Origin of the sequence: Kitasatospora sp. NPDC057904 (genome assembly GCF_042887925.1) — a bacterium.
Taxonomy (GTDB): domain Bacteria; phylum Actinomycetota; class Actinomycetes; order Streptomycetales; family Streptomycetaceae; genus Kitasatospora.
On the sequence record NZ_JBHVOL010000002.1, the window covers coordinates 338,268 to 451,633 of the forward strand.

Sequence of the window (113,366 nt, forward strand, 5' to 3'; positions counted from 1 at the left end):
TTCGGCCGCGCCGCCGCCGAGCTGCGCGTCGCCCAGCCCTCGCTCAGCCGGCAGATCCGCCGCCTGGAGCAGCAGCTCGGCGCGCAGTTGCTCGACCGCACCCCGCAGGGCAGCCGGCTGACCGAGGCCGGCGAGGTGTTCCTGCCCCGCGCCAGGGCGCTGCTGCGCTCGGCCGCGCAGGCCGCCGCCCACACCCGGGCCGCCGCCGAGCCGAGCCGGATCACCGTCGGCTACACGGCCAACCTCATCGTCACGCCGGCCGTGCGCGAGCTGCGCCGGCGCCACCCGGACGCCGACGTGCACACCCGGCACCTGGCCTGGAACGACGCCCGCCAGGCCCTCCTGGAGCACCGGGCCGACGCGGTCGTCACCCGCCTGCCGCTCAGGACGGACGGGCTGCACGTGACCGTCCTGCACGACGAGCCCCGGGCCCTCGTGGTGCCGGCCTGGCACCGCCTGGCCGGCCGGGCGTCCGTCACCCTCGACGACATCGCCGACGAGCCGCTCCCACGGGTGTCCGACCCGGCCTGGGACGCCTTCTGGCGGATCGACCCCCGCCCGGACGGCCGCCGGGCGCCCGACGGGCCGCTCGTCGCGGCGAACGAGGACAAGTTCGAACTCGTCGCCGACGGCCGGGCGGTGGCCCTCGTCCCGATCGGCCCCGGGCGGTCCGCGCCGCGCCCGGACCTGGTCGTCGTCCCGATGGAGGGCGTCGAGCCGAGCCACGTCGTACTGGCGGTGCGGGCCGGCGAGCGCGGCCGCCTGGTCGCCGCCTTCCGGAAGGCGGCGGAGGCGCTGCTGACGGGCACGCCGGAGCCGCAGCGCGGGGTCACGACGCGGAGGGGTGGCCTGGACTCATAGCCTGCGCGCAGATAATCTACGGACGGATTACCTCTTCCCCTTCCGGAGGCGCCCCATGTGGACGTACGAGCACAGCGTCGAGACCGACGCCACCCCCGAGGCCGTCTGGCGCCTGTGGGCCGACGTCGACCACTGGGGGGCGTGGAACGCCGACATCGTGAGCGTCCGGATCGACGGCCCGTTCGAGGCCGGCACCGGCATCCTCATGACCCCCTGCGGGCAGGACCCCGTCCACCTGCGCATCGCCGAGGCCATCGCCGGCGAACTCTTCGTCGACGAGGCCAGGATCGACGGCCTCGTCCTGCGCACCACCCACCGGCTGGAACGCGGCGAGCGGCTGCGCACCCGGGTCACCTACCGGATGGAGATCACCGGCGACACCGTCGACCTGACGGGCCCGCAGCTCGGCCCGGCCGTCACCGCGGACTGGCCCGCGACCATGGCCGCCCTCGTCGCCCTGGCGCGCGGCTGATGGCGCCCGGCCCCGGCGACAGCCCCGGGTTCCTGCTCTGGCACGCCACGCTGCGCTGGCAGCGCGACATCGCCGCCGCGCTCGGCCCGCTCGACCTCACCCACGTCCAGTTCGTCCTGCTCGCCTGCACCTGGTGGCTCAACTCCCGGGGCGAGCACCCCAACCAGCTCGCCCTCGCCCGCCAGGCCGGCACCGACGTCAAGATGACCTCCCAGGTGCTGCGCGCCCTCGAAACCAAGGGCCTGATCGAGCGCGAGGTCGACCCCGCCGACACCCGCGCCAAGCGCCTGCGCATCACCGGCAGCGGCGCCGAGCTGGCCCCGCGCGCGATCGCCGCCGTCGAGGCCGTCGACGCGGAGTTCTTCCGCCCGGTGCCCCGCGAGGACACGCTGACCCTGCTCCGCCGCCTGGCCGCCGCCCCGGAGGCGTGACTATCCGCCGAGGCCCTTCCGTTCGCGCTTCCGGAGGCGGCGCTCCTTGGCTGCCGGGAGCTCGCGCACGACGAGGACGCTCCCGCACACGGCCACGCCGGTGACGGTGATCCGGTGGGCGGCCGGGCGGTGCGCCGTCCCGCGCTCCTGGTGGAAGCCGCCCAGGATTCCGGTGCCCTCGACGCACACCTCGACGCCCTCGGGGACGACGACGTGGACCGTGCCGATCCACGCGTGCACGCGGATCGTCGTCTCCGGGCCGGTGAACCGGGCCTCGCGGAGGTCGACCACGCCCGTCGCGACGATCGCCGTGGCGCGGTACCGGGCGCCCACCAACCAGGGACCGCGACGGGCGAAGTCGTTCAGCACGCCGGCGTCCTCGGCCGCCGTCGGCCTGCCGCCCGGCGACCCGAGGTCCCGGACGGCGTCGGCCAGTTCACCCGTCGTCCGCGCGCCGTAGACGAGGTCCAGGCGCTCGTGCAGCTCCCCGGTGGCGAGCCGGCCGTCGGCCGTCGCCTCCCGCAGGACGACGGCGGCGCGCTCGCGGTCGGCGTCGGAGACGCGCAGGGCCGGGGTGGCTTCGCGGGGCTCGTGCGTCACCGGGCCTCCTCGCCGGTCCCGGTGTCGGGGTGGGACGCGTCGAGCAACTCACGCACGCGGTCGGCGACGACGCCCGGCTGCTCGGCCTGGATGAAGTGGCCCGAGTCCGCACGCTCGAACCGGCCGTCGGGCAGCGCCTCGACCCAGCGGCGCTGGTGCTCGACGAGTCCGGCGTGGTGCCGCGCCCGGCCCGGCTGCGGACGGGAAGCCGATCGCAGGACGGTCGGGCACGTGGGCGGGGCGGGCGGCGCCACACGGAAGCGCGGGATCGCCTCGGCCACGGCCTTGATCTCCTTCCTCGTCTGCGCGATGCCCGCCGGGACGAAGTCCTCGGCCAGCATGGTCTCGTACGCGTCCGCGGGGAACACCCGGCGGACGTTCCCGCTGGTCAGGCGGGCGAACCAGCGGAACCGGACGAGCGTCTGCAGCATGGCCAGGCTGCGGTCCACCTGGGTGACGGTCCGGTCGAACGTGTCGTAGACGGGCGCGGTCTCCGCCGTCGGGTCGAGCAGCAGCAGCCCGCGCAGCCGCGGCCCCAGCGCCTCCGCGGCGCGGCGCGCGACCAGGCCGCCCATGCTGTGCGCGACCAGCACGAAGCGGCCGGGCACGACCGCCTCGACCAGCGCGACCAGGTCCGCGGCCATGTCGTCGATGCTCAGCCCGGCCTCCGTCCGGCCGCTGCGGCCGAAGCCGGCACGGTCGTACGCCACGAGGCGCGCCCGGTCCAGCAGCAGCGGCCGCACCGGATCCCAGCAGGTGCGGCCCATTCCCCCGCCCGCCTCGAACACCACGTGGTCCGGTCCGGTGCCGGACTCCTCCACGTAGACGGACCGGCCGTTCACCGGCACCGTCCGTCCCCTCTGCTGGCGCATGTCCCCCTCCGATCGCCGTCGATCACCGATGGATCGCCATCATTTCCAGTTTCGATAATAGTGCCAAGTGTGGAATCGTAAAGCCCATGGACACTACGGACGTGCTTCTCCACCCGGTGCGGCTGCGCGTCGTACACGCGTTCGCCGGCGACCGGGTCCTCACCACCTCCCAGCTGTGCGAGCGCATGCCCGAGGTGCCGAAGGTGACCATGTACCGGCACGTCGGCGTACTCACCGAGGCGGGCTTCCTGGAGGTGGCCGACGAGCGGCGGGTGCGCGGCACCGTCGAGCGGTCCTACCGGCTGCGCCGGGACCGCCCCTCCGTCGGCACCGCCGACGCCGCGGCGATGACGCCCGACGACCACCGCCGGGGCTTCGCCGCCGCCGTGGCCGTCCTCATCGCCGAGTTCAACGCCTACCTCGACCGCGAGGGCGCCGACCCGGTGGCCGACGGAGTCTCCTACCGGCAGGGCACGCTGTGGCTGAGCCCGGAGGAACTCGGGCGGATGACGGGCGACCTGCTCGCGGTCCTCGGTCCCTACCTGGCGAACGAACCGGCGCCCGGGCGCAGGCCCTACCTGCTCAGCCCGATCCGCTTCCCCACCGGCCCGGCGGCGGAGGCGGGCGACGAGGCGCGCTCCTGAGCAACCGGTCGGCCCCGCTTACGGTCGGCCCGGGGCCGTTCCGCGCCAGCGGGCGAACCGGTCGGCCCGGGCCGGCGAGTTGAGGCGGCGGATCCACTCGGCCTCGCGGGCCGGGTCCAGGTCATCGGGGTCGGAGACGGCGAAGACCACCACGTGGTCGGTGCCCGGGCCGAAGGCACCTTCGGCGACGAGCGATTCGAGCGCGGCCACACACGCCTCGTACACGGCGTCCCGGAACATCCGGAACTGCGCACCGTCGGCGTCCGGCCTCTCGGCGCGCAGCCGTCGGCAGATCGACGCGAACTGCTCGGCCGCGACGCCCTCCATCGCCCACTCCGCCGGAGTCCACTCGTAGTAGTCCGCCTCGGTCGGGTCCTCGGCCCGCAGCCTGGCGAGGTGCGGGACGGTGTTGGCCGCACAGCACACGGTCATCGCGCCGGCGTCGGAGTACAACGCGTACCCGCAGTAGTCCGCGGCGTCCGCAGCGGGACGGGCGTCGAGCAGCCCCGCGAAGGCGGCCCGTGCCGCCCGCTCCACCTCCGCCCGCAGCCGGGCCCCGGCGTCAGGCACGACGGCACCGGTCGTCGAATTCGACGGAGACGACGAGCTGCCGCCGCCGTCCCGGCCCGTCGAGCCAGACCCGGACGGCGACGTGGCCGGGGTCGAGGACCTGGACCCTCCAGCGGTAGTCCCGTCCGTCGACCCGGATCCTGCGTGGTGGTCTCGGTGTCACACGATGACCATAAGGCCGCACCGGCACCGGCAGGCCGGGCAGTCGACATCGCCCCCTCTCCCCCGGACCCTCGCATTCCGGCCAATTCCCGCCACACGCCTACAGGATGATTACCCGGGCGCCAGGATGGCCGAGGCACACGTGCCCCAGGCGACCGATCGGAAGGGACGGACCATGCGCAAGAACGCACGCCGACTCAGGGCGGCGGCGACCGTCTGCGCCGCACTGATCGGCACGGCCGGACTCCTCGCACCGGCCGCCCAGGCGCACAGCCCTGCCCCGACGCACGTGGCCGCGGCCGGGCTCCGGGCGCAGGACGCGACGCCTCCCGGCACCCAGGTGCAGTCCACCACGGTCACCCGCCCCGACGGCACGCACGCTCAGGTCGCGATCTTCTCGACCAACTACGCGACCGGCCAGACGATTTGGTACCGCTCGCAGAGCGCCCCCGGCGGCGCGTACGGCGGCTGGAGCCAGGTCAACGGCATGGCGCTCAACTTCCAGAACCTCGTGCTCACCGCGGCCGCGGACGCCGACGGGAGCCTGGAGGTGTTCACCATCGGCTACCAGTCGACCGTCCTGGTCCGGATGCACCAGTCCGGAGAGGGCGGGGCGTGGTCGGCGCCCGAGGCGTTCGGCCCGTCCCCGGCGAGCGTGCCGCGCTTCTTCGGCCCGCCGGTGGCCTTCACGAGGGCGAACGGGACGCTGGCGTTCTTCGAGGTCTACCAGGGCTCGGGTGCACCGCGGCTGTACGTCAACGAGCAGAGTGCGCCCGGTGTTTGGGCTTCCTGGACCGACCTCGGGACCGGCCCGCTGCCGTCCTCCGTCGCCACGCCGTCCACCGTCACGCAGGCCTCGGACGGGACACTCACGGTCGTCGCGCACATGTGGAACGCCCCGTCGATGTACGCCGAGGTCTCCGAGCGGACCCCGGGCGTCTGGGGCCCCTGGCAGACCTGCGCGACGGCCGGCTGCGCCAACGGCTGACGCCCCCTGGCCCCGAGGGGACTCTTTCGACTGGTCGTCGGATGGCAGGCGGGTGAACACCGCGCGGTTCTCCGCCCCGCCCGGCAGTCGATCGGCGATAACGGGAGGCACGACAACGGCGGCCACTTCGAGTCACCGCCACCCGCGCCTTCAGCCGAGAGGACGACACATGCCCCTGGTCAACTACGGTGTGCTCGCCGCCAAAGCCATCGAGAGCACGCGCGAGGCGGCGCAGGTCTCGACGCCGCACTACCAGATCCACGTACGCGACGACGGCGGCACCGACTACCGGATCGCCGTGAACGTCAGGTCGCAGACCACGCCGCCGAACCTGCTGTACGTCGCCATCGACGACTTCCACCACCCGCTGGTCCAGCTGCTCCCGCCGGCCGGCAGCGGCTGGCACCCCGAGCCGTCCCGTCCCGGCACGGCCAGCCTGGACTTCATCCGCGGGAACCTCTTCGACCCGGCCACCATGCGCGTTCTGCCGGCCGACGTTCCCGGCCTCAACAACGACCTGGAGGACCTGCTCGACCACTACGTGCAGCGCGCAATCGCCGACCAGACCATCGGCCTCTACGTCTTCGGCCAGCGCTGGCCCACCGACGCCGGCGACAAGGTGTTCGGCTTCCAGCCCGGCAACGGTGTCCACGACATCCACATGAACCAGGGCAACGACGCGGGGCACGCCGGCGACGACGGGGTCTGGCAGGACGGCGGCCTGCTGCTGCACGTGGCCCCGGAGAACCGCTGGGTGGCGATCTTCCTGGCCTTCCAGTCCCAGGCGTGGCACACCGACGACACCACCGGCCACGCCCTGGCCCCCACCCGGCCCACCACCCCGCACCAGGAGCCGATGCGGATCTCGGCCGCCCTGGTCAACCCGGTCGCCCCGGCACCCGAGACGGTCACCCTGGTCAACACCTCGGCCACGCCGATCAGCCTCCAGGGATGGCACCTCAGCGACCAGCAGCAGAACGTGCTCCCGCTCCCCGACACCGAGCTCCAGCCGGGCACCTCCACCACCTTCCCGGCCGCGAACGGCTTCCGACTGGGCGCCGACGGCGGCGCGATCACCCTCCTCGACCAGTCCGGCCTCAAGGTCCACGGCGTCGCCTACACCCGGAAACAGGCCTCCGTCCCCGGCCAGACCCTCACCTTCTGAGGGTTCGAGGGCCGCCCTGGCCTGGGAGCACATCGCGGCGGCAGCCTCACCAGGCAGGACGGCCCTCTGTCCGAGGGCCGGTGCCCGTCGGACGGCATGCATGACTCCTTCGTCAGGTGGCGCTGCCGAGCGCCGAGACCTGCTGGTGCAGGGCTGAAGCCCGGCCGTCGGCCATGAGTGGAACGAGGCGCGCAGCGGATCATGACTCGCGCCGTCCGGGACGGTGAGAGGCGGGCCCTACTCCCCCAGTACCCCGCTCGCGCGCAGCTCGGCGATCCGCTCGTCGGAGTAGCCGAGCCCGCGCAGGGCCGCGTCGGTGTGGGCGCCGAGGGCGGGGACGGGGCCCATGGGGAGTTCGATGCCGGCGAAGCCGAACGGCGGCAGCAGGCTGCGGACTTCGCCGACCGGGGTGGTCACCGGGCGCCAGCGGTCGCGGGCGGCGAGTTGGGGGTGGTGCAGGAGGTCGGCGACGTCGTTCAGGCGGGCGGAGGCGATGGCGAGCGCGTCCAGGAGCTTGATCGCCTCGTCGGCCGTCATGGTCGCCGCCCGGCCGCCCACCAGGGCGTCGACCAGTCGGCGGCGGCGCACCCGGGCGACGTTGGTGGCCCACTCCGGGTCGTCGGCGAGGTCCGGGCGGTCCAGGAAGCCGGTGGCGAAGCGGGCCCACTCGCGGTCGTTCTGGATACCGATCATGACCTCGCGGCCGTCGGCGGTCGGGTAGGCGTCGTACGGCGCGATGGCCGGGTGGGAGAGGCCCGCGCGGCCCGGCGAGCGGCCCGCCCCCTGGGTGTAGTGGAGTTGGTGGCCCAGCCACTCGGCCGTCGCCTCGAACATCGACACCTCGATCGCGGCACCCTGCCCCGTCGCGGCGCGGCCGACCAGCGCGCCGAGCGTCGCCGTCAGCGCGTACATCCCGGCTGCGATGTCCGAGCTCGGCACCCCGGTCTTGGACGGCCGGTCGGGCGGGCCCGTCACCGAGGCGAGGCCGGACTCGCACTGGATCAGCATGTCGTAGGCGCGCTTGTCCTGGTAGGGGCCGCCGGAGCCGTAGCCGGAGAGGTCGACGGTGACCAACCGGGGGTGCCGGGCCCGCAGTTCGGCGGAGCCGAAGCCCAGGCGGGCGGCGGCGCCGGGCGCGAGGTTCTGCAGGAAGACGTCGGCGCCGGCCACCAGGTCGGCCAGCACGGCGCGGCCCTCCGGCGCCTTCAGGTCGAGGGCGACCGACTCCTTGCCGCGGTTCAGCCAGACGAAGTGGCTGGCCAACCCGTTGACGCTGTGGTCGTAGCCGCGGGCGAAGTCGCCGCCGTCCGGCCGCTCGATCTTCACCACCCTCGCGCCGAGGTCGGCCAGGTGCCTGCTCGCCAGCGGCGCGGCCACCGCCTGCTCCAACGCGATCACCGTGACACCCGCCAGCGGCAGCGACACCTGGACTCCCTCCCTCGTGAACGGATCGTGACCTACCCGGATGGGACCGGGTTCAGTCCGTCTCACCCTCCGCCGGACACCCCGTCACCGGCCCCCGGCCGGGCCTCCCTCCGGTCGCGGGCCGGCACCGGAAGCGGCAGGTGCGGCAGGCCCGTGGGCCAGGCTTACGTCGGGTAGCCGTCGATCGAGGCAACCGCTGAACGCTCCGGCTCCAACCGACACCCGTCAGCGAACGGCGGGCACGACGTTCCGCAGGTGGTAGCCGTCGCCGTAGCGGATCAGGCCCCGGAGTTCGGCCAGCGGGTTGAACGCCTGGGCGTTGCGACGGTGCGGCTGGTGGGTGAAGGGGATGCCGGACCACGGGTTGTCGGGGTGGTGGTGGCTGCCGGGCTCGGCGCCGGGGTCGACGGGCCAGTGGAGCCAGACGGAGTCGCACCGCAGGCAGACGACCTGGCCGAGGTACCAGACCGCGCCGGCCAGGAACGGGCCGCCCGGGAACGGCCCGTCCGGCTCCGCGTCGAACGCTCCCGCCCCGGCGCACCGGGCCCGCACCTCCCGTTCCAGCGCGTCGAGGCTGACCAGGGAGAAGTCGTACGCGTTCCGGCCTCCCCGCAGTCGCCCCGCCCATGCCCCGAACGCGGCCCGGCGCTCACGCAGCCAGTCGGCCAGTTCCGGGTCGTCGGGCTGCGGACCGACCGGGTCCAGCGGTGAACCCTCCTTCTCGGGCGCCCAGCCGGAATCGACGGCGCGGACCGCGGCAACGGCGGCCAGCAGCCGCTCGTACTCCCGGGCGAACACCTCGCCGCTCCGCTCCGCGAGCGCCACGTCGACCAGCAGGCCGACCGACAGCGGTGGCAGGCCCAGCGCCGGGTCGGGGAGCACGGCCGGCCCGGCCTCCACGTCCCACCGCCCGCCGCAGACGCCCATCAGCACCTCTCCCGCGTACCCGGCCGCCGCGCGCGCGAAGTCCTCGTCCGGTCCGCCGGGTTCGTCGAGCAGCGCCCGCTCCAGGGCGGCCAGCGAGTCCGTGCCGTAGTCGAGGACGAAGCCGTCCGGCATGTGCACCTGCTCCAGGCGTGCGACCAGGAGCGGCAGGTCCTCCAGCCAGTCCTCCAGCAACCGCTCCCCCGCCCCGCCGTGATCATCGCTCATGCCCGTCAGCCTAGGCCCTGCACCGACAACTCCCGTGACTTCAGCCAAAATTGTGGCTTCTGTGGGCGATCTGTAAAGCCGTCGAATCCCCGCCGTGCCGCGGCTAGGGTGGCGCCGCCGGGGACGTGTCGACGGGGGCCGCACGCCACCGGCCGCATGTCCGACTCTCGGCCCCCGCAGGGGGATCGCCACACCGTGCGACAACCGTTACGCACCAGGGGACTGCTGGCGGCGCAGGCCACGGCCGTCGTCCTCGGGATCACCGCGCTCGTGTTCGCCGGCCTGCCCGGCCTGCAGGAGCACGCCGAGGCGGCGCCGTCCATCACGCGCTGCCAGGACAAGTACGGCACCACGCCGACGCCGCCGGACCAGTCCACGCTCCCCGGCTACCGGCCCACCGGCTCCGGCCAGTGGGCGACCCCGGACGCCGAGCAGCGGCTCTACCCGTACGACCTGCCGCCCAAGGGTTTCGACGGCCTGACCGATCCGTCCCAGGTCCCGCTGCCCCAGGGGTCCGACCCGAAGAAGTACGAATGGGGCAGCATCGAGAACGCGGTCGCGACCTGGATGCAGAAGCAGGCCGGCAACAAGCCGTACAAGGGCAGCTTCAACAGTTGGCTGAACAGCGTCTACACGCGGAACGTGGGCAACAACAAGCGCGGCGACGCCTACGAACGCGAGGTCGTGCGCTACTTCAACCTCGGCGGGGTCGACTGGATCTGCCAGGGCAGCCTCAAGGACCTCGACGAGAAGCTCTACCAGGAGCTGAAGGACGAGCTCGGCGACCGGTTCCCCAAGGGCAACCGGCTCTTCGACGCCGTCAACATGCGGACCAGGACGATCTACGAGATCAAGTCCGGCATCGGCTACGACAAGGCCCAGCTGCCGGTGGACGAGGCCCTGGTCAAGCGCGGCTGGAAGGTCGTCTACATCAACGGCCAGCAGCCGAACGCCAGGACGATCGCCAAGTACAAGAGCGCCGGAGTGGACTACTACCGGCACTCGGCCACCCCGGAGCCGCAGTTCAGGCAGACCCCGTACATGCGCCAGGCCCCCGGCACGATGACCGTGGACCCGGCCAAGCCGTCCGTCGGCGCGGGCACCGACATGGTGGAGGGCTCGGCCCCGACACCGGAGGAGGCGGAGCAGGAGGCCCAGCGGACGAACGGCCTGATCGAGGAGCCCGAGCAGGACATCCGCCGACCCGGCGGCATCGACTTCTCCACCCTCGACCTCTCCTACATCGGCCAGACCAAGGCCGGGGACCTCAAGTACGCCTTCAGCGCGAGCAACACCGACGAGGAGGAGCACCCCGGCTTCGGCGGACAGGAGAAGGCGCAGCTCGTCTCGGACGCCTTCTTCACCTGGCTCGCGCTCACCCCGGACCACTTCTGGGTCAACCTCAACCCCGACGACCCGAACACGATCATGCAGTCGCCGTTCGACGGGACGGACGCCGGGCGGGTGCTGCTGGAGGCCGACCTCGCGATGAAGCGCGACTTCGGCCGCGCCGAGGACCCGAAGACGGACGCCGGGAACAAGTTCTGGTACGGCATCTCCCGGATCGACGGACTGCCGTGCATGAACTCCACCCGCAACTGGATCGTGCCCAAGCAGGCCAAGGTGCGCGTCCAGGACGACGGCGTCTACATCCTCGACAGCCCGCTCGAGGTCAAGACGGTGGCCCAGGACTACACCAGCTCGGGCCCCGGCACGGGCTGCAACCTGACCAAGGAGCAGATCGACCACAACATGGACGTCTACCGCTCCACGATCCTGCCGATCGTGGAGAAGGAGGTGAACGAGGACCCCAAGTACGCGGACCTGCGCCGCGTCTACAAGGCCCGCATCGGCGCCGAGTACGTCCGCCAGACGGTCGCGAAGGACCCGACGGCCTTCGGCGGGGCGTTCACCAAGGTCATCGACAGCAACGACGTGTCGAAGTGGCCGCTGCGCGGCACGAACGCCGGCTGGGACAAGATGACCGTGTGGCGCGAGATGCGCAAGTCGTTCACCGAGGGCGACTTCACGTACCAGCTCCCGCTCGGGGGAACGGTCTACACCTACATCGTCGGCGGGGTCGACTTCCAGCAGCAGCCGCAGCAGAAGATCGACCAGGCCGCCTTCCAGGCCGCGAAGCCGAACCTGGACGATGTCACGCAGCACGCGAAGAGCGAGGCGCTGTCGTACAAGGACGACGGGATCACCGTCATGGGCGGCGACAACAGCGGTCAGGCCGGCACCAGCGGCGACCCGACGCCCACGCCTACCCCGACGCCTACGCCCACGCCTACGCCGACCCCGACACCAACCGGGACCGGGACCGGGACGCCGACGGGGACTCCGGCACCGACGCAGACCCCGACGGGCGAACCGACCACCAGCCCGACACCGACGCCCACCGGGCCCCCGGCACCGACCCCGAGCGGCAGCACGGGCGGAACCGGTGGAGCCGGTGACGGCGGTGACGACGGAACCACCCCGCCGCCCGTCGGCAACAGCGGCACCGGCGGTGGCGGTGGTGGCGGCAGCCTCGCCTCCACCGGCCTCCGGATCACCGGCGTCGCCGGAACCGCCGCCGCCCTCACGGCGGCCGGGACGGCCCTGGTCTGGCTCCGCCGACGCCGCAACACCACCGGCTGACCAGCACGCCGCACGCCCCCACGCCCTGGCCGTCCAGGGCGTGGGGGCGTCTGCTCTCACCGCTCGCGGTCGTCGATCGGATCGTCTCCGACGGACCCGACCGGCACGATTCACCCCTGCTCGGCCCCACTCCGGACGCGGCACAGGCACAGGTCGGCGCGATGCCGGAGACCGTCAACGTCAACCTCGACCGCGGCTACGACAGCGCCAAGTCCCGTCTGCCGCCGCACCACCCGACGCCTCAAGTGACCTATTTGCCAGTCCGTCTCAGTCCGAGTCCTGCAGCTGCTGGAGCAGGTCGGCGTCGCCCTCCATCCGCAGCGAGCCGTTCGGGATGCGCATGTACATGAGCAGGGCCATCTCGCTCGCCGTGCCGTAGATGGCGGCGGTGGGCTTGCTCTCGGCGGCCTCCGCCGCGGTGAGGCGGGTGAAGCGGGAACCGGCGGCGTCCACCGTCTGGCGCCAGGAGCCGGCCCCGGCTGCGTGGTAGTCCATGGTGGCGGGCTCGTGCGGCCACGGGACCGTGACGGTGCAGACCGTGGCGAGGAACTCCTCGATGGCGTCGACCGCCTCGGTCGTCGGCAGCTCCTGCGGGGTACCGGAGGCCAGCTGGGCGTCGTAGGTGTGGATCAGCGACTCGTGGACGCGGCGGCGGGCCACGGCGGCCCCCGTGTGCGGCGAGGCCAGCGGCTCCCACCAGGCCCAGCAGCCCCGGTCCGGGCCGGCCTCGCGCAGAGCGGCAAGCAGCTGCTCCGTCGAGTCGGCCAGCCAGGCTATGAGGGCCTCGCGCTCCCTGGGCGCCGCCAGCCCGTCCTTGCTCGGCCGCTCGTCGCCCGGCGCGGTGTTCAGCACGATGTAGGCCCAGAAGCGGTCCCCCTCACTGAGGTGGTTCGCCAGGTCGTACAGCGTCCAGCCCGGGCAGGACGGGACGTCGGCGTCGAGGCTGGGGGCCGCGGCGACGGCGGCGCGGAACGCGGCGGACCGCTCGTCAATCATCCGCAGCAGGGTGGGGAAGTGGAGATGCTCTGTCACGCAGACCTTGTATCACCCGGACCGGAACTCTCGCACTCGATTAACAACCCGCGCAGACAGGCGTTGGGGCTTCCCCGTACTGCGAGACGTTTGTGCGGGGCCCGGTCAACGGCGGGCCAACACCGCGACCTCCCACCCGAAGCCCACCACCAACCGACCGTCCGGCACCACGGCCACCGCGCAGACCGGCAGCGGGAACACCAGCTCCGGCCCGACCTGGTCGCCGGCGGTCAAGTCCCATACCCGCACGGTGCCGTCGTCGCCGCCGGTGACCGCCAGGGGGCGCCCGTCGACCACATGGCGGACCGGGACAAGGACGAATGCACGTGTGGCGAGTGAGCCCGGCCTGACCCTGCGGGCTGGAGCAGGCGTCGGCCGCCCCGGTGCGGTGGGGCGGCCGACGCGCAGGGGTCACCTCACCACGAGGTGCCTTCCTTCTGGAAGCGCCAGAGCCGGTCGGCGCTGTTCTGGTCGGTGTCGAGGTACAGGCTGTCCCAGCTGCCGGAGCCCTGGTAGGTCTGGAGGGTGATGGCGAGTGAGGGGTTGGTGCGCGGGCGGTAGGCGGACCAGCCGGAGGTGCCGGCGTAGTTGCTCTGCTCAGGCCTGGTGTCCCAGTCCTGGGCGGCCGAGCCGTTACAGGGCTGCACGACGATGGCGTTACCCGCGGCCGGGGAGGCGTTGACGGGTTGCAGGCACAGATTGGCGGCGTCGTTCCGGATGACCTGGTAGCCGCTGCGCTTGGTGATGACGGTCCACTTACGGGTCTGGTAGACCCACCCTGGCGACCGCAGCGAGATGGCCTGCGCGCCCGCGCCCGTCGCGTCCATGCCGAGCGCCATCCGGCTGCCGTCCATGCGGTTGATGAAGAGGTTGTCGGAGTCGGTGGTGGACAGCTCCGCCGTGAAGACGCCCGAGTTGCCGGGGTCCAGCTGCCAGCCGCCCGTGCCCGCGGCGCACGACGGCTGGGTGTCCTTCGTGTTCGACACGTTCGTGCCGGTGCCAAACGGCGTGTTGGGCATCACGGTGGTGTACATCGTGCCGTCGGTGTACTTGTAGACGCACTGATGCAGGTTCAGGTACTGGCCCGAGTCCAGGTCCAGCGGCTTGACGGCCGAGTTGCCGGGGTCCAGCTGCCAGCCGCCCGTGCCCGCGGCGCATGACAGCTGGGTGTCCTGCGTGTTCGACACATTGGTGCCGGTACTGAACGGCGTGTTGGGCATCACGGTGGTGTACATCGTGCCGTCGGTGTACTTGTACGTGCACTGGTGCAGGTTCAGGTACTGGCCGGTGGTCAGGTCCAGCGGCTTGACGGCCGAGTTGCCGGGGTCCAGCTGCCAGCCGCCCGTGCCCGCGGTACAGGACAGCTGGGTGTCGGCGGCGCCCGACACGTTGGTGCCCGCGCTGAAGGGCGTGGTCGGTACCACGGTGGTGTACATCTTGCCGTTGGTGTACTTGTACGTGCACTGGTGCAGGTTCAAGTAGCGGGCGACGATACGTCGCGCGCGATTCTCGGACGTGTTGGTGGAGTGCGTCGGCGCCTTGGCCGCGGGGCCGTTCTGCGCCGACGAGGCCGCGTACGCGGTGGTGGTCGCGGGGCCGGCGGCGGTCAGCCCCAATACCCCTGCGGTGGCGATGGCCGCGAGCGTGATGCGTGACATGGACATCCTCATGATCGTCGATGGAATGACCACTGGACGGCGCCGCCCGCCACTGCCGAGGGCTGCCGATTCGGAGGACACCGAAGACTCCTCGGCCGGCACGAAGGCACTCGCCGCCCGGCGAAGAGGACCTGCGGCGACGGTCGACACCTGACCGCCCGCTGGACCTCCTGCCGGAAGACGCTATGGTCCCCGACTCCGCAGTCCGTACGACGCACCGGCACCTTCGCATACGGACCATCAATTGGCACACGCACGGACCAGCATCACGTCAACCGGAAAGTCCGATGGGCGGATGAACGTCGACCCAGTGAGACCGCCACCCACCCTCACGCCGACCAGCACCGACACCGCCCGAACATGAGCGGCTTAGCGTCCCGCTGGGTCTGGGTAATGCGCTGCGACACCAGCACGGGCACCCCTTCGGGCATGTGCAGAGCGGCGCGCTCGTCGGGGTTGGGCATGCGGGCGCTGACGCCCTCGCGCCACTCAAATCGCGCCGTGTACGGCGGCCAGCGCCGCGTAGGCGTCGGTGTTGAACACCTCGGACTGCTGGGCGAGAAGCCTGCCGGTGATCTGCTCCATGGGCAGAAGTGCCGTGTAGCGGGCACGAATTCCGCTGCTCTCGTGCGTATAGGGGCGCTGGACGAGGAAGGCGGCTTCGCTCTCCTCCGTGTTCAGCAGCTCCGCCGCGCCGGGTTCCAGGCGCACCCGGAAGACCGTGGGCTCTTCCGCGTCGTGCCATCAAGGGCAACGGCGCGTTCGCCGTAACCATCGCCGGCAATCAGGCCAATGTCGACGGAGCTGCCGGCTACACGCAGTCGACGAACCGAAGCAGCACACGCGTCCGTTCCAACAGCACGAGCGGCGAGGGGGAGATCAGATGAACCGGATCTACTCGCCGACCACTCCGTCGATCGCTTCGCGCAGCAGGTCGGCGTGGCCGTTGTGGCGTGCGTACTCCTCGATCATGTGGGTGAGGACGTAGCGGAGCGAGATGACCTCCCCCCGGAAGTCGACCGTGTCGTCGAGGGATTCGACGGCGTCCGCCGCGGCACGGGAGCCCTCGCACGCCTCGTGCCAGAACGCGAACGCCTCGTCGACGTCGGCGTCTTCCACCTGGAAGTCGGCGAACTCGCCGTTGGTCCTGGGCCAGAGGGGCTTGCAGTCCTCACCGTTCAGCACCAGCCGGAACCAGCTCCGCTCGACCTCGGCCGCGTGCCGTACGAGGCCCAGGAGCGACAGGCCCGAGGTGGGCACCGCCTTCTGCTTGAGTTGCTCGCCGGACAGCCCCTGGCACTTCATGGCGAGGGTCGCGCGCTGGTAGTCGAGGAACGCGGTCAGCGACGCACGGTCGTCGGCCGCCTTGGACGGATGCACCCGCTGGTCATCACTCATCCGACGATCATCGCAGGAGGTCGCCGTCCCGGGCTTCCCCGCCCGGAAGTCGGACGCGGTCGACGAGGAACGGCCCGTCCCCGATCGGGGACGGGCCCGGGCTCACCGCGCCAGGCGGCCCAGGAGGGACGAGGCGGCGGCGATGCCGAGGAGCGTTGCCACCGTCAGCACCGCGAAGTCGAGCGGCAGGTGGGACGGGGTGCCGATCAGGAGGCCGCGCAGGGCGTCGACCTGGTAGCTGAGGGGGTTGGCCTTGCTGACCGCTTGCAGCCAGCCGGGCATCAGGTCGACGGGGTAGAGGGCATTGGAGCCGAAGAAGAGCGGCATCGTGATGGCCTGCCCAATGCCCATCAGACGGTCGCGGGTCAGCACGATGCCCGCGATGGCCATCGACAGGCAGGAGAAGAACGCCGAACCGAGCAGCACCGCCACCACGACCCCGAGCAGGCGCAGCGGGTTCCACGTCATGGCGACGCCGAGCGCGGCGGCGATCAGGACGACCACGACGGCCTGGAGCACCGCCTTCACCCCGGCGGCGAAGGCCTTGCCGGTGACCAGGGCGGCCCGCGGGGTCGGGGTGACCAGGAGCTTGGTGAGGACGCCGGAGTCCCGCTCCCAGATGATCATGATGCCGTAGAAGATCGCGATGAACATCGCGGACTGGGCGATGATGCCCGGCGCGAGGTAGTCCAGGTACGGGATCCCGCCGGTCGGGATGGCCTTCAGGCGGGTGAAGGTCTCGCCGAAGATCAGCAGCCAGAGCGCGGGCTGGACCGCCCGGGTGTAGAGCTCGGTGCGGTCGTGGCGCAGCTTCTGCAGCTCGACCGCGCACATCGCGACCACCCGGGCCGGCACCAGGCGCCAGCCGGTGCGGGCGCGCGGGGGCACGAGCAGCAGGCCGAGGTCGGGGCCGGCGGGGGACGGTCCTGCGGGTTCAGCCGACGCGGCCGGCTGTGCGGCGGGTACGACGGACATCGCTGAAGTCTCCTTCCGCGTTCTCGGAGCCGGTGAGGTCGCGGCCCGCGAAGTGGCGGAACACGTCGTCGAGGGTGGGGGCGGGCTGTGCCGGGTCCTGCTCGCGGACCTGGGCCTTGAGCTCGTCCGGGGTGCCGAGGGCGCGGATGCGGCCGCGGTCCATGAGGGCGATGCGGTCACAGTGGCGCTCCGCCTCGTCCATGTAGTGGGTGGTGACCAGGACGGTCATGCCGGTGGCGCGGCGGACGGTGTCGACCCGGTCCCACACGCCGGTGCGGGCGATCGGGTCCAGGCCGATCGTCGGCTCGTCCAGGACGAGCAGGCGCGGGGCGCTGACCAGGGCCTGGGCGAGTTCCAGGCGGCGTACCATGCCGCCGGAGTAGGTGCCGGCCATGCGGTCCGCGGCGTCGGTGAGGTCGACGGCGGCCAGCGCCTGGGCGACCCGCGCGGCGCGCTCGGAGCGCGGCACGTCGAAGACGCGGGCGAACAGGGCGACGTTCTCCCGCCCGGTCAGCCCCGACTCGGCGGACAGCTGCTGCGGCACGTAGCCGAGCGTGCGGCGCACCTCCATGCGCCGCTTGGCCGCGTCGTTGCCGAAGACCCGCACCATGCCCGCGCTCACCGGGAGCAGGGTGGTGATCGCGCGGATCGTCGTGGTCTTGCCCGCGCCGTTGGGGCCGAGCAGGCCGAACACCTCGCCGGTGCGCACGGTGAGGTCGATGCCGTCGACGGCCTTGGTGGCGTGGGCCTTTCCCCGACCGTGGTGGAACGTGTACTCCAGGCCGCGGCACACGACCGCCTCGACCTCCGGGGTGGTCATCGCCCGTCCTCCCCCGGCAGGGTGCGCAGGCCCTCCGCGACGCCGCGCAGGGCCGGCAGCGCGGCGGCCAGCGCCGCCCGGTCCGCGGCGGGCAGGCCCGCCACCAGGTGCTCCATGAGCTCGGTGCGGCGGGCGCGCCAGGCGGCGAGGCGTTCGACGGCCTCGTCGGTCACGTACAGCAGCGCGGCGCGGCGGTCGGCCGGGTCGACGTCGCGGCGCAGGAGGCCCAGGCCGACGAGCTGGTTGACGAGCGTCGAGACCGAGTTGCCGGCCAGGCCGAGCTCCTTGGCGGCGTCGGACACCCGCGTTCCGGGGGCGTGGGTGACCAGGCGCAGCAGTTCGACCTGGGCGCCGCGCAGGCGCGGTTCGGTGAGGCCGTCGCGCAGGCGGCGGCGGACCATGCGCTGGATGCCGACGAGGAGGGTGGAGAACTCGTCGGCCAGCGCGGTGTCGAGGGGGTCGAGGGGCCCGGCCTCCAGTGGTTCCAGGGCTTCCGCACTCATGTCTCCATATTAGCTCTCAATAAGAGCTATCTGTCGAGAGTGCGGCTCACATTCAGCTCCCGCAGGTGCCGTCCGTGGCGGACAGGGCTCCGGTCAGGAGGTAGGCGTTGACGGCGGCCCGGGCGCACGGGCTGTAGCCATTCAGGTAGACGGTGTGTACGCGGCCGGGGACGGTCAGCAGGCGGGAGGCGCGCAGCTTGGCGTGCATGCCGAGGGCGCCGTCGTACGGGGTGTGGGTGTCGCCGGTGCTCTGGACCAGCAGCGCGGGAACGCTGTTGTCGACCGCCACCGGCTCCTCGCGCGGTGCGTGCTTCCAGAAGGCGCACGGGGTCGGGCCGTTGTACACCGGGCCGAAGACCGGCTGCGCGGCGCGCGAGCGGGCGACGGCGTCCTGGTACCAGTCGGCGCCGCGCGGCATCGCGACGTCGTCACAGAGGATGCCGATCGTGGCGGCGAGGTCGCGGTCGGCGCCGGTGCCGCGCGCGTCGAGGACGGCGGTCAGCAGGTCGTGCAGGACCGGGGTGACGGCGACCGGCTTGCCGTCGGCCGCGTCGAGCAGTTGGCGCAGGACGCTCGCGTAGTCGACGCTGTCCCGGTCGTCCGACTGGCAGACCGCGAGGAGGAACGGCAGGACGTAGCCGTCGAGTTGGCGCCCGTCGACGCGGATCGGGGCCGCTTCCGCCCGCCGGACCAGGCCCTCGACGGTCGCGCGGACGGCGGCCGGGGTGGCGCCCAGGCCGTACTCGCCGTGGCGGGGCGCGGCCCACGCGGCGAAGTCGTCGAGGGCGCGCTCGTTGGCGGGACCCATGTCCTGGAACATGCGGATGCCGTACCGGGCCGGGTCGGGCACGCTGTCGAGGACGAGGCGGTCGACGCGGCCGGGGAACACCTGCGCGTACGCGGCGGCGAGCAGCGACCCGGCGGACTGCCCGAACCACGAGCCCGCCGCTCTCCGAGGACGCTGCGCACCACGTCCGCGTCCCGCGCGGTGTTGCGGGTGGTGAGGTACGGGAGCAGGTCGGGGTACGTGTCCTGGCAGGCGTCGGCGTCCTTCTTCGCGAGGCGCCAACTCTCCTCGAATCCCTGCTGGTCGGCCCCGACCGAGCGCAGCCAGCTCCCCCGGTCGAGGCCGCAGTCGAGCCCTTCGCTCGCGCCGACGCCCCGCGGGTCCATGCCGATGACGTCGTAGGCCGCCGCCACCTCGGGCGTCATCTGCGCCCGCACGGCGGCGGGCATGTCCAGCCCACGGTCGCCGGGGCCGCCGGGGTTGGTGAGCAGGATGCCGCGGCGTTTGGCGGGGTCGGTGGACTTGAGCCGGGAGATCGCGAGGTCGAGGGTGCGGCCGTACGGGTCGCCGTAGTCGAGCGGGACCTTGAATGTCGCGCATTCGGTTCCGGTGGCGGCGAGTCGAGGGTCCGCACAGGCCGCCCAGACGACCGGCTGACGGCGGAAGCGGTCGGACCCGTCACCTGCTGCCGCGGCAGCGGGACCGGCCGTCGCGACGACGGTGACCGTGGACAGGGCGAGGGCGCCGAACGCCATGGCGGGCTTCATGATGGAACCATAACTACCGCCAGCAGTAGGCCAGTTAGCCCTGAAGGAGGAGTTCGGCGCCGGGCACCTCCTCCTTCGGGCTCATACCCCGGCCACGGCGGCGTGCCCGGACGGCTCCCACCACTCCGGTGCGCTCCGGGGCCTAACCGGGCTCGGCCCGGTGGGCGTCCAGTGCCCGGCCCGCCTGGTGTGCCGTCAGCAGGCCGCGGTCGTGGAGCCAGCGGATGGTGTCCGTCATCGTTTCGGCCGTCGGGCGTGGGGTCAGGCCTCCGGTGCTCGCGGACGCGGCTACCGGGCGGGCGTGGGCGCAGGTGTAGATGGCGCCGTACTCGGCCGGGATGTGCCAGGGCCACAGGCGTTGGGCGGCCGTCGCGAGGGCGCCGACGGGGAGCATCGGGGCGGCCGGGAGGTGGAGGGCGGGCAGGGAGCGGCCGGTGACCTCGCGCAGGGTGCGCAGGTAGGTGCGGGTCGGGACGTGGCGGCCGGGGGCGAAGTGGCGGTTGGCGACGGGGGTTTCGGCGATCGGGTGGGTGGTGAGCAGGTCGGCGTGCAGGCGGGCGGTGTCGCGGACGTCGCCGACCGGGAAGCCGCCGAGCGGCCACAGGGGCATCAGGCCGCGCAGGGTGTTGCGAAGCCGGGTGTTCTGGTCGCCCGGCCCGGGGTCGTGCGGGCCGAGGAGCGCGGGCGGGTAGGTGATGAGGACGGGGGCGCCGTCGGCCTGGTGGCGGCGGGCGATGCGCTCGGCGGCGGCCTTGCTGGCCATGTAGGCCTCGCGCGGCCGGCCCACGGGTGTGTCCGCGTGCAGCGGGCCGGGCCCGGCGGGCAGGAGGGCGACGACGCTGGAGACGTGGACGATGCGGGCGGCGCCGGCCCTGCGCGCGGCACCGAGGACGAGCTCGGTGCCGCGCGCGTTGGTGGCGCGCATGGCCGCGTGGTGGCGGCTGTCGAAGGAGTAGACGGATGCGGCGTGCAGGACGGCGTCGGCGCCCGCGACCGCCCGGCGGACGTCGCGCTCGACGGTGACGTCGCCCGCCACCACGCCGACGGCGGACGGGTCGACGGCGAGCGCCGCCAGACCGCGCTCGGCGGTGCCCGGGTCGCGGGCGAGGATCCGCACCCGGTGGCCGCGGCGGACGAGCTCCGCGACGGAGTGGACGCCGACGAACCCGGTGCCGCCGGTCACGCACACCAACATCCCGGTCTCCTCAGCTCGTCCGGTGGAAGCCGCCGCCGTAGAACAGCAGCGCCCGCTCGTCGGGGGCCCGGTCGGTCGCGAGCACCTCGCCGAGGAAGATGGAGTGGTCGCCGCCCTCGTAGACCTCGGCGAGCTTGCACTCCAGCCAGGCGAGCGAGCCGGCCAGCAGCGGCGCGCCCGTGAACGGGCCGGGACGCCAGTCGACCTCGCGGAACTGGGCGGCCCCGAGCGGGCGGGCCCGATCGGCGAAGTACCGGGCCAGGGCCTCCTGTTCGGCGCTCAGCACGGAGACCGCGAAGGAGCGGACGGCGGTGATGGCCTCGTGCATGACCGCCGTGCGGGACACGCAGCACAGGACCATCGGCGGCTCCAGCGACACCGAGGTGAAGGAGTTCGCGGTCATCCCGTGCACGCTGCCGCCGCCCGTGGTGAGAACGGTGACGCCGGTCGCGAAGCCGGCCATGGTGGCGCGCAGGTCCGCGCCGGCGCCGATCACCGCGGCCGTCCCGCGCCGGCCGAGCCGACCGGGCCCACCGGCCCGGCCGGCCGCAGCGGGTCGGCGTACGGGGCGAGGGCGAGGCGCAGCTCCGGCGGCACCAGGGCGGGGACGGTGTTCGTGTTGGGGCCGCGCATGCAGGCGATCCGCTGCCGGCCGCGGGCGACGAGGAGTTCCTCGACGCCGGCCAGGCGCACGTACTCGAAGCCGAACTGGAGCTGGGTCTGGGTGACCTCCTCCAGCCGCATGCGGACGGAGAGCTCGTCGAAGGCGGTGATCTCGGCGAAGAACTCGCAGTCGACCTTGAGCGTGAACAGTTTGAGGTCGCCCTGGAGTTCGGCGAGCACCCCGGGGGCCTTCTCCTTGAGGAACATCTCCCGGCAACGGCCCTGCCAGCGCAGGTAGTTGACGTAGTAGACGTTGCCGACGAGGTTGGTCTCCTCGAAGCCGACGGTGTGCCGGATCTCGTAGTAGGCGGCGGACATCACTCCCCCTTCCCGGTGAGGACGGCGAGGACGACGGGTTCGTCGCGGCCGGTGACGGTGGTCGCCCAGGTGGCGATCGTCGCGTCGCCGGCCGACAGCACCACCCAGCCGGAGCCCTCGATCCGGTCGAGCGTGAGGGCCTGGCCGGTGGCGGCGGACTTGCGCAGGCACTCCAGGGCGCACCACACCCGGGTGGCGGCGAGGTCCGGCGGGCAGCCGGCCTCGGCCACCAGCAGTTCGCGCAGCGGGAGTTGGGCCTCGCCGAGCAGTGCGGCCCAGTCCGCCTCGGTGCGCGGCCGGACCGTCTCGACGTCGCACGCGAGCCGCGCGCCGTCGTCGCCGACCACCGCCAGGGTCAGCCCGCCGCTGTGCGAGGCGGACACCGCGTGGCCGTCCAACTCCGGTTTGCCGTCCGGCCGGTGACGCAGATCGGCGGGTGCGCCGAGCGCCCGGGAGACGGCGGTGGCGGTGCGGGTGCGCCGGTCCGGCTCGTCCCCGGCGGCCTCGACGACGACGGCGCGGCTGCCGCCGAGCACGGTCTCCAGCCTGCGTTCGAGGTAGGAGCCGAGCACGGCGGGCACCCAGGGTCCGGCGCCGTCGCGTTTGCGGACGGCGACCAGGGTCAGGCCCTCCCAGCGTTCGACCACCCGGCCGTCCGGGGTGCGGACGTCGAGGTCGTAGACGTAGGTGTCGCCGTCCTGGCCGCGTTCGCGGGCGTCCAGGACGACGAACTCGGTGTCCTGGTCGGCGGGTTCGGCGAGCCAGAGGCGTTCGATGCCGCGCGGCAGCAGGGTGGCGTCGGGGACGCAGCACTGGAGGGCGTGCATCATCGTGTCGCGGGTGCCGGGGTCGGCGAGGACGTGGTCCTGCGGGAGGTAGGCCGCGAACCAGGGGGCGGGCGTGGTGGTGGAGACCTCGGCGACGGCGTGCCGGGCGCTCGCGCGGCGGTAGTCCAGGAGGCGCTGGAAGCGTTTGCCCTGGAACAGGACGCTGCCGTAGAGCTCGGTGACCGGGTCGACGGGGACGGTGGGCAGGTCGAAGGCGGCGGAGCGCGGGCCGCCCGGGACGGCGGGCCGGGGGTAGCGCAGGCGGGCGCGGAAGTGGTCGGCGGCGAAGCCGGTGTCGGCGGTGCGCAGGACGACGTCGACGGTGCCGGTGTCCTGGACGAGGGCGGCGACGCGCAGTGTGGTGGAGCCGCCGGGGCGCACGGCGATGGGCCGCAGGAACTCGACGTCCTCCAGCACCGGCGGTCCCGCGTGCCCGCTGACGGCGCCCGCGACCTGGGCCATCGCCTCCATGCCGAGGACGGCGGGGAAGAGGAGGTCGCCGTCGAGCTGGTGGTCGAGGAGGTACGGGTCGCTGCCCTCGGTGAGGTCGGCCTCGGTGACGAGCTCGACGCCCGGGTAGTGCGCGAGGACGCGCTCGACGAAGCGGCCGAGCGGCAGTTCGGGCCGGTCGAGGGCGAGGGTGGGCAGCCCGGCGGCGCGTCCGCTGACGACGACGGCGGGCCCGGCGGCCGGGTCGGCGAGCAGTTCGCGCAGGACGCGGATGCCCTCGTCGGTGGAGATCGGGGTGATGCCCTCGCGCATCAGCGACTCGACGACGCCGAGGCGTTCGCCCATGCCGGCGCCGGACCACACGGACCACTCGATCGCGAGGGCGCGGGCGCGCGGGTGCCGCTCGCCGAAGCGCAGGGTGAGTTCGGTCATCCAGTCGTTGGCGGTGGCGTAGTGCGCCTCTCCGCGCAGGCCGGCGCGGCCGATGATGGAGCCGAAGGTGATCAGGAGCTTGAGGCGCTCGGGCGTGACGGCGGCCAGGACGGCGGCCAGGCCGCCGGTCTTCGGGGCGAGGGTGCGGCGGAAGTCGTCGGCGGTCAGGGCGGTGAGGGCGGCGGGCTCGTTGCGGCCGGCGCCGTGCAGGACGGCGGTGACCGGGCCGAGGGCGCGCTCCAGGCGTTCGACGGCGGCGGCGACCTGAGCGGCGTCGGTGACGTCGGCGCGCTCGTAGTGCAGGCGCAGGCCGGCGGCGGTCATCCGGGCGAGGTTGGCGGCGAGTTCGGGGTCGGTGGCGGGGTCGGCGCGGCCGACGAGGGCGAGGGCGGCGCCGGAGTCCCGGGCCATGGCCAGGGCGCACTCGGCGGTGATGCCCTTGCCGCCGCCGGTGACGAGCAGGACGTCGTCGCCGTCGAGCGGGGACGTCAGGGGCCCGGCCGGGGCCGTCAGCGGGCGCAGCACGGGCACCGTCCTGGTGCCGTCGGGCCGGTAGCGGACCTCGCTGAAGCCGGTGGTGGCGGCGGCCTCCGCGACGACCAGGGGAACGGCCTCCGGCGCGAGGGGGTCGGCGAGTTCGACGACGGTGGTGGGGACGGACGGGTGCTCCAGGTGGAGCGTCTTGGCGAGGCCGGTCGCGCCGAGGCGGTGCTGGACGACGACCAGACGGGTGCCGGCCGGGGCGGTGGCGGCGGCGCGGCCCGCGGCGAGGAACAGGTCGGCGTCGTCGGGGCCCGCCTCGGCCGGCAGGCACAGCAGCACGCCGTCGCCGATGCCGGCCCCGGCGAGGGCGGCGCGCAGCGGCTCGGCGGGCGGGTGTCCCGGCGTGCCGAAGGCCGTCCAGCGGCCGGGCGCCCCCGTGGCGGCGGTCGCGGGCAGCGGCGCTTCGACGTGCTCGACGGCGAACGGGCGGACCCACGGCGCGACGCCCGCGACCTCGGCCGTCGGCGCGGCGCCGTCCTCGGCGGTGCGCGCCAGTCCGTCGATGAGGTCGGCGAGTTCGCCGAGGCGGACGGTCGCGTAGCCGGTGGTGGCCTCCAGGGCGGGCAGGCCGAGCGCGCGGGTGACGTCGTTGACGATCTGGCCGACCGTGATCGAGCTGAGGTGCAGGTCGTCCATCGGGTGGGTCGAGGAGGTGACGGACTCCAGCGGCAGCTCGACGCGGTCGGCGGCGAGGCGGCGCAGGAGGTCAAGCGTCGACTCCCCGGTGGCCTCGACCGGAGCGGCCTCGACGGCCGTCTTCGTCGGCGCGAGCAGGGCGGCGTCGATGGCCGGGGCGGACTCGCAGGGGCTGGCGAGGAACGTCATGGCGCCGTCCTCGGGCAGCGCGCGGATGAGCCGCCCGGCGAACAGGGCCTCGGTCCGGACGGGCGCGCCGAGCACGTGGGCGGCGGCGACGACGCGCAGCAGCGGGCCGAGGGACGGGCTGTCGGTGTCGACGGCGAGGACCGGCCGGTCCGGTGCGATCTCGGCGAGCAGGCCGGACAGCACCCGGCCGGGGCCGACCTCGACGACCAGGTCGGCGCCGGCCGCGGCGACGGCGGCGGCCTCGTGGAAGCGCACCGGCAGGGACACCTGGTCGCACAGCAGCGTCCGCAGGTCGGCGTCCGGGTCGAGCAGGGCGCCGGTGACGGTCGAGGCGTGCGGGCGGACGGGCCGGGCGAAGTCGACGTCGCGCAGCCGCTCGGCCATCGCACGGGCGGCGGGGGCCACCAGCGGGGAATGGAAGGCGTGCGAGACGTTGAGCCGGGTCGCGGTGACGCCCTCGGCCGCGGCCCGCCGGCAGGTCTCCTCGACGGCGGCGGCCGGACCGGAGACGACCGTCTGCCGGGGGCCGTTGTAGCCGGCGACGACGACGTCGAGGCCCGCGGACAGGCGCGCCACGTCCTCCGGCGTGGCGGCGAGTCCGGCCATCGCGCCGCCGCCCCGGCTCGCCTCGGCCATCACCTGGCCGCGCACGGTGGCCAGGCGCAGCACCTGCTCCTCGGTGAGCGCGCCGGCCCAGTGCAGCGCGGTGAGTTCGCCGAGGCTGTGGCCGACGGCGGTGGCGGCGCGGACGCCGAGCCCGTCGAGGACGCGCAGCGCGGCGAGCGAGCCGGCGACGATGCGGGGCTGGGCGACGCGGGTGTCGACGTGGTCGGCGCCCCGCGGCAGCCCGGCCAGGCGGTGGACCTCGTCGGCGGCGGCGAATCGGCGGCGCAGCGCGCCGACGGCGCCGCGGCCGGAGCCCTGGCCGGGGAAGAGGTAGGCGATCCGCGGCGGGGTGCCGGTGGAGGCACCGAGGAAGACGCCTTCGCCGGGCAGGAACCTCACGCCGGCGCCCGCGTCCTCGGCACCCGCGTCCGAGAGCAGCGCCACCAGCCGCTCCAGTGCGCGGACGGCGTCGTCCGGCGAGGTCACGACGAGCGCCGCCCGCGCCCGCGCCCCGGTCAGGCGCGCGGCCGATCCGGCGGCCAGGTCCGCGAGTTCGGCCTGGGCCAGCTTGGGGACGATGCCGAGCAGGCGCTGCGCCTCCTCGCGCAGGCCGGCGCGGTCGCGGGCGTCCAGGAGCAGCAGCTCGGCGTCCTGACGGCCGGCCACCAGGCGCCCGGTGTCGGCGTCGACGGCGGTGCGGCGGCGGGCGCCGGGGACGGCGGCCACCGCGATGTGGGTGTTGATGCCGCCGAAGCCCATCGCCGAGACGCCCGCCCGGACCGGCTGGTCCTCGGGCCACAGCTCGGCGGCGCCCGGCACGTACAGCGCGGCGCCGTCGCCGAGCAGGCCCGGGTGCGGGTCGTGGTGGCCGGTGCCCGGCGGGATCACCTGGTGGTGCACCGCGAGCGCGGCCTTGATCAGGCCCGCGACGCCGGCGGCGGCCTTGGTGTGCCCGAAGTTGCCCTTCACGGTGCCGAGCGCGGCCGGGCGGGCCCCGGGGGCGGCGGCGCGGCGGGCGGAGGACAGTGCCTCGATCTCGGTGGCGTCGCCGAGGGCCGTGCCGGTGCCGTGTCCCTCGAAGTAGGAGACGGTCTCGACGCCGTACCCCGCCTGCTCGTAGGCGCGGGCGATGGCGAGCCGGTGGCCGCCCGCCTCGGGGCGGGTGATGCCGCCCTTGCCGTCCGAGGAGACGCCCCAGCCGGCGATCGTCGCGTAGATGCGGCGGCCGGCCGCGAGCGCGTCGTCCTCGCGCATCAGCACGAGCATGCCGGAGCCCTCGCCGGGCCAGAAGCCGTTGGAGTCGCGGTCGTAGACCTTCATCTCGCCGGTGGCCAGCGCGCCCGTCTTGGCGAAGCCGATCACCTCGAACGGGTCGATGGACAGGTCGACGCCCCCCGCGAGCGCCACGTCGAGATCGCCGTCGGCGAGCGACCGGGCGGCGGTGATGACGGACAGCAGCGACGAGGAGCAGGCGCCGTCCACGGTGTACCCGCCGCCGCGCAGGTCGAAGTGGTTGCAGATCCGGCCCGCGATGGTGTTCGCCAGGCCGCCCGCGAGGGAATCCTCGTCGATCGCCGGGAAAGGCGCCTTGTAGGCCGGTTCCAATTCCGCCAGGAACTCGGCGGCGGCCTCCTCGGACCAGCCTTTTCCGGTGAGCGCCGCGGCGACCGTCCGGCGCACGTAGGGCCAGCGCAGGCGCATGATGTTGGCCCGCGAGAATTCCCCGGTGAGGCTGTTTCCGACGACGACCCCGGTGGACTCGGCGGGAAGTCCCTCCCCTCCCGGGAATCCCGCGTCGGCCAGTGCCCGGGCGGCCGTGTCGAGGGCCAGCCAGTGCGTCAGGTCCGTCGAGCGGTAGGTGCTCCCGGCGACGCTGTAGGCCACCCGGTCGAACGTGAAATCGCGGAGCACCGCGGCCTTGCTCGCGTAGAAACGGTCCGGCGCGGTCCGGTCGGCCGACCAGTAGTCGGCGTGGTTCATCCGCTCGTCCGGCAGTCGCCGAAATGCCCGGCGCCCGCCCAGGACGTTCTCCCAGAGTTCGTTCGGGGAATTCGCGTCCGGGTACCTGAGCCCGATTCCCACGATGGCGACCCGCTGGCTGCTCACGTATTCACCGCCCCTTGGATCCGAATTGACGACCCGCCACCCCGCACCGGGAACGGCACGCCGTATCCGAATCAAGGCTGCCCGGCCGGGGCCCGGGTGTCTACTTCGAGCGTGCTTTGCGCCAGCCCCGGGAGGGGTTTATTGCATAACAGCGTCATCCCTGCTTTGCATAACGGCGTCATCCATTGTTTCCATAACGGCGTCATCGGATTCGGCGGCCGACGGGGCTTTTCGGCCAACTTCGCGACGGCCCCCGGAGTAGTCCGTTCGGGTGAACTGCGCGCTCCCGCTGACCTGCCCGCGGCCCGGCCGTGATGATCTCTGTCCGGCACACCGCCGGCACGCCACCCGGCACCCACGCCCACGGACAGGGGACGCGCGTGAAGTACATCGAGGTCGAGCAGAAGTACCGCCTCCTCGGCCCGCCGGACGACCTGCGGGCCACCCTCGCCGGGCGCGGTGGCAAGCCGGGCGAACCGTCCCGGCAGGTCGACACCTACTACAACTCCCCCCACCGGGACTTCCTCGCCGGCGAGGTGGTCTCCGAGTGGCTGCGGATCCGCGAGGGGGACGACGGGGCCTCGGTCAACTTCAAGCTGTTCCACCCGGTCGAGGCGCCGGTGAAGACCCACTGCGACGAGTACGAGAGCGCCGTCGAGGACGCCGAGGCCGTCCGCCGGATCCTGGCCGCGCTCGGCTTCACCCGGCTCACCGTGGTCGACAAGGTCCGCGAGGAGTGGACCGCCGACGGGATCGCCGTCGCCTTCGACACCGTGGCCGGGCTCGGCGACTTCGTCGAGTTCGAGTTCAAGGGCGAGGCGGGCGGCGTCGCCGAAGCCACCGAACGGATCGAGGAGTTCATCGCGGACCTCGGCGTGCGCCTCGGCGACCGCATCCACCTCGGGTACCCGCACATGACCCTCGGCCTGGGCTGAGCAGCGGCAGGCGGTCGATCGAGCACGACGGCCCCGGACACGGCGAAGCCCCCGTCCACCCGGGCGGGGGAGCGCCGGGCGGGCGGGGGCTTCCGTCAGTGGCGGATCAGAGGGACAGGGGGACCGTCCCGGCCGCCAGCCGGCGGGCGGCGGTGAGGGACGTCCAGGCGGTCAGTTCGATCAACCGGGCGTCGCTCGGGGCGGTTTGACGGGCGGCGGCCACGACGGCGTCGTCCACCTGGTAGGCGGCCTTCGCCGTCAGGAGGGCGAGCCGCCCGGCCGCCCGGTGCTCCGGGGGCAGGGACGAGAGCGGCGGTTCGAGCCAGGCCCGGCTCAGGCCGGGCGGGGTGCCGTCCCACGCGGCCAGTTCGGCGGTGACGAGTGCGCGGACGGGGGCCGGGACCGCCCGTTCCCCGCCCTCGTCGACGGCCGCCGCCGCCCGCGCGAAGGCGCCCGCGATGCTCGGGGTACCGGCCGCCCACAGCAGGTCCTCGGGCAGCCGGGCCGCGGGGAGCAGGTCGAGCGAACCCCCCGGTGAGGGGGCCGCGTTAGCGCTCTGCCGGGCCAGCCGGCCGAGCAGTGCCCGCGCCGCCCGGCGGGCCGCCGACGGAGCCTTGGGCGGCATCGGGCTGTCGCCGAGGAACAGGCTCACCATCCGGTTGAGGTAGTGGAAGGTGGCGGCCACCCCCACCAACTCCGGTGCCAGCGCGGGCGGGAAGGGCTCCAGCGGGCCCTCCCCCACGGACCCGCCGAGGGCCTCGATCGCCGTCGTGTGCACCTCGACGCAGTACGGGCACGCGTTGGCCCGGGAGACGGCCGCGGCCACCGCCTCCTTCTGCGCCCGGTCCGCCCGGCCCGCCGCGACGAGCGTCTCGCGCAGCATCATCCACGCCGCCGCCAGCACCGCCGGGGCCGGCGCGTGCAGGGCGACGGGCGGTGCGAGCATCCCGAACTCCCGCTCCACCTCGGCGTAGACGCGCGCCACCGGGGCCCCCGCCCGCGCGGGGCGGACGGGGGCGACGTGGCGGACCTGGCCGAGGGAGCCCCTCAGCGCGGTGCGCAACAGTGGTCCTGCCATGGCTACTGGCCCAGCAGGCCGGGCAGCTGGGGCTTCACCCCGCGCCGTCCGGCGGTCTCGCCGCCGGGGCCGGGCGCGCCGTACTCGACGTCCACGCCGCGTTCCCGGGCGGCCCGCACGATGCCCGGGACCGCGCGCTCGGCGAGGGCCGAGATCGTGAGCGCCGGGTTCACCGTCAGGGCGGCCGGGACGGCGGAGCCGTCGGTCACGAAGATGCCGGGGTGGCCGCGGAGTTCGTGCCCGTCGTCGAGGGCGGAGGTCTCCGGGTCGTCGCCGATGCGGCAGGAGGCGAGCGGGTGCACGGTGTAGGCGCCGACCACGTCGTTGGTCCAGGGCATCACGCGGGCCAGGCCGTCGCGTTCGAGGATGTCCTTCACGGCGGCGTCGGACTCGGCCCAGCCGCGCAGGGTGCTCTCGGTGGGCACGTAGCCGATCGGCCCGCGTCCGAGCATCTGCTGGGAGATGCGGACGGCGTTGCCGGTGGGCGGCGGCGGGCCGAAGACGCCCTCGTTGTCGTCCTCGACCATGGTGAAGATGGTCAGCCAGGACTGCCACTGCCGGACGAGCTCCTTCTTCTCCCGGCCGAACCAGCTGGGGCCGGTGGCGTCCGGCACCTGGGCGAGGATGGTGCCGAAGCCCGGCGGGAAGTAGAGCTGTTCGAGCGAGTAGCGGGAGCCCACCGGCCTGGACCCGTCGAGGGCGTCCCAGCTGGCGACGACCGGGCCCTTGCCGATCTGGTTGGCGCCGTAGGCGGCGAGGCCCTCGCCGCGGCCGAGGCCGAGCAGGTCGCGGGCCTTGTCCTCGTCGACGACGGCGGTGTTGAGGCGCTCGCCGTTGCCGGAGAAGTAGCGGCCCACGGCGTGCGGCATCCGGCCGAGGTCCGCCTCGGAGCGCTGGAGGATGACGGGGGTGGCGCCGGCGCCGGCCGCGAGGACGACGATCTTCGCGTCGATGACGCCGCTCTCGTGGTGGACGCGGTAGTCGACGTCGTCGATGACGTTGTAGTGGACGCGGTAGCCGCCGTCCTCGGTGCGGGTGAGCTTCTGGACCTCGTGCAGCGGCCGGATCTCGGCGCCGTGGGCGAGCGCGGCGGGCAGGTAGTTGAGCAGCAGGGAGCGCTTGGCGTCGAAGCGGCAGCCGGCCATCATCCAGTTGCAGTTGGTGCACTTCGCGCGGTCGATGGCGGCGGGCACCGGGTTCGCGGTGCGGCCGGCGTGCGCGCAGGCGGCGGCGAACAGGCCGCCCGCGTAGGTGACGTCGTTCCAGTCCTGCTGGGTGATCGGCAGCGCCTCGGCGACGCGGTCGTACCACGGGTCGAGGGCCTCGCGGCTGACGGCCTTCGGCCACAGCCGCGCGCCGGTGGCGTTGACGCGGTCGAAGACGAAGCGCGGGGCGCGCGGCATCGCGGCGAAGTAGACGACGCTGCCGCCGCCGACGCAGTTGCCGCCGAGCAGGCTCATCCCGTCGCCGACGACGAAGTCGAAGATCCGGGTGTAGGAGGAGCCGAGCAGGAAGTCGTGCTCGAAGTCGCCGGCCGTCAGCCAGGGGCCGCGCTCCAGGACGGTGACCTTCGCTCCGCCCGCGGCCAGGTGGTACGCCGCGATCGCGCCGCCGAAACCGCTGCCGACTATGAGGACGTCGGTCTTCTCCGTGGAGGTCATGCCGGGCTCCCTGTCGCCGTCGTGTCCGGGTGGATCTCGGCCAGCGGGCGGCCGTAGGAGAAGTCGGGGAACCGCCACAGGGCGTCCTCGCCCGGGTCGAAGAAGCCCATCGCGAGGAGGCCCGGGTGGCCGGCCGCCATGGCGTCGGTGGTGTGCAGGTGGGCCGCGGTGTCGAAGGCCATGTTGCTGAAGAGGGTCAGCAGCACCCACAGCTCCTTCTCGGGGTGCCGGGGCGACGTCAGCTCCCGGGCCAGCGCCGTGCGGTCGTCGAAGGCGAGCGCGACGAACGGCGGGACGTCGTCGTCGAGCGCGAGCCCCCGCCCGGCCGCGAAGGCGCGGGCGTGGCGGTTGAGCGCCTCGGCGTAGTCGTCCAGGGCGGTGGAGATCCCGGTGGCGGGCGTCTCCAGGAGCTCGATCGCCCCGGCCGCCACGGCGCCGCCGCCGGCCGAGACCCCGGCCACCGCCCGGTCGTCGGGTGACCTCTTCTCGCCGGGGACGATGGTGTCCGCGAATGCCTCCAGGGTCATCGTTCGAGCCCGGTACTCATCCGATATGTCGGAGCGCACTGGCGTCTCCTCGGGTTCGTGGGTGGGAAAGCCGGGGGGCCGACACCGGTGCGCCCCGTTCGGAAACCGGAGCGCGGGCACCGCCACCCCCCGTTTCGCAGGCGCGACGGCAGTATCGTGCATGCGAACCACGCGCCCGCGCATCTTCGGCGTTGCTGCCCCGACGGCCCGTCAGTTGCACGGACTTGCCGCGTACTTGCCATGTCCGCTTCTTCCGTGTTGCTGCCTCGGATGGCAATACGCCGGAGTAGGTATTCCGCCACTGGCTGAGGGCATGCCATGAATATGACGGGCTCTTGTTGCGCCTGACATGCACTGCTACGGTCTTCATTCATCACGGACGCGCAACTTCCGATCATGGCGGTCCCTGGGTGACCGAGACCGCCCGCCAACCCGCGGTGAAGAACCGCTGAACGTTCCCGGGCGGAGGGGGGTGGGTTGAACATGGGCACTGACGCTGCCGAGGGGGGGACCAGACGACCGCGGTTATTGCTGGTCAGGTCGGCGCCAGCGCATCACAACTGTCGAACCGAAAGCGGCTCCTAGAATCTGGGGTAGCAATGAAGCCGGCTATCGAACAGGCCGTGACTCGCGCCATCGAGACGATGCAGGAAAACATTGGTGAGATACTCACCATAGACGACATGGCGCGCGCCGCGATGTACAGCAAATTCCACTTCTCGCGAGAATTCCAGCGCGTCACGGGGGTGTCGCCCCGGCGGTTCCTCTCCGCGATCCGGATACAGGAGGCCAAACGTCTCCTGCTGGAAACGACGTTCACCGTCACCGAGATCAGCCACCACGTCGGGTACAACAGCGTCGGGACGTTCAGCTCCCGCTTCGCGGCCAGTGTCGGCATCTCCCCCACCATGTTCCGCCAACTCGGCGGCTACACCCCGGGGATCGGCGTCGAGGGCCACGCGGCCGACGAGACGTCCTCCGTACGGGGCGAAGTGCGCAGCGCCGTCGCCGGGTTACTTGGACAGGTGTTCCTCGGCCTCTTCCCCACCCGCATCCCCCAGGGCCGCCCGGCCGGCTGCGTCGTCCTCCCCGGCCCCGGGCGGTACCTGATCGACGGTGTTCCCCCCGGGACGTGGTACCTGCTGGCGCACTCGGTGCCCGCGGCCTTCGACGAGGTCCTGCTCGGCGAGCAGGAGGTGTTCGTCGGCTCGGTCGGGCCGATCGAGGTGCGCGCGGACGTCCCGGTGATCCCGGCCGACCTGGTGATGCGGCCCAAGCACACCGTCGACCCGCCGGTCCTGCTGGCCCTGATGGACGTCCGGACGGCCGCCGTGCGCGCCGGCCTGGCGCGAGCGGGCACCGGCTGACGGGCCTTCACGCGCCGTCGCCGGGCAGCGGACGGCGGGTGGGGCCGGCAGCCGACGGGACAGCCGCGCACGACAGAGGGGCCCACCGAGCACGATGGGCCCCTCGTCCGTCTTCCCGCGGCTACCCGGCGGGCCGTTCAGCCCCGGGCACGGTGCACCGTCATCGGCAGGCCGCCGCGCATGCGCAGCGACAGCATCGGCTCGGGCACCACGCGGTGCCCCGGCACCTTCGCGAGCCGCAGCTCGCGCACGAGGACGGCGATGGTGAACGTCGCCTCCAGCAGCCCGAGGTGGCTGCCCACGCAGAACCGCGGGCCCGCGCCGAACGGCAGGTAGGCGTAGCGCGGGCGCTCCGGGCCCGCGCCCTCCGGGCGGGGCCGGTCGGGGTCGAAGCGGTCCGGGTCGAACTGCTCGGGGGCGTCCCAGAACGCCGGGTGGCGGTGCAGGGTGTACGGGCAGATCAGGACGTCCGATCCGGCGGGCACGTGGTACCCGCCGATCTCGTCGTCGGCCTGGGCCTGCCGGGGCAGGATCCAGACCGGCGGGTAGAGGCGCATGACCTCCTCCACCACGCGGGAGGTGTACCGCAGCCGGTGCAGGTCCTCGTACTCCGGCGGGCGGTCGCCGAGGACCTCGACGGCCTCGGCGTGGAGCCGGTCGAACACCTCGGGGTGGCGGTCCACCAGGTAGAAGGTCCAGCCGAGGGTGCTCGCGGTGGTCTCGTGCCCGGCGAGGAGCAGGGTGACGATCTCGTCGCGCAGCCGCCGGCGCCCGACCGCGGGGTCGGGTTCGCCGTGGGCCGAGTCGATGATCAGCGACAGCGCGTCGTCTCCCTCGGCGCCACCGTCGCGGGCGTTCCGCTCGGCGACCAGCGTGTCGACGACGCGCTGGAGTTCGGCGCGCGCCCGGCGGAAGCGCCGCTGCGTGGGCAGCGGGATCCAGCCGGGCACGGCGCCGAGCGTCACCATGTCGAACATGGCCTGGTCCTGCACGGCCTCGAACTCGTGGCCGATCGACTCGAAGGCGCCGAGGTCGGTGTCGAGCAGGGTGCGGCCGAGCACGCCGAGGGTGAGTCCGGTGAGCTCCTGGACGAGGTCGACCGGCCGGCCGTCCTCGAAGGCCCGCAGGCGGGCGACGAGTTTGGCGGCCTCCTCGGCGACCGCGTCGGCCTGCCGGCTGATCCGCTTGTGCTGGAAGACGGGCTGGATCGCGCGGCGCTGTTCGCGCCACAGCTCGCCCTCGCTGGTGAGCAGTCCGTCGCCGAGGGCCCGGCGGGCCTGGATCAGCCCGATGCCCTTGTGGTAGTTGGCGGCGTTGTCGGCCAGGACGTGCTTGGCGTGGTCGGGGTGGTTGAAGAAGTAGAGGGTCTTCGGACCGATGGAGATCCGGACCGCGTCCCCGTACTCGGTGGCGGCCGCCCGCATCAGGGCGAGGCGGTCGCCGGCGAGGCGGCGCAGCAGGGTGGGCGCCGCCCGGCGCGGAGGGCCGGGCGGCACCCGCCGGGAGGAAGCGGCGGTCACGCCGCGACCTTTCCGGCCACCGCGGTCTTGCCGGTCGTACTCGCCCGCAGGAGGGTCGCCCGCGCCTCCTCCTGACCGCGGTCGCGGAAGTGGACGTACCAGAGGTAGAGGCCGCGGATCAGGCAGGTGAGGGCGGTGGCGAAGAAGATGCCGTACGCGATGTGGGCGATCATGAACAGGGCGTAGATCAGCGCGACGCCGGCGCCGAAGGCCATCTGGTTGGCGGGCTTCGACGGGGTGGTGCCGGGGTCGGTGATCATGTAGTTGGTGAAGAGGACGAAGGCGACGCCCGTCATCATCGCGAGCGCGCCCTGGATCGACGTGCCGAAGATCAGCCCGCGGAGCACGGCCTGGAGGGCGAAGGCGGAGAGCCAGCCGAGGATCAGCCACATCCGGCCGGTGAGCTTGGCGTTGAGGATGGTGCCGGACATCAGGATGCCGAGCACGATCAGCCAGCCGAACGGGGTGTTGACGTGCTCGGTGAAGTGGTACGGCGGGGCGATGCTGGCCCACGGGAAGAGCACGAGGATCGCGGCGATGCCGAAGTTCGACGGGTTCATGTAGTGCCGCAGCCGGCCGCGCACCGGCACCCGCAGCACCCACTTTGCGCTGACCGCGAAGACGACGCCGAACATCATCACGTAGACCCGGTCGTTGACGTAGGTCAGCATGTTGAGCGCGAGGCCGGTGATGTGCGAGGGGTAGAGGAACTCCAGCACCCCGGGCAGGCCGTTGCCGAGGAAGCGCGGGCGCCGGCCCTCGACCTTGGCGCCGACCAGCTCCAGCGCGATCTCGGTGGTGTAGGCGGTGGCGAGGGCGATCAGCGGCCACGTCCAGGGCTGTTCGAAGCCGAGCACGGTGTAGCCGAGGATGTTGAAGACCGTGATCGAGATCGCGAAGCGGCGCAGCGCGATGACGACCTTGGGCTCGTGCCGGGAGGCGGTGGCCGCCTTGCCGGTGGCGGCGGGCGCCGGGGGTGCCGGCTGCGTCGTCGTGGGGGCCTTGTCTGCCATGTGCGTCACTTCTCCTTGGCCTGGCTGCCGAGTTGGAGCGAGTGCCATCCCGGGCTGAGCGTCACGGTCTGCTGGTGCACCTGGCCGTCGCGGTCGCGCCACTGGAGCTTGACCGGCATCGGGCCGGTGACGCCCTTGCCCAGGCCGATGTGCACGTAGTGGCTGCGCTTGCCGGAGTGGCCGCTGCCGCCGTCGACGCGGTCGATGAGCTTGCGCCCGTCGGGGGTGGTGACCTCGACCTCGGCGCCGATCGCCGGGGATCCGGGGGCGGGCATCGGTCCGGCGGCGGCGGGGGTGTCGTAGGTGAGCCGCAGACCGAGGTAGGAGCCGGTGTCGGGGCTGTCGTTGCGGTAGAAGACCGGGGCGTCCCACTGGCGGGCCACCGCGAAGTCGAGTTTGCCGTCGCCGTAGGCGTCGCCGGTGGCGATGCCGCGGGTGGGCACGGGCACGGCGAGGCCGAGGCGGCCGGAGAGGTTGCTGTAGTGGCCGTCGGCGCCCTTCACGAAGAAGCGCAGGGTCTGGTCGCCGCCGATGTCGTCGCCGGCCTTGACGTTGGGCCACCACCACGGGTTGTCGAGCAGGGCGTCGTTGGCGGTCGCGAGCTCCTGGAGCTGCGGCCAGCGGTTGGTCTTGCCCTTGACGAAGCCGGTGGCCTGGACGATCGCGAGCTGCCCGCTGTTGTCGAAGTCGCCCATCTTGACGTCCCAGCCCCAGCCGGACCACGCGGTGCCGTCCTCGGCGCTGTGGTCGACGAACGGGGCGGTGCCGTTGGAGAGCTGGGCGCGCAGGTCGGCCTGGTCCCGCGCGGTGTTCATGAACTGGAAGTTGCTCTCCTCGATGCCGAAGGAGGTGGTGATGTTGCTGACGAACAGGTCGTAGAGGCCCTTCTTGCCGGACAGGTCGCCGAAGTCGACGCCCATGCCCTTGAAGGAGTCGTTGCCGAGGATCTTGGACTTCGGCGTGGAGCCGTCGCGCGGCCCGGTGACGAGGTCGAACTTCGGGTGGCCGGGGGTGGAGACGTTGTGCAGCAGGCGGTCGTTGCCGAAGTCGTTGGCGACGTACAGCTCGGGCAGCTGGTCGCCGTCGAGGTCGATCGAGCTGGAGGCGAGCGACCAGCCGTGCTTGGCCTCCGCGGGGAAGGCGTCGTCGGAGCACTGGAACGCGGCGGCGGGTTTGTCGGCCGCGTTGCCGCCGGTCCAGCGGCAGATGTACTTGCCGCCGCTGTTCTGGGCGTGGGACATCGAGTGGTTCATGACCACGCCGCCGCTGACCCGGTCGTCCAGGACGGGCCCGTCGGGGAAGTAGTTGCCGATGAAGAGGTCCTGGTGGCCGTCCCCGTCGAAGTCCGCGACGGTCGCGGTGTTGGTGTTCCACTGCGCGCCGGTGTACTTGCCGTCGGTCGCGTTGGGTCCGGGCACGAGCTCGACCGGCTCGAAGGCGTGCGCGTCGAGCGTGGTGGCGTCGGGCTTGGCGAGGAACAGGACCGGGGTGCGGCCCCAGTAGTAGACCAGCAGGTCGGTACGGCCGTCCTCGTTGAAGTCGCCCGCCACGCAGCCCATCGGCGCGATGTAGTCGTTCATCGGCAGCGGGGACGGGTCGAGCGCGAACGGCGCGTAGTGCGGGCCGTCGGAGCCCGGCACGGGTGTGACGTCGACCTGGTCGGTGCGGGTGTCGACCAGGCACAGGTCGCCGGACTTGCCGGTGCCGCGCAGGTCCGTCATGGTGATGGCCGCGCCGACCGAGGAGATCCAGGCGCGGATGTGCTCGTAGTCCTTGTTGACGGTGCGGATCGTCTGCTGCTTCGCCGCGGGCGGCAGCTCGATCGGCAGCGGCGTGAAGTGGAAGCGGCTCGCCATGGTGTCCTGCTCGGCGGCCGACGTCGTCGGCGGCAGCACCAGGAAGTAGCCGGCGACGATCGCCAGCACGGCGATGATGCCGGGCAGTTGCAGGCGGACCCGGCCAAGGAGGGTGGGCACCGGTCAGTTCCTTCCCGTGGTGGCGAACGCGTCGGCGATGGACCGGCGCCAGGTCTCGAAGGACGGCACCGGGCCGTTCGAGCGGCCGGTGGGGCGCAGGTCCTGGGTGACCTTGGCGGCCGCGGCGGCGGAGGTGCCGCAGAGCACCTCGGCCGCGAGCTCGGTGTGCGGGCCGAGCAGCCCCGCGTGGATGCGGGCCTCGCACGCGAACGCGGCGCCCTGGGCGACGATCGCCCGGTGCGCGCCGGCCCGCTCCCGGAAGTCCCGCAGCTCCGCCTCGTCCACGCCGCCCGCGTAGGCCGCGGCCAGGCCGGCGCCGCCGTACAGGTCGGAGTGCCGGGACTCGTGGAACCGCTCGATCAGCCCGGCGACGACGCCCGGGTCGGTGCCGCCGACGAACCACAGCGCCCGGCCGATCCCCTGGTCGATCGCCCGGTTCACGTACCCGGGCGAGTCGTCGGCCGGCCACGGGAACGCCCGCTCGCGGAACCGGCCGTGGACGTACCGGTCGGTCGCGAAGTACGCCTGGTGGAATCCGTAGCCGTCGAGCACGAGCCAGCGCAGCAGGGGGTCGAGGGCGGTGATGTCGGGCCAGCAGAAACGCGGCAGCCGCGCCATCGCCCAGCCGATTCCGACGTACACCATGTAGTGGTGGTCGGCCCCCCGCCCGGCGAGGAATCCCCCCACCCAGCCGCGGCCCTGCAGCGGCAGCCCGTCCAGCATGGCGAATCCCATGCCGGCCCCCTCGTAGGCGAAACCGCGGAATCGGTGCGGGACGTTTTCCAGCCGGTGCTCCGCCTCGGCGGGCGCACCGGACTCCACCGCGTACGCATAGCCTTCGAGGAAACGGCTCCCGACGGTTTCGAGGAGTTCCCTGGCCTCCGGCGACTTCTCGTGGAAACCCCGCTTGGCCAGCTTGGTCTCGGCGGTGTTCGGCGTCAGCACGCGCCGCCGTAATGTCCGCAACGGGCTTGGCACTCTGCTCTCCTTTCCGTGGTACGGAGATTGACGAGCCTTACCCTGGATAATTCCCGTTCCGGCGGACGGCCGCTTCTTCGCGAATGCTCTGGTCTTTCTTCCGGAATGCTCAGCCGGTGCCGCGGCCGGGGTCCGGCGCGGCGAACCGCTTGCGCACGTTCGTGCGCCACGCCTCGTACGCCGGCGGGTCCGCGGGCGAGGCCGCGTCGGCGAACACCGCGCACTCGTCGCCGAGCGCCGCCGCGTCCGCGACCGACAGGCCGGTGAGCGCCTGCGAGGCCTCCTCGCCATGCGCGGGGACGAAGCCCGCGTACACCCGGGCCTTCGAGGCGAACACCGACCCCTGCGCCAGCTCCGCCCGGTGCTCGCCCGCCTCCTCGCCCAGCTCCGCCAGCTGCGCGGCGCCGCACCCGCCGGCGAATGTCGCCGCGAGACCCACCCCGCTCCACAGGTCGGCCTGCCGGTGCGGCGCGAACTTTCCTACGGCCGACGCCACTTGGCGGTGCTGCGCGCCGTGGATGAACCACAGTGCCCGCCCGATCCCCTGGTCCACCGCACGCGGGAAGTAGCCCGGCGCACCCTGCCAGGGGTAAGGGCTCGGCAGCCGCTGCTCGTCCACCCAGCGCCGGGTGTGGAAGTACGCGAGGTCGAAGCCGTAGCCGTCGACGGCCAGCCAGCTCATCGTCGGGTGGTACGGCGTGCCGGACAGGTCCGGCAGCACCTTGGGCCACAACTGCCGCGGCAGGCGCGCCATCGCGAACCCGATCCCGATGTACGCGAGGAAGATGTGCGGCTGCCCGGCCCCGGTGAGGAGGTCCCGGGTGCGGTGCCCCCGGCCCATCGCGTCCAGGACGGTGAAGGCCATCGTCGCGCCCTCGAAGGCGAACCCGCGCTGCTCCGCGTCCACCAGGCGCAGCCGGTCCTCGACCTCGCGCGGCCCCCGCGCCTCGATTCCCCACTCGAACCCGCACACGACCGCCTGCGGCACCGCCTCCAGACGGCGCGTCACCGGCGAGGCCGCCACGGGGAACCCGCGCCGGGCGAACGTCACCTCCGCCGGCGAGGGCGCCAGGACCAGTCGGCGCAGCGTTCCCAGGACCGTCGGCATGTTTCCCCTCCGCCCCCGCCGTCCGATACGGCGGCACGGTTACATGCTCGGCGGCGGGTCCCGCCTGGGGCATCTTCCGCGTTGCGCTGCAACGCGGTAACCGGTCCGTACCGTTTGAGCGAACGTCCTTTGCCTGAGGGGGCGTTGTGCCACCATGAGTGCCCCGACGGGGAGGCGGCGGTTTTCGGCCGTTCTCTGCGACGGTCCGTGCGCGCTTGTCGAGCTGGAGGCCAAAATTGATCGGGGGCTCGAATGACGGGGCGTGTCCGGTCTGCCACGGTCCGCAGGGCGGACGCGGGTTCTGCACCAGCTGCCGCTGGCGGCTGGAGGGCGAGGTGTTCCTCGGCGGGCCCACCCCGGACGACCTCCGCCGCGAGGAGGAGGCGCTCGCCGCGGCCCGCGCCGAGTGGGACGAGCAGGCGGCCGCCCTCGCCGCCGGCGACCCCGGACCGGCCGGCGAGCCGGGCCCCGCGTGGGACCGGCTGCTGGAGGAGCTCGTCGAACACCCGGACGCCGTCCTCTGGTTCGTCGAACTCACCGACGAACGCGTCGGGTTGATCCGGGCCGAGGCCGACCGCAACGGCATCCCGCACACCGTCGACCTCGGCGGCGCGGCCTGGACCGCCCTCGCCCCCGAGTTCGCCGAGGACCCCGCCGACCGCGCCTTCCAGCTCGCCGGCGGCATCGGCACCCGCCCGCCCGTCGACCGCGCCGCCCTCGACGACGCCGTCCGCCGCCTGCTCGGCACGCTGCTCCCCCACGGGCGGCGCCACCGCACCGTCCTGCTCACCCAGCGCCCCGACTGGCCGCTCCTCGCCCGCGCCGCCGAGGCCGCCCGCACACTTCGCTCGCCCGACGCCCAACTCGGCCCCGTCAGCGGCGGAATGGCCGGAGTTCGCCTCCTCCTGCGCGGCGCCCCCCTGCACCGCGACCACTCCCTCGTCCTCGCCGACGTCGACGCGCTCAGCGGCGCCGTCCGCCCCGAGGCCAAACTCCTCTTCCCGGCCGGCGCCCGGCTGCGCCCCGGCGAGACCGTCACGGTGCCGGTCACCGTCCACGGCGGCGTCGACGCGGACACCCTCGTCACCCTCCCGGTCGTCGCCGCCGGCAGCGGCACCCCGCACGACGCCGTCTCCACCCACGGCGTGCGCCTGCCCGCGCTGCGCTCCGCCGACCTCACCTTCGTGCTGCACGGCCCCGGCGAGGTCGAGGTGCTGCTGCCCGACGGCTCCGCCGCCGAGCCCGTCCGCGACGACCTCGGCACGATCATCGCCGCCCTCCCCCGCCGCCTCGCCCGGCCGCCCCGCCTCCACCTCCTCCTCGCCGTCGAACTCGGCTACGGCGCCTCGCCCGACGAGGTCACAGCCCGCCTCGACTACGCGCGCGGCCTGGTCACCGCCCTCAGCGGCCCCGAGGGCGCCGCCGCGGGCGTCGACGTCGGCCTCGTCGGCTACTACGACCACCACGTCCGCGAGAGCCGGTACGCGCCCCGGGGCACGCTGCTCGACACCCTGCCGCTCGGCCCGCCCGCCACCGCCCTCGCCGCACTCGCCCGCTGGCGCCCGCAGCGCCGCCGCCGGGACACCGCGTCAGCGCTGGAGGACGCGCTGCAGGCGCTGCGCCGGCTGGCGACCGCGCCGCCCTGGACGCCACCCGGCCGCGCGCGCCCGCAGCGCACCGTGCTGGTCCTCGGCGCCCGCCCGCCCTGCGAGTGGGCCGAGCACGGCCAGGGCCCGGTGCCCGCCTGCCCGCTCGGCGTCGACTGGCGCGCCGAGCTGGCCGGCCTGCGCGAGGCCGGGGTCCGCGTGCTCGCCCGGCGGGACGGCCCGGCGGACGAACGGCCCAGCGAACTCGCCCTCCAGCCCCTGTGGGACCACGCCGAACTGGCCTGGCACACGATCGGCACCGACGGCACCCTCCCGCCCGGGCAGCCGCCCGCCGCGACCGCCCTCGACCTGCTCCCGCCCTGGCACGTCGACGGGCCGCCCTGCCGGCTGGCCCTGGCCCGTTCCCTGCTCTGACCGCCGCACCGAGGAGACCCCCGATGTCCAACCTGCCCGACCCCTCGTCCGACCACGGCGCCGCGGCCAAGGACGGCCTGCCGCCGGAGCCGGACGCCGGACCGGCCTGGGAGGGCCCGCACACCCAGGGCGGACCGGGCCTGCGCCCCTACGGCCCGCCCAGCGGCCCACCCCAGCCCACCCTCCCCGATGGCTACGCCGCCCCCATCCCCGCCGCGCCCGGCATGGCGCAGGACGGCAACCTGCCCCCGCTGCCGCTGCCCTCGCCGCCCGGCGCGATCGGCCCGGACGGGCCGGGCTCCGTCCGCATCGGCCTGTGGGGGGCGCCCCGCTCGGGCAAGACCACCTTCCTCTCCTCCCTGCCGATCGCCGCCATCCAGCACAACCGGCACGGCAAGGGGAACTGGGTCATCAGCGGCATGACCAAGGAGGCCATCGAGTTCCTCAACCGCGGCATGCGCCTGCTGGCCGTCGACCGCGGCTTCCCCGGCGCCACCTCCGCCACGGCGGGCATGAGCTGGGCCTTCCAGGGCGAGGAGCCGCGCAAGCTGGCCGGCACCCGGCAGGTCGGCTTCGTGCTCGACATCCACGACGTCAGCGGCGAGGTCTTCCGCCCCGAGCACCCCAGCCACGAGGCCATCGTCGACCAGCTCGCCGCGGCCAACGGCCTCGTCTACCTCTTCGACCCGCTCCTGGACCGCGAACACGCCACCCAGAGCCTGGACTTCTTCTACGCGACCCTCAACGCGATCACCAGCCGCGTCCGCGACAGCCGCGGGATGATCAACGGGCGGCTGCCGCACCACGTCGCCGTGTGCGTCGCCAAGTTCGACGACCCGCTGCTCTTCCGGCCCTCCGTCGAGGCGCGGTGGGTCACCCAGGACGGGGTCGGCGCCCGCATCCCGCGCGTGCCCGCCGAGGCGGCCGCCGGCTACTTCACCTGGATCTGCGACACCTTCCGCGGCTCCAGCGCCTCCCTCGTCCGCGACGCCCTGAACGCCTACTTCGTGCCGGACCGCATCAGCTACTACGCCACCTCCGCGATCGGCTTCCGCCTCAACGCCGACGGCATCTTCGACTACCGCCTCTACGCCAACGTCGAGCAGGTCGGCGGGAAGCCCCGCATCGCCACCTCCCCGCAGCCCATCAACGTCCTGGAGCCGCTGGTCGACCTCGAACGGCGGATCCGCTCGCGCAAGATCAAGCTGCGGTGACCGCCGTGCAGCCACCCGACCCGCACCTGCCCGACCCGCACCGGCCGGACCCGCACCGGCCGGGGCCCCACCCGCCACACTCGCCGGGGCCCCAACAGCCCGGTCCCCACCCGCCCGGTCCCCAGCTTCCGGGTCCGCAGCTTCCCGGTCCCCGACTTCCCAGTCCGCAGCGGCAACCCGAGCAGCGGCAGCGGCCCGCCGCCACCGAGCCCGTCACCGCCCACTGGGCCGTCCTCGGCAAACACCCCGGCCGGGCCATGGGCTACGAGCTCCTCGCCGCCAGCCTCGACGAGGACCGCGCCCGCCGCTACCTGTGGGGAGCCCAGACCGGCACCCCCGAGGTGCGCCGCCCCGACGAGACCGGCGGACTGCCCTGGCGCGTCTTCCTCAGCGGCGTCGAGGGCGAACGCACCGCGGCCTGCGCCCTGATCGAGCAGAGCTGGGACGGCACCAGCGACGGCACCGGCGCACCGATCATCACCTCCCGCCTGCTGCTCGTCGAATGGGCCCAGGCCGCGGCGCGCGGCGTCACCTGGTCCACGCTCGCCGACGCCGCCGCCGGCCTGCGCTGGCCGGGCCCGGAGGAGGGGCCGGCCCGGCCGCTGCGCCTCGACCTCGGCGGCCTGTCCGTCCCCTCCTCGGCCGCCGAACTCGCCGCCGTCGTCGACGAGGTGGGCTTCGAGTGGACGGCCTGCGTCGCCGCCCTGCTCACCGCCGGCCACCGGATCACCATCACCGCCGACGGCCGCCGCCTGCCCACCCCCGAGCGGCGGGTGCGGATCGTCGACGCGATCGCCGCGCTGCTGCCCTACGGCTGCCGGCACTGGCTCAGCGGCGCCAGCTGGACCGGCGACTCCGACCACAAGGTGCAGCTGACCTTCGCCGAGAGCGCCCGCACCGGCCGCACCGCCGTCCGCTTCGGCGCGGCCACCGCCCAGCCCGCCGATCCCGGGGCCGCCGCCTACCTGGCCGAGCTGACGCGCCTGCGCGCCAAGGGCTGGACGAGCCGGGAGCTCGTCGCCCACCTGCTGGCCGCCACCGCGCCGATCCACTGGAGCGACGGCCCGGCCATGCTCCGCGTCCTGCGCGAGGTCGACCTCGTCGACGCCGTGCTCGCCGCGGTCCGCGAGGGCACGGCCCGCATCGAGGACGTCGCCCGGGTGTTCGAACGCCAGGGTCTCGGGCGGCTCGACGCCGACGGTCACCGCGAGCTCTACCTCTTCCTCGCCCGCACCGCCCGCCCCGGCGGCCCGGACCGGCGCGACGACCACGCCGTCCGGCTGCTGCGCGACCACTGGTCGCCCGGGCTGCCGGAGTGGCTGGCCGGGTCGGTGCTCGCCGACCCCGATCCCGACCGCGGCTTCGACCGGGCCTTCGCCTGGCTCGACCTGCTCAGGGAGCTGCACGGCCCCGGGTCGGGCCCGTTCGACGAGCTGCTCGCGGCGCTGATCGACCAGCGCCGGCCCGGGCCGGTCGCCGGGTCGCGCCAGCGGTGGATCGGCGTCGTCGTCCTGGCCGCCCAGCAGGCCTTCGGCGCCGAGGCCGCACCGGCGGACGGCGTCCTGATCGCCCAGCCCGAGATCGGGCGCGCGTGGGCGTTCGCCGCACTCGCCAAGGACGGCCCCGGCCCCGCGGTGCTCGACCGGCTGCTGCGGGCCGCGGCGAAGGAGCGCCTCCCGGGCCCGACCGGCTGGCTGCGCTTCACCGCCTACGTGTACGGCGCCGCCGACGACCGCGACCTGCGCCGCGGCGACGCGGCGGACTTCGGGACGGCCATCCCCGCGGCGCTCTGGAAGGAGCTCCTCGAACTCGCCGTCCGCCACCGGCGGCCGCTCGTCGTCTCGCACCTGTGGCCGTCCTACTGGGAGGTCGCGCGCGGGCAGCAGGGCCCCGAACTCGCGGCGGCGCTCGCCGCGGCGGCCGTCCACCTGGAGGCCGCGGCCGGGCAGGTGCGCCCCGAGTACGCGGCCGAGCTGGACCTGCTGCGGCTCTACGCCGCCCAGGGCCAGGCCGTCCCGCTCGCCGGCCTCGACCGGCTGCTCGGCGGGGAGGCCCCGCCGGCGCCGGGCCGGGTGTACCCGCGCCGGGGCTCCGGCCCGGCCGACGCCTATGCCGCGCGGCTGTCGGAACGGCTGTCCGCCGCCGCCTCCGACGCCCTCTGGCAGCGGACCGTGGACGCGCTGCTCGGCTCCCGCCCCGACCCCGGACGCTGGCCGGTCACGCGCCTGCTGGCGGAACGCAACGTGCGCGGGCAGGAGGCGCTGGTCCGGACCCTGGACAAGCGGCTGCTCGCCGGCGAGGCCGCCTGGCTCGAACTCGGCCTGCCGCCCGTGGTGACCGCAGCGCTCGACAAGCTGCCGGGGATGCACTCGCTCAACGCCCGCAACAAGGTCCGCCACCTCCTCCAGGGGCCGCCCGCCCCCGTCCAGCTCGGCATCGCCCTGTCCGACGTGCACGCCGGCGGCTACCCGATCGACCCGACGACCGAACTGCTGCCCGGCCTGCTGCGCTGGCGGACCGAGGAGGTGGACCTGCTCCTCGCCGAACTCTGGTACCGGGCACGCCCGTTGGCACAGCACCTGTACCACGTCATCCTGCAGACCCAGGGCGCCACCCGGCTGCGCCTGTCCCTGCTCAACATGGCCCACCAGGAGGCGCAACGCCAGGAGTACGCCCGGGAGCTGCTCCGCTACGACGGCTGGTACGGCACGGCCGAGTCCGCCGAGTCGGCGGCCCAGCCACAGGACCGCCGCGGCATCTTCGGCAGGAGGCGCCGCAAGTGAGCCGGGGAAGAACAGGCCGCGCAGCCGCAGAGGAGCGTGCCGGATGACCCTCGCCGTCGACGTCGGCACGCGTTTCGTGCGGCTCGCGCACGTCCGCCCCGACCGCCTGCCCGCGCTCGCCGAACTGCCGGGCGCCGTCCCCGGCGAGGGCGTGCCCGTCCCGTCCGGGCAGGATCCGGCGCGCACGCTGGCCGCCGCCTGCGCCGCCTTCCGGGCGCGCTACGGCAAACCCTCCCGGGCCGTCCTGGTCGCCCCCGAGGCCATGCCGCCGCTCTACCGGGACCGCATCGCCGAGGCCTTCGGCCGCACCACCCCGGTCGTCGAACTGCGGCCCGCCACGGCCGTCCTGGCCCTCCTGCGACACAACGGCGAGGCGCTGGACGGCACTTGGGCCGTCTGCGCGCTCGGCACGACGACCATAGAGGTGAGCGTGTGCGTCGCCGCGCGGCGCAGCGTCGGCGTCCGGCGCTTCGTCCGCCACACCCCGGAGGGCGGCCTGGGCGCGGCCTTCGACGCCGCGCTCCTCGGCGGCGCCGTGGCCGGCGGCGGCCCGGCCGACGACGCGGCCCTCGCGGCGCTGCGCGAGGCCCGCGACGCGCCCGGCTCCGCCGCCCGCTGGGAGCGCGTCATCGCGCGGGCCGAGCGGCACCCGGCGCGCTACGACGACATGGCCGTCCTGTGGGTCGACGGGCGGGAGGTGCCCGCCGGGACGGCCCGGCACGCCCTGGCCGTGCTGCGCGAGCAGGTCGGCCACGCGGCGGCCGAGGCCGGGCTCGACGGCCTGCCGGTGGTCGCCGTCGGCGGTCCGGCCCGGCTCGCCGCCGTCCGGCGGGCCGCCGCCGGGGCCGGTCGGGCGGTCGGGCTGCCCGCCGCCGCGGACCCGGCGCTGGCCGCCGTCCTGGGCGCCGCCCTGGTGGCGGCCGGGCTCGTCGACCCGGCCGACCGGTACCCGTACGAGGTGCTGATCGGCGCCCGGCGGGTCCACCGCGGGCGGCTCGCCGAGACCGAGCTGACGCTGTGCGGGCCGGGCCTCCTGGTGCCGGGCGGCGCCACCGTGTTCGCCGAGCGGGCCGGGCGCCGGGTCGCCGTCGGGGGCGCCGGCGAGCGGCCGCGCGAGGCCGAGGTGCGGGTCCGGGACGGGGCCGGCGGGCCCGCCGTCCGGGTCGGGGCGGTCACCCTGCCGGCGAGCCGGGCGGGCGAACGCTTCCACATCGGGATCGCGATGGCGGCGGCCGGCCCGACCCGGCTCGTGCTGCGGCCCGCGGGCGGCTCCGGCGAGCCGCACGAGTACCCGCTCGGCGAACTGCCGGGCGTCCTTGAGGGAGACCACCGATGAATCCGTCGCGCACGGCCCGGCCGCCGGCCGCGCTCCTGCTGCCAATCCTCCTGCTGGCCATCCTCCTGCCGGGCCTGCTCCGGCCCGGTGCCGCGCACGCGGCCGACCCGAACCGGCCCACGCGCGCCGAGGTCTACCAGGCCCTCGGTCTCGAACACCAGCCCGCCGACTACGTCGTCCTCGTCGACACGTCCCCGTCGATGACGCAGCAGGGCCGCTACGGGACGGTCCGTCAGACGCTCCAGACCTTCCTCTCGGGGCTCACCGGCGCGGACCACGTCGCCCTGTACACCTTCGACACCACCGTCGTCGCCCGCTACATCGGCGCCGCCGGGAACCCGACGGACATCCTGTCCCGCCTGCCCGCCGCCCCGAGTGCCAACGGCGACACCGACATCGGCGCGGCCCTCAACGCCGCGCTCGGCGAGCTGGAGCGCAGCGACGCCCTGCCGATCGCCTCCGTGGTGCTGATGACGGACGGCGAGAACGCCCCCGCGGCCGGCAGCGCCTACCCCGTCGCCGCCACCGCCACCTGGACGGCCGCCCTGCACGCGCGCGCCGCCAAGCTCGCCGGGCACACCGACCTCGTCGGCTACGCCCTGCCCCTGGCGACGGGCGCGACCGGCGCGGAGCTGCTGCGCCAGGTCGTCGCCGACACCCGGGAGCTCGTGCCCGGCAGCATCCAGGACCTCGGCTCCTACCTCCAGCGCGCGGGCGAGGACACCCGCCTCCGGCAGGCCCGCGCGATGCTCGCGCCGGACCAGGGACAGGGCGTCACCGTGTCCTGGTCGGGGCCGCCGACGCTCGACCTGGGCAAGGGCGAGGCGACGGGCACGCTCTCGTTCACCTCACACGCCGCCCGCGTGCCCCTCTCGGTCGACGGAATCGCCGTGTCCGTCGCCGGCCACCCCTTCGAGGTGTCGGGGCTGCCGTCCTCGCTGATCCTCTCCCCCCGCTCCACCCAGGACATCCCGGTGCGGATCACCGGCCGGCTCGACGGCGGACTGCTGACCCCGCAGCACGTGGAGCACACGAGCTCCACCCTGAAGGTCACGGGGACGGTCGGCTCGCCGTGGCAGCCCGCCCTCGCGCCGGACCTCCAGCTCGACATCCCGCCGGCGCTCCAGCCGGCCGGGCTCCCGGTGGACGTCTCCGGACAGGTCGGCTCGGCGGCGACCCTGCCGCTCCTGATCGGCCTGCCGCTGCTGGTCCTGCTGGTGCTCGTCCTCGCGTGGCTGCGGGTGTACCGGCCCGCGCTGAACGGCGTGCTGCTCATCGAGCCGGCCTTCGGCGAGCAGATCCCCGAGCACGTCCCGCTCACCGGCCGCCGGGTGCAGCTTCGCCCGGCGCTGGGCGGGGCCGGGCGGGTGCGCGGCCGACGCCGGGTGTCGGAGCGCGGCGCCCGGATCGACCTGCGCATCCGCTACAGTCCGGACGGCTCGCAGGCCCGCGCGAGCTCCGTCACGTGCGCACCCGGCAGCCGGGTGGTGGCCGCGGGCACGGCGTTCGTCTACCAGCCGGTGCCGGCCGAACCGCCGGGGCGGCCGTCGTGACCGCCACTGCGGTGAACGTCGCCGCGACGCACGTCGGCACCCGGGCGCTCGGCCCGGGGCTGCGCTCGGTCGTGTGGGTGCAGGGCTGCCCGTTCACGTGCCGCGGCTGCATGTCCCCGGACTGGATCCCGGACCGGCCCGCCCGGCTCGTCAGCCCGGAGGCCCTCGCCACCGAGTTGCTCTCGAACGATCAGGTCACCGGCCTGACGATCTCCGGCGGCGAGCCGATGACCCAGGCCACCGCCCTGGCCGAGACCGTCGAACTGGCGCGCGCCCGGCGGGACGTCTCCGTCCTCTGCTTCACCGGCCACCGCCTGGAACGCCTCCGCGAGCACCCGCCGCACCCGGACGTCCCCCGCCTGCTCGCCCTCGTCGACGTGCTCGTGGACGGCCTCTACGTGGCCGGGCACAACACCGGACGCGGCCTGCGCGGCAGCACCAACCAACGGGTGCACCGGCTCAGCAGCCGTTCCCGGGCCGAGGACCACGACTACGAGAACGGCCCGCGCAGTGCCGAGATCGCCCTCGACGGGCCCGAGGCCCTGCTCGTCGGCGTGCCGCCCACGGGCCTCCTGGAGGCCTTCGACACGGCCGTCACCACCGTACGGAACCGGATCGCGCAAGCAGACCCAGGGAGGGCACGATGAGCGGCCGCAAGCAGATCCAGGTGGACGAGTCCCAGTGGTACCGCCTGCTGAAGAGCGCCGACGAGCTGAAGACGGTCCGCCGGGACCTGCCCAAGCTCATCCAGGGCGTGCGCGAGCAGGCCCGCGCCGACATGGCCGGCGAGTTCGAGGCCGTGCGGCGCCGCCAGCAGCAGAGCGAGGAGGCCGTCCGCCGGCTCAGCGACCAGAACCGCGCGCTGGAGGAGGAGACCAACCGGCGGCTCCACCAGCAGGCCGCCGACCTCCACCAGCGGCTGACCCATACGGCCGGGGAGCTGCGCGCCGAGACGCGCACGCAACTCGACGAGCAGCGGCGGAAGTTCGAGACCGATCTCGCCGAGGAACGTCGCGAGCGCCGCGCCGAGATCGCCGGACTCAGCGCCGACGTCAAGGAGTTGCAGCACGACCGCACCAGGGCCGAACAGCTCTCCGCCACCTGGCTCGCCGACGCCGGCTCCATGGCCGATCTCATCGCCGACACCCTCCCCCACGAGCGCTACGCCCCGGGCGAGTTGGACGCCGTCCGACTGCGCCTCGGCCAGGCGCGCGGCAACCACGACCTCGGCCGCTACGACGCCGCGCTCGCGGTGGCCCAGGAGGGCTACTACACCCTCAGCGAGCTCCGCGTCCGCATCGAGCAGGCCGAACTGCTGCGCCGGTCCTGGCAGTCCGCGGCCGTCCAGGCGGTGCTGCTGGTCGAGCAGCAGGTGCGGCGCAGCGCGCAGCTGCCGGTCGTCGGACCGGATCAGCGGGAGATCCCCGGCTACGCGCTCGACGTCGACTTCTGGTCGGCCGGCGCCCTGGACGAACTCCGCGACCGCCTCGACGAGTTGCTGGAGCGCTCGCGGGACGAGGCCACCACGGCCGAGGAGCTGGAGCGCATCTGCCGGGAGGAGGCGCCGGCCCTGGAGGCGCAACTGGCCGACACCGTGCGGCAGGCGCGCCTGTGCCAGCTCGCCTCGCAGATCCGCGTCAACCTCGCCGACGAGGTGGTCCAGGCGCTGGCCGAGACCGCGTTCTACGCCTACGTCGAGGACGACTTCGTCGGCTCCGACCAGCGCGGCGCCCACATCACCCGGCTCCGGCACGAGACCGGCAGCGAGATCGTCATCGACATCGACACCGCCGACCCGGCCTCGGGCCGCAACGTGATCCGGGTGATCTCCTCCGACCGCGACACCGAGGCGGAGGCCGACCAGCGCGCCCGCGCCGAGGCGGTGCGGCGGATGCTGGAGGCCGGCGGCCACCAGGCGCACGCCCCCGTCCCGATGCCGCGCCTCGAACCCGGTACCCCCGACCTCAGGACCGACGACCCCCGCTACGACCTGCGGCCCAAGCCCCAGGGCGAGGGCGCATGACCACACTCGCGCGCGGCGAACGCTTCCGCGACCTGCGCCTGAGCACCGACGAGCCCTTCACCGTCCTGTACGGCCCCGGCGTGGACGACGTCTTCGTCGACCCGGACTACCGGGTGCGCACCCTGGAGGAGACCCTCTGGGAGCTGCTCCACGCCGAGGGCTACCAGCGCATCGTCTACTCCTCGCTCAGCCGCCCGCTGTACTTCCGCGACCCGGAGTCGCGGCGGCTGAGCCGGCCGGGCGGGGAGCCCGCGCCCGCGCGGCCGGCCGGCGCGATGCGGCGGCTGCGCGGGCCCCTCGGCGCCCTCCGGCTCGCCCCCGACGCGCCGCCGGCCCCGGCCCCGGCCGCGGCGCCCGCCCGCGTCACCGGCGTCGCCGACCCCTTCGCGGTCATGACGCACCTCGGCCAGCTGCGGCAGCGCGAGGTGCGCACCGCCGTCGTCTACATCCAGGCCGAGGAGACCCTCGTCCACAACGAGGCCTCCCGGCAGCTGGCCGGCGCCCTCGCCGACCGGGCCCAGGACCGGCTCGGCCGCAACCGGTGGATCTTCGTCTTCCGCCGCTCCACGCTGGAGGAGGTCGAGCGGGTGGTCGCCGACCGGCGCGTCTACCCCGCCCTCGCCGCCTTCCTGCGCACCGAGATCGACCAGCCCGCCCGGGGCGGGGCGTTCCGGGTCGGCTACCCGGACGAGTCCGAACTCGACCGCATGGTCCAGCAGTTGCGCCTCCGCGAACACCTGCGCATCGGCGACTGGCGGGAGCTCGCGCCGCTCGTGCGCTCCTTCGCGAGCACCCCGCGCCGCGCCTCCGCCTGGCGCGAGGACCTGCGTCTGCTCATCTCCGACGGCGCCGCGCTCGACCGGCGCACCGTCCTCGAACGGCGCCTGGTCACCACCGTCACCCCGCACGACGAGAGCCCCTGGGCGCGTCTGGAGGCCATGCCGGGCCTGACGCCCGTCAAACGCCACCTCCACCGCCTGCGCAACCGCATCGAGGCCGAACGCGCCCTGCCCGCCCGGCGCGACGCCGCCACCCAGCACCTCCTCTTCACCGGCAACCCCGGCACCGGCAAGACCACCGTCGCCCGGCTGATCGGCGAAATCTACCGCGACCTCGGGCTGCTGCGCCGCGGGCACCTGATCGAGGCCGACGCCTCCGACCTCGTGGCGGGCTACGTCGGCCAGACCGCCGAGCGGACCAACGCCCTGATCGACCGCGCCCTCGACGGCGTCCTCTTCCTCGACGAGGCCTACGCGCTCAGCGACCAGCGCGACGGCTTCGGCGGGCAGGCGATCACCGCACTGCTGGCCCGCATGGAGAACGACCGCCACCGGCTGGTCGTGGTGCTCGCCGGATACCCCGACAAGATGCGCGAGTTCCTCGCCGCCGACCCGGGCCTCGACCGCCGGATCCGGGCCCACATCGAGTTCCCCGACTACGACCCGGAGACCCTCCTCACCATCCTGCTCGGCATGCTGACGGAACGTCAGCTCACGCCGACCAAGGAGACCCGCGAGCTGCTGGAACGGGTCGTCACCGGCATGCACCGCGTCGCCCGCGAGGGCTTCGGCAACGCCGGGGCGATGCGCCTGCTCGCCGACGACCTGTTCGACACGTGGGCGGGCCGCGTCCAGCGGCAGGTGCACCTGCCGCTGCTCCCCGCCGACCTGCCCGAACGGTACCGCTCCTACCCGCCGAAGCCCGTCCCGGCCGCGGCCGACCTGCTCGCCGAACTCGACCACCTGGTCGGCCTGCGCGAGGTCCGCGAGTTCCTCACCGGCCTCACCGAACGCCTCGCCCTGCGCCAGGCCCGCGGCCTGCCCGGCACCGCCGTCCCGCACATGCTCTTCCTCGGCCCGCCCGGCACCGGCAAGACCACCGTCGCCCGCCTGGTCGGCCGCATCTGCCACGCCCTCGGGCTCCTGCACACCGACGAGGTCGTCGAGGTGACGCGCGCCGACCTGGTCGGCCAGTACGTCGGCCAGACCGCGCCGCGCACGCGCGAGGTGGTCCGCTCCGCGCTCGACAAGGTCCTGTTCATCGACGAGGCCTACAGCCTGGCCTCCGGCGACGGCCGCAACGACTTCGGCGAGGAGGCCGTCGACACCCTCCTGCGCGAGATGATGGAGAACCCGGGCCGGCTCGTGGTCATCGCGGCCGGCTACCCGCGCGAGATGCAGCGCTTCCTCGACGCCAACAGCGGCCTGCGCTCCCGCTTCGGCGAGACGCTGCACTTCGCCCACTACCCGACCGCCGACCTCGTGCAGATCCTGCGCAACCAGGCGGCGGCCCAGCGCTACCGGCTCTCCGACGACGCCGCGCGCCGCGCCGCCGCCTGGTTCGACGCCCAACGCGCGGCGCGCCCGCACGACTTCGGCAACGCGCGGGCGGTGGGCGGCCTGCTCCAGACGATGGAGACCAGGCTGGCGCGCCGCCTCGGACCGGACGGCTGGGACGGGCCCGCCGAGGAGCCGATCACCTTCGCGGGGGAGGACGTGCCGCCGCTCTCCTGAACTACTGGTCCGCCCAGGACAGGGCGGCGTGCGTACCGTCGTCCTCCTGCTCACGGCGCTCCAGCAGCCCGGCGAGGATCTCGTCGACCCGGGTGAGCCTGGTCTCCAGCGAGGCCGCGAGCGCCTCGGCCTCGACCAGCGCCGAGCGGGCCCCGCCGTCGGAGCCGTCCGCCTCCACGCTCTCCGGCGCGAGCGCCCGGGCCAGTTCGGCGTCCGCGTGGGCGTGCAGGCGCAGCGAGGCGAGCTGCTCGACGCGCCGGGTGCGCACGCTGTCCAGGCGGTCCCGCACCTCGGCCAGACGAGCACTGCTCTCCTCGAACCTCCGCTGCTCGACGCTGAGTTGATCGTCCACGTCCTGGGCGCGGGCGAGCCGGTCGCGGGTCTGCGGCGAGAGCGCGGCGAGCTGCTCCTCGGAGAGCCGCACGAGCCGGTCGGCGCTCGTGCGCAGGACGTCCTCGACGCCGGTGTCCTTGCCGCGCAGGGCCAGCAGGCGGGCGGTGATGACCTCCTGCTGGCGGGCGAGCCCGTCGAGTGCCGAGACGATCCGCTCCAGGCGCCGCAAGTCGTCGACCTGTCGCCGCAGTTCGGTGAGCTCGGCGAGACGGCGACGCAACTCGTGCTCGCGCTGTTCCAGTTCGTCGAGCGCCTCCCGTTCGGCCTGCACGGCCCGCTTGGCCGCCCGCAGCCGGTCCGCGAGGTCGCCGACGTCGCGCCGGACGGCCGCCCCGGCCAGCACCGCGTCGAACAGCACGTCGACCGCGTCGCGCAGGCCCTCCCCGGCCGTCAGGGCGTCGTCGAGCTCGTACAGCGCTTCAAGTGCGGACGCGCCACCGGGCCCGCCGTCGATCCCGCGCAGTTCGGCGCACACCCATTGCAGCGCGGCCCCCAGCACCCGCAGCGACGCGACGACCTCGCCGTCGCCCACCGCCTCCAGCGCCGCCGCGATCTCCCGCCTGGCCCGCTCCACGCCGTCACCCCCAGCCGTACCCGCAGCCGTGCCCACGTCCGGGCCCCGATGGTAGCGGCGGAACGCCCACCCGACACCCGCAACGACCAAGCTCCCGGGGACCGTTCGGGCAGCGAGTCGGAGCCGGCGGGCCCGGCTCCGCCAAACACCCCCGCCACACCCCCGCCCACCGCTATCCTGCGACCGTCGCACCACCGCACGACCCCGCGCGCACCTCCTCCCCCCTCTCGCGGCCCCGCCGCCCACCCCTGCGACACCCCGGCTCCGCCGAACACCCCCGCCACACCCCCGCCCACCGCTATCCTGCGACCGTCGCACCACCGCACGACGTCACCAAGTGGGGGTCACCATGCCGGAGTTGCTGCGCTTCCAGGGACCGGACGACTCCTCCCTCGTGGTCGAGGTCGACGACGACTCCCCCGGCATCCAGCTCGTCTCCCGCAGCGACGAGGGCATCGCCGAGGCCGCGCACCGCCTCGACGCCGCGCTCACCGCGTGCCGCCCCACGCTCGAATCCGTCCTCGCGGTGCTGCGGCACCTCAAGCCCGAGGAGATCGAGGTGTCCTTCGGCATCAAGCTCAACGCCGAGGCCGGGGTCGTCATCGCCAAGACCGCGACCGAGGGCCACTTCGACGTCAAACTCAGCTGGAAGTCCGGTCCGGCCGCCGCGAGCTGACCGGTGGCGCCCAACCCGGCCCGCGCGCCCTGGGTCGTCAGCATCCAGCCGCACGGGCGTCCCCTGCCCGAGGGCGGCGGCACGCTCATCTCCGAGCGCCTCGTCCTCACCTGCGCCCACGTCGTCGACCCGGGCACCCCCGCCGAGCCGCCGGACGGCCCGGTGCTCGTCCGCTTCCCGTTCCTGCCCGCGCACGAGCCCGTCCCCGCCCGCGTCCTCCCCGGCGGCTGGCACCCGCCCAAGGAGTGGGCCGGCGACGTCGCGATCCTGGAGCTCGACGCCCCGGCGCCGCCCGGGGCCGAGCCGGCGCCGCTGCGCCGCACCGACGCCGACGTGTTCGGCCACACCTTCCGCGCCCACGGCTTCCCCGCCGAGCACAAGACCGGCGGCGTGCCGATCCGCGGCGAGATCGTCGGGTACGCCGAGGGCGACTGGCTCCAGCTGGAGTCGACCGCGCAGACCGGCTGGGCCGCCGAACCCGGCTTCTCCGGCGCACCGGTGTGGAACAACACCCTGCACGCGGTGATCGGCGTGCTCGGGCGGCGGCAGAAGCCGGGCCGCGCCGACCGCCGGGTGGGCTTCGCGCTGTCGCTCGACCCGATCGCCCGGCTCTGGCCGCCGCTCGCCGCGCTCGTCCACGACATCACCGAGCAGGAGCGCCGCGAGCGCCTGGCCCGCCTGCTCGCCGTGCCCCTCGCGCCGTCCGGCGAGCTGCCCAGGCTCGACCAGGTCGACCCGCACGACCTCGGCGTCAGCGAGTCCACCTACACCGCGAGAGGTTACGAGCCCTACCTCGACCGACCGGCCGCCGACCGCGAGGTGGACACCGCCCTCGCCGCCGGCGGCTTCGTCCTGGTGGCCGGCCGGTCCAAGGCGGGCAAGTCCCGCACCCTGCACGAGCGCCTGAGCCGCGCCCACGGCGCCGCCCGGCTCGTCGTCCCCCGGCGCGGCCGGCGCGACCTGGAGGAGCTCGCCCGGGCCGGCCTGCCGCACTCCCCCGGCCAGGTCGTCGTCTGGCTCGACGACCTGCACCACTACCTGCTCTCCGGTGCGCTCGACGCCCACGCGCTGGACCTCCTGCTCCAGCACGACCCGCCCTGCCTGGTCGTCGGCACCCTGACCCACCGCCACCGCGAGGAGCTCGCCGGCCTGGAGAACGAGGTCGGCCGCGCCACCCGCGAGGTGCTGCGCCGCGCCACCGTCGTGCACCTGCCGCACACCCTCACCGACGAGGAGCGCGAGGCCGCCGCCGACCTCTACCCGCAGGAGGACCTCTCGCTGCGCGGCCTCGGCGAGATGCTCGTCGCCGCCCCCGCCCTGGAGACCCGCCTGGAGGCCGGGCCGGAGAGCTGCCCCGAGGGCCGCCTGCTGGTCCGCGCCGCCGCCGACTGGGCGCGCATCGGCTCCCCCGTCCTGCTCGACGAACCGACCCTGCGCGAGCTGTTCGACCGGTACCGGCTGCGCTTCGTCGAGCTCGACCTGGACCCCGGCGACGGGCCGTACCGCACCGCGCTCGCCTGGGCCCGCGACCGCGCGCAGGCGGGCATCGCCCTGCTCGTCCGCGCGCGCGACGACGCCGGGCGGCCCGGCTACGAGGTCTTCCCCTACGTCGCCGAGTACCTCGACACCGCCGTCGACGCCGAGGCGGTCGACGACGCGGCCTGGGAGCTCGCCGCCCAACTGCTGGACGGCGCCGACCTGGCCACCCTCGGCATGGTGGCCGTCCTGCACGACCGCGCCGACATCGCCGAGCAGCAGCTGCGCCGAGTCGTCGCCGAGGACGCGGACGACGACCTCACCGCCGGCGCCGCCCTGGTCCTCAGCACGATCCTCGTCTACCGCCGCGAGTTCGCCGAGGCCGAGACGCTCCTCCGGCGCGCCGCCGACTCCGGCGTCGAGGACGTCGCGGAGCTGGCCCAGGCCGAACTCGGGAGCCTGCTCTCCGGCCGCGGCGAACACGAGTCCGCCCGCGCCCTCCTGGAGCGGGCGGTCGGTGCGCCGGACCCGGAGATCTCGCTGCTGGCCCAGATCGCGCTCGCCGGCGTGCTCTGGCAGCTCGGCGAGGCCGAGCAGGCCGAGCGGCTGCTCACCGCGGTGCTCGCGCACGGCGTCGAGCAGATGCCGCCGTCCGCCACCGCCCGGCTCGGCCAGGCCCTCAGCGGCCAGGGCAGCACGGCCGTGCTCGCCGGGACACCGGGCATCGGCGGGCAGGAGCAGGGCAAGCGCGTCCCGGCGCTGCGCTCCGCGCCGGCCGCCGCCGACCCGCCGGCCGACCAGCCGTGGACCCTGTCCCGGGCGGTCGGCACGTCCGCCGCCTCCTCGATCTCCGGCATGGCCCGCGCCGGCCTCGGCGGGCTCCTGGTCGGGCGGGGCGAACTCGGCCGGGCGGAGGAGCTGTTGCGCTCGGTCCTGGCGGACGGCGACCCCGAGGCGCGCCCGATCGCCCAGGGCGCGCTCGGCGAGCTGCTGATCGTGCGGTCCCGCTACGGCGAGGCGGCGGAACTGCTGGAGCTCGCCGTCGCCAACGGCGGGCCGTGGGTGGAGGTCGGGGCCAGGCTGTGCCTGGGCGTCGCCCGGGTCTTCCTCGGCGACACCGACGAGGGCCTCGCCCACCTGCGGCAGGTCGTCGACCTCGGCCACCCCGACCGCAGCCCCGAGGCCATGTCCGTCCTCGGCCACTGGCACCTGGGCGAGGGTCGGTACGCCGAGGCCGAGGAGTGGTTCCGCCGGGCCATCGCCACCGACCACCGCGACTGGTCCATGACCAGCCGCAACGGCCTGGCCTGCGTCCTCTACAGCCGCGACGGGGACGACACCGGCACGTGCGCGCTGCTGGCCGAGGTCTCCGCCTCCGGCCACCGCTTCGAGGCGCCGCGCGCGGCCGACCTGCTCGGCGACGTCCACGTGCTGCGGGGCCGGCCCGAGGAGGCCGTCGACGCCTACCGCCGGGCCATCGCCCACGGGCACCATGTGTGGTCCTGGCAGGCCCGGGTCGACCTGGCCCTCCTGCTCGTCGGCGCCGTCCCCGACCCGCGGTCGGCCGCCGCGTTCGACGACGCCGACGAGGCGGCCGCCCTCCTGACCGAGACGGCCCGCTCCCCGCACCCCGACCTCGGCCCCCGCGCGGCCGACCTCCTCGGCGACCTGATGGTCGCCGTCGGCCGCCCCGACGAGGCCGTCGACGCCTACCGCCGGGCCGTCGCCTCCGGCCACCCCGAATGGTCACTGGTCGCCCGGATCGACCTCGCCACCCTCCTGGTGGACCTCGACCGCCCCGACGAGGCCGAGGCGCTCCTGCGCGAACTCATGGCCTCCGGCCACGCCGTCGCGGCGGGCACCGGCGTCGCCCTGCTGGGCGTGCTCCTCGTCCTCACCCCGGGCCGCGAGGCGGAGGGCCTCGCCCACCTGCGCACCGCCGTCGACACCGCCGGCGGCCCGGCCCTGCAGCTCGCCCGTTTCCACCTGGCCACGCAGCTCCTGGACACCGAAGAGGAGGGCCGTGCCGAGGAGTTGCTGCGCGCGGTGCTCGCCGACGAGCCCTCCGACGTCACCGGCGTCGCCCGGGCCATGCTCGCCGCCCTCCTGCTGGACCGCGACGACACCCAGGGCGTCGCCGACCTCCTGGCCACCGACGACGACCCCGTTCCCGCCTACGTCGCCGCCGGCGAGGACCTCCTGGAAGTCGGCGAACTCGACGCCACCGTCCGCCTCATGGAAGCCGCACGGGAGCTCCCGGCGAGCCCCGACACCCCGCGCGCCACGACCCTCCTCGGCATCGCCCTGCGCGCCCGCAACGACTTCCCCCGCGCCCGCGACGCCCTGACCGAAGCGCTGGAGACCACCGGGCCCGACCTCCACCACCTCGTCCGCCGCTACCTCGGCAGCACCCTGTTCCGCCTACGGGACTTCGCCCGCGCCGAGGAGGTGCTGCGCCCGGTCGCCGAGGACGCGCAGAGCCCGCACCACCCGGAGGCGGTCCTCCTGCTCGCCCTGGTCGTCGACAGCATGCCCGACCGCGAACGGGACGCCGCCACCTGGTTCGAGACCGCCATCCACGCCGAGGACCCCGACATCGCCGCCCGGGCCCGCGTCCACTACACGTCCCTCCTCCAACGCCTGGGCGACGAGACCCGCGCCCGCGAAGTCCTGGCCATGCCCAGCGGCCCCTCCGCCTCGGCACCCCGCGAACTCCCCGCCCCACCCCCACCCGCCCCCGACGGCCTCCCCACCGCCGTACTCCTCCTCCTCGCCGAACTCGCCGACGCCGAAGACGAACCCGCCGAAGCCACCTACTGGCGCACCCGCGCCACCGACGCCACCGACCGCTGACGCTCCCCGTCGCCACTCGACAAGGAGCCCCCATTCACACCCACTGGCCCCGCCGCGGGACCCATATCGCGGATCAACCAGCCCGGCAGCCCGGGTTCAAAGCCACCGCTTGGCTGCTTCCACGCTGTCACCGCCGCTGGTGTTGAAGGCGATTGCCGCCTTCGGTGCATACCGCCGGACCAGGTTCACGACCTGCTCGAAGAGCGGCAAGAGCGGTTCCGGCTTGCGGATCCCACCCCCGATGACGACAACGTCCCAGTCGCACTCGGACAGTGCTGACACCATCGTGGACTCCGCGGACTCATCCAACGCGACCAGTGCCGTGACTCCTCCTCCGGCTGAAGCCGGGGGCTTCTCGCTAACCCTGGCGGGCGTTGCGACGGACAAGCCCTGCCCGTAGAACGTTGGTGGCTCCCACCGTGTCGGCGTGCGCCGTGTGGCCGCAGGCGACGCAGTGGAAGGTGTCCTGGTTGGGCCGGTTCTTTGCCGCGACGTACCCGCACTCCGGGCGCGGGCAGGTGCGGGAGGTGTTGCGGGGGTCCACGGCGATCACTTCCCGGCCGGCGCTTTCAGCCTTGCTGGTGAGGATCGTGAGGAACACCCCCCAACCGGCATCGTTGATCGACTTGTTCAGCCCGGCCTTGGCCGCCGCTCCGTTGGGCAGGAACACACCCGGCCGGCCGGGGTCGGGTTTCGGGGCCGGGGCCTTGACCATGTTGCGGATCTTGAGGTCTTCGTGCGCGATGAAGTCATGCTGACGCACGAGGTCAAGAGCGGTCTTGTGCGCGTGGTCGAGTCTCTGACAGCGGACCTTGCGGTGCAGGTCGGCAACGCGCTGGACGGCCTTGCGGCGGCGGTTGCTGCGCCGCTTGCACCGGCTGAGGGCCTGCTGTGCGGCTTCGAGTTTCGCGGCGGCGCGCCGGCCGTGGCGGGGGTTGGGGACGAACTCGCCGTTGGAGTCGGCGAGGAAGTTGGCTATGCCCACGTCGATGCCGACCACGGAGCCGGTTGCGGGCAGCAGCTCCGGCTCGCCCTGTTCGGCGGTCAGCACGACGAACCACTTGCGGCCCTCGCGCTTGACCGACACGGTCTTGACCCTGCCGACCACCGGGCGGTGCCGGTTGACCTTGACGTGCCCAACGCCCTGGAACCGGACACGGGTCACCCGGTCGTGCGACGTGGAATCCCAGCGGCAGCCGTCCCCGTCCTTCGGGAAGTCCACCGCGTCGAACCAGTTCACCCCCCGAAAGCGCGGGTAGCCGGGCGTCTCGCCGGACTTGACCCGGCGGAAGAACCCGGCGAACGCCTTGTCCAGGCGACGGAGCGTCGCCTGCTGCGAGGAGAACGACCAGCGGCCCTGGCGCTCCGGGTCGAACGCCCGGATCTCCTTGAGCTGCGCCGACTGCATCCCGTACTTGATGCCGGTCTTCGAGACGTGCCGGTAGGCGTCGCGGCGTTCCTGCAACGCCCCGTTGTAGAGCGAGCAGTGATCCCGAAGCATCTCCGACAGTGCCTGCGCCTGGCCCACGGTGGGCCGCATGAGGAACTTGTACGCACGGATCATCCAGCCCACCCCCCTTTCGGTCGATGTGGTCAAGCTAGTGCACCCCACTGACAACGCAGCGTTCTCCGCCGCTTCGCGGCTCCGGGCCAAGGATGCACTCCCTCCCCGGCTAAAGCCGGGGATACCCTGCAAGATCAGGGATGGAACTATCAGACTGACCGCACTGGTTCCCGCCTGCGCGAGCCGCCGTCCGGCGGCACAGAACCCTGGGGAATTACGGTTCGACGTGGCCGGACCGCTCCCCCGCCGCTTCCCTCCACCGGCCTCGGCCCTCGGACGCCCGGCAGCCGGCCGTCAGCCCAGGTCGAGGGCGTTCGGCAGGCCCCGGCGGTAGCGGGCCTCGTCCTGTTGCTGGAGGGCGGCCAGTTCCGGCGGCCGGTACAGCGGCCACACCTGGCAGCGCGGGGCCGGTGAACCGTCGGCGTCGAGCAGGGCGTTGACGGCCCGGCGGGCGGATTCGTTGGCGCCCTCCATGGTGGCCAGGTCGATGTCGGTGGCGACGTAGTCGCCGGCCAGGAAGAGGTTGGGGACGGCGGTCGCGGCGGACGGACGGTTGTACACCGTGCCCGCCGGGTGGATGAGCAGCTGCTCGCGGTTGGCCGGCTCCGGGCCGCCGAGGCCGGTGACGGCCGGGTCGATGAACCAGGTGACCAGGTCCGCGTCGTCCAGGACACGCCGGCCGCCGCTGTTGAGGGAGTCCTTGAGCTGCGCCCAGGTCTCGCGCACCACCTCCTCGCGGGAGCACTTGAGCGCGGGCTTGCCGTAGACGATCCCCGGGGTGTCCCACTGCGAGACGATCGCCGAGAGGCAGTCGGCCACCTGACCGTCGCCGTAGTCGCGGCGGAAGTCCCGGTCGGGCCAGAACTGGGCCTGGCCGATGCAGGTGACGGCCCAGGGCGAGTCGACCAGGTCGACGTGGCCGTGCACGATCGGGGTGCGGCGGCGCAGGTAGAACTGGACGCCGACCATCCAGTCGGTGCGGAGCCGGTCGCAGCGGGCGAGTTGCGGGTCGGCGGCGCGCAGCCCGGGGCCCCAGGTGGCGCGGGCGTGTTCGACCGGCATCGCGCTGAGGTAGTGATCGGCGAGGACGGGGGTGTTCGCATCCCGCAGCCGCACGCCGGCGATCCGGCCGTCCCGGTACGTCAACTCCTCCACCTCGGCGCCGAGTTCGAACCGGACGCCGAGGGAGCGCAGGTGGGTCTCCCAGGGGCCGATCCAGGCCTCGCCGGTCGGGGCGTTGAGGACGCGGTCCGGCTCGCCGTCGTTGCCCTGGCCCAGGATGTTGTAGACGAACGCCTGGAGGATCCGGGCGACGGAGCGGGTGCTGGCCTCCTCGGCCCTGGTCGCGACGACGTTGCGGGTGATGCCGACGCCGAGCAGCCGCTGGTAGTCGTAGGACATCTCGCCGGCCCGGATGAACCGCCACCACGGCACGCGCTCCCACTGCTCGTAGCGGCGCAGTTCGCAGCTGGTGAAGTGGACCAGCAGCCGGCTGGCGAAGTACGCGACCTCGGTGGCCGGCAGGTGCAGGGCGGTGTCCAGCAGACCCGTCAGCGTCTGGAGCAGTGCGTCGGGCAGCAGTTCGCCGAGCACCGGGAGCGTGGTCACGGTGCGGAACGGCAGCCGCAGCGCCGGGCGTCCTCCGGCTCGGGGGAACAGCTCCTCGGTGGCGTTCACCAGGTTGTCGTGGACGGTGCGGCCGAGCGGCCCGCCGGGCACCGGGATCCGGCGCAGGGTGTCGGGCAGGTTGCGGTAGAAGCCGGGGAAGAAGCGGAATCCGTGTTCGCCGGGCAGCGGGCGCCGGCCACCCCGGGCGGTGCCGGGCACGTCCATGCTGCGGGCCTTGCCGCCCAGCACCGCGTTGCGCTCGTAGACCGTCACCCGGTAACCGCGTTCGGCCAGTTCCTGCGCCGCGCTCAGACCGGCGACCCCGCCGCCGAGCACGGCGACCCGCCGTCCCGGCCGCCCGTCGAACGGTCGCGCCGCCCGCGCCTGCCCGGTGGCGGTCAGCGCGAGGCCGGTGGCGGCCCCGGCCCCCGTGGCGAGCAGAGCGCGCCGGGTGTGTGCGGCTGCTGTGATCGTTCGCATGCCCGGTCAACGAGTTGCACACGTGGGAGGCACGGTCAGCGCCGCTGCGCGGGCCGAGCAGGGCGCGCGGACGGGAGTGGGCGAGGTGTGCGGGCCCGCCGACCCCGAGCCCTCAGCGGGACCTGTTCACCTCGTCCGGGAGGCGCTCCCGAGCGCCCGTCGGCCCACCCGGATCCCTGGAGAAGGTCGGGTCGGTGCCGGTCAGGTCGCGGCTGGCCGTCCAGAGGCGTGCCGCGGTCACGGTGTCGGCCAGGTGGTTCCAGAGGGGTTCGGTCCTGGGCGTACCGCGCAGTCCGAACGCCCGGGGACTCAGCATCCGGCCGCCCCGCACGGCCGGGTCGAGTACGGCCCGGACGGCGGGCCATGCGGCGGCGTCCTTGCCCTGGACGACGAGGCCGAGCGGCAGGCGGCTCAGACGCTCGCCGGTGGTCCGGACGTGGACCGGCGGGCGCGAGGGGGTGAGGGAGTCGAGCGCGCCACCGGGGTGGACGAGCACGCTCACCGTCGTGCTGTCGGCGGCGCGCAGGCGGCGGTCGAGTTCGAGGGCGAAGAGCATCTGGGCCAGCTTGGAGCGCGCATAGGCGCGCTTGGGCCGGTAGTCGTGCACGCTCTGGAGGTCGTCGAGGTCCAGGCGTTCGGACTTGGCGGCGAAGCTGCCGGTGGTGACGACCCGGCTCCCCGGTGTCGCCGTGAGCAGCGGGGCCAGGTGGTGGGTCAGTGCGAAGTGCCCCAGGTGGTTGGTCGCGAACATCAGCTCGTGCCTGTCCGCGGTTTCTCGGCGCGGTGGATGGTCGAGCGCCACGCCGGCGTTGTGGACGACCGCGTCGAGGCGGTCCAGCCCGAGCGCGTCCACCGACGCCTTGAGCGAGGCGAGGTCGGCCAGGTCCAGGGGCACGTGCTTCACGTCGGCGCCGGGCACGCGCGAGCCGATGGAGCCGATCGCGGCTTCGGCCTTCGCCCGGTCCCGGCTGCCGAGGACGACCGTGGCCCCGGTGCCGGCCAGCTGCTCGGCGACGAAGTACCCGATGCCCGCGTTGCCGCCGGTGACGAGGAAGCGCTTTCCCTCGGCGCGAGGCAGGCGGTGGACGTCCCAGTGCGGGACGTGAGGTACGGAGGACATGGCGCGCTCCCGGAAGCTCGAAAGGATCTGAAGGAGAGCGTGGCCGCGCCTTCACAGCCGGCCACGCCCGCTCCCCAACGGTCCCGGAGGCCACTCACATCCCACCGACAGGCCACCGTCCCCGCTGACAGCCGACCGACATCGCGCGGGCCCAACGCAGCAAGAGCCGCCGTGTCTCCCAACAATCAGAAGCAGCACCCGCTCGGCGGTGTCCCGCCACCCGGCGCGGTCGAGCACCTCCTCCTCGAGGCCGGTCAGGGGCAGGGGCCGGGATGCAGCCGGAGTCGCCGGATCAGGAGACGCGCTTCAGCTGCCAGGCGTTGTTGTTGAAGCTCGGGTTCGACCAGGCGACGCAGCTGCTGGTGTAGTACGAACCGGTCTGGACCCAGCCCGCGGGCGGGTAGGTGGTGGAGCAGGCCTGGACCACGGTGCCGACGGGCAGTCCGGTGAGCTGCTTTATCTGCTTGATGTTCGGGCTGAAGCTCTGCGTACCGCAACTGCTGCTGTAACCCCAACTCACATCGACGTAGCCGGCCGGGGTGAGAGTGCTTCCGCACGTGGTCGTGACGTCGCCCGGGGCGGCCTGGGCGGGCGCCGCGGTCAGGGCGAACATCGCCGCGGTGCCGGCGATGGCCATACAGGTGGTGCGGAGGCGGATCATGGGTGATGGCTCCTTCTGTTCGGGGGCGGCCGGTCGGGCCGTGAAGCCATTCCTACGGTTTGATCACCGGTTTCGGATAGCGACTTTCCGGCCTAAAGATCCATCGCCCGGCTGGGCTTCACGGCCGGGCACCGACGTGGGGCGCCGCGGGAGGCGCAGCCGTACCTGCCGGACGTGCCCGGGCCGCGGCGCTAGTGCCGTGCCGGGCGTCGCAACACGGTGGACCTATCCGGCCGCGGCGCTAGATCCGGGACTTCCGCACGGAGTGCCACGTCGCCCCGGCCAGCGCCCCGACCGAGCGGAGGACCGACAGCCGCTCGTGGTCGCGGTACAGCGCCCAGTTGTGCTCGACCAGCGCCAGCTTGTTCGAGGACAGCGACCCCGCCCGGCCGGCCCGGTAGACCGCCAGCGGTTCCTGCAGGCCCCGGGCGGGGTGCCCGTCCCGCATGATCGCCAGCCACAGCGCGTAGTCCTGCCGCTTCGGCATGTCCGGCATCAGCCTCGTGCCCAGCACCGTCCGGTCGTACATGGCGGTCAGGGCCCCGATGTGGTCCTGCACCAGCATGTCCCGGTACGTCACGCGCTCCCGCGCCGCGACCACCCGCCCGTTCGGCGTGAAGTCACAGGCCTCGCCCGTGAAGTCGCCCGCGACCTTGTAGTACGAGGTGAACGTCAGTGGGGCATCGCCTTCGGCGGCGAACGCGAGCTGCCGCTCCAGCTTCTCCGGGAGCCACATGTCGTCGCTGTCCAGCAGCGCCACGTACTCCCCCCGCGCCCGCGCCATGGCGAGGTTGCGGGCCCTGGCCGCGCCGCCCTGCTCGGGTGCCGCCTGCGGGCGCACGCGCTCGTCGCGGCGGGCCAAGTCCTGCAGCAGGTCCATGGAGTCGTCGGTGGACGCGTCGTCGGTGATCAGCAGCTCGACGTCGGCGTGCGTCTGCGCAAGCACGGAACGTACCGACGCGCCGAGAGTGGCGGCCGAATTGTGTACCGGCATCACCACGGAAACGAGTGGCACGGGGTGCTCCTTACCGAGTTCGGAGTCGTCACGGATGTCGTTGTCGCCGGTCAAGGCTACTGGTGTCACGCGACGGCGTTCGCGTAGCCTGTCATCCATGCGATGACACCCCTCCGGTCAGCGAAAGGGCGACGGCACTGAACACGCAGAACACCGGCGCGGCCGGGGTGAGCCCGGCCTCGTTCCTCGCCGCCGCCGCCGCGCTGGGCATGATGGACGCCGCCGCCCGCACCGCCCGCCACGCACCCCCGGACGACGCGGGCCAGGACGACCCGCGGGAGGCCCTGTCCGCACTGCTTCTGCTGCGCCACCTGCGCGAGGAGCTCGCCGGCTGGGAGACCGGCCTGATCGAGACCGCCCGCGGCGCCGGCGCGACCTGGGCCGACCTCGCCGAGCCCATGGGGGTCCGGAGCCGCCAGGCCGCCGAGCGGCGCTACCTGCGCCTGCGTCCCGACGCCGAGGCGGGCACCCGGGCGGGCAGCACCGGCGAGCAGCGCGTCCGGGCCACCCGCGACCAGCGCGCGGCCGACCGCGCGGTGACCGGCTGGGCGCGCGAGAACGCCGCCGACCTGCGCCGCCTCGCGGGTCAGATCGGCGCCCTGGACGACCTCGCCCCCCAGGCGGCCCCCGCCGTGGAACGCCTCCTGGAGGCACTCGGCCACGACGACCCCGTCCGCCTGCTCGCCCCGCTCGCCGCAGCCCGCCCCCTCCTGGCAGCGCGCCACCCGAAGATCGCCGACCGACTCGATCAACTCACCGCCCGAACAGACCAGTTGCGCGTCGCCAGCGGCCGGCAGCGCCACAGACCACCGGCCGGGCCGTGACCCGCACGCCGTGACCCGCCGGCCCGCAGGAGCACCGCTCGTGCGGGGAGCGTGAGTTGATGCTCCGACGGCTCTCGGCGGGCGGGCCACCCCTGCCTCCCCACCGTTCCGAACCCATTTCCACTTCTCGAAGGAGACGCCCCCCGTGGCCAGCCCGACCCAGACGCTGGAGTTCCAGGCGGAGACCCGCCAGCTGCTGCAGCTGGTGATCCACTCGATCTACTCGAACAAGGACATCTTCCTGCGCGAGCTGATCTCCAACGCCTCCGACGCCCTCGACAAGCTCCGCCTGGAGTCCCTCACCGACACCGGCCTCGACGCCGACACCTCCGACCTGCACATCACGCTGGACATCGACCGGGACGCCCGCACCCTGACGGTGCGGGACAACGGCATCGGCATGACCCGCGACGACGTCGTCGACCTGATCGGCACCATCGCCAAGTCCGGCACCGCGAGCTTGCTGGCGAAGATCAAGGAGACCAAGGACGCGGCCGCCGCACAGAGCCTGATCGGCCAGTTCGGGGTCGGCTTCTACTCGGCGTTCATGGTCGCCGACAAGGTCACCCTGCGGACGCGCCGGGCCGGCTCCGAGCAGGGCACCGTGTGGGAGTCCGACGGCGAGGGGACCTACACGATCGCGGAGGCCGGCGACCTGCCGGTGGGCACGTCGGTCACGCTGCACCTCAAGCCGGCGGACGGCGAGGACGGGCTGGGCGACTACCTGGCCGCGTGGAAGGTCCGCCAGATCGTCAAGCAGTACTCGGACTTCATCCGCTGGCCCATCCGCATGGCCGCCGAGGCCGCCGCCGGGGACCAGGACGGGACCGAGCACCCGGGCGAGCCGGAGACGCTGAACTCGATGAAGGCGCTGTGGGCCCGCCCGCGCAGCGAGGTGACCGAGGCCGAGTACAACGAGTTCTACCAGCAGATCAGCCACGACTGGCAGGACCCGGCCGAGACGATCCACATGCGCGCCGAGGGCACCTTCGAGTACGAGGCGCTGCTGTTCATCCCCGCCCACGCCCCGTTCGACCTGTTCTCCCGCGACACCAAGCGGGGTGTGCAGCTGTACGTCAAGCGCGTGTTCATCATGGACGACTGCGACGCGCTGATGCCGAACTACCTGCGGTTCGTCAAGGGCGTCGTCGACGCCCACGACCTCTCCCTCAACGTCTCCCGCGAGATCCTGCAGCACGACCGCCAGATCACCGCCGTGCGCCGGCGCCTGGTCAAGAAGGTCCTCGGCGCCCTCAAGAGCACGCGGGCCACCGACACCGGGGCCTACCTCAAGCTGTGGGACCAGTTCGGCCGCGTCCTCAAGGAAGGCCTGATCGAGGACCGCGACAACACCGACGCCCTGCTGGAGCTGGTCAGCGTCGCCTCGACCAACGATCCGCAGGAGCCGACCGCGCTGCGCGAGTACGTCGCGCGGATGAAGGACGGCCAGGACACCATCTACTACCTGACCGGCGAGAACCGGGCGATGGTGGAGAACTCCCCGCACATGGAGGCCTTCACCGCCAAGGGCTACGAGGTCCTGATCCTCACCGACCCCATCGACGAGATCTGGACCGACCAGATCCCCTCCTTCGACGGCCACCGCTTCCAGTCGATCGCCAAGGGCCAGGTCGACCTCGACGACGACTCCGACGGCGACGGCAGCGACGAGGCGAAGACCGAGAAGGCCCGGCGCGAACAGGACTTCGCCGCCCTCCTCGGCTGGCTCCGGACCACCCTGGCCGAGCACGTCAAGCAGGTCCGCCTCTCCACCCGCCTGACCACCTCCGCGGCGTGCCTGGTCGGCGACGCCCAGGACCTGACCCCCACCCTGGAGAAGATGTACCGGGCGATGGGCCAGGAACTCCCCGCCGTCAAGCGGATCCTCGAACTCAACCCCACCCACCCGCTCATCATCGCCCTGCGCGGGGCACACGAGACGAACGCCGACGACCCGGCACTCGCCGACCTCGCCGAACTCGTCCACGGCAGTGCCCTGCTGGCAGAAGGCGGCGACCTGCCCGACCCGGCCCGCTTCACCCGCCTGCTGACCGATCGCCTCACCCGCACCCTGTAACCCCCGCCGGGTGCGGCCCGCCGGACGCCGATCGGCCGACGCCGATCGGCCTGGCCGGCCGCACCCCGCACCGCCCGTCAGGACGTGACAGCCGCCGCCGCACCGCCCGTCAGGGCGTGACGGGCGCCGCGAACTCCCCCGTCAGACCTGCGCGGACCAGCGCCCGGACGATGGCCGGCTGGTCCAACGGATCGTCGTACTGGTTGGTCTCGGCCAGCCGTTCCAGCAGCCTGCGCGGATCCAGTCGGTACGCTTCCGCGTCGGCCAGGAGGCTGTCCGCGCTCGGCCCGTCGACCGTGTCGTCCAGGTTGTCCGTCAGCTCGCCCAGGACCTCGCCGCGTTCGATGAAGCAGCTCATGCCGCAGTCCAGGCCGTCGTCGTCGAGGTCGTCCGGGTACGGCGCCCGGGCCCAGGCGCCGTTCTCGTACCAGTAGACGCAGCCGATCTCGTGGCCTTCGAGCCGGTCCCGCAGGTCCTCGTAGGGCAGCCAGTCCGGGCCGCCCGCCAGCACGTCGATCGCCGGCTCGTGCCACTTGACGCGGCTCGCCTCGTCCTCGCCGTAGAGCACGAACCGGCCCTCGCCCTCCTTCGACATGACCCACCAGGTGCAGCCGCAGTCGTCCCAGTGGAGGCCGTCGTCATCGATCCACCGGCCCGTCCGGTGACGCGGCGGGCGCTCCTCGTACTCGGTGGTCGCCTCAAGGGCGGCGAGAAGCGCCCAGCGCGCCCACAGTTCCTCGGCCGGCGGAAGGTCCTCCGGCAGTCCTGGCCGGTGAACGGTCATGTGTGCCCCCGTGTGTGTGCTCCGATGGTGATCGCCACAACGATATGTTCCGTTGCCGACTGCCGGATCACCCCGGACGCACCTCGCGGGCCGTCCGGTCAGGCGCCGACCAGCTCCTGCTCGGCGCCCGACCGCACGGCGTCCGGGGCCGCCGGGACGGCGGGCCTGCGCATCCCCTTGAGCACGACGACCACTCCCGTGGTGACCACCGTGCCGGCCACGACCGCGACCAGGTACAGGAAGGGGCTGCCGATCAGCGGGAGCACCCAGATTCCGCCGTGCGGGGCCCGCAGGGTGGAACCGAAGGCCATCACCAGGCCGCCGGCGGTCATGCTGCCCACCATGTTCGCCGGGATGACCCGCAGCGGATCGGCCGCCGCGAAGGGGATGGCGCCTTCGGTGATGAACGACGCTCCGAGCACCCAGGCCGCCTTGCCGTTCTCGCGCTCCTCGGGGGTGAACAGCCGGCGCCGGACGACGGTCGCCAGCGCCATGCCCAGCGGCGGGGTCATGCCCGCGGCCATCACGGCGGCCATCACCTTCAGGCTGCCGGCGTCCGGGGTGGTGCCCGCGGCGGTGAGCGCGCCGGCCGCGAAGGTGTAGGCGACCTTGTTGAGCGGGCCGCCCATGTCGAAGGCCATCATCGCGCCGAGCAGCACGCCGAGGAGGATCGCGTTGGAGCCGGAGAGGCCGTTCAGCCAGTCGGTCAGGCCGCTCATCGCCGAGGCGATCGGCGAGCCCACCACCACGAACATCAGGAAGCCGACCGCCGCCACCGACAGGAGCGGGATCACCACCACCGGCATGATGCCCCGGATCGCCCGCGGCACGTTCCACCGGATCATCCACAGCACCAGGAAGCCCGCGGCCAGACCGGACACGATGCCGCCGAGGAAGCCGGCGCCGACCGCCACCGAGACGGCACCACCGGCGATGCCGGCGGCCAGCGCCGCCCGGTCCGCGATCGCCCAGGCGATGTATCCGGAGAGGACCGGGACCAGGAAGCCGAAGGACGTCTTGCCGGTCTGGAACAGCATCGCCGCCCAGCTGTGCGAGGAGGTCCAGTCGAAATGGCCCAGCACGGACGGGGCGGAGGCGATCTGGTACCCGCCGATCGCGAAGGCGAGGGCGATCAGCAGGCCGCCGGCCGCGACGAACGGGATCATGTAACTGACGCCCGTCATCAGGTACTTGCGCAGCCGCTGGGCCCAGTGCTCACCCGTCGTCCCGCTCAGCGCGCTCGGTGCGGCGACCGGGGCGGCGGCGGAACGGGCGCCGCTGCCGGTCTCGGCGACCAGCCCGGCGGCCTGGGCGATCAGGTCGTCGGCCCGGTTGACGGCGGCCTTCACGCCCACGTCCACGGTCGGCTTGCCCGCGAAGCGGGCGCGGTCGCGGACCTCGACGTCATGGGCGAAGATCACCGCGTCGGCCGCCGCGATCACCTCGGGAGCCAGCGGCGTCGTCCCGGCGGACCCCTGGGTCTCGACCTGGATCCGCACACCCGCCCGCGCGGCGGCCAGTTCGAGCGCCTTGGCGGCCATGTAGGTGTGGGCGATGCCGGTCGGGCACGAGGTCACCGCGACCAGCCGCAGCCCGGCGTCGGCGTCGGCCGTCTCCGGAGCGGCCGTCTCCGGAGCGGGCGACTCCGCGACGGCGGCGGGCTCCGGAGCAGCAGCGGCCGGCGGCTCCTCGCCGTTGACCAGGGCCGCGACGGCGCCCGGGCTCTCGGCCTCGCGCAGGGCGCCGGTGAACGCGGGATCCATCAGCCGGCCGGCCAGCGCGGCGAGGATCCGCAGGTGGGCGTCGTCCGCGCCCGCCGGTGCCGCGATCATGAAGATCAGGTCGGCGGGCCGCCCGTCCGGAGCGTCGAAGTCCACTCCCCTGGCGCTCCGGCCGAAAGCCAGGCTCGGCCGCGTGACGTGGGGCGATCTGCAGTGCGGGATGCCGATCCCGTCGCCCATCCCGGTCGGGGCCTGGGCCTCGCGGGCGGCGACGTCGGCGAGGAAGCCGTCGAGGTCGGTGACCCGGCCCTCGGCGACCAGCCGCTGGGCGAGGGCGCGGAGGGCTTCGCTCTTGTCCTGGGGGGCGAGGTGGAGATCAACGAGTGCGGGTGTGATCAGTCCGCTGGTGTCGCTCATCGTGTCGGTCCTTCGACTGGTGCCTGACAGTGTTCCCTTGCCCCCGGGAATGGTCGCCGTTCCGTCCCACACGGTCGGGCGTGGTGCCTCAAGGCAGAGGCCGTTCTCAACCGCGGACTCAACCGCGGGCTCAACCGCGGAGCGGCCGTTCGAGCGGGATGTCCGCCGTCACGACCACCGCGGCCGGGTCCAGATCGGCCGGGGTCGGCATGACGCTCCCCGGCAGTTGTACGGCGGCGGCCCCGTGCGCCAGGGCCGCCGCGAGTGCCCCGGGGCCGGTGCCACCGGCTCCGAGGAAGCCCGCGAGCGAGGCGTCGCCCGCTCCCACGTCGCTGCGGACGGCGGCGACCGGCGCGCTGCCGTACCAGCTGCCCTCGTCGGCGATCAGCAGCATCCCGTCCGCACCGAGGCTGGCGAGGACCTGCTGGGCGCCGCGCTTGCGCAGTTCCCCGGCCGCGTCCACGGCGTCGCCGACGGTGGCGACCGGGCGGCCCACGGCCTCCGCGAGTTCTTCGCGATTGGGCTTGACCACGTCGGGACGGGCCGACAGCGCGGCGAGCAGCGCGGGGCCGGAGGTGTCCAGGGCGATCCGGGCGCCCCCCGAGTGCACCTGGGCGACCAGCTCCGCGTACCACTCCGGTGCCAGTCCGCGCGGCAGGCTGCCGCAGCAGGCCAGCCAGTCCACGTCGTTCCCCAGGTGGTCCTCGCGGACCAGCGCCAGCAGCGCGGCCGACTCGGCGGCGCTGAGCTCGGGGCCCACCGCGTTGACCTTCGTGAGGCTGCCGCCGTCCTCGGCGATCGAGACGTTGATGCGGGTGTCGCCCGAGATCGCGACCGCCGCGACGTCGATGCCCTGGCGGCGCAGCAGGTCGGCGAGCAGGTGCCCGGAGGGGCCGCCCAGCGGCAGGACGGCGGTGGTGCGGTGGCCGGCGGCCGTGAGCGCGCGGGAGACGTTGACGCCCTTGCCGCCGGGGTCGAGCCGGTCGTGCGCGGCCCGGTTGACCTCGCCCGGGGTGAGCGTTCCCAGCTCGTAGGTGCGGTCGAGGCTGGGGTTCGGGGTGATGGTGACGATCATGCGCGGATGACTTCCGGTCCGAGGTTCTCGATCTCTGCGGTCTGCTCGTCGGTCAGTCCAGTGTCCGTGACGAGCACGTCGACCTGGTCCAGCGAGCCGAACCGGGCGAAGTGGCGGACGCCGTACTTGGAGGAGTCGGCGACCAGCACCACGCGGCGGGCGCCGGTGAGCATGGCGCGTTTGACGGCCGCCTCGGCGAGGTCCGGGGTGGACAGCCCGCCCTCCGGGGAGAAGCCGTTGGTGGCGACGACCGCGACGTCCGCGTGGACGTCGGCCAGGTCGCGCAGCGCCCAGGCGTCGACGGCTGCCTGGGTGCGGTGGCGCAGCCGCCCGCCGACCAGGTGGAGGGCGAGCGCCGGGTGGTCGGCGAGCCTGGCGGCGACGGGGAGGGCGTTGGTGACGACGGTGAGGGCGCAGTCGGCGGGCAGCAGGCCGGCCAGCCGGGAGACGGTCGTCCCCGCGTCCAGGATCACGCTGCCCTCCGCGGGCAGGAGGGCCAGGGCCGCCTTGGCGATGCGCTCCTTCTCGGCGGCGGCGGTGGAGTCCCGTTCGGCCAGGCCGGGTTCCAGGTGCAGGGCGCCGGCGGGCAGGGCGCCGCCGTGCACCCGGTGCAGCAGTCCGGCCCGGTCCATGGCGCTCAGGTCACGCCGGATGGTCTCCTGCGTGACGCCGAAGTCCTCGGCCAGCGTCGGCACGTCCACCCTGCCCTGCTCCTGGGCCAGGCGGAGGATCTGTTGCTGCCGCTCGGGTGCATACATGTGGGATCGGGTCCGTTTCATGTCCGTTTACGCCTGATGAGGCCCGACCATACGCGCTCCGGCCGAAAAAGCAAGCGATCGCGCCAGCTTTGGGCCCGCGAACCCCGATTGCCCGAATGTGTTGACATCCCTCGATGTCCGGGCGTAGAACCAAACGAAACAACACGCTAACGGGCGTGAAACCACCGACCGCCCGGTCTCCGCCACTGCCCCCGTACCGCGAAGACCCGGCGCGAACACGGTGGCCCGCGCTTCACCCCGTGCGCGGGCCACCGTGCCCCACCCCCCTGCCGACCCGGTTCCCACCCGGGTCGGCGGTCACTTCCTTCACCTCCTCCATCTCCTCCACCTCCTCCAAGGACTCCCATGCACTCGACCCAGGTCACCGTCGGCTCCCGGAGCGGCCTGCACGCCCGCCCGGCGTCCCTGCTCGTCCAGGCCGCCGCCCGCCAGGCGGCCAAGGTCACCGTCGGCCGCCCGGGCCAGCCGCCGGTCGACGCCCGCAGCCTGCTGTCCGTCCTCGCCCTGGCCGCCGGCTGCGGCGAGACCCTGGAGCTCGTCGCGGCCGGCGACGGCGCCCAGGACGCGCTCAAGGAGCTCGCCGACCTGCTCGCCTCCGACCTCGACGCGGCGGCATGAGCGAGCACGGCGAACGAGTGATGAAGAGGCGCGCACGGGCGACGGCCCTCGCCGAGCACGGCGAGGCGGGCACATGAGCGATCCGATCCGCGGGATCGGCGTCGGCACCGGCAGCGCGGCGGGCCCGGTCGCCCGGATGGCACCCGCACCCCCGCTGCCCCCGCCGAGGGCCGTCGCCGACCCGGCGGCCGAGGCCGCCGCCGTCCGCGCCGCCCTCGGTGCGGTCGCCACCGACCTCGACGAGCGCGCCGCCCGCACGAGCGGCACCGGCTCCGAGGTGCTCACCGCGCAGGCCATGATGGCCGCCGACCCGGCCCTGGCCGACCGCGCGGCCACGCTCGCCGAGCAGGGCACCGACGGCGCCCACGCGCTCGCCGACGCCTTCGACGGCTTCCGTGCCGCGCTGGTCGCCGCCGGCGGGTACTTCGCGGAACGCGCCGCCGACCTGGACGACCTGCGCGACCGCGCGGTGGCCCGCCTCCTGGGCCTGCCCGTGCCCGGCCTGCCCGACCCCGGGCACCCGTACGTCCTGGTCGCAGACGACCTGGCCCCCGCCGACACCGCCCTGCTCGACCCCGAACGGGTCCTGGCCCTCGTCACCGTCCGCGGCGGACCGACCAGCCACACGGCCATCCTCGCCAAGGCGCTCGGCGTGCCCGCCGTGGTCGGCTGCGCCGACGCCGTGGACCTGGAGGACGGTCGAAGGGTCCTGGTGCACGGCGCGGACGGCCTGATCGAGCTGGACCCGAGTCCGGAGGCGGTCGGGCTGGCCGCCGAGCGCGAGCGCCGTCGCCGCGACCTGCTGGCCGGGTTCCGAGGACCGGGCCGGACCGCGGACGGCCACCCGGTCGCGCTGCTGGTCAACCTCGGTGCGCCGCACGAGCTGGCCGGCGCGGCCGCCGCCGACGCCGAGGGCGTGGGTCTGTTCCGCACCGAGTTCCTCTTCCTGGACCGCGCCGAGGCCCCGACCCGTGCCGAGCAGGCCGCCGCCTACCGGCAGGTCTTCGCGGCCTTCGCCGGCCGCCGGGTCGTCGTCCGCACGCTGGACGCGGGCGCGGACAAGCCGCTGCCCTTCGCCACCGCCGCCGACGAGGAGAACCCCGCCCTCGGCGTCCGCGGCCTGCGGACGGCCGCCCGCGATCCGCAGCTCCTGGAGACCCAGCTCGCCGCGATCGCCGAGGCCGCCGAGGACGGCGCCGCACAGGTCTGGGTCATGGCCCCGATGGTGTCCGTCCCGCGCGAGGCCGCCGAGTTCGCCGCCCGGGTCCGCGCGCACGGCCTGCCGCTGGCCGGAGCGATGATCGAGGTCCCGGCAGCCGCGCTGCGGACCGACCGGCTGGCCGAGGTCTGCGACTTCTTCAGCGTGGGCACCAATGACCTGGCCCAGTACACCTTCGCGGCCGACCGGACACTCGGCAGCCTCGCCGAGCTGCTGGACCCGTGGCAGCCGGCGCTGCTCGCGCTGGTCGCCACCGCCGCCCGATCGGCGGCCGAGCGCGGCCGTCCGATCGGCGTCTGCGGCGAGGCCGCCGCCGACCCGGCCCTCGCCCTGGTCCTGGTCGGCCTCGGGATCACCAGCCTGTCCGCCGCACCGGCCTCGCTCCCCGGGGTACGGGCGGCGCTGGCCGCCCACACGCTCGCGGAGTGCCGTGAACTCGCGGAGCTGGCCCTGCTCGCCGACGACGCCGCGACCGCGCGCAGCTCGGTCCGGTCGTCCATGAGGTGACGCCGGCCCCGACTCCCCGTCCGACAGGGCGGCAATTGCGAATACCCGGACTATCGGATTCCGATCAGAAAAGGGTGAGGAATTCGTGATGGGCCATGCCGAATACCACCCCGGCCGCGCCCCGTTCTCACTCATCCGGCAATACTGATTCACGCATTGTTCACCGGCCTATCGGAACTGACTCCCTTTCACGCTCGTCATCCTCGACAGGAGTTCAATAAAAAGCCAAAGCCACGGAAGGAATCAGTAATGTCTCTGGCCGGGAGGGTCGTCGGCGCCGTCGCCGTGGCCCTCCTTGCGGTGCTGGGCGTACTGATGCTCTCCCAGTCCACGGCCGCGCTCCTCCGGGAGGACGGCTGCCCACGGGTGGTCGCGCAGGCGAAACTCGCCGAGGACGCGCTGGCCCCCAAGAACCTGCCCGGCCTCTGCTGGACCCGGCCCCGGAACGTCGAAGTCCCGGAGCCCCGACCCGAGTTGACCTCCGTCCTCGCCGAAGAAGCGCCCTCCCCCGGGTCCGCGTCGCCGGCCGGTGGCCCCGACGCGCCGTACTGGGCCCGCAGACAGCCCAGAGCGGCGGTCCTCCAGGTGTTCCGCTGCTGATCGGCGCCGACCGCGCCCGCACGCTCACCGGTGGCACGGACACCCACACGTCCACGCCACCGCGCGTCACGGCGGTTCGCGACGGTCCACGGCAGTGCTGCCCCTGCCATCACCGTCGCGCTGCAACCTGCCTCCGTACCGAGCGGGCACGGTCCCGAAGTCTCCATCCCCACAAGACTTCCGAAGGGCCCGAGGCACCGACATGCAAGCATTCATCGACCACGCCCGCACCTTCCACCGCCGCGCCGCACAGACCGCCGACGACTTCGAGCGGCTCGCGGCCGGCCAGCACCCGCAGGCCCTGTTCATCACCTGCTCCGACTCCCGCATCATCCCCTCCGCCGTCACCGGCGCCCGCCCCGGCGACCTCTTCGAGATGCGGACCGCCGGCAACATCGTCCCGCCGTACCGGCCGCGCGTGCCGTCGGCCGAGGCCGCGACCATCGAGTACGCGGTCGAGGTCCTGGGCGTCGCGGACATCGTGGTGTGCGGCCACTCCCACTGCGGCGCCGTGGGCGCCGTCGTGCGCGGCGACGACCTCACCGACGTGCCCGCGGTGCGGGACTGGCTCGCCGAGGGCGCCGAACTGACGCCCGGCCAGGAGCCCAACCAGGACCTCGCCGGCCCCGTGCAGCGCCACGTCCTGGACCAGCTGGCGAGGCTGCGCACCCATCCGAGCGTCGCACGCCGCGTCGACGCGGGCCGCCTCGCGCTGCACGGCTGGTTCTACGAGGTGCACACCGGCGCGGTCCTCACCCACCGCCCCGGCGCCGACGCCTTCCTGCCGCTGTGACGCCGCGGCCCACCACCGACGAACCTCCACGGATGAGGGCTCCCATGCGCTTTCCCACTCTCAAGTACGACGTCACCGCTTCGCTCGTCGTGTTCCTCGTCGCCCTGCCGCTGTGCGTGGGCGTCGCCGTCGCCTCGGGCGTGCCCGCCGAACTCGGCCTGATCACCGGCATCGTCGGCGGCCTGGTCACCGGCATGCTGCCCGGCAGCAGTCTCCAGGTCAGCGGCCCGGCGGCCGGGTTGACCGTCCTGGTCGCCGAGACCGTGCAGCGGTTCGGACTGCCCGCACTCGGCGTCGTCGTCGCCGCGAGCGGCCTGCTCCAGCTGCTGCTCGGCGCATTGCGCTGGGGCCGGTGGTTCCGCGCGATCTCCGTCGCCGTGGTCGAGGGCATGCTGGCCGGCATCGGCCTGGTCATCATCGCCGGCCAGCTCTACGCGATGGCCGACAGGCCCGCCCCCGCGAGCGGCGTCGACAAGCTCCTCGGCCTGCCCGGCCTCCTGTCCCAGCTCGTCTCCTCACCCGCCGCCCGCCAGTCCTTCGCGATCGGCGCCGGCACCATCGCCGTGATCGTCCTGTGGCAACGGCTGCCGGCCAGGGTACGGGTCGTCCCGGGCGCGCTCGTGGCCGTCCTGCTCGCCACCGGCGCCGCCTGGCTGCTCGACGGCCCGGTGAAGAAGGTCGAGGTCAAGGGCCTCCTGGACGCCATCCAGCCGCCCGACGCCGGCGTGCTCGGCCAGTTCACCCCCGCCCTGATCATCACGATCGTGGCCTTCACGCTCGTCGCCTCCGCCGAGAGCCTCTTCAGCGCGGCCGCCGTCGACCGGATCCACGACGGACCGCGCACCGACTACGACAAGGAGCTCATGGCCCAGGGAGCGGGCAACGCGCTCTGCGGCGCCCTCGGCGCCCTGCCGATGACCGCGGTCATCGTCCGCAGCGCGACCAACGTCCAGGCCGGCGCCCGGACCAAGGCGTCCCGCGTGCTGCACGGCGTGTGGCTGCTGCTCTTCGCCGCGCTGCTCCCGGCGGCCCTCGCCGTCATCCCCGTCGCGGCCCTCGCCGGAGTGCTCGTCCACGCCGGGTTCAAGCTGCTGCCGTTCAAGCAGCTCGGACCGCTGTGGCGCGAGCACCGCCCGGAAGCACTCGTCCTCGCCACCACCGCCGTCGCCATCGTCACGGTCAACATGTTCGAAGGCGTGCTGATCGGCCTGGGCCTGTCGATCCTCAAGAGCGCCTGGGAGACGTCCCGCCTGCACGTGGAGACGGACGAGCGGCCCGACGGCGTCGTCCGGGTCCGCCTGACCGGCAACGCCACCTTCCTCCGGCTGCCCAAGCTCCTGGACGCCCTGGAGGCACTGCCCGCCGACCGCGTCGTCGAACTGGACCTCACCGGACTCCGGCACCTCGACCACGCCTGCCAGAGCGCCCTGACCACCTGGGCCGAGCGCCACAACGCCCACGCCCCCGAAGCCGTCCGGCTGATCCCCGCCCTGGCCGGCCCGACCTGATCCGGCCCCGCAGGACACGCTGCCGCACCGGGGCTCCGGTGCGGCAGCACGATCAGGTCGGCCGGGTGTGTCACTCGCGTGACCATTCGGCCTCGGCCTGCGGCCCGCCGTCGGCATCGGCCCCTTCCCAGAGGCGGATCCTGATCGCCCGGGGGCCCGGCGCGGGCCGGGAGAGGGTGCGCACGAACACGTCCCGCAGGTGGTTGGCCGCCCGCTGCGGCGGCCCGTCGTACTCCAGCGGATCCTGCATGGGAGCGCCGTCCTGCCGGGACCAGCGGCCGCCGTCGTCCTGCGTCTCCAGAACCCATCGGTAGTGCCCCATCCTGGCCTCCCGTGCCGACGTTCCGCCCCCGGACACGACGCTATGGGCGGGGTGGATCAACCGCGACCGGGGGACGCCGCCCGCACCGCGTCCCGGCCAACCGGTCGCGCCGCCGACGCGGACGTCAGTACTCGGCGCCGCTTCGCAGGTAGCTGCCCACGACCTGGAGCCACGCCCCGGGGCCGAAGCAGACCTCGATCCGGTACGGCGTGTCCTCGAAGACCCGCAGGACGCGCAGCGCACCGCTCGGATGCAGGTCGTACTCGAAGGTGACGCCGTCCGCGCCGTCCTCGTACTGCATGTCCAGCGGCCCCTTCGACGGCTCCGCCGGCGCCCGGGTGTCGGCCGAGAGCTTCACGTAGACGGACATCTCTCCGTCCCGCCTTTCCTGTCTGCCCGAGGATCGCGGCCCAAGCGGGCGTCCCTCAGGACTCCTCACCCGGCGGCTCGGAGCCGATGCCGCCGGCGACGAGGATCTGCCGCGCCGAGTCGGTTCCGCCGGCCGCGACCGCGCGTGCCATCGCGGCCAGGGCCGTCTCCCGGCTCGCCTGCGGGGGGACGACGAGCAGGCTGAAGTGATCGCGGTCGCCCCGCGTGACGATCACCGTGTCGTCACCGACCGGGTACCGGTCGATGTGCACCGACCGGCCGTCGACGACCAGCCGGGCCGGCACATCGTCCCAGGCGTCGACGTCCAGCCCGACGCTCGCCACCGGACCGAGGTGTTCGGTCAACGCCCTGACCAGACCCGGAAGTTCGGCGCCGACGTCCCGTGAACGCGGCCACCACGCACCGTCGAGCACACCCTCGCGCGACTGTGTGGTCTCCAGGCGCAACACGACCGTCCCCGGCTTCGCGGCCTGCCGGAACCCGTCCGGCAGGAGTCCCGGGAGCACAGCACCGGTTTCGTCAGACATGGCTCGCCACCTGTCCGTGAACGCGCGCCAACCCCACCGAACGAGGGCCGACCACTGGGGAGCGACGGGCCGGGCCGCCCCGATATCCCCACGGTACTCCGCCCGCACCGGGCCGGTCCGGCCGGCCAGGAGGGCCGCTCATGCGGGAGGAGGCCCCGAAATGGCTCGCTCCGCCGGTATCGATCCGGGCACCACGAACTCCGTCGTCTGTGTCATGAAGGGCGGCGCGACCCGCCCCGGATCACGGCAGAGGTCCAGGAGGTCGATCCTTGACGCAGCCGGCATGCCTGTTTCCCCCCTCCACCGCCCGGGTTCCCGCGGGACCGCTGACAGCACGAGTGCTCCCCACAGGACAGCAGAGCACGACACGGCCGGGCAACGGCGCCAGGGACGATTCGGCCACCTCGATACTCAATGCCGGTCCGCGGAGCCGCCCCGCAGCCCGGGGCTCCCCTCGGCCCCAGGACGTCCGCTCACGCCGGATCGGTGAACACCGCCAGCGCGGCGTCGCGGACGTCCGGCCGCGGGTGGCGGCGCAGGCCGTGCAGCACCTCCCGCCAGGCCGCGGGCCAGCCGAGCTGCGCCCCCACCGTCGCCAGTGCGACGGCGAACAGGCCGGGAGCGAGTCCGTCCTCGGCGGCCAGCCGGCGGGCGGCCGCCAGGGCGTGCTCGGGAGCCTCGGGTCGTCCGTAGCAGCGTCGGCGCACCGCCTCGGCGGTGGTCACGGCGAGCGCCGGGCGGTCGGCGACGAGCGCGGCCAGTTCGGCGAGGTGCTCGCCCGTGTCGGGGGCGTCCAGGTCGAGCGCCGTGACCAGTTGGGCGGTGGCCTCGGGCAGGAGCGCGGGTTCGGTCAGCAGGAGTGCGGCGACCTCGCGCAGGGTGGCCCGGAAGGTTTCCGCGGGGGCGTCGTTGCTCCAGAGCGAGCCGGTGAGCTTGGCGATCCGCTGCCGGGCCGGCTGGTCGCGGCCGGGGAGGGCCGGGTCCCCGGCGTGCACGGACTCCATCAGCGCGCTCAGCGCGTCCGCCAGGACGCTGCCCGGCGCGCAGCCGCCGAGCGGGTGCGGGGCGTCCGACAGTGCCATCCCGGTCAGCGCCCGGGCTGCCCCCTTCCAGCGGTCCCGCTCGGCGAGGTCGGTCACGAGAGGGACGAGTACCCGCACGGCCTCCGGCGCGTACCGTCCCCAGGAGACGAGGTGTCCTTGCGCGGGTACGGCGGTGAAGAGGCCGTCGCCAGTAGCCAACCGGGCCATCAGGCGCGCGAATTCGGGGCGCTGCCCGGCGGGTACCTCGTGCGGGCGCAGGTGCTGGACGAGCATCGTGTGCAGATCCGGCGGTCCGTCGGCCGCGTCATCGAGCACGTCCCACAACGGCAGGTCGGCGATCCGTTCGCCGATCGTCGCCAGGACGGCGGCACGGACGTCCGGGTGCTGCTCGGGCGCGGCGTACGCCTCGCGCAGCAGGGCGGCCGCGTCGGACAGGACCAGGTGTGCGGCGGCGAGCCGGACGGCCTGCTTGCGGCTGGTCACCTTCGTCCCCGGGTCGAGCGCGATGCGGCGCAGCCCCGGGAGGAGTCCGGCGCTCGGCGCGAACCGGGCGGCGCGGCCCGCCGCGTACAGGGCGACCCGGGCCCGGTCGTCCGCGGCGTGGGAGAGCAACTCGGGCAGCGCACCGGCTGGACGTTCCGTCCAGGGCAGCGCGGCGAGCGCGGCCTCGGCCAGGACGGTCTCGGCGGAGTCCGCGTACCGGTGCAGCAGGGCTTCGCCGTGGACGGGGATCCGGGCGGCGGCGCGCAGGGCGGCGGCGCGATCGTCCAGGGTCCGCACGGGGTCGTCGACCGTACGGGTGAGCTGTTCGACGGCCGCGTGCTGGTGGGCGGGGAGCCAGCGGCCGGCGTCGGCGAGGTCCCCCTCGGTCAGGGGAGTGGCGAGCAGGAGGTCGAGCAGATCGGTGCGGACCCTGGCGAGTGCGGCCCTGACCGGGGCCAGGGTGATGGCCGACGGCCTCAGTGCGAGCAGCCGGGCCACGAGTTCGGGGCCGGCGGCGGGGTTGCGCAGCAGCTGTGCGACGGCCCTTTCGACGGCGGTGTCGCCGCCCGCGTGCAGGACGCGTTCCAGCAGCTCGCCGAGCGCGGGGACTCGTCGTGACCGGGCGCCGAGCGTCTCGGCCAGCGTGAGCAGCAGTGCGGCGTCCCGGGTCCGTGCCGAGCGTTCCAGGGCTTCCCGCAGTTCGTCGACCGCCGCCCCTTCGCGCCGTGGAGGGAGGGTCAGGCCGCTGCCGCCGGCCCGTTCGACGGTGCGGACGGCCCAGGCGACCAGCTCGCGGGCCGGCCCGCCCGCGTGCTCGCCGAGGACGGCCCCCGCGAGCCGCACGAGGGCGGCGCGGGTGACCGCCGAGCAGTCGCGCGCCGTCAAGGCGTCGTCGGTGAGCCGCTCCAGAGGCCCGGCGGTGGCGTCGTCGAAGAGCCGCGACGGGACGGCCGCGACCGCGTCCAGCGCCTCACGGCGGACCAGGTCCTGCTCGTTGCGCAGCCGTAGGAGCAGTTCGAGCGCCTCGAACAACGCGCCCGGCTCCCCGGAGAGTTCCGCCTGGCGGACCAGCTGCGCCCAGGCCCAGCCGCGGTCCAAGACATCGGCCGTGCGGGTCTCGGCCAGCAGCGCCGCCCGCGCCTCGGCGACCGGCAGCAGGACGAGCCGGCCGACGTCCTGGCTGTCCGCGGCCAGTCGGGCCCGCGCCCGCGCGTGCCGCTCCTTCGCGGGCAGCACGGCGAGGACGTCGACGGAGTCCCAGGCGCGGCTCGGGCCCGGCAGCGCCGCCACCTCGTCGTAGAAGGCAGCCCGTCGGGCCGGGGGCATCAGCCGCAGCAACGTCAGGTGGTCCCTGCCGTCTCGGTGCGCGAGCGCGGCGAGGCCGTTCGGCCGGGCGGCGGCCAGTCGGCGGGCCAAGTCCGCCCGCAGCGGCGGGTCGTAGCGCTGACGGCCGATCGCGAGTAGAAGGCGGACGGTCCGTTCGGCGGCGGCGGTGGAGACGGCGGCGAGGTCGGCGAGCCGGTCCCGCAGTGGATGGGGGAGGGTGTGCACGGGGTGGCGCTCCAGCAGCTCCAGCACCCGGGCCGGTTCGCGGGTGGCGGCAGCCGCCAGGCCGAGGGCGTTCCGCTCCCAGAAGCCTTGCCTCAGCCCGTACGGCAAGTCGGCGAGTTGACGCCCGGCCTCGTCCAGCACGGCGACCGGGTGGCGGCGGCCGAGCGAGGTGGAGAGGGTGATCGCATGCGCCAGCAGCGGCAGTTCGGCGGCAACGACCTCGGCCGAGCAGACCGGCAGGAGCCGCGCCGCCTCGGCCACGCCCCAGCGCCTGCGCACGACCGGCACCAGCCGGTCGGCCACCGCCGTACGCCCGGCCCGCAGGATGGCGCGGGCCACCTCCGCACGGACCGCCTTCGAGGCGGTGAGCATCGCGAACTCGAGGTCGTCGCCCGGGACGGGCAGTTCCCCGACCGCCCGGAGCGCGTAGCGGCGTACCACCGGGTCGGGGTCGTCGATCCGGTCGATCAGATGGCGCGCCTGCCGTCCGGCGAGGGCGGCCAACGCGGCGAGTCGACGTTCGTACGGACCACGGCCGTCCAACTCGGCGAGCAGGACCAGCAGTTCGGAGGAGGCGAGGGAGGCGGCGGTGCGGGCCACCTCGCGCAGCCGGAGCGGGTGAGGCAACGGTTCGACGGCGGCGAGCAGCCGGTCGGCAGTCAGCTGAGGCATCGCCGACGATTGTGCCCGGCGGACGCCGCGCGGGCACCCGGTTTTCCGCGGCGGCGCGCGCCCGGCCACGGCACCGCGGGCCGGAGGCGGCGGGAGCGGCCGCCGGCACGCATCACCCGGCTCCCGTCCTCACGAACCGTCGCCCCCGAGCATCAGGTCCGTCCCGCCCAGGAAGGTCAGCCCGGCCGCGTCGCTCAACTCGTCGGGAAGACGGGCCAGGGCGAGCTGCAACGCCTGCACCGAGTCGACGCCGAAGATCGCCGTCACGCGGTCGGCGACGCCGGGGTGTCCGGTGATCCGGTACGGGCAGTACCAGTCCGGCCCCTCCGGGTCGCGGCACGGCGCCCCGACTGCCACCAGCACGGGCGCCTGCGTCCCGTCCGGAGCGGTGAAGACCAGCTCACGACGGGCAATGACCTGCCCAAGCTCATACTCGGCACTCATCGCAGCAGTACAACACACACCCGCCGCCCCGGACCGTTCTCCGCGCACCGCCCGCCCCACGGGCCCGTCCGGGGCGGGCAGCGCGGCCCAGGGCTCCAGGGCTCCGAGTCATGCGGAGACCGAAGCAGCGGGTGGCCCGTTCAGCGGTTCACCGCCCGCATCCCGTCCTCGTCGTAGCGTTCGCCCGCCACCTCGGGCAACTCGGCGTCGATGCGGGCGAGGTCCCCGTCGGTCAGCTGGACGTCGACCGCGCCCGCGTTCTGCTCCAGATAGGTGCGGCGCTTGGTGCCCGGGATCGGCACGAGGTGCTCGCCGCGGGCCAGTACCCATGCGATCGCCAGCTGGGCCGGGGTGATGCCCTTCTCCGCGGCGATCTCCTTCACCTTGTCCGCGAGCCGGAGGTTGGCCGCCAGATTGGCCTCCGTGAAGCGCGGGTTGGTGCGGCGGAAGTCGCCCTGGTCCAGCTCGTCCGGGGAGCTGAAGCGGCCCGCGAGGAAGCCGCGGCCCAGCGGGGAGTACGGCACGAAGCCGATTCCCAGTTCCCGGCAGGTGGGGAGCACCTCGGCTTCCACGTCCCGCGTCCAGAGCGAGTACTCGCTCTGGACGGCGGTGACCGGGTGGACGGCGTGGGCGCGGCGGATGGTCTCCGCGCTCGCCTCGCTCAGCCCGATGTGCCGCACCTTGCCCTCGGCGACCAGTTCGCCGAGCGCGCCGACGGTCTCCTCGATGGGCACGGTCGGGTCGACCCGGTGCTGGTAGTACAGGTCGATCCGGTCGGTGCCGAGCCGTTCGAGCGAACCGTGGACGGAGCCGCGGACGTGCTCGGCCGAGCCGTCCTGGCGGCCCACCGTCGACATGTCGCCCGGAACCGCTTTGTCCATCCGGTAGTTGAACTTCGTGGCGATCACGTACTCGTCACGGTGCCCCCGGACGGCCTCGCCGACCAGGGACTCGTTGGTGAGCGGTCCGTAGACCTGCGCCGTGTCGAGGAAGGTGATGCCGAGCTCCAGGGCGCGCCGGATGGTCGCGACGCCCTCGTCCTGGTCGGCCGTGCCGTAGAAGGCGGACATCCCCATGCAGCCGAGGCCGATGGCCGACACCTGGAGGTCCCGCAGACTGCGCTGTTGCATGTGACGTGCCAGCCCTTCGTCTCGTCCGTCCCGTGGCCCGACGCGCTTCCGAACGCCCCGGTCCTGGCGACCGGCCGGGCCCCGTGTCCTCGGAGAGGACCCTACGGCGCCGAGGCCGTCCGGAGGCGGACCGGCACGGCGGGGTGCGGGCCAGACGGCGGGGTGCGGGCCAGACGGCGGCGCTGCCCGTCGGCCGGTGGCAGGCAGCAAGCCCGGCACGGATGTCGCTTCGTCTCCGACGCGACCGCGTTCTCCACGACCGCCGTACCGCTCGGCGTTCCCGCCGGCATCGCCGCGCGCCCCTCCCCCTGTTTTTCACCCTGGCCGCCGAACCTCCCCCGGCGGAACCCGCCGGGGGTCGGGAGTCGGCAAACGGTTCACCGCCAGGCCCCACGCCCGGGCGGCGAACCGTTTCCTCACAGATCACGCTAGGTACGGTCGAATGTCCGTCCGCCCGCCCTGGCGCATCCTTGACGCGGACGGCAGCCGTCTTGACGCGGCCTTGGCGCCACCGGTCAGGGCTGGTGGCGGTACCCGATGACCTAACCGGGGCTTGCCGCGACGGCCCGGCGGAGGCCGAAGACGAAGGTCGTGCCGCCGCCGGGGGTGCTCTCGACGGTCAGCTCGCCGCCCATCGCCTCGGTGAAGCCCTTCGCCACGGTCAGTCCGAGGCCGACGCCGGCGACCCGCCCGCCGGCGCCGCGGCGGCTGCGGTGGAACGGCTCGAAGAGGTGCTCGCGTTGCCGGTCGCCGATGCCGGGGCCGTGGTCGACCACCCGCACGTCCACCCGGTCCGCCACGGCGCCCGCGTCCACCCGTACCGGGGCGCCGGACGGTGACCAGGTCTGGGCGTTGGCCAGGACGTTCGCCAGCGCCCGCTCCAGCAGGCCGGCGTCGGCCTCCACCGGCGGCAGGCCCTCCGGGAGGTCGAGGACCACCGGGGCACCCGCGAGCGGGAGGCTGCCGACCGCGACGACCAGGACGTCCGCCACGTCGGTCGGCCAGAGGGTCACCGGCACCCGACCGGCCTGCAGGCGGCTCAGGTCGAGCAGGTTGGCGACCATGCGGTTCAACCGGTCCGCCTCGGCGTCGATGATCGCCGAGAAGCGGCGGACGTCCTCCGGCGGCCAGTCGACGTCGTCGGAGCACAGGCTCGACGCCGACGCCTTGATCCCCGCCAGCGGCTCACGCAGGTCGTGGGCCACGGCCTCCAGCAGGGTGGTGTGCAGGGCGTCGGTGCGGGCGATCGCCTGTGCCGACGCCGCTTGCGCGGTCACCCGCTGCAGCTCCCGGAGCAGGCGCAGCTGGGTCACGAAGGGGCCGAGCAGGCGGGTGTTCTCCTCGCTCAGGGTCGGGCCGGCCAGCACCAGGACGGTGTCCGGGTCCAGCTCGGCCGCGAACGCCGCGTCCTGCGGCCGGGCCGGCAGCGGCCCGCCGGCGGCCGCGTCCGGGCGCCAGCCCGTGCCGTCGCGTGCCAGGATGCCCGCCGCGAACAGGCCGAACGCCAGCCGCAGCCCCTCCAGCAGCTCGGGCAGCGCGCGTTCCCCGTCCTGCACCGACTCCCCCGCCAACCGGGCGAGCGCCTGCGCCTCCGCGCGGGCGCGGGTCGCCTGCTGGGAGCGGCGGGCCAGCCCGTCGATCAGGTGGCTGATGATCCCGGCGACCACCAGGAACACCGCCAGGACCCCGGCATCCGCCGCCCGCTCGACCACCAGGCTGTGCCAGGGCGTCGTGAAGAACCAGTCCGCCGCCAGCGCCGAGACCACGGTGGTGGCCGCGGCCGGTGCGAGCCCTCCCAGACGGGCGACCCCGGCCACCACCAGCAGCAGGCACAGCAGCGCACCGGACGGGCCGAGCGAGACCCGGAGCGGCGACAGCGCGCTCGCCACCGCCACCGCACCGAGCGGTCCGAGCAGCCACCCGAACCGGCGCCGCCGGGCGGTGACGAAGGCAGGCCGGCGTGGCCGCGGCCCGCGCGGCAGCGCCAGCAGATCCGGCCCGGGCGGCGGCAGCACCCGGACGTCGATCGGCCCGGCCAGCCGGATCACCCGGTTGATCACCGAACCGCTGACCAGCTCCCGCAGCCGCGAGCGGCTGGTCGGCCCGAGCAGGATCTGGGTGGCGCTCTCCGTCCGGGCGAAGTCGACCAGGGCTCCCGCCACGTCGTCGCCGGTGATCTCGACATAGGTGCCGTGCAGCTCGCGCAGCAGCACCCGTTGGCCCGCCAGGGCGGGCGGCTCCCGCTGGAGGGTCCCGTCGTCCGCGCGCACGTGCACGCCGATCAGGACACCGTGCACCCGGGTGGCCGTCCGCGCGCCCCGCCGGATCAGGTGCTCGCCCTGCGGCGCACCGTTGAGCGCCACCACGATGCGCTCCTTGGTCTCCCACGGCGCCCGGATGCCGTGCCGGGCCCGGTAGTCGGCGAGCTCCTCCTCCACCCGGTCGGCCAGCCAGAGCAGCGCCAGCTCGCGCAGCGCGCCGAGGTTCCCGGCCCGGAAGTAGTTGTCCAGCGCCACGTCGACCTGGTCGGCCGCGTAGACGTCGCCCTGCGCCATCCGGGTGCGCAGTGCCTCGGGGCTCAGGTCCACCAGCTCGATCCGGTCGGCGGCCCGGACGACCTCGTCCGGGATCTTCTCCCGCTGGACGATGCCGGTGATCTGCTCGACCACGTCGTTCAGGCTCTCCAGGTGCTGGATGTTCAGCGTCGTCGCCACGTCGATCCCGGCGTCCAGGAGATCCTGCACGTCCTGCCAGCGCTTGGGATTGCGGCTGCCCGGGACGTTCGTGTGCGCCAGCTCGTCCACCAGCGCGAGCGCGGGCCGGCGGGCGAGCAGGGCGTCGAGGTCGAGCTCGGTCAGCTCGATCCCCCGGTACGGCACGCGGCGGCGCGGGACCACCGGCAGGTCGGCCAGTTGCTCCTCCGTCCCCCGGCGGCCGTAGGTCTCGACGAGGCCGACCACCACGTCCAGCCCGCCGTCGCGCAGCCGGCGGCCCTCGGCGAGCATGGCGTAGGTCTTCCCGACCCCCGGCGCCGCTCCCAGGTACACCCGCAGCTTCCCGGTCACCGCCGAACCCACCGCCGCCGAACCCACCGCCGAACTCACCGCCTCACCAGCCGAGTACCTCCGCAGCTTCATGGTCCCCCGGTGCGGGCTCAGCGCGCGGCCGCAGCGGCGGACGGACGAACGGGTGGGGCGGGCGTAGAAGACGGCCCGGGCCTTTGAAGGTGGGCTTCCGGTCCTCCCCTGCTGTGTCCGAGCCGGAACCCACCGGTCTCGCCGCCTGGCACAATCGTGCGATCACGAAGGCGCGGTCATGAACGCCCGGCGGGCCGGGAAGGACTGACGCCGGGGCGGCAGCACGGGGGCACGGGCTGCAGGGAGAGGGGAGGGCTCCGTGGCGTTCACCGCGGTGCACGGAGATCGGGGCCGACTGGACGCGACGCGGGACGACCTCGGCTGCGGGTGGGCGTGGACCGCGGTCCACCGCGCGAGACCGCGCGTGCCGCTCGCGTGCCCGGAGTGCGGACACGGCCTCCACGCGAAGGTCTCGCCGACCGGGCTGCGGTTCTTCGCCCACGACCGCGGAGCACCCACCTGCGCGCTGGCACAGGAGAGCATGGAGCACCACCTCGTGAAGCTGCAGCTCGCACACGCCGCACGGGCCACCGGCTGGTACGCCGACCTCGAAATCCGCGCCCCGGACGGCACGTGGCGGGCGGACGTCATGGCCTCCTCCCCCGACGGCGCCCACCGCATGGCGTGGGAGGCGCAGCTCTCCCCGATCACCCGCGGCGAGGTCCGCGAGCGCACCGACCGGTACGCCGCCGACGGCATCGATGCCTGCTGGGTGACGCTGTCCGCCCGAACGTGGGTCGGCGCCGTCCCGTCCATCGTCGTCTCGACGCCCCGGCCCGGCGCCGCCGACCTGTGGACCGCGGGCACCGGACTGAGCCGGTTCACCGTCACCCCGTGCCGGAAGAAGTGCCGATGCCCACACGGCCACGGCGAATGGAAGACCGTCACCGCCCCGCTGGACGACTTCGTCGCCTGGGTCCTCGGCCGCCGCGTCATCCCCCACCGGGTGCCCGCCGGCGAGGACGACCACCGGGTGCTGTGGACCGCGCCGCGCTACGTCGAGCAGGCGGCCGCGCACGCCGACGCCGACCAGCGCCACCGGACCAAGCGCAAGGAACGAGACCAGCAGCGCCGGCGCGAACGGCACGCCGGCCAGGTGGTGGGGAAGGACTGGCGGACCGCCATGCCACTCGGACGCAGATGGCGGCTGGAAGCCGCAGCCGCCCGATGGACGGAGGAGGACAGCGGACGACCCGCCCGGCTCGCCCACGAACAGATCACCGACGACCGCTGGGCGGGCGGCCTGCCCATCCACGTCTCCGGCCACCCCTACGCCGTGCTGCTCCCCTCGGCCGGCCACGCCGACTGGAGCGCGCTCGCCGGCCTGGTCATCCTCACCGTCGGCGACGCGGAGCGCCGGCGGACCGTCGAACACGCACCCGCCCTCACCCGCGTCGTCGACCTGGCGGCCTGGCACTGACGTCGGAGGGCGCCGGGCGGGTGGTCGGTGCGAGGTCAGTCCGGCGCGCCGGGCAGCAGCACCAGGCTCTCGACGTCGTGCGGGTCGGTGCGCGCCGCCAGGACGACGACCTCCTGGGTCCGACTGCGGTTGACCGGCTGGTGGGGCACGCTGGGCGGGATGTAGACGAAGTCGCCCGGACCCGCGACGGTGACCTCCGCCAGCCGCTCGCCGTGCCGGACTTCGATCTCCCCGCTGACGACGTAGATCGCGGTCTCGTGGTCCGCGTGGAGGTGCGCCCGCTCCGTCGTCAGCGGCGGAATCACCAGGCGGCTCAGGCAGAGCCCGCGCGAGCCCACGCGTTCCCGGGTGATGCCGCGTTCCGCACGGCCCCCCTGCGGGGCCGTCACCGCCGCCGGGGTCGGCAGGACCACGAGTGCATCGCTGGTCCGCTGCTCGACGGGTGACGCGGGCAGGGAATCGATGGTTGTCATGAACCCTCCAGCATTTGTTCCGAAGCCGCGACGCTACGAGGCCGTCGAGGCCGCCGAGCGGAGATCACCCACCGGTGACCGGATCGCGATCACGGCTGACCGATCTCGGCGCCTTGACAGCCTGCGAGGCCGCCGGTCGGCGAAATCCCCTTGCACCCCCCGGTCAGCGGGTGAGTACGTGGCCGTCGTGGGGGCGGTGGTCGCGGGAGCGCCGCAAGTCGGTGGTGACGTAGGTCCGTTGCAGCCAGCGGTCCGCTCCGTCGTAGCGAGGCCGGAAGGCGGTGCGGCCGTGGACGGTGACGCGGTTGTCGATGACGACCAGGTCGCCGGGTGTCAGGCGCAGGGTGCGGGCGCTCGCCTCGCAGGCGCGCCCGAATTCGGCCAGCGCCGCGGCGGCCCGAGGGGTGAGCGGGGTGGTGACGAGTTGGGCCATGCGGATGTCGGGGTCCTCGGCGGCTCCGGACAGCACCGGTCGGGGTTCGGCATCGGGCGCGCCCCCGGCGGTGTCGGGGCCGAAGGAGGGTGGTGGCGTGGTGATGAACTCCGGTGCGAACAGGGCCTGGCGGCCGGCCGGGGTGAGCAGCGGCAGCGCCTCGCGGAGGCCGGCGACGCGCATGCCGGCGATCCGGTCGTGGTCGGCGCGCAGGCACCTGAAGACCACGTAGTCGGGCGGGTGGGGGTGGAAGCCGTTCTCGGTGTGGAAGGACAGCGGCACCGAACCGGCGTTTCCGTGGAAGGTCTCCTGTCCGGGCACGGGCACGACGTCCTGCACGAGGGCGCCGGACTTCTCGGCCAGGTAGGCGAGCGGCTCGCCGAGCCCGCAGGCCACCATGGTGAGCACCGCGGCCGGCACGGTCGCCCGGCGCTGGACCGAGCCGGGTACGGCCGGCGTCGTCGGCAGGGCCGCCTGGTCGACCGGCAGGCCGCCGATCACCAAGGCGCCCTGCGGGCCGGAGTGCCTTCGGAACCGGCGCACCGCGCGGCGCAGTGGTAGCGGGAGGTCCTCCCAGGCGTCCCGGGCCCGTTCCAGCCACTCGGGGCTGTCGACCTGGTCGTTCCCGCTGATGCACAAGGTGCGGGCCAGCCGCTCGCACGTACCGGCATCGGCCGGATCCAGCTCCCAGTCGGCCGCCGCAGCGGGTTGGACGGTGCCGGGCGTCGTCTCGGGCATCAGGGTCTCCTGCCGGGGGTGTGGGAGGCGGACGCGCGGACTCAGGAGTGGCGCAGGTCGGCCACGGCGTCGGCGATGTAGTGGTCACCGAACCGGATCAGGGGGGCGTACTGGGCCGCGCGGCGATGGCGCATGAGCCGTAGTTCGGCGACGGCGTTGTCGGGGCCTTCGGGCCGCTGAGCGATGGAGCGCCGCAGATGGACCATCGAGTACGCGAGGGTGACGTGCCGTTCGGCGTCGACGATGTCCGCCTCCAGGAGGGCGCCCCGCGCCTCGGCCAGCTCGGGGGCACGGGCCGCGAGCTGCTCGTAGGAGTCGGGCACCAGCGCGAGCAGGTCCTTCATCGCCGCCCGGAACAGCTTGTAGCCGCGGTGCTGGCGCCCGCTCAACGGGACGTCCGTCGACGGAGGCGCCATGGTCCGGCGTATCGCCGCCATGTAGTAGTCGGCCGGGATCGTACTCGCGTGGTTCATGGCCGCCGGAAAGCCGCGCACGTACACCGTCGCATCCGCGAGGCGCAGCAGCGCGCCATCGCCGTCGCCGTCCCGCAGTTGCCGGGCGGCATCGGCCACGGCGACCGCGGCGCAGACGTTGAACAGGACGTGGACCTGGTGCCCGATGAGCCACCGGGCACTCCACGCGCTCTCCAACGACGGCCCCGCACCGGGCTCGGGAGCGGCGATCGGCGGGACGGATTCGGGGTCGTCGCCCGGTGCTGCGCCGGTGAGGTCGAGCACCGACTGCCGCATGCCCGCGAGCTCCAGCGCCAGGTCGGCTCCCGACAGCGGGGCGTCGCACAGGTCTTCCAGGCCGCGGTGGACGACCAGGGTGCCGTGCAGGGCGGCCTGCTGATCCGACAGCTCGACCTCGCGGACCCGGAAGTACGACTGACTGGTCGACTCCGCCGGGAGGTCCTCTCCGGCCGGCGCCGGGCCCAGGGCCAACAGCGCGGCCACCAACTCACCTGCAGCCGCGGTGGCCTGCCGTAGCGCGAGGGCCCGCTCGACAGGCCGGCCGTGGGTCGCCACCCCGGCCAGCACGCGCGCGGTCCGCCCCGCCTCGGCGTCAACTCGCGGGCCCAGTACCGGGACTGGCCGTCCGGCTCGGGGTTCGCGGAAGACGGCGACAGCGGGATGCCCGGCGACCGGTGATAAGCCCATGGTTGAAGTACTTTGCCAGGAACACGCCACCCGAAACCCCGACCGGCAGAGCGCGGCCGGCGGCATCCGGCGCGCCTGCGGCTCATCCGAGGCGGCCCCTGACCGCCCTGCCGCCGGAGTCGTCGGTTCCATGAACCCCGCCCTACGAGTCAGGTCTCGTGCCACCAAACGGTCAACCGCCGGCGCCACCAGGGGAGGCTCGGCGACCGATGGTGAGTCAACCATGAGGACGCGTACGGATCCGGCAGGGTACGACGCTCGAACTCCGCGTCGAGCCTGGCCACGATCCGGCTCAGTTCACGGCGTGCGGCCGACGGCAGTGCATCGAGCATGGCTTGCAGATCGTCCCGGCTCCCGAACACGTCGTGGCACTCGCAATCCTCCAGCACCACGTAGAGCCATCGGCCAGGCCGGCGCAGGAATTGCTCGTACCGGCCGAGCGCATCGCTCAGGAAGCCGGGCCGGAACCTTTGGGCCTCAAGGCGCTTGACCGCGCCCTGGGCGCCTCGTCGCAAGCCTCGAACCTGACTGAACTCTCGGGACCGGGCCCGGATCCACCGCGTCTGGGCGCGCACGGCGCCGGGCGACTTACGCGGCATCGCCCCTTCGGATCGACGTCATGGCCGCCACCCTGCCACGCCACGGGCAGACCGGCCACCGAATTTCCTCCGGAACGGATGCCCTACCGGAGCTCGATCACGGCAACGAGCCACGGATCCACGGGCTTTCGTGCCCGGCCGCGCACCGGCCGCCACGTCGCGACCTGGGAGACGGGTGCCCGCGCCGGGCGCTGACCGGCTCCGTGGTGCCGTCCGGTCAGTGGTCGATGAGCCGGTACGGGGTCCCGGTGGTGTCGAACGGGGTGATCAGGCGCTGACAGGTGTCGTCGTCCGGCACGCCGGGTCCTCCTTCACGGTCTGGGCTGCGGCGCGGTGGGTGCGTTCGATGGCCTGTCCCCAGTAGGTCCCGGCGATCATCAGCACGGCGCCGAGGGCGGCCCAGAGGGTGAGCCGTTCGCCGCCGAGGCCGAACCCGATGGCGACGGCCCAGATCGGTTCGGTTCCCAGCAGCAGGCTCGCCCGGCTGGCGGAGGTGCGCTGCACGGCCTGCGTCTGGGCGAGGAAGGCGAACACGCTGCAGAACAGGGCGAGGTAGACCAGCTGGGTCCAGGTGGTGACACTGCCGTGGGCCAGGTCGGGCAGGTGGCCGAGGGCGGCCGGCAGGAACAGGGCCGAACCGACGACGGTCTGGACGCTCGTCAGGCGGAGCGGGTCCACGGGCCGACCGGCGGTCAGCCGTCCGACGAGCGCGACGTGCCCGGCCCGGACGACCGCGGCGGCGAGCATCAGGGCGTCCCCGAGTCGCGGCACGTGCAGTCCGGTGCTGGAGCTCAGCAGCCCGACGGCCAGGACGCACAGGCCGGCGGCGAGGAAGAACGTCGCGGGCAGGCGGCGGCCCGCGCTGCGGTCCATCAGCGGGGTGAGCACGATGGTCAGGCTGATGATCAGTCCGGCATTGGCGGCGCTGGTGTGCGCCACCCCGTAGGTCTCCAGCACGAGGACGGTCGCCTGGGTGACGCCCAGGACGGACCCGGTGCGCACCTCGTCGCGGGTGAAGCGCCGCCCCCGGCGGCCGAAGGCGACCAGGGCTCCGCACGCGAGCGCGGAGACCGCGTACCGGGCGAACAGCACCACCAGGACCGGGAGCGCGGCGGTGGCCGTCTTGGCCGCCAGATAGCTGGAGCCCCAGACGAGTGCGACGAGGAGGAGTACCGCATCGGTGCGGCGGGCAATGGGCATGCCCCTACGCTGCCCGACCAGGGAATTGAAGGCCACCACCAACTTCTTCAACGAACCTGTAGCAGCCCTACACTGTCGGCGTGGATGAGAGACAGCTGCGGGTCCTGCGGGAACTGGGAGAGCTGGGGAGCGTCACCGCGGTCGCCGAGGCGCTGCACGTGACGCCGTCGGCCATCTCGCAACAGCTGAGGCTGCTGCAGCGTTCGATCCCCGTCCCGCTCACCGAACGCGCCGGGCGCCGGGTGGTGCTGACGGACGCCGGGCGGGCCCTGGCGGTGGCGGCCATCGAGGTGGAGAGCGCTCTGGCCAGGGCACGCCACACCGTCACCGACTTCGTGGAACAGCCGGACGGCGAGGTCTCGGTGGCGGCGTTCCACAGCGCCGGGTCGGCGTTCTTCCCGCTCCTGCTACGCGGCCTCGCCGGTGCCGGTCACCCTCGTCTGGCGCTGTCCGACGAGGACGTCCCCCAGGACCGCTTCCCCGCCCTCACCCGTGACCACGACCTCGTGCTCGCTCACCGCCTCGACCACGCCCCGCCCTGGCCGCGCACCGTGATCGCCCGCACCTTGCTGCGCGAGCCCCTCGACGTCGCCCTGCCGGCCGGCCACCCGCTGGCCTCCCAGCCGCGGCTCTCACCACAGGACGTGGCCGACCAGCCGTGGATCACGGTTCACGACGGCTTCCCGCTGATGGCCACCATCGAGGCCATCGCCAGCGTCGCCAACCGTCGGCTCGACATCGTCCACCGCATCAACGAATTCGCCGTGGTCGCCGAGGTGGTGGCCGCCGGCGGCGGGCTGGCCCTGATGCCGCGCTGGACCGCCCGCCCGCACCCCGACGTCGTTCTCCGGCCGCTGAGCGGAGTCCAGGCCCGACGGCACGTCGACGTGCTCCACCGGCCCGAGCGCACCGCGCGCAAGGCCGTCCGGACGGTCCTCGCCGAGCTGCACCGGGCCGCCGATACGATCCGGGCCACGAGGCCACGGCTCCCTGACGGTACAGGTGATCAGTGATCCTCAATGTTCATGTCGACGGTCGATGGCGCTACGGCGAGACCCCGGAGAAGAAGTCCCCAGTGATCGACACGGTCGAGGAACCGGAAATCGACTGGGCCAGCATCCGCTGATTCCCTGCGCAACCGCTCCAGCGACCATCGGCGGCACCACTCGAGCAGGACGCGGGTCGCGGTGCGCCGGGCGAAACCGGGCACCGGGCGGACGCCGCAGGAGCCGCCTACCGGCGCGCCCGCGCCGACACCGCCGAACGCCGGCTTCGGGGCCACTCGACCAGAAGCCAGCCGCGGTGCGGCAGCGGTACGTCGAACTCGACGAGGCCGCCGGTCACGACCCCCGGGACGGGCTCCGGGGCCGCCAACGGGCGGAGCAGCGTCGCCTCCGCTCCTGCGGGGGTGCCGGGCAGGTGGATGCGGACGTGGGCCGGGTCGGCGCTGCCGTTGGCCACGGCGAGGCGCAGGCCGTCGGGGGTGCGGGAAAGGTGGGGGATCAGGTGGGGGCCGCCGGTCACCAGCGGCAGGGCCGGGTCCTCGCCCTCCAGGTACCGGAGCATCTCGTGCAACAGCTGCTGCCCGTCGTCGTCGTACGGCAGCAGGTCCACCGCCGTCGCGGCCAAGACGCAGATCCGACCGCCGAGTTCATTGGTGTGGACGCACCGGCCCGGGCCCCACACCCGTAGGTCCGGGGTCAGGATCTCCGTCCAGGTCTCGGTGTCCGCCGCGGGCCGGAGCCGGGCGAGTGCGGGCTGGCCGTTGACGCTCAGGAACACGTCGCCGCGGCGCTCCAGCGCGTACGGGCCCGGCGCGGACGCCGAGCCCCTCCCCACCACCTCCTCGACCGTCACGCCGAGCAGCTTCCCTAGCCCCCGCTCGTCGAGGATGCGCGCCGCCGTGCCGTCCAGCAGCAGTCCCCCGCCGAGCATCCGCCGGAGCTCCGCGTCGCCGTACGCCCACGCCACCTGCCCGAACAGCACCCGCACCGGCGCGTCCCCGGCCGTCACCGGGACGCCGTACCGCAGCAGGAAGTCCGCCGCCGGACCGGGGTCGACGGCCAGGTCGACGAGGTCCCCGCCGCGGACGGTCCGCACGTGGGCGGCCGCGTCCTGCCGCACCGGCAGCGCCACACCGGCGGTGTCCCCCTTCGACGCCACGCGGTCGAGCGCCGGCCGCGACCTGCGCAGCAGCTCGGCCACGCGCGGGAAGCGCCCGGCCCGGCCGGACTGCATCGGGTGGACGTTGAGGAACAGCGCGTCCGAGCCCGCGAGTTGGGCGACGACGAGCTCGGACCACGTCTGGGTGTCGGACTTCGACCACGCGGTGTGCGGCCAGTTCTCGACCTCCGGTTCGCTGCGCACGTGTGCGGGCCGCAGTGCCCGCTGCACCTCCAGCATCCAGACGGAGAAGCTCAGTTCGCGCCCCGGCGCGTCGGAGTAGCGGGCGAAGTGCGGCCGGTGGGAGACGCGTCCGTCGATGGCGAGCGCGTCGAACAGGGCCGGCCAGTCGCGTCCCTCGACGGAGTGGACTCCGGGCTCGGAGCTCATCAGCCCGAGCTGCGTCCGCCCTTCCGACCGTTCGGCGACGGCCTTCGCGATCGCCTCGGCCACTTCCAACTGCGCTTCTCGCCAGACCCGTTGGAGCTGCACACGCCAGGGGTGGGGATCGCCGGGGGCCGTCACCGCGGCGACGGCCTGCTCCCGGGTCACCGTCTCCCCCACCGCCTCCGCCAGCCGGTCGAGCATCAGCGGCTCGAATCCGCCACCCCACCCCAGCGGCGCGTGGTTGTGGTAGCGGAAGTCGTCCTCCAGCCACAGCACCCGGGGCGCGAGCTCGGCGAACCGCCCGTAGTGGGCGGTGAGCCACGAGCGGAAGCGCGGGCACGCGAAGGAGGCCTGGGCGGTGGCGACCGTCCCGGTCGGGCCGACCATCGGGGCGAAGCCCAGCCGGTCGACGCGCCCACGGTCGGCGTGCCCCGCCGTCACCCAGGGGTTGAGGCTGACGTCGAGCCCGGCCGCCCGGAGCGCCTCCGAGGCGCTCCGGGCGGTTTCGAACAGCCGGTCCTCGGCGGCTCCGGACGGGTGCCCGGCGTGGAACTCCTCGGCCCCGAGCAGCAGGACGACCTCGTCGACCCCCGACTCCCGGCAGAATCGGACCAGTTCGGCGGTGTCGGACGCAGCGTGGAGCTGGAACCGCAGGTGGTACCTGGCGGGCACGGCGGGCCTCCTCACTTGGTGCTGCCGGCGGTGAGGCCGGCGCGCCAGAATCGCTGCAGGGACAGGAACAGGACGACCAGCGGGATCGCCGACACCATGGCCGCCGTGACGACGACGTTGAGCGGCGGCGCCCCGGGCCCGATCGCCCGCTGGGACTGCCACCCGACGACGCCGACGGTGACCGGCTGGAGGTGGTCGTCGGCCAGCATCAGCACGGGGAGCAGGTAGTTGGTCCAGATGGCGACGAACTGGAACAGGAACACCGTCACGAGCGCGGGCGACATCACGCGCAGCGCGATGGTGGCGAAGATCCGCAGTTCGCCGGCGCCGTCGATCCGCCCGGCCTCGATGAGCTCGTCCGGTACGGAAGCGGCGGCGTAGATGCGCGCGAGGTAGACCCCGAACGGGCTGACCATGCTGGGCAGCAGCACCGCCCAGTAGCTGTTGACCAGGTGCAGTCGGGAGAACAGCAGGTACAGCGGCACGGCCAGCAGCGGCTGCGGGACGAGCACGGCGGCGAGCACGCCGTTGAACGTCAACTCCCTCCCGCGGAAGTGGTATTTGGCCAGCGCGTACCCCGCCATGGCGGAGATCAGCGTGCTGACGCCCGCGCCGCCGACGGCGTAGAGGGCGCTGTTGCCGAGCCACTCCCAGTAGATGCCGCCCTGCCGGGTGAACACCTGGTCCAGGTTGTCGAGGAGCGCGAAGTCGCCGAACCAGAAGCCGTTTCCGGAGAACAGCCCGCTGCTGGTCTTCGTCGAGGCGACGAGCAACCACCACACCGGCGCGAGGAAGTACACCGAGGCGAGGAGCAGCGCGCCCAACACGATCCAGCGGGAGGCGGGTTGACGCCCGGAAGTGGTGTTCACTGCGCGACCCCCCGGCGCTGGACGAGCTTGAGGAAGCCGAAGGAGAGCACGAACGCGAGCACCGCGAGGACGACGGACTCGGTGGCCGCGAGGTTGAAGTTGTCGACGTCCACGGCGTTGTAGGCGGCGTAGATGGGCGTGTAGGTGCTGCTCAGGTTCGGTGCCACGGTGTGCAGGATCGCCGGCTCGTTGTAGAGCTGGGCGGTGCCGATGATGGAGAACACCGTGGTCAGCACGAGCGCCGGCCGGATCATCGGCACCTTGATGCGCCACGCGACGCCGAGGGCCGAGCAGCCGTCCATCAGGGCGGCCTCGCCGATCTCCGGCGGGATGGACTGGAGGGCGGAGTAGAGGATCAGCATGTTGTAGCCGGTCCAGCCCCACGTGAGCATGTTGCCGATGGTGGGGCCCAGCATGCCGTCGGACGTCAGATCGAGGTGCAGGCCGAGGTGGTCGCCCGCGGCGGTGATCGGGCTGAGCCCGGGGGCCACCAGGTAGGACCACATGATCGCGCCGACCACCCCCGGCAGCGCGTACGGCAGGAAGAAGGCCAGCCGGAAGAACCGCTTGAAGGGGGTCGACCCGGCGTCGAGGAGCAGCGCGAGCGCCAGGGCCAGCAGCAGCATCACCGGCACCTGCACGATGCCGATCAGCAGCACCCGCAGCAGCGAGCCGCGGAACGCCGGATCGCCCAGCGCCGTCGCGTAGTTGCCGAGGCCGGCGAACACCTGGGTGGGGGCGGTGAGGCCGAGCCCGGAGCGGTGCATCCGGAAGAGGCTCTGGTGGACGGTGTAGCCGATGGGCGCGAGGTAGAGGGCGGTGAACAGCAGCAGGAAGGGGGCCAGGAACAGCGCCGCCGTCCGGCCGTGGCGACGGGGGCCTCCGGAGCCCCACAGGGACTTCCGCACTGCTGTCCGCCCGGCGTGGACGGTCTTCATGGGCGTGCTGCCTCCTCGGGGAGTGACCATGGCGGGCCCGCGCCCGTGGGGGTGGCGCGGGGCCGGGTCGACGGGTGGTCAGCCGCCGGCGACGGCGAGGCCCTGCTGCTTCAGGCCGGCCACCGTCTTGCCCTGCACGTCCGCGAGCACGCCCGGCAGGGTCGCGCCGCCGGTGCCCGCCCTGCCGAGCCCGTCGCCGAGGTCGGTGGAGGTCTGGGTCATGGTGGGCCCCCACTGCCAGTCGGTGGCGATGTGCGCGCTCGCGGCCCGGAACACGTCGAAGATCACCTGTCCGCCGAAGAACGGATCGGGCTTGCCGAGCGCGGGGTTGGCGAGCCCGGAGGTCGCGGCCGGGTAGATGCCCGTGACCGTGATCAGGTCGCCCACGCTGCCGGGGTCGGTGCTCATCCAGGTGGCGAACTCGGCCGCCTCCTTGGGGTGGGCGCAGCCCTTGAGGACGGCGGTGGCCGAGCCGCCGTCGTTGCCGTAGGCGGGGTTGGCCGCGTCCCACACGGGCATCGGCGCCACCGCCCACTGACCGGCGCCGCTCTTGACGCTCGCCGCCAGCGTGGGGGCGTTCCACACCGCGTTGACGTCGGACAGGATCTTGCCGTCCGTCAGGTCCGCGTACAGCGAAGGGTCGTAACTCGGGTCCGCCTTCAGGAGCTTCCGGTCGAGCAGGTCCTGCCAGTAGCCGGCCACCTTCTTGTTGGCGGCGCTGTCGAGGCTCACCTGCCACTGGTCGTTCCCGGTGCCGAACCACTTGGCGCCCGCCTGCCAGGCGAGACCGGCGTAGTTGTAGGCGTCGTTGCCGAAGTCGCCGAGGTAGACGGTCGGGTCGGCGGCGTGCACCTTGGCGGCGTCGGCCGCGTACTCGTCCCACGTGACCGGGGGCGTCGTGATGCCGTACCTGGCGAACAGGTCCTTGCGGTAGAACAGCGCCATCGGCGCGGTGTCGACGGGGATCCCGTAGGTCTGCCCGCCGATCGTCACCTGCTTCCACGTCCACTCGGCGAACTGCGACTTGGCGTCCCCGGTGTACCTGGAGATGTCGGTGAGGGCGCCCGCGGCGGCGAAGCTCGGCAGGGTCTCGTACCCGACCTGGGCCAGGCACGGCGCGTTGCCCGCCTTGGCCGCCGTGAGCATCTTCGTGTACCCGCCCTTGGAGCCGGACGCGGTCTTGCCGAACGTCACCCGCACGTTCGGGTGGGACGCGTTGAACCTCGCGACCGCCTGGTCGTAGCCCGGGGCCCAGCCCCAGAACTCCAGCTCGACCGTGCCGCCCGCGGCCGCCGATCCCGGCGCGCCGCCGGACGATCCAGAGGAGCAGCCGGCCAGCAGGGTCGACGCGGTGACGGCGGCCAGCGCGGCAACGAGCGTGGTGGTGACGGGACTTGGCTTCACGTGCGCCTCCTCGGTGAGGTACTGAGGGAACCTGGGCACTGCGAATTCGTTCGGTTATTGTTTGAACCAACTCGGGCCGAAGTCAAGGGAGAAGGAGCGAGCGATGGGATCCGCACACGACGGCGACGGCGTCCGGAACCTGGCGATGGCCGGACCGGCCGTCGCCCGCGACCGCTCCTCCTCCCGCCGCGCCAACCTCGGGCTCGTGCTGCGCCTCCTGCGCGACGACGGCCCCCGCACCCGCACCCGGATCGCCGACGACACCGGCCTGCCGAAGGCGACGGTCTCCAACCTGACGGCCGAACTCCTGGAGGGCGGCCTCATCCGCGAGGGCGGGACCGAGCGCGACCGCACCACCGTCGGCCGCCCGGGCCAGAGCGTCGAGATCGACGGCACCGGCGTCCACGGCATCGGCGCCGAGATCGACGTCGACTACGTGAGCCTCCTCGCCGTCAATCTCAAGGGCGAGGTCACCGCCGAGAAACGCGTCCCCTTCGACGTCCGCGCCGCGGGCCCCGACGCCGTCCTCGACACCATCGCCCGGCTGATCGCGCGCGGCGCCGACCGCCTGCGCCGCGCCGGCGGCCGCGTCGTCGGCGTCACCCTCGCCACCCCGGGCACCGTCGACCTCGCCACCGGCACCGTCACGTACGCCTCCAACATCGGCTGGAGCGGCGTCCGGGCGCTCGACGGCCTGCGCCGGCGCCTCGGCCCGACCGCCCCCGAACTGCACCTGGAGAACGACGCCAAGCTCGGCGCCCTCGCCGAGTACGTCCCGGCCTCCGCCGCCGGCGTCCGCGACCTCGTGCACGTCACCGGCCAGACCGGCGTCGGCGTCGGCATCATCGCCGGCGGCCAGCTCCTGCGCGGCACCGGCGGCTACGCGGGCGAGGTCGGCCACCTCCGGTTGGTCCCCTCCGAGCAGCCCTGCGCCTGCGGCCGGCGCGGCTGCTGGGAGACGGCCGTCGGCCGCGACGCCCTCCTGCGCCACGCCGCCGACCCCGGCGACATGGTGTGGGACCCGATGATCGACGTCGAGCGCCGCCTCACCGAACTGCGCGCCCGCGCCCGGGCCGGGGACCCCCGCACGCTCGACGCCCTCCACCGCATCGCCGACGCCCTGGCCCCCGGGATCGCCCTCCTCGTCGACATCCTCAACCCCCGGCTCGTCGTCCTCGGCGGCCATTTCGCCTTCTTCGGCGAACACCTCCTCCCCGGCGTCACCGAGCAGGTCCACGACCTCGTGATGGCCCCGAACGCCGGCGGCTGCGAGATCGTCCTCTCCCGCACCGGCCTGACCGCCACGACCCGCGGCGCCGCGCTACTCGCGCTCGACGCGGTCTACCGCGACCCGACGCGGGTGATGAGCACAGAATGACGGTCGGTCAGCCCGTTGCGCGCAAGCGCTGGGTGAGGAAGAGTGCCGCGCGGTCCAGTGCCTCGTCCGCCTCGTCCAGGACCCCGACGAAGGCCTGGAACACGTGCGGCGCGTCGGCGGTGACGTCCAGGACGACGTCCACGCCGGCCGCCGCGGCGCGCGCGGCCAGGCGCGTGGAGTCGTCCAGCAGGAGCTCGTTGGCGCCCACCTGGACGAGCATCGGCGGGAAGCCCGTCAGGTCGGCGCAGACGGCCGGGCTGAGCAGCGGCTGGTGCGGGTCGGCCCCGGCGAGGTACAGGGCACCGGTGCGGTCGAGGTCCGCGCGGGTGAAGATCGGGTCGGCGTCCTCCTTGGTGACCATGCTGTCGCCGGTACGGGTCGCGTCGACGCCCGGCGACAGCGCCAGGACGGCGGCGGGCAGCGGCAGGCCCGCGTCCCGGGCGGCGAGGCAGGCGGTGACGGCGAGTCCGCCGCCCGCGGAGTCGCCGGCGAACACGATCGACGACGGGTCCTCGCCGCGGTCGAGGAGGTCCCGGTAGGCGCTCAGCGTGTCCTCGATCGCGGCCGGGAACGGGTGCTCCGGGGCGAGCCGGTAATCCAGCGAGTACGCGCCGACGCCGGTCCTGGCCACGAGGTTGCCGGTCAGCGACAGCGCCGTCCGGGGCGAGCCGTACACCCAGCCGCCGCCGTGGAAGTACAGGATCGTCCCGGCGCGTGGCGCACCGTCCGGCTCGACCCTGAGAGCGGGCCGGCCGCCGAGCGCCGTCTCCGTGGTGCGGATGGTGTCGGGCACGATCATCCCGGCCATCAGCGCCTCGAATCCGGCCCGGACCTCCTCGACCGTCCGGGGACTCTCCGGACGCGGCTGCCGCAGCATCGCGTCGATCCGCGCACGCTGTTCCCTGCTCATGATGGGGCTCCCCTCGAAAGTACCTGCCGCTACACTATATGCCATGGAATCTAAATCGAGGGATGAGCCGATGGAGCTCCCGGAGTTCTTCGCCGATCTGGTCCGGTGCGAGACGCGGCTCTACAACGCGCTCAACGACCGGCTCCGCGCCCGGCACGGCATCGTGACCTCGCAGTTCGAGTTCCTGCGGTACCTGCGCGACCACCCCGGAGCCCGCGTGGCGGACCTCGCCACCGGGTTCGCGGTCGGCATCGGGGCGACCAGCAAGGGCGTCGACCGCCTGGAGAAGCAGGGCTGGGTCGCCCGGCGACCGAACCCCTCCGACCGCCGCTCCTCCCTGCTCGCACTGACCGAGGACGGGGCGCAGCTCGTCGACGCGGCCGAGCGGACGTTCACGGCGGGGCTCGCCGAGCTGATCGGCGACACGCTCGACGACGCGTCGGTGACGGCCGCCGCGCAGGCGCTCGCGACGCTGCGCTCGGCGCTCGAACGCCGGCAGATCGGCATGCCCACGGGCTGACCCTGGTCACCCGGCAGGCCGTCGCCAAACACCTCGGCGTCCTCGGCCGGGTCGGGCTCGTCCACGACACGCCCTCCGGACGAGAGCGCCGCTACCAGGTCGACGAGGCCCAACTCGCCCGCGCCGTCGCCCAGCTGTCGTCGGTCGGTGCCGCCTGGGACGCCCGCCTGCAGCGCATCAAGCGGATCGCCGAGGCGATCCAGCGCAGCCAGGAGAGCTGAGCCCGCACGAGAACCGCACACGAGAGAGAGGTACCCGCCATGGCGGACATCCTGCACCGGATCGGTGTCACGACGTCCCCGGAGGCCGTCTTCACGGCCCTGACCACGGTCGACGGACTGGCGAGCTGGTGGACCGAGGACACCGACGGCGACGCCGGCCCCGGCGGCGTGGTCCGGTTCCGCTTCGGCCCCGGCGGCTTCGACATGAAGGTCCTGGAGACCGAGCCCGGCCGCCGGGTCCTCTGGGAGGTCATCGACGGCCCCGAGGAGTGGATCGGCACCCGCATCCGCTTCGACCTCAAGCGGGAGGACGACTACACCATCGTCCTGTTCCGGCACGAGGACTGGAGGGAGCCGGTGGAGTTCATGTACCACTGCAGCACCAAGTGGGCCACGTTCCTGATGAGCCTCAAGGCCGAGCTCGAAACCGGCGCGGGCGCGCCCGCTCCGCGCGACGTCAGGATCAGCAACTGGCATTGAACGGCCGCGTCGTGCGGCGAGGGCCGAGGGGCATCCCCCTTCGGCCCTCGCCGCACGTCACTCGTACCGGCTCCAGAGCCGTCCGACCGGCGGCTCGGCGCGGATCTCGGCCGCCGCGAAGGACACGTGCTTGCCCCGCCCGCCGAGCACGACCCGCCTGCCCGTGAGCGTGGCGCGGGTCGTGGGCCAGCCCGACCACGCGTCCACCTCGAAGTCCGTCACGCCGAGGCACACCAGCACGAACTCCACCGCGTTGTGGCCGCGTTCCCGCCACAGGTCCGCAGCGCCGGCCGGGACGGCGAACGCGGAGAACCGCAACGTGACGGACGCGCCGCGCTCGTCGACGAGGACGGAGTCCAGGCCGTAGTCGCTCAGCGGGGGCGGCGGTGCGCCGAGGACCTCGCGGATCGTCCCGGGGTTCGCCAACTCCGCCGACCAGTCGTGGCCGTCACCCATAGAACACCTTCGCGGTCGTGGGCGGCAGCACGCTGCCGTACAGGCGTCGATCGACCGGGCTCACGAACCACCGCTTCGCCGCGTACGGTTCGGCGCCGCCGGAGCAGTACGCGTTGAGGTGCCCCGCCTTGAGCGCGGCGTGCGCGGTGAAGTCCAGCGAGAACCCCGGCCCGCGCACCCCGACCGCCATCCGGCGCTCCCGGTCCCGCAGGTAGCGGCTCAGCTCGACGTCGACCACGGTGCCGCCGGGCAGGCCCCGCATCCGCAGGTCCTCCTCCACCGCCGTGAACTCGACCTGCGCCTCGAACCGGTCGCAGCCCGCGTCCGTCCAGTCCTGCGGAGCGAGGTCGGGAAAGCACGGGAACTCGACCCGCAGGGTCACCCCGGCGCCGCGCGGATTCAGCTGCACCGACCGGAGCACCAGGCCCTCCAGGGGCGGCAGTCCGGTGTACAGCGCGATCAACTGCTCGGAGCCGAACAGCAGCTCCGGCCATGCGTCGGCCGACATGGGTCCGCCCCTCCGGATGCCTCGTTCACCGTCTTGACCTGGGATGATACTGCGCGTCCTACTCGGCCCAGTCCGAGCCCTTGATCACCTCGACGAAGTCACCGCGCTCGAAGCCCGGCACGAAGTGGGCCAGGACGTCCGCCTTCACGTTGCCGAAGGTCGTGCCGGGGCGGTTCCTGATGCCCTCGGTGAACGCGGCGAGGATGCGGTTCTTGAAGTCGGGCCGCGGGTGCGCGGCCACCACGGCGGCGCGCTGCTCGTCGGTCAAGGCGTGGTAGCCGATGCCCAGGACGTCCAGTTCCACCCCGCGGGTGACGAGGGCGATCTCCGGCGCCATGTGCAGCGGGATCTCCGGTGTCGTGTGCAGGGCGACGGCCGTCCAGACCCGCTGCGCGAGCTCGCCGGCCACGCCGTGTGCCGTCAGGAAGCGGCGGGCCTCGTCCGCGCCGTCGATCTCGAACCGCCGGTCGGTGCGGGCGAAGCGGTCGGTGAGGCCCAGGTCGTGGAACATCGCCCCCACGTACAGCAGCTCCGGGTCGAACTCCAGGCCCTGCTCGGCGCCGCGCAGCGCCCCGAACACGAACACCCGGCGCGAGTGGTCGAACAGCAGCGGCGAGGCCGCCTCGCGCACCAGCTCCGTCGCCTCGCGCGCCAGGGCGCTGTCCGGGATGCGCACTCCTGCGACCGTCTCGTTCGTCATGGCCCTCTCCTTCGGTGGTCCGCTCGTGGACTCCTCCACACTCGCCCGGGGGCGTAGGCTGGCGCCATGTCCGTACAGACACGCACACCTCGGATTCGGACATGACGCGACGGGTCGCCTTCCTCGTGTTCGACGGGGTCACCCTGCTCGACGTCAGCGGCCCGATGGAGGTGTTCCACCAGGCCGGCCGCTTCGGCCACCCCTACGCGACCACCCTCGTCTCGCCCGACGGCGACACCGTGACCACCGCCAACGGCGTGGCCCTCACCACCACCCCGGCCCCGGACTTCGCCGGGCCCCTGGGGACACTCGTGATCGCCGGAGCCGACCACCTCGCGGCCGACGGCCCCGACGAACACCTCCTCGCCACGGCCACGGCCCTCGCCGAGCGGGCGCAGCGGGTCGCCTCGGTGTGCAGCGGCGCCTTCGTACTCGCCGCGCTCGGTCTGCTCGACGGCCGCCGCGCCACCACCCACTGGCGCCACGCCCACGCCCTCGCGCAACGCCACCCCCGGGTCCGGGTCGAACCCGACGCCCTCCACGTCCACGACGGCCGGTTCCACACCAGCGCGGGCATCAGCGCGGGCATCGACCTCGCCCTCGCCCTCGTCGAACACGACCACGGCGCCCACGTCGCCCGGGACATCGCCCGCGAACTCGTCGTCTTCGTCCAACGCCCGGGCGGCCAGAGCCAGTTCTCCACCGCCCTGGCCACGCCGCCCGCCCGCGGCGACCTCCTGCGCGCCCTCACCCACGCCGTCCTCGCCGACCCGGCCGCCGACCACAGCCTCCCCGCGATGGCGGCCACCGCCGCCGTCAGCACCCGCCACCTCACCCGGCTCTTCCACACCGAACTCCACACCACCCCCGCCCGCTGGGTCGAACGCGTCCGCCTGGACCGCGCACAACAACTCCTCCTCGACGGCCACACCATCACCAACGCCGCCCGCCACAGCGGCTTCGGCAGCGACGAGACCCTCCGCCGCGCCTTCGCCCGCCACCTGGGCACCACGCCGAGCGAGTACCGCGCCAGGTTCGGCAGCACCGGCGGTGGGCCGTCATGAGCGCGGCCGACAGTCACGGGTCGCGGCCTCCTGGCCGTCACCGCCGACGGCCCTGGAGCTGAACCACGACCCCGTGAGACCCTCGACGAGGTCGCGATCGTCAGCGAGTGGGCCCGGGTTCGCAGCGGGTCGGGAAGGCACGTCCTTGCTCAGCGCAGTCACCCCCGACGGAACGCCGCCGCGCCGCCCGGCGCTCGTCGTCGTGAGTGGCCCGCCGGGCGCGGGCAAGACGACGCTGGCGCATGCCTTGGCCGTTGCGCTCGGGTGGCCGCTGGTGTGCCGTGACGAGATCAAGGAGCGGATGGTCGCGGCCGGCGCCGCTCCCGCCGACGACCTCGACCTGCGGACGTTCGAGGCGTTCTTCCGCAGCATCGGCGAGCTCGTGCGGTCGGGGACGAACCTGGTGGCGGAGGCCGCCTTCCAGGACAAGCTGTGGCGGCCGGGTCTGACGCCGCTCGTGCCGCTGGCCGACGTCCGCGTCGTGCGCTGCACCGTCGATCCCGAGATCGCTCACACCCGCATCGCCCGTCGGGCCGCCGAGGAGCCCTCACGGGCGGTCCATGCGGACTCCGAGCTCCTGCGCCGCATCGCCGAGGGGCAGCGGCCGATCGCGTCGTGGGTCCCGATCGCGCTCGATGTGCCCTGCCTGGTCGTCGACACCTCGCGCGGCTGGACGCCGCCGCCGGCCCGGATCGTCGCATTCGCCAACCACGGGACATAGCGGCGCGGGCCCGCCTCGGGATCGCTCCCGGGACGGGCCCGCGCTCAGTCGCTGGTCAGCACCAGGTTCCCCAGCGGTTGGCGAAGGCCTTCCACGCGGCCCTGGTCTTGGGCCCGGCGTCGCCGTCGATGCCGCCGGTGTCGTAGCTCAAGGCGACGAGGAAGCGCTGGAGGCCGCTGATGGTGTTGGGGCCGACCTGGCCGTCGACGGCCCCGGCGTTGTATCCGCGGGCGTTGAGGAGGCTCTGCCAGGCCCTCCAGCTGCCGCCGCCGAGCTGGCCGTCGATCGCGCCGGGGTCGAATCCCGCGTCGCGGACGTAGCACTGCACGCTCTGGGCCTCACTGGTGCTGAGGCCGAGGTTGTTGACGGCCTGGATGGTGATGGTCCGGGTCACGGTCTGCTGCGCGGGTGCGGCGGCGGCCGTCGCTGCACCGGCGAGGGTACCGACACCGATGGCGCCGGCGGTGATGATTCCCAGCAGTGCCTTCGCGGTCCGGTTCGATGCCATGCGTGTTTCCCCCAATTCAGGAATCGGAACGACGACGACGACGCTACCCTCGATCAGTTGTGAATCGACAGTGCCGATTGTGAAGATTTCGATGGCCTCTCCGGAATGGGTCATTCTGCCATCTGCGCAGGTGAAGGCAGTGGAAACCCGGCACCCCTTTGGTGCACACGCGAACCTGTGGCCACCCCCGAACCCCTGGCTCCATTCACCATATCCATCACCGTGAATCGGCATAACAGGGCGCCGACATCATCTCCTCGCGATCGGCGAACTGCTTTTTGGGCGCACCGCCAACGAATCGGCCTTTAACGTGATTTGACCACGCCTATATGACAAGGCGGCCTCCGGCCCAGCGGCGCGGGCCGCCGGGCCGGAGACCGGGGTCGGCACCTACGCGCAGAACGCGTTCCTGGGCAGCCCCGCGCACGGGCGCTCCATGCTCGCCTGCGCGGTGAGCGGCGCCAGGTCGAGACCGGTGCGCTGCGGATAGGCCGCGTCCGGGATCGGGCACGGGCCGAAGCCCGCCGCGCACACCAACTCGCCGAAGAGCAGCTGGTCGTCGCCGACCCCGGCACCCTCACCGCAGGGCGGACCGTCCACCGTGCGGCTCTGGATCGACGCCGGGTCGCTGGTGAGGGCGGCGCCGTCGGTCCCGTGGTTCCCGACGAAGCAGTTGTGCGGCGCCGTCGTCGACTCGTTGGCGAGGTCCGAGTTGGTCGGGTTGCCGAAGAAGCCGTTGCGGCCGAACTCGTTGGCCGCCACCAGGTTCCCGTAGGACGTGAAGACGCAGACGCCGGGCAGCTGCGTCCCGCCCTGGCAGGTGCTCAGCGGCGGCGGCGTCTCGCTGTCCGGGAAGTCGTGCAGGACGACGCCCCAACTGCCCTGCTGCTGGATCCGGTTGCCGCGGATCGTGTCGCCGTGGCCGCCCGAGATCTCGATGCCGGCGCCGATCGCGCCCGCCAGCCCGGAGAGCGGGGAGTTCGGGTTGTTGTTGTCGTGGATGAAGTTGCGCTCGATGAACGTGCACGAGCGCTGCGGCGCGCCGGGGCAGCTGCCGTTCTGGGGCGGTGGCGCGTCGTCGTTGTTGAGCGAGTTGGCCACGATCCCGCTGCGGTTGTGGTCGAACTCGGAGTCCTTGATGGTGTAGCCGCCCGAGTTGGTACCGGAGAAGCCGATCGCCGAGTTCTGTCCGTGTGCGTCGAGGAGCGTCACCCCGCAGATGTCGCGGCACGCGCCCACGTAGTAGTCGGAGTCGCCCATGTTGGACGCGTAGGTGTGCGCGATCTCCGCCGGGCCCGTCGCGTTGGACGCGAAGATGCCGTACTGCGCCATGGACGCGTTCGGGTCGGCCGCGCCGAAGCCGGACGTCGCGGTCAGGTAGGCGCCGTGGTAGCCGTGCAGGCCGATCTGCCCGCTGCCGTCACCGCCGTTCCACCAGATCTCGTTGCCGCCCCTGCCGTCGGCACCGGAGAGGTAGTTGCAGACGGTGAGGTTCTCGATCGAGACGTCGTCGGCCTTGGAGACGACGACGCCGCTGCGACCGGTGGCGTCCTGCAGCGCCGGGTCGGCCGGGCAGGGCTGCGCCGCGCTGCCGTTGCTGCCGTCGACGACCACCCGGTTGCGGTCGAGCCCGCGGAGGTGGACGCCGGGGGTGGTGATCAGCACGCCGGCCTCGGCGGTGGCCTTCTCGTGGTACACGCCGGGCCAGACCAGCACCCAGTCACCGCCGCGTGCGGCGTCGACCGCGGCCTGGATGGTCCCGTACTGCTGCGCGGCGCCGCTCGGGCAGGCTGCGGTGCTGCCGTTGCACACGAGCAGCACCTGCGGGCCTCCCCGCTCGTACGCGGCCGCCGCCGGGGCGAGTCCGCCCGCCGCCAGTGCCAGCGTTCCGAGCAGCGCCATCAGGGGTCTGGTGCAGCGGGGAACCGGTCTCTGTCTCACAGCAATCCTCCATCGGATCAATTGATCTGACGCAGCATCAGATCAATTCAGCCTCCGGCTCGTCCGAGGGGGAGTCAATCAGCCACGCAGAGCCGTTCCGGCGAACCGTCCTCCCCCGAAACCGCAGGTGACAGGCCGTCGCCGCGGTCGCCCACGAAGGCGTCGCGTGCGTAGGGACGGCTCCGACAAGATTCGCGAGCGGACCCTGGCGCATGTCGCCACATACCCGCTCCCGCTCACCCGACAGGATGAAGACAAAGACGCTCGTCACCAGGCACGAAGGACACCGATGACCCTCCGCGAGATCAAGCCCGGCAACCGGAGCTTCCTCTACCTCAACTCCCACCCCGGGGGCTGCGCCGCCGTCGTCGACGAGCTCTGGGAGCGCGCCCCCGCACCCACCGACACCGCACCCGCCGACACCGCACGCACCGGCCCGGCGGCCGCGGACCCGGCCGCCGCGGACGGGCCGGTCGCCCTGATCATCGGCTCCAGCGCCGGCTACGGCCTCGCCGCCACCGTCGCCGCGCTGCGCACGTACGGCATGCGCGGGCTCGGCATCGCCTTCGAGGCCCCGGAGACCGAACGCCGCACCGCCTCCGCCGGCTGGTACCGGACGGCCCGCGCCGCGGAGCTCGCCGGGACGGACGGCGGCTTCGCGTTCCTCAACGCGGACGCCTTCTCCGCCGCCGCCAAGGAAGAGGCGCTCGACCACCTCGCCACCCGGTACGGCCAGGTCGACTACCTCGTCTACAGCGTCGCCGCGCCCCGCCGCACCGACCCCGGCACCGGCGAGGTCCACCACTCCGTGATCAAGCCCCTGGGCTCCGCCTACCGGGCCAAGACCCTGCAGTTCGACGGCGACACCCCGCTCGTCGGCTCACTCGAACTCGCGCCCGCCGCCGACCAGGAACGCGACGCGACCGTGCAGGTCATGGGCGGCGCCGACTGGAAGCTGTGGATCGACGCCCTGACGGACCGCGGCCTCGTCCGGGACGGCTTCCACACGGTGGCCCTGACCTACGTCGGCTCCGACCTCACCGCGCCGATCTACCGGGCCGGCACCATCGGCGCGGCCAAGCGGCACCTGGAGGACACCGCCCACCGCCTCCAGCAGGACCTCGCCCCGCTCGGCGGCCGGGCCCACACCGTGGTCGCCGGCGCGGCCGTCACCCAGGCCTCCACGGCCATCCCGTCCATCGCCCTCTACACCAGCCTCCTGCACGCCGTCCTCGGCGACGGCTTCCAGAGCACCGCGCAGCAGGCCACCGCCCTGTGGCAGCAGCTCACCGGCGCGGCACCGCTGCAGCTCGACGAGGAGCAGCGGATCCGCCTCGACGGCTGGGAGATGGACGACAAGGTGCAGGCCGCCGTCCACGAACGCTGGGCCGCCGCGACCACCGACACCCTGCCCGAACTCGCCGACACCGCCTGGTTCCGGGCCCAGGTCGGCCGCCTCTACGGCTGGGACGTCCCCGGCACCGACTACACCGCCCCGACCGAGACGACGGTGCCATGGCCGACCGTCGACTGACGTTCCGTCAGGAACCCGTGTGCTCACCGTCGGCGGTGGCGGCGAGCTTGCCGGCGATGGACGCGCCGAGGTCGGACATGGTCCGGCGGAAGGCGGCTTCGAGGTCCACGTCGTAGTGGTGGGCGAGGATCAGCACCGACCAGAGGCAGTCGGCGAGTTCGTGCTCCAGCGCCGGCCGGCCACCGGGGACGTCGCGCGCGCCCTCCTCGGCCATGACGAGCTTGGCCAGATCGCCGACGTCCCCGACGAATCCGAGCATGAAGTCGCCGCGCGTCCACGTCCGGCCGCGCTCACGGCGGTTCAGCTCGTCATAGAGGTCGTGGACGTGGAGCGCCCGGCGCTTCAGCTCCTCAAGGTTCATCGGCCTCTCCCCCGTCGACCCGTTCAGGGAGTCGACCCTCGTCCCCTGCCGCGCCGTTGTCAACCGACGGCGCGGCCGGTGAGCAGGCAGAGGTTCAGCCGCTCCGCGTGTGACCGGCCTGGGCGATCGGGGTGCGTCGCCGCGGCCTCCGTGACGGTACAGTGCCGGCTCCACAGCACGAAAAGGGGCCTGAGGATGGAAGTCACGCGTCGGGAGAGGCGCTGGCTGGTCGCGGCGGGCGTGGCAGCGGCCGGAGTCGCGGCGTGCTACGTCTGGGGCGATCCCTACCCGTTGCCGTACAAGGTGCGGGACGCCTCGGTGCTGGGCCCGATCGCCGTGGACGACCCGCGCGTCGGCGCGGTGTCGGTCGGCTCCGACGGCCACACGGTCTCTCTCCACGTCGACTGGGGCGGCTGCGACTACCGGCCCGACCTGGTCGCCCACGAAGCGGCCGACCGGGTCACGATCGTCCTGAAACGCCGCGATGCCTCCGGCCCGGACATCGGCTGCGAGGACGGCGGTGCGGCCCGGCTGAGCACGCACCTGGCCCGGCCGCTCGGCAGCCGTGCGCTGGTCGACGGCGTCACGGGCGAACCGGTTCCCGCCGCCAAGGGCTGACGCCTGGGCAGCGGCGTCAGAGATCCGCAACCGCCGGTTCCTTCGAGGCGTGGAGCAGCAGGTCGCGCAGGGCCGTCGCCGTGTCCGTCGGGTCGGTGGGGGTGAGGACGACCTGGTCGACGGTCGTCGACGGGCCGGTGAGGGGGATGATGCGCAGTCCCGGCGGCTCGTGGTCGAGGGCGGACTCGACGGTGATGCCGATGCCCGCGCCCGCCGCGACGTGGGCGGCGATGGCCTGCACGCTGTCGGCGGTCCTGATGATGCGGAGGTCGGCTCCGCCGATCTGAAAGGCGGCCAGGAGGCGGTCGCAGAGGCCGCTGTTGATCTGGTGGGGCCAGGTGAGCAGGTCGGTGGTGGAGAGCTCGGCCGCGCTCAACTCGGCGTGCCCGGCGAGGGGGTGGGCGGCGGGGACGAGTGCCACGAAGCGTTCGGTGGACAGCACCCTCGCGCGAA

At 73.7% G+C, this 113,366-nt stretch carries 97 protein-coding genes and 1 pseudogene (2 of these 98 cut by a window edge); 36 read left to right on the forward strand and 62 right to left on the reverse strand.

Features of this window, described 5'->3' with window-relative positions; all coding sequences use genetic code 11:
* The 3 genes in view from ACFVSN_RS06995 to ACFVSN_RS07005 are tightly spaced (at most 55 nt apart) and all read left to right on the forward strand, a layout consistent with a single transcriptional unit that may run on beyond the window.
* Positions 1-861, forward strand: the 3' portion of a protein-coding gene (locus ACFVSN_RS06995) for a LysR family transcriptional regulator (protein ID WP_387594365.1). Its footprint begins 75 nt before the window's first position; 861 of the gene's 936 nt are visible here — the last part of the coding sequence; its start codon lies beyond the left edge, outside the window; it ends in the stop codon at positions 859-861.
* Positions 862-916: 55 nt separating this feature from the next.
* Positions 917-1,333, forward strand: a complete 417-nt coding sequence (locus ACFVSN_RS07000) for an SRPBCC family protein (RefSeq protein ID WP_387594364.1) — start codon at positions 917-919, stop codon at positions 1,331-1,333.
* The gene (locus tag ACFVSN_RS07005; protein WP_387953818.1) at positions 1,333-1,764 is read left to right on the forward strand and encodes a MarR family winged helix-turn-helix transcriptional regulator; all 432 of its coding nucleotides are present in this window, start codon (positions 1,333-1,335) and stop codon (positions 1,762-1,764) included. Before ACFVSN_RS07000 ends, ACFVSN_RS07005 begins: the two co-directional genes overlap by 1 nt.
* Here the strand turns inward: ACFVSN_RS07005 and ACFVSN_RS07010 are convergent, their stop codons facing one another.
* Together ACFVSN_RS07010 and ACFVSN_RS07015 are read right to left on the reverse strand one after the other, a co-directional pair.
* The gene (locus ACFVSN_RS07010; RefSeq protein WP_387953819.1) at positions 1,765-2,364 is read right to left on the reverse strand and encodes a DUF1707 domain-containing protein; all 600 of its coding nucleotides are present in this window, start codon (positions 2,362-2,364) and stop codon (positions 1,765-1,767) included.
* On the reverse strand, positions 2,361-3,236 hold the full coding sequence (locus ACFVSN_RS07015) for an alpha/beta fold hydrolase (RefSeq protein WP_387594358.1): 876 nt from the start codon (positions 3,234-3,236) through the stop codon (positions 2,361-2,363). Before ACFVSN_RS07015 ends, ACFVSN_RS07010 begins: the two co-directional genes overlap by 4 nt.
* 86 nt (positions 3,237-3,322) lie before the next feature.
* Here ACFVSN_RS07015 and ACFVSN_RS07020 point away from each other — a divergent pair, with 86 nt between their 5' ends.
* Positions 3,323-3,880, forward strand: coding sequence for a helix-turn-helix domain-containing protein (locus ACFVSN_RS07020; protein WP_387953820.1), 558 nt, complete (start codon positions 3,323-3,325; stop codon positions 3,878-3,880).
* 18 nt (positions 3,881-3,898) lie between these two features.
* Here the strand turns inward: ACFVSN_RS07020 and ACFVSN_RS07025 are convergent, their stop codons facing one another.
* Positions 3,899-4,450: a DUF4303 domain-containing protein gene (locus ACFVSN_RS07025; protein WP_387594354.1), complete on the reverse strand. Its 552-nt coding sequence runs from the start codon at positions 4,448-4,450 to the stop codon at positions 3,899-3,901.
* A complete protein-coding gene (locus ACFVSN_RS07030; RefSeq protein WP_387594352.1) occupies positions 4,443-4,613 on the reverse strand; it encodes a hypothetical protein in 171 nt (56 codons plus the stop codon). The genes ACFVSN_RS07025 and ACFVSN_RS07030 overlap by 8 nt, the downstream gene beginning before the upstream one ends.
* Positions 4,614-4,787: 174 nt before the next feature.
* On the opposite strand from ACFVSN_RS07030, the gene ACFVSN_RS07035 reads away from it, so the two are divergent.
* A complete protein-coding gene (locus ACFVSN_RS07035) occupies positions 4,788-5,600 on the forward strand; it encodes a hypothetical protein (RefSeq protein WP_387594350.1) in 813 nt (270 codons plus the stop codon).
* A 169-nt stretch (positions 5,601-5,769) separates the two neighbouring features.
* Entirely contained in the window at positions 5,770-6,765 is a 996-nt protein-coding gene (locus ACFVSN_RS07040; protein WP_387594348.1) for a DUF2278 family protein, read from the forward strand.
* 237 nt (positions 6,766-7,002) lie between these two features.
* Here the strand turns inward: ACFVSN_RS07040 and ACFVSN_RS07045 are convergent, their stop codons facing one another.
* The gene (locus ACFVSN_RS07045) at positions 7,003-8,190 is read right to left on the reverse strand and encodes a CaiB/BaiF CoA transferase family protein (RefSeq protein ID WP_387594346.1); all 1,188 of its coding nucleotides are present in this window, start codon (positions 8,188-8,190) and stop codon (positions 7,003-7,005) included.
* Between the two features lie 225 nt (positions 8,191-8,415).
* Positions 8,416-9,342: a hypothetical protein gene (locus tag ACFVSN_RS07050; protein ID WP_387953822.1), complete on the reverse strand. Its 927-nt coding sequence runs from the start codon at positions 9,340-9,342 to the stop codon at positions 8,416-8,418.
* Positions 9,343-9,537: 195 nt separating this feature from the next.
* On the opposite strand from ACFVSN_RS07050, the gene ACFVSN_RS07055 reads away from it, so the two are divergent.
* A complete protein-coding gene (locus ACFVSN_RS07055; RefSeq protein WP_387953823.1) occupies positions 9,538-11,985 on the forward strand; it encodes a hypothetical protein in 2,448 nt (815 codons plus the stop codon).
* An 80-nt stretch (positions 11,986-12,065) separates the two neighbouring features.
* Positions 12,066-12,203, forward strand: a pseudogene (locus ACFVSN_RS07060) (IS5/IS1182 family transposase); the annotation flags it as partial.
* A 49-nt stretch (positions 12,204-12,252) separates the two neighbouring features.
* On the opposite strand, the gene ACFVSN_RS07065 reads toward ACFVSN_RS07060, so the two are convergent.
* From ACFVSN_RS07065 to ACFVSN_RS07125, 13 genes are all read right to left on the reverse strand, one after another.
* Positions 12,253-13,017 carry a maleylpyruvate isomerase family mycothiol-dependent enzyme gene (locus ACFVSN_RS07065; protein ID WP_387594340.1) on the reverse strand — a complete coding sequence of 255 codons (765 nt, stop codon included), beginning with the start codon at positions 13,015-13,017 and terminating at the stop codon, positions 12,253-12,255.
* Between the two features lie 105 nt (positions 13,018-13,122).
* Positions 13,123-13,314 carry a hypothetical protein gene (locus ACFVSN_RS07070; RefSeq protein WP_387953825.1) on the reverse strand — a complete coding sequence of 64 codons (192 nt, stop codon included), beginning with the start codon at positions 13,312-13,314 and terminating at the stop codon, positions 13,123-13,125.
* A 119-nt stretch (positions 13,315-13,433) separates the two neighbouring features.
* A complete protein-coding gene (locus ACFVSN_RS07075) occupies positions 13,434-14,681 on the reverse strand; it encodes an RICIN domain-containing protein (protein ID WP_387953827.1) in 1,248 nt (415 codons plus the stop codon).
* 483 nt (positions 14,682-15,164) lie between these two features.
* Complete coding sequence (locus ACFVSN_RS07080) at positions 15,165-15,386, reverse strand: hypothetical protein (RefSeq protein ID WP_387594335.1); 222 nt, start codon at positions 15,384-15,386, stop codon at positions 15,165-15,167.
* A gap of 183 nt (positions 15,387-15,569) precedes the next feature.
* A complete protein-coding gene (locus tag ACFVSN_RS07085) occupies positions 15,570-16,073 on the reverse strand; it encodes a DinB family protein (RefSeq protein WP_387594333.1) in 504 nt (167 codons plus the stop codon).
* Positions 16,074-16,175: 102 nt separating this feature from the next.
* Complete coding sequence (locus ACFVSN_RS07090) at positions 16,176-17,048, reverse strand: ABC transporter permease (protein WP_380447777.1); 873 nt, start codon at positions 17,046-17,048, stop codon at positions 16,176-16,178.
* Positions 17,008-17,868 carry an ABC transporter ATP-binding protein gene (locus tag ACFVSN_RS07095; protein WP_387953828.1) on the reverse strand — a complete coding sequence of 287 codons (861 nt, stop codon included), beginning with the start codon at positions 17,866-17,868 and terminating at the stop codon, positions 17,008-17,010. The genes ACFVSN_RS07090 and ACFVSN_RS07095 overlap by 41 nt, the downstream gene beginning before the upstream one ends.
* Positions 17,865-18,371, reverse strand: a complete 507-nt coding sequence (locus ACFVSN_RS07100) for a MarR family winged helix-turn-helix transcriptional regulator (protein ID WP_387594330.1) — start codon at positions 18,369-18,371, stop codon at positions 17,865-17,867. Before ACFVSN_RS07100 ends, ACFVSN_RS07095 begins: the two co-directional genes overlap by 4 nt.
* A 52-nt stretch (positions 18,372-18,423) precedes the next feature.
* Complete coding sequence (locus ACFVSN_RS07105) at positions 18,424-19,260, reverse strand: alpha/beta hydrolase (RefSeq protein WP_387953830.1); 837 nt, start codon at positions 19,258-19,260, stop codon at positions 18,424-18,426.
* A gap of 807 nt (positions 19,261-20,067) precedes the next feature.
* Complete coding sequence (locus ACFVSN_RS07110) at positions 20,068-21,120, reverse strand: NAD-dependent epimerase/dehydratase family protein (protein ID WP_387953832.1); 1,053 nt, start codon at positions 21,118-21,120, stop codon at positions 20,068-20,070.
* A 10-nt stretch (positions 21,121-21,130) separates the two neighbouring features.
* Positions 21,131-21,616, reverse strand: a complete 486-nt coding sequence (locus ACFVSN_RS07115) for a flavin reductase family protein (RefSeq protein WP_380447769.1) — start codon at positions 21,614-21,616, stop codon at positions 21,131-21,133.
* Entirely contained in the window at positions 21,613-22,101 is a 489-nt protein-coding gene (locus ACFVSN_RS07120) for an acyl-CoA thioesterase (RefSeq protein WP_387594324.1), read from the reverse strand. The genes ACFVSN_RS07115 and ACFVSN_RS07120 overlap by 4 nt, the downstream gene beginning before the upstream one ends.
* Entirely contained in the window at positions 22,101-27,890 is a 5,790-nt protein-coding gene (locus ACFVSN_RS07125; protein ID WP_387953834.1) for an SDR family NAD(P)-dependent oxidoreductase, read from the reverse strand. The genes ACFVSN_RS07120 and ACFVSN_RS07125 overlap by 1 nt, the downstream gene beginning before the upstream one ends.
* A gap of 380 nt (positions 27,891-28,270) precedes the next feature.
* Here ACFVSN_RS07125 and cyaB point away from each other — a divergent pair, with 380 nt between their 5' ends.
* Complete coding sequence (gene cyaB, locus ACFVSN_RS07130) at positions 28,271-28,825, forward strand: class IV adenylate cyclase (RefSeq protein WP_387594320.1); 555 nt, start codon at positions 28,271-28,273, stop codon at positions 28,823-28,825.
* 106 nt (positions 28,826-28,931) lie between these two features.
* On the opposite strand, the gene ACFVSN_RS07135 is transcribed toward cyaB, so the two are convergent.
* The 3 genes from ACFVSN_RS07135 to ACFVSN_RS07145 are packed head-to-tail and all read right to left on the reverse strand — an operon-like array spanning position 28,932 to position 32,091.
* The gene (locus ACFVSN_RS07135) at positions 28,932-29,888 is read right to left on the reverse strand and encodes a carboxymuconolactone decarboxylase family protein (RefSeq protein WP_387953836.1); all 957 of its coding nucleotides are present in this window, start codon (positions 29,886-29,888) and stop codon (positions 28,932-28,934) included.
* 17 nt (positions 29,889-29,905) lie between these two features.
* Complete coding sequence (locus ACFVSN_RS07140; protein WP_387953838.1) at positions 29,906-31,564, reverse strand: FAD-dependent oxidoreductase; 1,659 nt, start codon at positions 31,562-31,564, stop codon at positions 29,906-29,908.
* Entirely contained in the window at positions 31,561-32,091 is a 531-nt protein-coding gene (locus ACFVSN_RS07145) for a DUF5987 family protein (RefSeq protein WP_380447936.1), read from the reverse strand. Before ACFVSN_RS07145 ends, ACFVSN_RS07140 begins: the two co-directional genes overlap by 4 nt.
* A 644-nt stretch (positions 32,092-32,735) precedes the next feature.
* Between ACFVSN_RS07145 and ACFVSN_RS07150 the strand changes: the two genes are divergently transcribed.
* Positions 32,736-33,458: a helix-turn-helix transcriptional regulator gene (locus tag ACFVSN_RS07150; protein ID WP_359972303.1), complete on the forward strand. Its 723-nt coding sequence runs from the start codon at positions 32,736-32,738 to the stop codon at positions 33,456-33,458.
* 137 nt (positions 33,459-33,595) lie between these two features.
* Here the strand turns inward: ACFVSN_RS07150 and ACFVSN_RS07155 are convergent, their stop codons facing one another.
* The 5 genes from ACFVSN_RS07155 to ACFVSN_RS07175 form a co-directional block, all read right to left on the reverse strand.
* A complete protein-coding gene (locus tag ACFVSN_RS07155) occupies positions 33,596-34,882 on the reverse strand; it encodes a cytochrome P450 (RefSeq protein ID WP_387954201.1) in 1,287 nt (428 codons plus the stop codon).
* A 92-nt stretch (positions 34,883-34,974) separates the two neighbouring features.
* Positions 34,975-35,991 (reverse strand): enediyne biosynthesis protein, encoded by a 1,017-nt coding sequence (locus ACFVSN_RS07160; protein ID WP_380447931.1) that lies wholly within the window; start codon positions 35,989-35,991, stop codon positions 34,975-34,977.
* 5 nt (positions 35,992-35,996) lie between these two features.
* Positions 35,997-37,847, reverse strand: a complete 1,851-nt coding sequence (locus tag ACFVSN_RS07165; RefSeq protein WP_387954203.1) for a CRTAC1 family protein — start codon at positions 37,845-37,847, stop codon at positions 35,997-35,999.
* 123 nt (positions 37,848-37,970) lie between these two features.
* The gene (locus ACFVSN_RS07170) at positions 37,971-38,945 is read right to left on the reverse strand and encodes a DUF1702 family protein (protein WP_387594312.1); all 975 of its coding nucleotides are present in this window, start codon (positions 38,943-38,945) and stop codon (positions 37,971-37,973) included.
* 109 nt (positions 38,946-39,054) lie between these two features.
* Positions 39,055-40,053 (reverse strand): DUF1702 family protein, encoded by a 999-nt coding sequence (locus ACFVSN_RS07175; RefSeq protein ID WP_387953840.1) that lies wholly within the window; start codon positions 40,051-40,053, stop codon positions 39,055-39,057.
* A gap of 236 nt (positions 40,054-40,289) precedes the next feature.
* Between ACFVSN_RS07175 and ACFVSN_RS07180 the strand changes: the two genes are divergently transcribed.
* From ACFVSN_RS07180 to ACFVSN_RS07215, 8 genes are all read left to right on the forward strand, one after another.
* The gene (locus tag ACFVSN_RS07180; protein ID WP_387953842.1) at positions 40,290-42,074 is read left to right on the forward strand and encodes a hypothetical protein; all 1,785 of its coding nucleotides are present in this window, start codon (positions 40,290-40,292) and stop codon (positions 42,072-42,074) included.
* Between the two features lie 23 nt (positions 42,075-42,097).
* A complete protein-coding gene (locus ACFVSN_RS07185; RefSeq protein ID WP_387953843.1) occupies positions 42,098-43,288 on the forward strand; it encodes a hypothetical protein in 1,191 nt (396 codons plus the stop codon).
* A 257-nt stretch (positions 43,289-43,545) separates the two neighbouring features.
* Positions 43,546-46,071, forward strand: coding sequence for a hypothetical protein (locus ACFVSN_RS07190; protein WP_387953845.1), 2,526 nt, complete (start codon positions 43,546-43,548; stop codon positions 46,069-46,071).
* 43 nt (positions 46,072-46,114) lie between these two features.
* The gene (locus ACFVSN_RS07195; RefSeq protein WP_387953847.1) at positions 46,115-47,407 is read left to right on the forward strand and encodes a hypothetical protein; all 1,293 of its coding nucleotides are present in this window, start codon (positions 46,115-46,117) and stop codon (positions 47,405-47,407) included.
* On the forward strand, positions 47,404-48,960 hold the full coding sequence (locus ACFVSN_RS07200) for a vWA domain-containing protein (RefSeq protein WP_387953848.1): 1,557 nt from the start codon (positions 47,404-47,406) through the stop codon (positions 48,958-48,960). The genes ACFVSN_RS07195 and ACFVSN_RS07200 overlap by 4 nt, the downstream gene beginning before the upstream one ends.
* Positions 48,957-49,607, forward strand: a complete 651-nt coding sequence (locus tag ACFVSN_RS07205) for a 4Fe-4S single cluster domain-containing protein (RefSeq protein ID WP_387953850.1) — start codon at positions 48,957-48,959, stop codon at positions 49,605-49,607. The genes ACFVSN_RS07200 and ACFVSN_RS07205 overlap by 4 nt, the downstream gene beginning before the upstream one ends.
* A complete protein-coding gene (locus tag ACFVSN_RS07210) occupies positions 49,604-50,983 on the forward strand; it encodes a hypothetical protein (protein ID WP_387953852.1) in 1,380 nt (459 codons plus the stop codon). The genes ACFVSN_RS07205 and ACFVSN_RS07210 overlap by 4 nt, the downstream gene beginning before the upstream one ends.
* On the forward strand, positions 50,980-53,496 hold the full coding sequence (locus ACFVSN_RS07215) for an AAA family ATPase (protein WP_387953853.1): 2,517 nt from the start codon (positions 50,980-50,982) through the stop codon (positions 53,494-53,496). The genes ACFVSN_RS07210 and ACFVSN_RS07215 overlap by 4 nt, the downstream gene beginning before the upstream one ends.
* A gap of 1 nt (position 53,497) precedes the next feature.
* On the opposite strand, the gene ACFVSN_RS07220 is transcribed toward ACFVSN_RS07215, so the two are convergent.
* Positions 53,498-54,463, reverse strand: a complete 966-nt coding sequence (locus tag ACFVSN_RS07220) for a hypothetical protein (protein ID WP_387953855.1) — start codon at positions 54,461-54,463, stop codon at positions 53,498-53,500.
* A gap of 349 nt (positions 54,464-54,812) precedes the next feature.
* Between ACFVSN_RS07220 and ACFVSN_RS07225 the strand changes: the two genes are divergently transcribed.
* Positions 54,813-55,139: a CU044_2847 family protein gene (locus ACFVSN_RS07225; RefSeq protein WP_380447751.1), complete on the forward strand. Its 327-nt coding sequence runs from the start codon at positions 54,813-54,815 to the stop codon at positions 55,137-55,139.
* 3 nt (positions 55,140-55,142) lie between these two features.
* Complete coding sequence (locus tag ACFVSN_RS07230; RefSeq protein ID WP_387953856.1) at positions 55,143-59,468, forward strand: tetratricopeptide repeat protein; 4,326 nt, start codon at positions 55,143-55,145, stop codon at positions 59,466-59,468.
* A 96-nt stretch (positions 59,469-59,564) separates the two neighbouring features.
* Here ACFVSN_RS07230 and ACFVSN_RS07235 read toward each other — a convergent pair whose 3' ends face one another.
* From ACFVSN_RS07235 to ACFVSN_RS07260, 6 genes are all read right to left on the reverse strand, one after another.
* Positions 59,565-59,855 carry a hypothetical protein gene (locus ACFVSN_RS07235; RefSeq protein ID WP_387953858.1) on the reverse strand — a complete coding sequence of 97 codons (291 nt, stop codon included), beginning with the start codon at positions 59,853-59,855 and terminating at the stop codon, positions 59,565-59,567.
* On the reverse strand, positions 59,827-61,032 hold the full coding sequence (locus ACFVSN_RS07240) for an RNA-guided endonuclease InsQ/TnpB family protein (protein ID WP_387953859.1): 1,206 nt from the start codon (positions 61,030-61,032) through the stop codon (positions 59,827-59,829). Before ACFVSN_RS07240 ends, ACFVSN_RS07235 begins: the two co-directional genes overlap by 29 nt.
* A gap of 294 nt (positions 61,033-61,326) precedes the next feature.
* The gene (locus ACFVSN_RS07245; RefSeq protein WP_387953860.1) at positions 61,327-63,120 is read right to left on the reverse strand and encodes an FAD-dependent oxidoreductase; all 1,794 of its coding nucleotides are present in this window, start codon (positions 63,118-63,120) and stop codon (positions 61,327-61,329) included.
* A 112-nt stretch (positions 63,121-63,232) separates the two neighbouring features.
* On the reverse strand, positions 63,233-64,240 hold the full coding sequence (locus tag ACFVSN_RS07250) for an SDR family NAD(P)-dependent oxidoreductase (RefSeq protein ID WP_387953861.1): 1,008 nt from the start codon (positions 64,238-64,240) through the stop codon (positions 63,233-63,235).
* A gap of 292 nt (positions 64,241-64,532) precedes the next feature.
* Positions 64,533-64,901 (reverse strand): hypothetical protein, encoded by a 369-nt coding sequence (locus ACFVSN_RS07255; RefSeq protein WP_380447741.1) that lies wholly within the window; start codon positions 64,899-64,901, stop codon positions 64,533-64,535.
* A gap of 241 nt (positions 64,902-65,142) precedes the next feature.
* Complete coding sequence (locus ACFVSN_RS07260; protein WP_380447739.1) at positions 65,143-65,916, reverse strand: glycosyltransferase family 2 protein; 774 nt, start codon at positions 65,914-65,916, stop codon at positions 65,143-65,145.
* A 209-nt stretch (positions 65,917-66,125) separates the two neighbouring features.
* Between ACFVSN_RS07260 and ACFVSN_RS07265 the strand changes: the two genes are divergently transcribed.
* Positions 66,126-66,740, forward strand: coding sequence for a hypothetical protein (locus ACFVSN_RS07265; RefSeq protein WP_387954204.1), 615 nt, complete (start codon positions 66,126-66,128; stop codon positions 66,738-66,740).
* Positions 66,741-66,885: 145 nt separating this feature from the next.
* A complete protein-coding gene (gene htpG, locus ACFVSN_RS07270) occupies positions 66,886-68,817 on the forward strand; it encodes a molecular chaperone HtpG (protein ID WP_387953863.1) in 1,932 nt (643 codons plus the stop codon).
* Positions 68,818-68,926: 109 nt separating this feature from the next.
* Here htpG and ACFVSN_RS07275 read toward each other — a convergent pair whose 3' ends face one another.
* The 4 genes from ACFVSN_RS07275 to ACFVSN_RS07290 form a co-directional block, all read right to left on the reverse strand.
* Positions 68,927-69,601: a hypothetical protein gene (locus ACFVSN_RS07275; protein ID WP_387953865.1), complete on the reverse strand. Its 675-nt coding sequence runs from the start codon at positions 69,599-69,601 to the stop codon at positions 68,927-68,929.
* A 98-nt stretch (positions 69,602-69,699) separates the two neighbouring features.
* A complete protein-coding gene (locus tag ACFVSN_RS07280) occupies positions 69,700-71,739 on the reverse strand; it encodes a fructose-specific PTS transporter subunit EIIC (protein WP_387593417.1) in 2,040 nt (679 codons plus the stop codon).
* A gap of 130 nt (positions 71,740-71,869) precedes the next feature.
* Positions 71,870-72,814: a 1-phosphofructokinase gene (pfkB, locus tag ACFVSN_RS07285; protein WP_380448795.1), complete on the reverse strand. Its 945-nt coding sequence runs from the start codon at positions 72,812-72,814 to the stop codon at positions 71,870-71,872.
* Positions 72,811-73,572, reverse strand: coding sequence for a DeoR/GlpR family DNA-binding transcription regulator (locus ACFVSN_RS07290; RefSeq protein ID WP_380497787.1), 762 nt, complete (start codon positions 73,570-73,572; stop codon positions 72,811-72,813). The genes pfkB and ACFVSN_RS07290 overlap by 4 nt, the downstream gene beginning before the upstream one ends.
* Before the next feature lie 366 nt (positions 73,573-73,938).
* On the opposite strand from ACFVSN_RS07290, the gene ACFVSN_RS07295 reads away from it, so the two are divergent.
* From ACFVSN_RS07295 to ACFVSN_RS07315, 5 genes are all read left to right on the forward strand, one after another.
* Entirely contained in the window at positions 73,939-74,211 is a 273-nt protein-coding gene (locus ACFVSN_RS07295; RefSeq protein WP_387593420.1) for an HPr family phosphocarrier protein, read from the forward strand.
* A 73-nt stretch (positions 74,212-74,284) separates the two neighbouring features.
* Positions 74,285-75,937: a phosphoenolpyruvate--protein phosphotransferase gene (ptsP, locus tag ACFVSN_RS07300; protein ID WP_387953867.1), complete on the forward strand. Its 1,653-nt coding sequence runs from the start codon at positions 74,285-74,287 to the stop codon at positions 75,935-75,937.
* Positions 75,938-76,186: 249 nt separating this feature from the next.
* Positions 76,187-76,537, forward strand: a complete 351-nt coding sequence (locus ACFVSN_RS07305; RefSeq protein ID WP_387953869.1) for a hypothetical protein — start codon at positions 76,187-76,189, stop codon at positions 76,535-76,537.
* A gap of 202 nt (positions 76,538-76,739) precedes the next feature.
* Positions 76,740-77,330 (forward strand): carbonic anhydrase, encoded by a 591-nt coding sequence (locus ACFVSN_RS07310; protein WP_387953870.1) that lies wholly within the window; start codon positions 76,740-76,742, stop codon positions 77,328-77,330.
* Between the two features lie 44 nt (positions 77,331-77,374).
* Positions 77,375-78,838 (forward strand): SulP family inorganic anion transporter, encoded by a 1,464-nt coding sequence (locus ACFVSN_RS07315; RefSeq protein WP_387953872.1) that lies wholly within the window; start codon positions 77,375-77,377, stop codon positions 78,836-78,838.
* Positions 78,839-78,908: 70 nt separating this feature from the next.
* Here the strand turns inward: ACFVSN_RS07315 and ACFVSN_RS07320 are convergent, their stop codons facing one another.
* The 7 genes from ACFVSN_RS07320 to ACFVSN_RS07350 form a co-directional block, all read right to left on the reverse strand.
* Positions 78,909-79,160, reverse strand: coding sequence for a hypothetical protein (locus ACFVSN_RS07320; RefSeq protein ID WP_387593431.1), 252 nt, complete (start codon positions 79,158-79,160; stop codon positions 78,909-78,911).
* Positions 79,161-79,284: 124 nt separating this feature from the next.
* Positions 79,285-79,530, reverse strand: coding sequence for a hypothetical protein (locus ACFVSN_RS07325; protein ID WP_387953874.1), 246 nt, complete (start codon positions 79,528-79,530; stop codon positions 79,285-79,287).
* Between the two features lie 55 nt (positions 79,531-79,585).
* Entirely contained in the window at positions 79,586-80,077 is a 492-nt protein-coding gene (locus ACFVSN_RS07330) for a DUF5994 family protein (protein WP_387593434.1), read from the reverse strand.
* Positions 80,078-80,550: 473 nt separating this feature from the next.
* Positions 80,551-83,826 (reverse strand): hypothetical protein, encoded by a 3,276-nt coding sequence (locus ACFVSN_RS07335; protein WP_387953876.1) that lies wholly within the window; start codon positions 83,824-83,826, stop codon positions 80,551-80,553.
* Between the two features lie 129 nt (positions 83,827-83,955).
* Positions 83,956-84,270, reverse strand: a complete 315-nt coding sequence (locus tag ACFVSN_RS07340) for a DUF6968 family protein (protein ID WP_387593438.1) — start codon at positions 84,268-84,270, stop codon at positions 83,956-83,958.
* Between the two features lie 140 nt (positions 84,271-84,410).
* Complete coding sequence (locus tag ACFVSN_RS07345; RefSeq protein WP_387953878.1) at positions 84,411-85,400, reverse strand: aldo/keto reductase; 990 nt, start codon at positions 85,398-85,400, stop codon at positions 84,411-84,413.
* 542 nt (positions 85,401-85,942) lie between these two features.
* Complete coding sequence (locus tag ACFVSN_RS07350; protein ID WP_387953879.1) at positions 85,943-88,537, reverse strand: ATP-binding protein; 2,595 nt, start codon at positions 88,535-88,537, stop codon at positions 85,943-85,945.
* Between the two features lie 259 nt (positions 88,538-88,796).
* Here ACFVSN_RS07350 and ACFVSN_RS07355 point away from each other — a divergent pair, with 259 nt between their 5' ends.
* Positions 88,797-89,957 (forward strand): competence protein CoiA family protein, encoded by a 1,161-nt coding sequence (locus ACFVSN_RS07355; RefSeq protein ID WP_387953881.1) that lies wholly within the window; start codon positions 88,797-88,799, stop codon positions 89,955-89,957.
* A 35-nt stretch (positions 89,958-89,992) separates the two neighbouring features.
* On the opposite strand, the gene ACFVSN_RS07360 is transcribed toward ACFVSN_RS07355, so the two are convergent.
* From ACFVSN_RS07360 to ACFVSN_RS07380, 5 genes are all read right to left on the reverse strand, one after another.
* Complete coding sequence (locus ACFVSN_RS07360) at positions 89,993-90,430, reverse strand: cupin domain-containing protein (RefSeq protein WP_387953882.1); 438 nt, start codon at positions 90,428-90,430, stop codon at positions 89,993-89,995.
* 163 nt (positions 90,431-90,593) lie between these two features.
* Complete coding sequence (locus ACFVSN_RS07365; protein WP_387953883.1) at positions 90,594-91,601, reverse strand: TauD/TfdA family dioxygenase; 1,008 nt, start codon at positions 91,599-91,601, stop codon at positions 90,594-90,596.
* A gap of 41 nt (positions 91,602-91,642) precedes the next feature.
* Positions 91,643-92,557 (reverse strand): hypothetical protein, encoded by a 915-nt coding sequence (locus tag ACFVSN_RS07370; RefSeq protein ID WP_387953885.1) that lies wholly within the window; start codon positions 92,555-92,557, stop codon positions 91,643-91,645.
* A gap of 353 nt (positions 92,558-92,910) precedes the next feature.
* Positions 92,911-93,276 carry a hypothetical protein gene (locus ACFVSN_RS07375; RefSeq protein ID WP_387593448.1) on the reverse strand — a complete coding sequence of 122 codons (366 nt, stop codon included), beginning with the start codon at positions 93,274-93,276 and terminating at the stop codon, positions 92,911-92,913.
* A gap of 351 nt (positions 93,277-93,627) precedes the next feature.
* Entirely contained in the window at positions 93,628-94,560 is a 933-nt protein-coding gene (locus ACFVSN_RS07380; protein WP_387953886.1) for a DMT family transporter, read from the reverse strand.
* Between the two features lie 80 nt (positions 94,561-94,640).
* Between ACFVSN_RS07380 and ACFVSN_RS07385 the strand changes: the two genes are divergently transcribed.
* Entirely contained in the window at positions 94,641-95,573 is a 933-nt protein-coding gene (locus ACFVSN_RS07385; protein WP_387953888.1) for a LysR family transcriptional regulator, read from the forward strand.
* Between the two features lie 220 nt (positions 95,574-95,793).
* Here the strand turns inward: ACFVSN_RS07385 and ACFVSN_RS07390 are convergent, their stop codons facing one another.
* The 4 genes from ACFVSN_RS07390 to ACFVSN_RS07405 all read right to left on the reverse strand — a co-directional run bounded on the left by ACFVSN_RS07390 (position 95,794) and on the right by ACFVSN_RS07405 (position 100,993).
* Positions 95,794-97,782: a hypothetical protein gene (locus tag ACFVSN_RS07390; RefSeq protein WP_387953890.1), complete on the reverse strand. Its 1,989-nt coding sequence runs from the start codon at positions 97,780-97,782 to the stop codon at positions 95,794-95,796.
* Positions 97,783-97,793: 11 nt separating this feature from the next.
* Entirely contained in the window at positions 97,794-98,651 is an 858-nt protein-coding gene (locus tag ACFVSN_RS07395) for a carbohydrate ABC transporter permease (protein WP_387593454.1), read from the reverse strand.
* Positions 98,648-99,589 (reverse strand): carbohydrate ABC transporter permease, encoded by a 942-nt coding sequence (locus ACFVSN_RS07400; protein ID WP_387953892.1) that lies wholly within the window; start codon positions 99,587-99,589, stop codon positions 98,648-98,650. The genes ACFVSN_RS07395 and ACFVSN_RS07400 overlap by 4 nt, the downstream gene beginning before the upstream one ends.
* Before the next feature lie 78 nt (positions 99,590-99,667).
* Positions 99,668-100,993: an ABC transporter substrate-binding protein gene (locus ACFVSN_RS07405; RefSeq protein ID WP_387953893.1), complete on the reverse strand. Its 1,326-nt coding sequence runs from the start codon at positions 100,991-100,993 to the stop codon at positions 99,668-99,670.
* 103 nt (positions 100,994-101,096) lie between these two features.
* Between ACFVSN_RS07405 and ACFVSN_RS07410 the strand changes: the two genes are divergently transcribed.
* The gene (locus ACFVSN_RS07410) at positions 101,097-102,371 is read left to right on the forward strand and encodes an ROK family protein (RefSeq protein ID WP_387953895.1); all 1,275 of its coding nucleotides are present in this window, start codon (positions 101,097-101,099) and stop codon (positions 102,369-102,371) included.
* 7 nt (positions 102,372-102,378) lie between these two features.
* Here ACFVSN_RS07410 and ACFVSN_RS07415 read toward each other — a convergent pair whose 3' ends face one another.
* Positions 102,379-103,281, reverse strand: coding sequence for an alpha/beta hydrolase (locus ACFVSN_RS07415; RefSeq protein WP_387953896.1), 903 nt, complete (start codon positions 103,279-103,281; stop codon positions 102,379-102,381).
* Between the two features lie 43 nt (positions 103,282-103,324).
* On the opposite strand from ACFVSN_RS07415, the gene ACFVSN_RS07420 reads away from it, so the two are divergent.
* Complete coding sequence (locus ACFVSN_RS07420; RefSeq protein ID WP_387593464.1) at positions 103,325-103,801, forward strand: MarR family winged helix-turn-helix transcriptional regulator; 477 nt, start codon at positions 103,325-103,327, stop codon at positions 103,799-103,801.
* A 260-nt stretch (positions 103,802-104,061) separates the two neighbouring features.
* Positions 104,062-104,502, forward strand: coding sequence for an SRPBCC domain-containing protein (locus tag ACFVSN_RS07425; RefSeq protein ID WP_387953897.1), 441 nt, complete (start codon positions 104,062-104,064; stop codon positions 104,500-104,502).
* A gap of 57 nt (positions 104,503-104,559) precedes the next feature.
* Here the strand turns inward: ACFVSN_RS07425 and ACFVSN_RS07430 are convergent, their stop codons facing one another.
* The 3 genes from ACFVSN_RS07430 to ACFVSN_RS07440 are packed head-to-tail and all read right to left on the reverse strand — an operon-like array spanning position 104,560 to position 106,166.
* Positions 104,560-104,958, reverse strand: coding sequence for an Imm50 family immunity protein (locus ACFVSN_RS07430; RefSeq protein WP_387953898.1), 399 nt, complete (start codon positions 104,956-104,958; stop codon positions 104,560-104,562).
* Positions 104,951-105,466 carry an Imm50 family immunity protein gene (locus tag ACFVSN_RS07435; RefSeq protein ID WP_387953899.1) on the reverse strand — a complete coding sequence of 172 codons (516 nt, stop codon included), beginning with the start codon at positions 105,464-105,466 and terminating at the stop codon, positions 104,951-104,953. The genes ACFVSN_RS07430 and ACFVSN_RS07435 overlap by 8 nt, the downstream gene beginning before the upstream one ends.
* Positions 105,467-105,524: 58 nt before the next feature.
* Positions 105,525-106,166, reverse strand: coding sequence for an HD domain-containing protein (locus ACFVSN_RS07440; RefSeq protein WP_380443964.1), 642 nt, complete (start codon positions 106,164-106,166; stop codon positions 105,525-105,527).
* Positions 106,167-106,267: 101 nt separating this feature from the next.
* Here ACFVSN_RS07440 and ACFVSN_RS07445 point away from each other — a divergent pair, with 101 nt between their 5' ends.
* A complete protein-coding gene (locus ACFVSN_RS07445) occupies positions 106,268-107,230 on the forward strand; it encodes a GlxA family transcriptional regulator (RefSeq protein ID WP_387953901.1) in 963 nt (320 codons plus the stop codon).
* Positions 107,231-107,375: 145 nt separating this feature from the next.
* Positions 107,376-107,951: an AAA family ATPase gene (locus ACFVSN_RS07450; protein ID WP_387953902.1), complete on the forward strand. Its 576-nt coding sequence runs from the start codon at positions 107,376-107,378 to the stop codon at positions 107,949-107,951.
* A 55-nt stretch (positions 107,952-108,006) separates the two neighbouring features.
* Here the strand turns inward: ACFVSN_RS07450 and ACFVSN_RS07455 are convergent, their stop codons facing one another.
* Positions 108,007-108,459, reverse strand: coding sequence for a peptidoglycan-binding protein (locus ACFVSN_RS07455; protein ID WP_387953904.1), 453 nt, complete (start codon positions 108,457-108,459; stop codon positions 108,007-108,009).
* Positions 108,460-108,849: 390 nt separating this feature from the next.
* The gene (locus ACFVSN_RS07460) at positions 108,850-110,361 is read right to left on the reverse strand and encodes a hypothetical protein (protein ID WP_387953906.1); all 1,512 of its coding nucleotides are present in this window, start codon (positions 110,359-110,361) and stop codon (positions 108,850-108,852) included.
* 328 nt (positions 110,362-110,689) lie between these two features.
* Here ACFVSN_RS07460 and ACFVSN_RS07465 point away from each other — a divergent pair, with 328 nt between their 5' ends.
* Positions 110,690-111,934, forward strand: a complete 1,245-nt coding sequence (locus ACFVSN_RS07465; RefSeq protein WP_387953907.1) for an enoyl-[acyl-carrier-protein] reductase FabV — start codon at positions 110,690-110,692, stop codon at positions 111,932-111,934.
* 7 nt (positions 111,935-111,941) lie between these two features.
* On the opposite strand, the gene ACFVSN_RS07470 is transcribed toward ACFVSN_RS07465, so the two are convergent.
* The gene (locus ACFVSN_RS07470; protein ID WP_387953909.1) at positions 111,942-112,295 is read right to left on the reverse strand and encodes a MazG nucleotide pyrophosphohydrolase domain-containing protein; all 354 of its coding nucleotides are present in this window, start codon (positions 112,293-112,295) and stop codon (positions 111,942-111,944) included.
* 195 nt (positions 112,296-112,490) lie between these two features.
* Here ACFVSN_RS07470 and ACFVSN_RS07475 point away from each other — a divergent pair, with 195 nt between their 5' ends.
* Positions 112,491-112,913 carry a hypothetical protein gene (locus tag ACFVSN_RS07475; protein ID WP_387953911.1) on the forward strand — a complete coding sequence of 141 codons (423 nt, stop codon included), beginning with the start codon at positions 112,491-112,493 and terminating at the stop codon, positions 112,911-112,913.
* Between the two features lie 16 nt (positions 112,914-112,929).
* Here ACFVSN_RS07475 and ACFVSN_RS07480 read toward each other — a convergent pair whose 3' ends face one another.
* Positions 112,930-113,366: the end of a LysR family transcriptional regulator gene (locus ACFVSN_RS07480; protein WP_387953913.1), read on the reverse strand. Its footprint extends 469 nt past the window's final position; the window shows 437 of its 906 coding nt (coding positions 470-906); its start codon lies off the right edge, out of view; its stop codon occupies positions 112,930-112,932.

Excerpts from the sequence above, each read along its gene's own strand:
- ACFVSN_RS07020 (WP_387953820.1), top strand. The coding sequence starts at position 3,323 with ATGGACACTACGGACGTGCTTCTCCACCCGGTGCGGCTGCGCGTCGTA.
- ACFVSN_RS07085 (WP_387594333.1), bottom strand. The coding sequence starts at position 16,073 with ATGAGTGATGACCAGCGGGTGCATCCGTCCAAGGCGGCCGACGACCGT.
- ACFVSN_RS07425 (WP_387953897.1), top strand. The coding sequence starts at position 104,062 with ATGGCGGACATCCTGCACCGGATCGGTGTCACGACGTCCCCGGAGGCC.
- ACFVSN_RS07410 (WP_387953895.1), top strand. The coding sequence starts at position 101,097 with ATGGGATCCGCACACGACGGCGACGGCGTCCGGAACCTGGCGATGGCC.
- ACFVSN_RS07335 (WP_387953876.1), bottom strand. The coding sequence starts at position 83,826 with ATGCCTCAGCTGACTGCCGACCGGCTGCTCGCCGCCGTCGAACCGTTG.
- ACFVSN_RS07190 (WP_387953845.1), top strand. The coding sequence starts at position 43,546 with ATGGGCTACGAGCTCCTCGCCGCCAGCCTCGACGAGGACCGCGCCCGC.
- ACFVSN_RS07185 (WP_387953843.1), top strand. The coding sequence starts at position 42,098 with ATGTCCAACCTGCCCGACCCCTCGTCCGACCACGGCGCCGCGGCCAAG.
- ACFVSN_RS07160 (WP_380447931.1), bottom strand. The coding sequence starts at position 35,991 with ATGGCAGACAAGGCCCCCACGACGACGCAGCCGGCACCCCCGGCGCCC.
- ptsP (WP_387953867.1), top strand. The coding sequence starts at position 74,285 with ATGAGCGATCCGATCCGCGGGATCGGCGTCGGCACCGGCAGCGCGGCG.
- ACFVSN_RS07290 (WP_380497787.1), bottom strand. The coding sequence starts at position 73,572 with ATGTATGCACCCGAGCGGCAGCAACAGATCCTCCGCCTGGCCCAGGAG.
- ACFVSN_RS07350 (WP_387953879.1), bottom strand. The coding sequence starts at position 88,537 with ATGAAGCTGCGGAGGTACTCGGCTGGTGAGGCGGTGAGTTCGGCGGTG.
- ACFVSN_RS07005 (WP_387953818.1), top strand. The coding sequence starts at position 1,333 with ATGGCGCCCGGCCCCGGCGACAGCCCCGGGTTCCTGCTCTGGCACGCC.
- ACFVSN_RS07265 (WP_387954204.1), top strand. The coding sequence starts at position 66,126 with ATGATGGACGCCGCCGCCCGCACCGCCCGCCACGCACCCCCGGACGAC.
- ACFVSN_RS07475 (WP_387953911.1), top strand. The coding sequence starts at position 112,491 with ATGGAAGTCACGCGTCGGGAGAGGCGCTGGCTGGTCGCGGCGGGCGTG.
- ACFVSN_RS07455 (WP_387953904.1), bottom strand. The coding sequence starts at position 108,459 with ATGGCATCGAACCGGACCGCGAAGGCACTGCTGGGAATCATCACCGCC.
- ACFVSN_RS07110 (WP_387953832.1), bottom strand. The coding sequence starts at position 21,120 with ATGTTGGTGTGCGTGACCGGCGGCACCGGGTTCGTCGGCGTCCACTCC.
- ACFVSN_RS07470 (WP_387953909.1), bottom strand. The coding sequence starts at position 112,295 with ATGAACCTTGAGGAGCTGAAGCGCCGGGCGCTCCACGTCCACGACCTC.
- ACFVSN_RS07380 (WP_387953886.1), bottom strand. The coding sequence starts at position 94,560 with ATGCCCATTGCCCGCCGCACCGATGCGGTACTCCTCCTCGTCGCACTC.
- ACFVSN_RS07320 (WP_387593431.1), bottom strand. The coding sequence starts at position 79,160 with ATGGGGCACTACCGATGGGTTCTGGAGACGCAGGACGACGGCGGCCGC.
- ACFVSN_RS07140 (WP_387953838.1), bottom strand. The coding sequence starts at position 31,564 with ATGACCTCCACGGAGAAGACCGACGTCCTCATAGTCGGCAGCGGTTTC.
- ACFVSN_RS07040 (WP_387594348.1), top strand. The coding sequence starts at position 5,770 with ATGCCCCTGGTCAACTACGGTGTGCTCGCCGCCAAAGCCATCGAGAGC.
- ACFVSN_RS07440 (WP_380443964.1), bottom strand. The coding sequence starts at position 106,166 with ATGACGAACGAGACGGTCGCAGGAGTGCGCATCCCGGACAGCGCCCTG.
- ACFVSN_RS07095 (WP_387953828.1), bottom strand. The coding sequence starts at position 17,868 with ATGACCACCCCGGAGGTCGAGGCGGTCGTGTGCCGCGGCCTGGAGTAC.
- ACFVSN_RS07360 (WP_387953882.1), bottom strand. The coding sequence starts at position 90,430 with ATGACAACCATCGATTCCCTGCCCGCGTCACCCGTCGAGCAGCGGACC.
- ACFVSN_RS07445 (WP_387953901.1), top strand. The coding sequence starts at position 106,268 with ATGACGCGACGGGTCGCCTTCCTCGTGTTCGACGGGGTCACCCTGCTC.
- ACFVSN_RS07345 (WP_387953878.1), bottom strand. The coding sequence starts at position 85,400 with ATGCAACAGCGCAGTCTGCGGGACCTCCAGGTGTCGGCCATCGGCCTC.
- ACFVSN_RS07415 (WP_387953896.1), bottom strand. The coding sequence starts at position 103,281 with ATGAGCAGGGAACAGCGTGCGCGGATCGACGCGATGCTGCGGCAGCCG.
- ACFVSN_RS07460 (WP_387953906.1), bottom strand. The coding sequence starts at position 110,361 with ATGGCGCTGCTCGGAACGCTGGCACTGGCGGCGGGCGGACTCGCCCCG.
- ACFVSN_RS07465 (WP_387953907.1), top strand. The coding sequence starts at position 110,690 with ATGACCCTCCGCGAGATCAAGCCCGGCAACCGGAGCTTCCTCTACCTC.
- ACFVSN_RS07150 (WP_359972303.1), top strand. The coding sequence starts at position 32,736 with ATGCAGGAAAACATTGGTGAGATACTCACCATAGACGACATGGCGCGC.
- ACFVSN_RS07250 (WP_387953861.1), bottom strand. The coding sequence starts at position 64,240 with ATGTCCTCCGTACCTCACGTCCCGCACTGGGACGTCCACCGCCTGCCT.
- ACFVSN_RS07165 (WP_387954203.1), bottom strand. The coding sequence starts at position 37,847 with ATGGCGAGCCGCTTCCACTTCACGCCGCTGCCGATCGAGCTGCCGCCC.
- ACFVSN_RS07035 (WP_387594350.1), top strand. The coding sequence starts at position 4,788 with ATGCGCAAGAACGCACGCCGACTCAGGGCGGCGGCGACCGTCTGCGCC.
- ACFVSN_RS07295 (WP_387593420.1), top strand. The coding sequence starts at position 73,939 with ATGCACTCGACCCAGGTCACCGTCGGCTCCCGGAGCGGCCTGCACGCC.
- ACFVSN_RS07225 (WP_380447751.1), top strand. The coding sequence starts at position 54,813 with ATGCCGGAGTTGCTGCGCTTCCAGGGACCGGACGACTCCTCCCTCGTG.
- ACFVSN_RS07280 (WP_387593417.1), bottom strand. The coding sequence starts at position 71,739 with ATGAGCGACACCAGCGGACTGATCACACCCGCACTCGTTGATCTCCAC.
- ACFVSN_RS07145 (WP_380447936.1), bottom strand. The coding sequence starts at position 32,091 with ATGACCCTGGAGGCATTCGCGGACACCATCGTCCCCGGCGAGAAGAGG.
- ACFVSN_RS07100 (WP_387594330.1), bottom strand. The coding sequence starts at position 18,371 with ATGAGTGCGGAAGCCCTGGAACCACTGGAGGCCGGGCCCCTCGACCCC.
- ACFVSN_RS07090 (WP_380447777.1), bottom strand. The coding sequence starts at position 17,048 with ATGTCCGTCGTACCCGCCGCACAGCCGGCCGCGTCGGCTGAACCCGCA.
- ACFVSN_RS07255 (WP_380447741.1), bottom strand. The coding sequence starts at position 64,901 with ATGATCCGCCTCCGCACCACCTGTATGGCCATCGCCGGCACCGCGGCG.
- ACFVSN_RS07400 (WP_387953892.1), bottom strand. The coding sequence starts at position 99,589 with ATGAAGACCGTCCACGCCGGGCGGACAGCAGTGCGGAAGTCCCTGTGG.
- ACFVSN_RS07215 (WP_387953853.1), top strand. The coding sequence starts at position 50,980 with ATGACCACACTCGCGCGCGGCGAACGCTTCCGCGACCTGCGCCTGAGC.
- ACFVSN_RS07325 (WP_387953874.1), bottom strand. The coding sequence starts at position 79,530 with ATGTCCGTCTACGTGAAGCTCTCGGCCGACACCCGGGCGCCGGCGGAG.
- ACFVSN_RS07240 (WP_387953859.1), bottom strand. The coding sequence starts at position 61,032 with ATGATCCGTGCGTACAAGTTCCTCATGCGGCCCACCGTGGGCCAGGCG.
- ACFVSN_RS07330 (WP_387593434.1), bottom strand. The coding sequence starts at position 80,077 with ATGTCTGACGAAACCGGTGCTGTGCTCCCGGGACTCCTGCCGGACGGG.
- ACFVSN_RS07175 (WP_387953840.1), bottom strand. The coding sequence starts at position 40,053 with ATGCCGACGGTCCTGGGAACGCTGCGCCGACTGGTCCTGGCGCCCTCG.
- ACFVSN_RS07310 (WP_387953870.1), top strand. The coding sequence starts at position 76,740 with ATGCAAGCATTCATCGACCACGCCCGCACCTTCCACCGCCGCGCCGCA.
- ACFVSN_RS07435 (WP_387953899.1), bottom strand. The coding sequence starts at position 105,466 with ATGTCGGCCGACGCATGGCCGGAGCTGCTGTTCGGCTCCGAGCAGTTG.
- ACFVSN_RS07200 (WP_387953848.1), top strand. The coding sequence starts at position 47,404 with ATGAATCCGTCGCGCACGGCCCGGCCGCCGGCCGCGCTCCTGCTGCCA.
- ACFVSN_RS07315 (WP_387953872.1), top strand. The coding sequence starts at position 77,375 with ATGCGCTTTCCCACTCTCAAGTACGACGTCACCGCTTCGCTCGTCGTG.
- ACFVSN_RS07210 (WP_387953852.1), top strand. The coding sequence starts at position 49,604 with ATGAGCGGCCGCAAGCAGATCCAGGTGGACGAGTCCCAGTGGTACCGC.
- ACFVSN_RS07305 (WP_387953869.1), top strand. The coding sequence starts at position 76,187 with ATGTCTCTGGCCGGGAGGGTCGTCGGCGCCGTCGCCGTGGCCCTCCTT.
- ACFVSN_RS07275 (WP_387953865.1), bottom strand. The coding sequence starts at position 69,601 with ATGACCGTTCACCGGCCAGGACTGCCGGAGGACCTTCCGCCGGCCGAG.
- ACFVSN_RS07365 (WP_387953883.1), bottom strand. The coding sequence starts at position 91,601 with ATGCCCGAGACGACGCCCGGCACCGTCCAACCCGCTGCGGCGGCCGAC.
- ACFVSN_RS07195 (WP_387953847.1), top strand. The coding sequence starts at position 46,115 with ATGACCCTCGCCGTCGACGTCGGCACGCGTTTCGTGCGGCTCGCGCAC.
- ACFVSN_RS07050 (WP_387953822.1), bottom strand. The coding sequence starts at position 9,342 with ATGAGCGATGATCACGGCGGGGCGGGGGAGCGGTTGCTGGAGGACTGG.
- ACFVSN_RS07120 (WP_387594324.1), bottom strand. The coding sequence starts at position 22,101 with ATGTCCGCCGCCTACTACGAGATCCGGCACACCGTCGGCTTCGAGGAG.
- ACFVSN_RS07155 (WP_387954201.1), bottom strand. The coding sequence starts at position 34,882 with ATGCGGGCGGCCGCCACCGAGTACGGGGACGCGGTCCGGATCTCCATC.
- ACFVSN_RS07430 (WP_387953898.1), bottom strand. The coding sequence starts at position 104,958 with ATGGGTGACGGCCACGACTGGTCGGCGGAGTTGGCGAACCCCGGGACG.
- ACFVSN_RS07340 (WP_387593438.1), bottom strand. The coding sequence starts at position 84,270 with ATGAGTGCCGAGTATGAGCTTGGGCAGGTCATTGCCCGTCGTGAGCTG.
- ACFVSN_RS07420 (WP_387593464.1), top strand. The coding sequence starts at position 103,325 with ATGGAATCTAAATCGAGGGATGAGCCGATGGAGCTCCCGGAGTTCTTC.
- ACFVSN_RS07000 (WP_387594364.1), top strand. The coding sequence starts at position 917 with ATGTGGACGTACGAGCACAGCGTCGAGACCGACGCCACCCCCGAGGCC.
- ACFVSN_RS07245 (WP_387953860.1), bottom strand. The coding sequence starts at position 63,120 with ATGCGAACGATCACAGCAGCCGCACACACCCGGCGCGCTCTGCTCGCC.
- pfkB (WP_380448795.1), bottom strand. The coding sequence starts at position 72,814 with ATGATCGTCACCATCACCCCGAACCCCAGCCTCGACCGCACCTACGAG.
- ACFVSN_RS07015 (WP_387594358.1), bottom strand. The coding sequence starts at position 3,236 with ATGCGCCAGCAGAGGGGACGGACGGTGCCGGTGAACGGCCGGTCCGTC.
- ACFVSN_RS07075 (WP_387953827.1), bottom strand. The coding sequence starts at position 14,681 with ATGTCCATGTCACGCATCACGCTCGCGGCCATCGCCACCGCAGGGGTA.